120 protein-coding genes, 2 rRNA genes and 25 pseudogenes (2 of these 147 only partly in view) are annotated in these 112,217 nt (G+C 61.6%); 61 read left to right on the top strand and 86 right to left on the bottom strand.

What is annotated here, in order from left to right; genetic code table 11:
* The 5 genes from L0A91_RS14125 to L0A91_RS14105 all read right to left on the bottom strand — a co-directional run.
* Positions 1–559, bottom strand: a 23S ribosomal RNA gene (locus L0A91_RS14125) (it extends 2,564 nt beyond the left edge of the window).
* Positions 560–1,062: 503 nt separating this feature from the next.
* Positions 1,063–2,581: ribosomal RNA gene (locus tag L0A91_RS14120) — 16S ribosomal RNA — on the bottom strand.
* The 16S and 23S rRNA genes sit together here, the layout of an rRNA operon.
* 285 nt (positions 2,582–2,866) lie before the next feature.
* Positions 2,867–3,322, bottom strand: coding sequence for a YciI family protein (locus L0A91_RS14115; RefSeq protein WP_235245008.1), 456 nt, complete (start codon positions 3,320–3,322; stop codon positions 2,867–2,869).
* A gap of 10 nt (positions 3,323–3,332) precedes the next feature.
* The gene (locus L0A91_RS14110; RefSeq protein ID WP_235245007.1) at positions 3,333–4,424 is read right to left on the bottom strand and encodes a PLP-dependent aspartate aminotransferase family protein; all 1,092 of its coding nucleotides are present in this window, start codon (positions 4,422–4,424) and stop codon (positions 3,333–3,335) included.
* The gene (locus L0A91_RS14105) at positions 4,421–4,966 is read right to left on the bottom strand and encodes a CGNR zinc finger domain-containing protein (RefSeq protein WP_235245006.1); all 546 of its coding nucleotides are present in this window, start codon (positions 4,964–4,966) and stop codon (positions 4,421–4,423) included. Before L0A91_RS14105 ends, L0A91_RS14110 begins: the two co-directional genes overlap by 4 nt.
* Before the next feature lie 112 nt (positions 4,967–5,078).
* Between L0A91_RS14105 and L0A91_RS14100 the strand changes: the two genes are divergently transcribed.
* Together L0A91_RS14100 and L0A91_RS14095 are read left to right on the top strand one after the other, a co-directional pair.
* Positions 5,079–6,032 (top strand): DMT family transporter, encoded by a 954-nt coding sequence (locus L0A91_RS14100; RefSeq protein ID WP_235245004.1) that lies wholly within the window; start codon positions 5,079–5,081, stop codon positions 6,030–6,032.
* Between the two features lie 44 nt (positions 6,033–6,076).
* Entirely contained in the window at positions 6,077–7,357 is a 1,281-nt protein-coding gene (locus tag L0A91_RS14095; protein WP_235245002.1) for a multidrug effflux MFS transporter, read from the top strand.
* Positions 7,358–7,392: 35 nt separating this feature from the next.
* On the opposite strand, the gene L0A91_RS14090 is transcribed toward L0A91_RS14095, so the two are convergent.
* Positions 7,393–7,884 (bottom strand): MarR family winged helix-turn-helix transcriptional regulator, encoded by a 492-nt coding sequence (locus tag L0A91_RS14090; protein WP_235245001.1) that lies wholly within the window; start codon positions 7,882–7,884, stop codon positions 7,393–7,395.
* A gap of 118 nt (positions 7,885–8,002) precedes the next feature.
* Here L0A91_RS14090 and L0A91_RS14085 point away from each other — a divergent pair, with 118 nt between their 5' ends.
* The 5 genes from L0A91_RS14085 to L0A91_RS14065 are packed head-to-tail and all read left to right on the top strand — an operon-like array spanning position 8,003 to position 11,523.
* The gene (locus tag L0A91_RS14085; RefSeq protein ID WP_235245000.1) at positions 8,003–9,697 is read left to right on the top strand and encodes an efflux RND transporter permease subunit; all 1,695 of its coding nucleotides are present in this window, start codon (positions 8,003–8,005) and stop codon (positions 9,695–9,697) included.
* Positions 9,610–10,278, top strand: coding sequence for an efflux RND transporter permease subunit (locus L0A91_RS14080; protein ID WP_235244999.1), 669 nt, complete (start codon positions 9,610–9,612; stop codon positions 10,276–10,278). The genes L0A91_RS14085 and L0A91_RS14080 overlap by 88 nt, the downstream gene beginning before the upstream one ends.
* A gap of 24 nt (positions 10,279–10,302) precedes the next feature.
* Complete coding sequence (locus L0A91_RS14075; RefSeq protein WP_235244998.1) at positions 10,303–10,551, top strand: hypothetical protein; 249 nt, start codon at positions 10,303–10,305, stop codon at positions 10,549–10,551.
* Positions 10,548–11,165 (top strand): efflux RND transporter permease subunit, encoded by a 618-nt coding sequence (locus L0A91_RS14070; RefSeq protein ID WP_235244997.1) that lies wholly within the window; start codon positions 10,548–10,550, stop codon positions 11,163–11,165. Before L0A91_RS14075 ends, L0A91_RS14070 begins: the two co-directional genes overlap by 4 nt.
* 19 nt (positions 11,166–11,184) lie before the next feature.
* Complete coding sequence (locus L0A91_RS14065; protein ID WP_235244996.1) at positions 11,185–11,523, top strand: lipocalin family protein; 339 nt, start codon at positions 11,185–11,187, stop codon at positions 11,521–11,523.
* Positions 11,524–11,589: 66 nt separating this feature from the next.
* On the opposite strand, the gene L0A91_RS19245 is transcribed toward L0A91_RS14065, so the two are convergent.
* On the bottom strand, positions 11,590–12,042 hold the full coding sequence (locus tag L0A91_RS19245; protein ID WP_311198168.1) for a hypothetical protein: 453 nt from the start codon (positions 12,040–12,042) through the stop codon (positions 11,590–11,592).
* On the bottom strand, positions 11,928–12,968 hold the full coding sequence (locus L0A91_RS14060) for a hypothetical protein (protein WP_311197850.1): 1,041 nt from the start codon (positions 12,966–12,968) through the stop codon (positions 11,928–11,930). The genes L0A91_RS19245 and L0A91_RS14060 overlap by 115 nt, the downstream gene beginning before the upstream one ends.
* 167 nt (positions 12,969–13,135) lie before the next feature.
* On the opposite strand from L0A91_RS14060, the gene L0A91_RS14055 reads away from it, so the two are divergent.
* Entirely contained in the window at positions 13,136–13,507 is a 372-nt protein-coding gene (locus L0A91_RS14055; RefSeq protein WP_235244995.1) for a hypothetical protein, read from the top strand.
* A 39-nt stretch (positions 13,508–13,546) separates the two neighbouring features.
* On the opposite strand, the gene L0A91_RS14050 is transcribed toward L0A91_RS14055, so the two are convergent.
* The 7 genes from L0A91_RS14050 to L0A91_RS14020 all read right to left on the bottom strand — a co-directional run bounded on the left by L0A91_RS14050 (position 13,547) and on the right by L0A91_RS14020 (position 18,507).
* Positions 13,547–13,789 (bottom strand): hypothetical protein, encoded by a 243-nt coding sequence (locus tag L0A91_RS14050; protein ID WP_235244993.1) that lies wholly within the window; start codon positions 13,787–13,789, stop codon positions 13,547–13,549.
* Complete coding sequence (locus L0A91_RS14045; RefSeq protein ID WP_235244991.1) at positions 13,765–14,373, bottom strand: ABC transporter permease; 609 nt, start codon at positions 14,371–14,373, stop codon at positions 13,765–13,767. The genes L0A91_RS14050 and L0A91_RS14045 overlap by 25 nt, the downstream gene beginning before the upstream one ends.
* A gap of 47 nt (positions 14,374–14,420) precedes the next feature.
* Complete coding sequence (locus tag L0A91_RS14040) at positions 14,421–15,812, bottom strand: ATP-binding cassette domain-containing protein (protein WP_235246639.1); 1,392 nt, start codon at positions 15,810–15,812, stop codon at positions 14,421–14,423.
* Complete coding sequence (locus L0A91_RS14035; protein ID WP_235244990.1) at positions 15,764–16,216, bottom strand: hypothetical protein; 453 nt, start codon at positions 16,214–16,216, stop codon at positions 15,764–15,766. The genes L0A91_RS14040 and L0A91_RS14035 overlap by 49 nt, the downstream gene beginning before the upstream one ends.
* Positions 16,217–16,284: 68 nt before the next feature.
* Positions 16,285–17,040: an alpha/beta fold hydrolase gene (locus L0A91_RS14030; RefSeq protein WP_235246638.1), complete on the bottom strand. Its 756-nt coding sequence runs from the start codon at positions 17,038–17,040 to the stop codon at positions 16,285–16,287.
* A 41-nt stretch (positions 17,041–17,081) separates the two neighbouring features.
* Positions 17,082–17,255 carry a DUF3179 domain-containing (seleno)protein gene (locus tag L0A91_RS14025; protein ID WP_235244988.1) on the bottom strand — a complete coding sequence of 58 codons (174 nt, stop codon included), beginning with the start codon at positions 17,253–17,255 and terminating at the stop codon, positions 17,082–17,084.
* A gap of 46 nt (positions 17,256–17,301) precedes the next feature.
* Positions 17,302–18,507 (bottom strand): MFS transporter, encoded by a 1,206-nt coding sequence (locus tag L0A91_RS14020; protein ID WP_235244986.1) that lies wholly within the window; start codon positions 18,505–18,507, stop codon positions 17,302–17,304.
* Positions 18,508–18,784: 277 nt separating this feature from the next.
* On the opposite strand from L0A91_RS14020, the gene L0A91_RS14015 reads away from it, so the two are divergent.
* Entirely contained in the window at positions 18,785–20,008 is a 1,224-nt protein-coding gene (locus L0A91_RS14015; protein ID WP_235244985.1) for a M20 family metallopeptidase, read from the top strand.
* On the opposite strand, the gene L0A91_RS14010 is transcribed toward L0A91_RS14015, so the two are convergent.
* The 6 genes and pseudogenes from L0A91_RS14010 to L0A91_RS13985 form a co-directional block, all read right to left on the bottom strand.
* Positions 19,977–20,906, bottom strand: coding sequence for a hypothetical protein (locus tag L0A91_RS14010; protein ID WP_235244984.1), 930 nt, complete (start codon positions 20,904–20,906; stop codon positions 19,977–19,979). The genes L0A91_RS14015 and L0A91_RS14010 overlap by 32 nt on opposite strands.
* A pseudogene (locus tag L0A91_RS14005) lies at positions 20,861–21,912 on the bottom strand (cation:proton antiporter). The gene L0A91_RS14010 and the pseudogene L0A91_RS14005 overlap by 46 nt, the downstream one beginning before the upstream one ends.
* Entirely contained in the window at positions 21,872–22,405 is a 534-nt protein-coding gene (locus tag L0A91_RS19240) for an FAD-binding domain-containing protein (protein ID WP_311197849.1), read from the bottom strand. The pseudogene L0A91_RS14005 and the gene L0A91_RS19240 overlap by 41 nt, the downstream one beginning before the upstream one ends.
* A pseudogene (locus L0A91_RS19235) lies at positions 22,360–23,250 on the bottom strand (deoxyribodipyrimidine photo-lyase). Before L0A91_RS19235 ends, L0A91_RS19240 begins: the two are co-directional and overlap by 46 nt.
* A 6-nt stretch (positions 23,251–23,256) precedes the next feature.
* Positions 23,257–23,907, bottom strand: a complete 651-nt coding sequence (locus L0A91_RS13990) for a 4a-hydroxytetrahydrobiopterin dehydratase (RefSeq protein ID WP_235244981.1) — start codon at positions 23,905–23,907, stop codon at positions 23,257–23,259.
* A gap of 32 nt (positions 23,908–23,939) precedes the next feature.
* Positions 23,940–24,317 carry a TfoX/Sxy family protein gene (locus L0A91_RS13985; protein ID WP_235244980.1) on the bottom strand — a complete coding sequence of 126 codons (378 nt, stop codon included), beginning with the start codon at positions 24,315–24,317 and terminating at the stop codon, positions 23,940–23,942.
* A 186-nt stretch (positions 24,318–24,503) separates the two neighbouring features.
* On the opposite strand from L0A91_RS13985, the gene L0A91_RS13980 reads away from it, so the two are divergent.
* The 6 genes from L0A91_RS13980 to L0A91_RS13955 all read left to right on the top strand — a co-directional run bounded on the left by L0A91_RS13980 (position 24,504) and on the right by L0A91_RS13955 (position 28,108).
* The gene (locus L0A91_RS13980; RefSeq protein ID WP_235244978.1) at positions 24,504–24,833 is read left to right on the top strand and encodes a bifunctional 2-polyprenyl-6-hydroxyphenol methylase/3-demethylubiquinol 3-O-methyltransferase UbiG; all 330 of its coding nucleotides are present in this window, start codon (positions 24,504–24,506) and stop codon (positions 24,831–24,833) included.
* Complete coding sequence (locus tag L0A91_RS13975) at positions 24,830–25,042, top strand: hypothetical protein (RefSeq protein WP_235244977.1); 213 nt, start codon at positions 24,830–24,832, stop codon at positions 25,040–25,042. Before L0A91_RS13980 ends, L0A91_RS13975 begins: the two co-directional genes overlap by 4 nt.
* Positions 25,043–25,330: 288 nt before the next feature.
* Positions 25,331–25,873 carry a Dps family protein gene (locus L0A91_RS13970; RefSeq protein ID WP_235244976.1) on the top strand — a complete coding sequence of 181 codons (543 nt, stop codon included), beginning with the start codon at positions 25,331–25,333 and terminating at the stop codon, positions 25,871–25,873.
* Between the two features lie 169 nt (positions 25,874–26,042).
* Positions 26,043–26,579, top strand: coding sequence for a CPBP family intramembrane glutamic endopeptidase (locus tag L0A91_RS13965; RefSeq protein ID WP_311197848.1), 537 nt, complete (start codon positions 26,043–26,045; stop codon positions 26,577–26,579).
* 57 nt (positions 26,580–26,636) lie between these two features.
* Positions 26,637–27,083 (top strand): NAD(P)H-binding protein, encoded by a 447-nt coding sequence (locus tag L0A91_RS13960; RefSeq protein WP_235244975.1) that lies wholly within the window; start codon positions 26,637–26,639, stop codon positions 27,081–27,083.
* Positions 27,008–28,108, top strand: a complete 1,101-nt coding sequence (locus tag L0A91_RS13955) for a DUF2867 domain-containing protein (RefSeq protein WP_235244974.1) — start codon at positions 27,008–27,010, stop codon at positions 28,106–28,108. The genes L0A91_RS13960 and L0A91_RS13955 overlap by 76 nt, the downstream gene beginning before the upstream one ends.
* Before the next feature lie 67 nt (positions 28,109–28,175).
* Here L0A91_RS13955 and L0A91_RS13950 read toward each other — a convergent pair whose 3' ends face one another.
* A complete protein-coding gene (locus L0A91_RS13950; protein ID WP_235244973.1) occupies positions 28,176–29,444 on the bottom strand; it encodes an NAD(P)/FAD-dependent oxidoreductase in 1,269 nt (422 codons plus the stop codon).
* Between the two features lie 12 nt (positions 29,445–29,456).
* Positions 29,457–30,211: pseudogene (locus L0A91_RS13945) on the bottom strand (oxygenase MpaB family protein).
* A gap of 368 nt (positions 30,212–30,579) precedes the next feature.
* Between L0A91_RS13945 and L0A91_RS13940 the strand changes: the two are divergent.
* Complete coding sequence (locus L0A91_RS13940) at positions 30,580–31,317, top strand: tryptophan-rich sensory protein (protein WP_235244972.1); 738 nt, start codon at positions 30,580–30,582, stop codon at positions 31,315–31,317.
* Here L0A91_RS13940 and L0A91_RS13935 read toward each other — a convergent pair.
* Genes L0A91_RS13935 through L0A91_RS13915 form a run of 5 tightly spaced genes read right to left on the bottom strand, consistent with a single transcriptional unit; the run spans position 31,273 to position 34,538 of the window.
* Positions 31,273–33,375 carry an MMPL family transporter gene (locus L0A91_RS13935; protein WP_235244971.1) on the bottom strand — a complete coding sequence of 701 codons (2,103 nt, stop codon included), beginning with the start codon at positions 33,373–33,375 and terminating at the stop codon, positions 31,273–31,275. The genes L0A91_RS13940 and L0A91_RS13935 overlap by 45 nt on opposite strands.
* Positions 33,376–33,398: 23 nt before the next feature.
* Positions 33,399–33,575 carry a hypothetical protein gene (locus L0A91_RS13930; protein ID WP_235244970.1) on the bottom strand — a complete coding sequence of 59 codons (177 nt, stop codon included), beginning with the start codon at positions 33,573–33,575 and terminating at the stop codon, positions 33,399–33,401.
* A complete protein-coding gene (locus L0A91_RS13925; protein WP_235244969.1) occupies positions 33,572–33,712 on the bottom strand; it encodes a hypothetical protein in 141 nt (46 codons plus the stop codon). The genes L0A91_RS13930 and L0A91_RS13925 overlap by 4 nt, the downstream gene beginning before the upstream one ends.
* Positions 33,709–34,281: a hypothetical protein gene (locus L0A91_RS13920; protein ID WP_235244968.1), complete on the bottom strand. Its 573-nt coding sequence runs from the start codon at positions 34,279–34,281 to the stop codon at positions 33,709–33,711. Before L0A91_RS13920 ends, L0A91_RS13925 begins: the two co-directional genes overlap by 4 nt.
* Positions 34,281–34,538: a hypothetical protein gene (locus tag L0A91_RS13915; RefSeq protein WP_235244967.1), complete on the bottom strand. Its 258-nt coding sequence runs from the start codon at positions 34,536–34,538 to the stop codon at positions 34,281–34,283. Before L0A91_RS13915 ends, L0A91_RS13920 begins: the two co-directional genes overlap by 1 nt.
* 33 nt (positions 34,539–34,571) lie before the next feature.
* On the opposite strand from L0A91_RS13915, the gene L0A91_RS13910 reads away from it, so the two are divergent.
* Genes L0A91_RS13910 through L0A91_RS13900 form a run of 3 tightly spaced genes read left to right on the top strand, consistent with a single transcriptional unit; the run spans position 34,572 to position 36,375 of the window.
* Positions 34,572–35,324: a MauE/DoxX family redox-associated membrane protein gene (locus tag L0A91_RS13910; RefSeq protein WP_235244966.1), complete on the top strand. Its 753-nt coding sequence runs from the start codon at positions 34,572–34,574 to the stop codon at positions 35,322–35,324.
* Positions 35,321–35,533, top strand: coding sequence for a hypothetical protein (locus L0A91_RS13905; protein WP_235244965.1), 213 nt, complete (start codon positions 35,321–35,323; stop codon positions 35,531–35,533). Before L0A91_RS13910 ends, L0A91_RS13905 begins: the two co-directional genes overlap by 4 nt.
* 2 nt (positions 35,534–35,535) lie before the next feature.
* Positions 35,536–36,375, top strand: coding sequence for a hypothetical protein (locus tag L0A91_RS13900; protein ID WP_235244964.1), 840 nt, complete (start codon positions 35,536–35,538; stop codon positions 36,373–36,375).
* A gap of 53 nt (positions 36,376–36,428) precedes the next feature.
* On the opposite strand, the gene L0A91_RS13895 is transcribed toward L0A91_RS13900, so the two are convergent.
* Complete coding sequence (locus L0A91_RS13895) at positions 36,429–36,971, bottom strand: biotin transporter BioY (RefSeq protein WP_220123238.1); 543 nt, start codon at positions 36,969–36,971, stop codon at positions 36,429–36,431.
* A gap of 184 nt (positions 36,972–37,155) precedes the next feature.
* Here L0A91_RS13895 and L0A91_RS13890 point away from each other — a divergent pair, with 184 nt between their 5' ends.
* Positions 37,156–37,563 carry a DUF2177 family protein gene (locus L0A91_RS13890; protein WP_235244963.1) on the top strand — a complete coding sequence of 136 codons (408 nt, stop codon included), beginning with the start codon at positions 37,156–37,158 and terminating at the stop codon, positions 37,561–37,563.
* A gap of 54 nt (positions 37,564–37,617) precedes the next feature.
* Positions 37,618–38,627, top strand: a pseudogene (locus L0A91_RS13885) (ATP-dependent 6-phosphofructokinase).
* A 7-nt stretch (positions 38,628–38,634) separates the two neighbouring features.
* Here the strand turns inward: L0A91_RS13885 and L0A91_RS13880 are convergent.
* Both L0A91_RS13880 and L0A91_RS13875 read right to left on the bottom strand, forming a co-directional pair.
* The gene (locus L0A91_RS13880) at positions 38,635–39,210 is read right to left on the bottom strand and encodes a hypothetical protein (RefSeq protein ID WP_235244962.1); all 576 of its coding nucleotides are present in this window, start codon (positions 39,208–39,210) and stop codon (positions 38,635–38,637) included.
* Positions 39,126–39,893: a type I phosphomannose isomerase catalytic subunit gene (locus L0A91_RS13875; protein WP_235244961.1), complete on the bottom strand. Its 768-nt coding sequence runs from the start codon at positions 39,891–39,893 to the stop codon at positions 39,126–39,128. The genes L0A91_RS13880 and L0A91_RS13875 overlap by 85 nt, the downstream gene beginning before the upstream one ends.
* A 322-nt stretch (positions 39,894–40,215) precedes the next feature.
* Here L0A91_RS13875 and L0A91_RS20065 point away from each other — a divergent pair.
* From L0A91_RS20065 to L0A91_RS20055, 3 genes and pseudogenes are all read left to right on the top strand, one after another.
* A pseudogene (locus L0A91_RS20065) lies at positions 40,216–40,829 on the top strand (pyridoxal-phosphate dependent enzyme).
* Complete coding sequence (locus tag L0A91_RS20060) at positions 40,747–41,034, top strand: pyridoxal-phosphate dependent enzyme (protein WP_397333738.1); 288 nt, start codon at positions 40,747–40,749, stop codon at positions 41,032–41,034. Before L0A91_RS20065 ends, L0A91_RS20060 begins: the two are co-directional and overlap by 83 nt.
* Positions 40,950–41,471, top strand: a complete 522-nt coding sequence (locus L0A91_RS20055) for a hypothetical protein (RefSeq protein WP_397333737.1) — start codon at positions 40,950–40,952, stop codon at positions 41,469–41,471. Before L0A91_RS20060 ends, L0A91_RS20055 begins: the two co-directional genes overlap by 85 nt.
* On the opposite strand, the gene L0A91_RS19230 is transcribed toward L0A91_RS20055, so the two are convergent.
* The 3 genes from L0A91_RS19230 to L0A91_RS13860 are packed head-to-tail and all read right to left on the bottom strand — an operon-like array spanning position 41,461 to position 42,738.
* Entirely contained in the window at positions 41,461–41,742 is a 282-nt protein-coding gene (locus L0A91_RS19230) for a hypothetical protein (RefSeq protein ID WP_311197847.1), read from the bottom strand. The two genes, L0A91_RS20055 and L0A91_RS19230, sit on opposite strands and share 11 nt — an antisense overlap.
* Entirely contained in the window at positions 41,709–41,981 is a 273-nt protein-coding gene (locus tag L0A91_RS19225) for a DUF3817 domain-containing protein (RefSeq protein ID WP_311197846.1), read from the bottom strand. Before L0A91_RS19225 ends, L0A91_RS19230 begins: the two co-directional genes overlap by 34 nt.
* Before the next feature lie 43 nt (positions 41,982–42,024).
* Complete coding sequence (locus L0A91_RS13860; protein WP_235244960.1) at positions 42,025–42,738, bottom strand: M50 family metallopeptidase; 714 nt, start codon at positions 42,736–42,738, stop codon at positions 42,025–42,027.
* A gap of 93 nt (positions 42,739–42,831) precedes the next feature.
* Here L0A91_RS13860 and L0A91_RS13855 point away from each other — a divergent pair.
* From L0A91_RS13855 to moaA, 3 genes and pseudogenes are all read left to right on the top strand, one after another.
* A pseudogene (locus tag L0A91_RS13855) lies at positions 42,832–45,107 on the top strand (FdhF/YdeP family oxidoreductase).
* Between the two features lie 29 nt (positions 45,108–45,136).
* Complete coding sequence (gene fdhD / locus L0A91_RS19220; RefSeq protein ID WP_311197845.1) at positions 45,137–46,609, top strand: formate dehydrogenase accessory sulfurtransferase FdhD; 1,473 nt, start codon at positions 45,137–45,139, stop codon at positions 46,607–46,609.
* Between the two features lie 71 nt (positions 46,610–46,680).
* Positions 46,681–47,666, top strand: a pseudogene (gene moaA, locus L0A91_RS13840) (GTP 3',8-cyclase MoaA).
* On the opposite strand, the gene L0A91_RS13835 reads toward moaA, so the two are convergent.
* The 14 genes and pseudogenes from L0A91_RS13835 to L0A91_RS20050 form a co-directional block, all read right to left on the bottom strand.
* The gene (locus L0A91_RS13835) at positions 47,663–48,262 is read right to left on the bottom strand and encodes a molybdenum cofactor guanylyltransferase (RefSeq protein ID WP_235244958.1); all 600 of its coding nucleotides are present in this window, start codon (positions 48,260–48,262) and stop codon (positions 47,663–47,665) included. The pseudogene moaA and the gene L0A91_RS13835 overlap by 4 nt on opposite strands.
* Positions 48,259–48,579: a hypothetical protein gene (locus L0A91_RS13830; protein WP_235244957.1), complete on the bottom strand. Its 321-nt coding sequence runs from the start codon at positions 48,577–48,579 to the stop codon at positions 48,259–48,261. The genes L0A91_RS13835 and L0A91_RS13830 overlap by 4 nt, the downstream gene beginning before the upstream one ends.
* Positions 48,576–49,115 (bottom strand): hypothetical protein, encoded by a 540-nt coding sequence (locus tag L0A91_RS13825; protein ID WP_235244956.1) that lies wholly within the window; start codon positions 49,113–49,115, stop codon positions 48,576–48,578. Before L0A91_RS13825 ends, L0A91_RS13830 begins: the two co-directional genes overlap by 4 nt.
* A pseudogene (locus L0A91_RS13820) lies at positions 49,022–49,503 on the bottom strand (MFS transporter). Before L0A91_RS13820 ends, L0A91_RS13825 begins: the two are co-directional and overlap by 94 nt.
* A complete protein-coding gene (locus L0A91_RS13815) occupies positions 49,410–49,667 on the bottom strand; it encodes a hypothetical protein (protein WP_235244955.1) in 258 nt (85 codons plus the stop codon). The pseudogene L0A91_RS13820 and the gene L0A91_RS13815 overlap by 94 nt, the downstream one beginning before the upstream one ends.
* A gap of 123 nt (positions 49,668–49,790) precedes the next feature.
* On the bottom strand, positions 49,791–50,282 hold the full coding sequence (locus L0A91_RS13810; protein WP_397333878.1) for a CHAT domain-containing protein: 492 nt from the start codon (positions 50,280–50,282) through the stop codon (positions 49,791–49,793).
* Positions 50,283–51,033: 751 nt separating this feature from the next.
* The gene (locus tag L0A91_RS13800) at positions 51,034–51,591 is read right to left on the bottom strand and encodes a hypothetical protein (protein WP_235244953.1); all 558 of its coding nucleotides are present in this window, start codon (positions 51,589–51,591) and stop codon (positions 51,034–51,036) included.
* On the bottom strand, positions 51,549–52,343 hold the full coding sequence (locus L0A91_RS13795; protein ID WP_235244952.1) for a hypothetical protein: 795 nt from the start codon (positions 52,341–52,343) through the stop codon (positions 51,549–51,551). The genes L0A91_RS13800 and L0A91_RS13795 overlap by 43 nt, the downstream gene beginning before the upstream one ends.
* Positions 52,340–52,834: a hypothetical protein gene (locus L0A91_RS13790; RefSeq protein WP_235244950.1), complete on the bottom strand. Its 495-nt coding sequence runs from the start codon at positions 52,832–52,834 to the stop codon at positions 52,340–52,342. The genes L0A91_RS13795 and L0A91_RS13790 overlap by 4 nt, the downstream gene beginning before the upstream one ends.
* Positions 52,827–53,438, bottom strand: coding sequence for an RNA polymerase sigma factor (locus L0A91_RS13785; RefSeq protein ID WP_220123158.1), 612 nt, complete (start codon positions 53,436–53,438; stop codon positions 52,827–52,829). Before L0A91_RS13785 ends, L0A91_RS13790 begins: the two co-directional genes overlap by 8 nt.
* Positions 53,435–54,763, bottom strand: coding sequence for a S8 family serine peptidase (locus L0A91_RS13780; RefSeq protein WP_235244949.1), 1,329 nt, complete (start codon positions 54,761–54,763; stop codon positions 53,435–53,437). The genes L0A91_RS13785 and L0A91_RS13780 overlap by 4 nt, the downstream gene beginning before the upstream one ends.
* A complete protein-coding gene (locus L0A91_RS13775) occupies positions 54,763–54,966 on the bottom strand; it encodes a hypothetical protein (RefSeq protein WP_235244948.1) in 204 nt (67 codons plus the stop codon). The genes L0A91_RS13780 and L0A91_RS13775 overlap by 1 nt, the downstream gene beginning before the upstream one ends.
* A 192-nt stretch (positions 54,967–55,158) precedes the next feature.
* Positions 55,159–55,359: a MoaD/ThiS family protein gene (locus tag L0A91_RS13770; RefSeq protein WP_235244947.1), complete on the bottom strand. Its 201-nt coding sequence runs from the start codon at positions 55,357–55,359 to the stop codon at positions 55,159–55,161.
* A 97-nt stretch (positions 55,360–55,456) separates the two neighbouring features.
* Positions 55,457–56,421, bottom strand: a pseudogene (locus tag L0A91_RS20050) (ThiF family adenylyltransferase).
* Positions 56,422–56,595: 174 nt separating this feature from the next.
* Here L0A91_RS20050 and L0A91_RS13755 point away from each other — a divergent pair.
* Together L0A91_RS13755 and L0A91_RS13750 are read left to right on the top strand one after the other, a co-directional pair.
* Positions 56,596–57,710, top strand: a pseudogene (locus L0A91_RS13755) (glutamate--cysteine ligase).
* 53 nt (positions 57,711–57,763) lie between these two features.
* Positions 57,764–58,773: pseudogene (locus L0A91_RS13750) on the top strand (aldo/keto reductase family protein).
* Positions 58,774–58,845: 72 nt separating this feature from the next.
* Here L0A91_RS13750 and L0A91_RS13745 read toward each other — a convergent pair.
* Positions 58,846–60,292, bottom strand: a pseudogene (locus L0A91_RS13745) (DEAD/DEAH box helicase).
* Between the two features lie 193 nt (positions 60,293–60,485).
* Positions 60,486–61,427, bottom strand: coding sequence for a sugar-binding transcriptional regulator (locus L0A91_RS13740; RefSeq protein ID WP_235244945.1), 942 nt, complete (start codon positions 61,425–61,427; stop codon positions 60,486–60,488).
* A 249-nt stretch (positions 61,428–61,676) separates the two neighbouring features.
* On the opposite strand from L0A91_RS13740, the pseudogene L0A91_RS13735 reads away from it, so the two are divergent.
* The 12 genes and pseudogenes from L0A91_RS13735 (at position 61,677) to L0A91_RS13680 (ending at position 69,148) form a co-directional block, all read left to right on the top strand.
* Positions 61,677–63,146: pseudogene (locus tag L0A91_RS13735) on the top strand (mannitol dehydrogenase family protein).
* Positions 63,147–63,170: 24 nt separating this feature from the next.
* Positions 63,171–64,590, top strand: a pseudogene (locus tag L0A91_RS20045) (xylulokinase).
* Positions 64,591–64,658: 68 nt separating this feature from the next.
* On the top strand, positions 64,659–65,189 hold the full coding sequence (locus tag L0A91_RS13725; RefSeq protein ID WP_235244944.1) for an aromatic acid exporter family protein: 531 nt from the start codon (positions 64,659–64,661) through the stop codon (positions 65,187–65,189).
* Positions 65,155–65,421 carry a hypothetical protein gene (locus L0A91_RS13720; RefSeq protein WP_235244942.1) on the top strand — a complete coding sequence of 89 codons (267 nt, stop codon included), beginning with the start codon at positions 65,155–65,157 and terminating at the stop codon, positions 65,419–65,421. Before L0A91_RS13725 ends, L0A91_RS13720 begins: the two co-directional genes overlap by 35 nt.
* On the top strand, positions 65,394–65,891 hold the full coding sequence (locus L0A91_RS13715; RefSeq protein WP_235244941.1) for a hypothetical protein: 498 nt from the start codon (positions 65,394–65,396) through the stop codon (positions 65,889–65,891). Before L0A91_RS13720 ends, L0A91_RS13715 begins: the two co-directional genes overlap by 28 nt.
* A 141-nt stretch (positions 65,892–66,032) precedes the next feature.
* Positions 66,033–66,410, top strand: coding sequence for a YidH family protein (locus L0A91_RS13710; RefSeq protein WP_235244940.1), 378 nt, complete (start codon positions 66,033–66,035; stop codon positions 66,408–66,410).
* Positions 66,410–66,853 carry a DUF202 domain-containing protein gene (locus tag L0A91_RS13705; protein WP_235244939.1) on the top strand — a complete coding sequence of 148 codons (444 nt, stop codon included), beginning with the start codon at positions 66,410–66,412 and terminating at the stop codon, positions 66,851–66,853. The genes L0A91_RS13710 and L0A91_RS13705 overlap by 1 nt, the downstream gene beginning before the upstream one ends.
* A 285-nt stretch (positions 66,854–67,138) precedes the next feature.
* Positions 67,139–67,447 carry a hypothetical protein gene (locus tag L0A91_RS13700; RefSeq protein WP_235244938.1) on the top strand — a complete coding sequence of 103 codons (309 nt, stop codon included), beginning with the start codon at positions 67,139–67,141 and terminating at the stop codon, positions 67,445–67,447.
* 18 nt (positions 67,448–67,465) lie between these two features.
* Complete coding sequence (locus tag L0A91_RS13695) at positions 67,466–67,615, top strand: helix-turn-helix transcriptional regulator (RefSeq protein ID WP_235244937.1); 150 nt, start codon at positions 67,466–67,468, stop codon at positions 67,613–67,615.
* 16 nt (positions 67,616–67,631) lie between these two features.
* A complete protein-coding gene (locus L0A91_RS13690) occupies positions 67,632–68,030 on the top strand; it encodes a hypothetical protein (RefSeq protein WP_235244936.1) in 399 nt (132 codons plus the stop codon).
* Positions 68,031–68,147: 117 nt separating this feature from the next.
* A complete protein-coding gene (locus L0A91_RS13685) occupies positions 68,148–68,708 on the top strand; it encodes a GNAT family N-acetyltransferase (protein ID WP_235244935.1) in 561 nt (186 codons plus the stop codon).
* A gap of 62 nt (positions 68,709–68,770) precedes the next feature.
* Entirely contained in the window at positions 68,771–69,148 is a 378-nt protein-coding gene (locus tag L0A91_RS13680; RefSeq protein ID WP_235244933.1) for a putative quinol monooxygenase, read from the top strand.
* On the opposite strand, the gene L0A91_RS13675 is transcribed toward L0A91_RS13680, so the two are convergent.
* Positions 69,073–69,861: an aminotransferase class I/II-fold pyridoxal phosphate-dependent enzyme gene (locus L0A91_RS13675; RefSeq protein ID WP_235244932.1), complete on the bottom strand. Its 789-nt coding sequence runs from the start codon at positions 69,859–69,861 to the stop codon at positions 69,073–69,075. The two genes, L0A91_RS13680 and L0A91_RS13675, sit on opposite strands and share 76 nt — an antisense overlap.
* Positions 69,854–70,552: a GntR family transcriptional regulator gene (locus L0A91_RS13670; protein ID WP_235244931.1), complete on the bottom strand. Its 699-nt coding sequence runs from the start codon at positions 70,550–70,552 to the stop codon at positions 69,854–69,856. Before L0A91_RS13670 ends, L0A91_RS13675 begins: the two co-directional genes overlap by 8 nt.
* Positions 70,553–70,654: 102 nt before the next feature.
* Here L0A91_RS13670 and L0A91_RS19195 point away from each other — a divergent pair, with 102 nt between their 5' ends.
* The 3 genes from L0A91_RS19195 (at position 70,655) to L0A91_RS13660 (ending at position 72,246) form a co-directional block, all read left to right on the top strand.
* Complete coding sequence (locus L0A91_RS19195; RefSeq protein WP_311197840.1) at positions 70,655–70,837, top strand: hypothetical protein; 183 nt, start codon at positions 70,655–70,657, stop codon at positions 70,835–70,837.
* Positions 70,834–71,349, top strand: coding sequence for a hypothetical protein (locus L0A91_RS13665; protein WP_311197839.1), 516 nt, complete (start codon positions 70,834–70,836; stop codon positions 71,347–71,349). Before L0A91_RS19195 ends, L0A91_RS13665 begins: the two co-directional genes overlap by 4 nt.
* Positions 71,350–71,562: 213 nt before the next feature.
* Positions 71,563–72,246: an alpha/beta fold hydrolase gene (locus L0A91_RS13660; protein ID WP_235244930.1), complete on the top strand. Its 684-nt coding sequence runs from the start codon at positions 71,563–71,565 to the stop codon at positions 72,244–72,246.
* On the opposite strand, the gene L0A91_RS13655 is transcribed toward L0A91_RS13660, so the two are convergent.
* On the bottom strand, positions 72,240–72,557 hold the full coding sequence (locus tag L0A91_RS13655) for a hypothetical protein (RefSeq protein ID WP_235244929.1): 318 nt from the start codon (positions 72,555–72,557) through the stop codon (positions 72,240–72,242). The genes L0A91_RS13660 and L0A91_RS13655 overlap by 7 nt on opposite strands.
* A gap of 80 nt (positions 72,558–72,637) precedes the next feature.
* Here L0A91_RS13655 and L0A91_RS13650 point away from each other — a divergent pair.
* A pseudogene (locus tag L0A91_RS13650) lies at positions 72,638–73,323 on the top strand (SDR family NAD(P)-dependent oxidoreductase).
* 88 nt (positions 73,324–73,411) lie between these two features.
* On the opposite strand, the gene L0A91_RS13645 reads toward L0A91_RS13650, so the two are convergent.
* A complete protein-coding gene (locus L0A91_RS13645; protein ID WP_235244928.1) occupies positions 73,412–74,593 on the bottom strand; it encodes a zinc-dependent alcohol dehydrogenase in 1,182 nt (393 codons plus the stop codon).
* Between the two features lie 250 nt (positions 74,594–74,843).
* Entirely contained in the window at positions 74,844–76,526 is a 1,683-nt protein-coding gene (locus L0A91_RS13640) for an ABC-F family ATP-binding cassette domain-containing protein (protein ID WP_235244927.1), read from the bottom strand.
* Positions 76,527–76,626: 100 nt separating this feature from the next.
* Between L0A91_RS13640 and L0A91_RS13635 the strand changes: the two genes are divergently transcribed.
* The gene (locus L0A91_RS13635; RefSeq protein ID WP_235244926.1) at positions 76,627–76,890 is read left to right on the top strand and encodes a GlsB/YeaQ/YmgE family stress response membrane protein; all 264 of its coding nucleotides are present in this window, start codon (positions 76,627–76,629) and stop codon (positions 76,888–76,890) included.
* 198 nt (positions 76,891–77,088) lie between these two features.
* Positions 77,089–78,194, top strand: a pseudogene (locus L0A91_RS20040) (class II histone deacetylase).
* A 59-nt stretch (positions 78,195–78,253) separates the two neighbouring features.
* On the opposite strand, the pseudogene L0A91_RS13620 reads toward L0A91_RS20040, so the two are convergent.
* Together L0A91_RS13620 and L0A91_RS20035 are read right to left on the bottom strand one after the other, a co-directional pair.
* Positions 78,254–80,467: pseudogene (locus tag L0A91_RS13620) on the bottom strand (catalase).
* Between the two features lie 50 nt (positions 80,468–80,517).
* Positions 80,518–81,312, bottom strand: a pseudogene (locus L0A91_RS20035) (SDR family oxidoreductase).
* A 319-nt stretch (positions 81,313–81,631) separates the two neighbouring features.
* Between L0A91_RS20035 and L0A91_RS20030 the strand changes: the two are divergent.
* From L0A91_RS20030 to L0A91_RS13595, 5 genes and pseudogenes are all read left to right on the top strand, one after another.
* Positions 81,632–81,709: pseudogene (locus L0A91_RS20030) on the top strand (hypothetical protein); the annotation flags it as partial.
* Positions 81,710–81,828: 119 nt separating this feature from the next.
* On the top strand, positions 81,829–82,050 hold the full coding sequence (locus tag L0A91_RS13610) for a VOC family protein (protein WP_235244922.1): 222 nt from the start codon (positions 81,829–81,831) through the stop codon (positions 82,048–82,050).
* Positions 82,051–82,098: 48 nt separating this feature from the next.
* A complete protein-coding gene (locus tag L0A91_RS13605; protein WP_235244921.1) occupies positions 82,099–82,260 on the top strand; it encodes a hypothetical protein in 162 nt (53 codons plus the stop codon).
* A gap of 8 nt (positions 82,261–82,268) precedes the next feature.
* Positions 82,269–82,787 (top strand): MBL fold metallo-hydrolase, encoded by a 519-nt coding sequence (locus tag L0A91_RS13600; protein ID WP_235244920.1) that lies wholly within the window; start codon positions 82,269–82,271, stop codon positions 82,785–82,787.
* 14 nt (positions 82,788–82,801) lie between these two features.
* A complete protein-coding gene (locus tag L0A91_RS13595) occupies positions 82,802–83,146 on the top strand; it encodes a YnfA family protein (protein ID WP_235244919.1) in 345 nt (114 codons plus the stop codon).
* A gap of 17 nt (positions 83,147–83,163) precedes the next feature.
* Here the strand turns inward: L0A91_RS13595 and L0A91_RS13590 are convergent, their stop codons facing one another.
* Together L0A91_RS13590 and L0A91_RS13580 are read right to left on the bottom strand one after the other, a co-directional pair.
* A complete protein-coding gene (locus L0A91_RS13590) occupies positions 83,164–84,345 on the bottom strand; it encodes a metalloregulator ArsR/SmtB family transcription factor (RefSeq protein WP_311197836.1) in 1,182 nt (393 codons plus the stop codon).
* A 60-nt stretch (positions 84,346–84,405) separates the two neighbouring features.
* Positions 84,406–84,886: pseudogene (locus tag L0A91_RS13580) on the bottom strand (NAD(P)H-hydrate epimerase).
* 311 nt (positions 84,887–85,197) lie between these two features.
* Between L0A91_RS13580 and L0A91_RS13575 the strand changes: the two are divergent.
* Entirely contained in the window at positions 85,198–85,782 is a 585-nt protein-coding gene (locus L0A91_RS13575; RefSeq protein ID WP_311197835.1) for an alpha-ketoglutarate-dependent dioxygenase AlkB, read from the top strand.
* Between the two features lie 12 nt (positions 85,783–85,794).
* On the opposite strand, the gene L0A91_RS13570 is transcribed toward L0A91_RS13575, so the two are convergent.
* On the bottom strand, positions 85,795–86,166 hold the full coding sequence (locus L0A91_RS13570; protein ID WP_235244918.1) for a hypothetical protein: 372 nt from the start codon (positions 86,164–86,166) through the stop codon (positions 85,795–85,797).
* 157 nt (positions 86,167–86,323) lie between these two features.
* Here L0A91_RS13570 and L0A91_RS13565 point away from each other — a divergent pair, with 157 nt between their 5' ends.
* Genes L0A91_RS13565 through glyA form a run of 4 tightly spaced genes read left to right on the top strand, consistent with a single transcriptional unit; the run spans position 86,324 to position 89,311 of the window.
* On the top strand, positions 86,324–86,839 hold the full coding sequence (locus tag L0A91_RS13565) for a methylated-DNA--[protein]-cysteine S-methyltransferase (protein WP_235244917.1): 516 nt from the start codon (positions 86,324–86,326) through the stop codon (positions 86,837–86,839).
* 37 nt (positions 86,840–86,876) lie between these two features.
* A complete protein-coding gene (locus L0A91_RS13560) occupies positions 86,877–87,380 on the top strand; it encodes an RNA polymerase sigma factor (RefSeq protein WP_235244916.1) in 504 nt (167 codons plus the stop codon).
* Complete coding sequence (locus L0A91_RS13555) at positions 87,370–87,981, top strand: methylated-DNA--[protein]-cysteine S-methyltransferase (RefSeq protein ID WP_235244915.1); 612 nt, start codon at positions 87,370–87,372, stop codon at positions 87,979–87,981. The genes L0A91_RS13560 and L0A91_RS13555 overlap by 11 nt, the downstream gene beginning before the upstream one ends.
* Positions 87,982–88,024: 43 nt before the next feature.
* Positions 88,025–89,311 carry a serine hydroxymethyltransferase gene (gene glyA / locus L0A91_RS13550; RefSeq protein WP_235244913.1) on the top strand — a complete coding sequence of 429 codons (1,287 nt, stop codon included), beginning with the start codon at positions 88,025–88,027 and terminating at the stop codon, positions 89,309–89,311.
* A 226-nt stretch (positions 89,312–89,537) separates the two neighbouring features.
* Here the strand turns inward: glyA and L0A91_RS13545 are convergent, their stop codons facing one another.
* The 11 genes and pseudogenes from L0A91_RS13545 to L0A91_RS13495 form a co-directional block, all read right to left on the bottom strand.
* A complete protein-coding gene (locus L0A91_RS13545; protein ID WP_235244911.1) occupies positions 89,538–90,569 on the bottom strand; it encodes an HNH endonuclease family protein in 1,032 nt (343 codons plus the stop codon).
* A gap of 47 nt (positions 90,570–90,616) precedes the next feature.
* Positions 90,617–91,537: a DUF262 domain-containing protein gene (locus tag L0A91_RS13540; RefSeq protein WP_235244909.1), complete on the bottom strand. Its 921-nt coding sequence runs from the start codon at positions 91,535–91,537 to the stop codon at positions 90,617–90,619.
* A 458-nt stretch (positions 91,538–91,995) separates the two neighbouring features.
* Positions 91,996–92,601 carry a recombinase family protein gene (locus L0A91_RS13535; protein ID WP_235244908.1) on the bottom strand — a complete coding sequence of 202 codons (606 nt, stop codon included), beginning with the start codon at positions 92,599–92,601 and terminating at the stop codon, positions 91,996–91,998.
* 346 nt (positions 92,602–92,947) lie between these two features.
* A complete protein-coding gene (locus L0A91_RS13530; RefSeq protein ID WP_235244906.1) occupies positions 92,948–93,175 on the bottom strand; it encodes a DUF3482 domain-containing protein in 228 nt (75 codons plus the stop codon).
* A 229-nt stretch (positions 93,176–93,404) separates the two neighbouring features.
* Entirely contained in the window at positions 93,405–94,241 is an 837-nt protein-coding gene (locus tag L0A91_RS13525; RefSeq protein WP_235244904.1) for an RHS repeat-associated core domain-containing protein, read from the bottom strand.
* Positions 94,242–94,617: 376 nt separating this feature from the next.
* Positions 94,618–95,481 (bottom strand): RHS repeat-associated core domain-containing protein, encoded by an 864-nt coding sequence (locus L0A91_RS13520; protein ID WP_235244903.1) that lies wholly within the window; start codon positions 95,479–95,481, stop codon positions 94,618–94,620.
* Between the two features lie 166 nt (positions 95,482–95,647).
* On the bottom strand, positions 95,648–95,854 hold the full coding sequence (locus L0A91_RS13515) for a hypothetical protein (RefSeq protein ID WP_235244902.1): 207 nt from the start codon (positions 95,852–95,854) through the stop codon (positions 95,648–95,650).
* Between the two features lie 21 nt (positions 95,855–95,875).
* Entirely contained in the window at positions 95,876–96,484 is a 609-nt protein-coding gene (locus L0A91_RS13510; RefSeq protein ID WP_235244901.1) for an RHS repeat-associated core domain-containing protein, read from the bottom strand.
* A gap of 146 nt (positions 96,485–96,630) precedes the next feature.
* A pseudogene (locus L0A91_RS13505) lies at positions 96,631–96,804 on the bottom strand (transposase); the annotation flags it as partial.
* 293 nt (positions 96,805–97,097) lie between these two features.
* Complete coding sequence (locus L0A91_RS13500; RefSeq protein ID WP_235244900.1) at positions 97,098–97,454, bottom strand: hypothetical protein; 357 nt, start codon at positions 97,452–97,454, stop codon at positions 97,098–97,100.
* Between the two features lie 120 nt (positions 97,455–97,574).
* On the bottom strand, positions 97,575–97,988 hold the full coding sequence (locus L0A91_RS13495; RefSeq protein ID WP_260115336.1) for an RHS repeat-associated core domain-containing protein: 414 nt from the start codon (positions 97,986–97,988) through the stop codon (positions 97,575–97,577).
* 683 nt (positions 97,989–98,671) lie between these two features.
* On the opposite strand from L0A91_RS13495, the gene L0A91_RS13490 reads away from it, so the two are divergent.
* Positions 98,672–98,893, top strand: a complete 222-nt coding sequence (locus L0A91_RS13490; protein ID WP_235244899.1) for a hypothetical protein — start codon at positions 98,672–98,674, stop codon at positions 98,891–98,893.
* Positions 98,894–98,977: 84 nt separating this feature from the next.
* Here L0A91_RS13490 and L0A91_RS13485 read toward each other — a convergent pair whose 3' ends face one another.
* The 6 genes and pseudogenes from L0A91_RS13485 to L0A91_RS13460 all read right to left on the bottom strand — a co-directional run bounded on the left by L0A91_RS13485 (position 98,978) and on the right by L0A91_RS13460 (position 104,351).
* Positions 98,978–99,400, bottom strand: coding sequence for a putative immunity protein (locus L0A91_RS13485; RefSeq protein ID WP_235244898.1), 423 nt, complete (start codon positions 99,398–99,400; stop codon positions 98,978–98,980).
* 868 nt (positions 99,401–100,268) lie between these two features.
* On the bottom strand, positions 100,269–100,496 hold the full coding sequence (locus tag L0A91_RS13480; protein ID WP_235246630.1) for a VOC family protein: 228 nt from the start codon (positions 100,494–100,496) through the stop codon (positions 100,269–100,271).
* A gap of 230 nt (positions 100,497–100,726) precedes the next feature.
* Positions 100,727–100,939 (bottom strand): annotated as a pseudogene (locus L0A91_RS13475) (4a-hydroxytetrahydrobiopterin dehydratase); the annotation flags it as partial.
* Between the two features lie 370 nt (positions 100,940–101,309).
* Entirely contained in the window at positions 101,310–101,645 is a 336-nt protein-coding gene (locus tag L0A91_RS13470) for a VOC family protein (protein ID WP_397333736.1), read from the bottom strand.
* Positions 101,646–101,694: 49 nt separating this feature from the next.
* Positions 101,695–102,498, bottom strand: a complete 804-nt coding sequence (locus L0A91_RS13465; RefSeq protein ID WP_235246629.1) for a MerR family transcriptional regulator — start codon at positions 102,496–102,498, stop codon at positions 101,695–101,697.
* A 926-nt stretch (positions 102,499–103,424) separates the two neighbouring features.
* Complete coding sequence (locus tag L0A91_RS13460; RefSeq protein WP_235244895.1) at positions 103,425–104,351, bottom strand: CHAT domain-containing protein; 927 nt, start codon at positions 104,349–104,351, stop codon at positions 103,425–103,427.
* A 54-nt stretch (positions 104,352–104,405) separates the two neighbouring features.
* On the opposite strand from L0A91_RS13460, the gene L0A91_RS13455 reads away from it, so the two are divergent.
* Together L0A91_RS13455 and L0A91_RS13450 are read left to right on the top strand one after the other, a co-directional pair.
* Entirely contained in the window at positions 104,406–104,612 is a 207-nt protein-coding gene (locus L0A91_RS13455) for a hypothetical protein (protein ID WP_235244893.1), read from the top strand.
* Positions 104,613–104,745: 133 nt separating this feature from the next.
* The gene (locus L0A91_RS13450) at positions 104,746–105,135 is read left to right on the top strand and encodes a DUF7010 family protein (protein WP_235244892.1); all 390 of its coding nucleotides are present in this window, start codon (positions 104,746–104,748) and stop codon (positions 105,133–105,135) included.
* Here the strand turns inward: L0A91_RS13450 and L0A91_RS20025 are convergent.
* The 7 genes and pseudogenes from L0A91_RS20025 to L0A91_RS13420 all read right to left on the bottom strand — a co-directional run bounded on the left by L0A91_RS20025 (position 105,026) and on the right by L0A91_RS13420 (position 110,042).
* Positions 105,026–105,316, bottom strand: a complete 291-nt coding sequence (locus L0A91_RS20025) for a hypothetical protein (protein WP_397333735.1) — start codon at positions 105,314–105,316, stop codon at positions 105,026–105,028. The two genes, L0A91_RS13450 and L0A91_RS20025, sit on opposite strands and share 110 nt — an antisense overlap.
* 727 nt (positions 105,317–106,043) lie before the next feature.
* Entirely contained in the window at positions 106,044–106,331 is a 288-nt protein-coding gene (locus tag L0A91_RS13445; protein WP_235244891.1) for a hypothetical protein, read from the bottom strand.
* A gap of 24 nt (positions 106,332–106,355) precedes the next feature.
* Positions 106,356–106,787: a ParA family protein gene (locus L0A91_RS13440; RefSeq protein WP_235244890.1), complete on the bottom strand. Its 432-nt coding sequence runs from the start codon at positions 106,785–106,787 to the stop codon at positions 106,356–106,358.
* A 116-nt stretch (positions 106,788–106,903) separates the two neighbouring features.
* Complete coding sequence (locus tag L0A91_RS13435; RefSeq protein WP_235244889.1) at positions 106,904–107,665, bottom strand: GTP pyrophosphokinase family protein; 762 nt, start codon at positions 107,663–107,665, stop codon at positions 106,904–106,906.
* Positions 107,666–107,725: 60 nt separating this feature from the next.
* Entirely contained in the window at positions 107,726–107,962 is a 237-nt protein-coding gene (locus tag L0A91_RS13430; RefSeq protein ID WP_235244888.1) for a hypothetical protein, read from the bottom strand.
* 82 nt (positions 107,963–108,044) lie between these two features.
* On the bottom strand, positions 108,045–108,341 hold the full coding sequence (locus L0A91_RS13425; protein WP_235244887.1) for a hypothetical protein: 297 nt from the start codon (positions 108,339–108,341) through the stop codon (positions 108,045–108,047).
* A gap of 157 nt (positions 108,342–108,498) precedes the next feature.
* Positions 108,499–110,042 (bottom strand): annotated as a pseudogene (locus L0A91_RS13420) (CoA-acylating methylmalonate-semialdehyde dehydrogenase).
* A gap of 79 nt (positions 110,043–110,121) precedes the next feature.
* On the opposite strand from L0A91_RS13420, the gene L0A91_RS13415 reads away from it, so the two are divergent.
* The gene (locus L0A91_RS13415) at positions 110,122–110,397 is read left to right on the top strand and encodes a hypothetical protein (protein ID WP_235244886.1); all 276 of its coding nucleotides are present in this window, start codon (positions 110,122–110,124) and stop codon (positions 110,395–110,397) included.
* Here the strand turns inward: L0A91_RS13415 and L0A91_RS13410 are convergent.
* Positions 110,362–111,614: pseudogene (locus tag L0A91_RS13410) on the bottom strand (AGE family epimerase/isomerase). The gene L0A91_RS13415 and the pseudogene L0A91_RS13410 sit on opposite strands and share 36 nt — an antisense overlap.
* A gap of 31 nt (positions 111,615–111,645) precedes the next feature.
* Positions 111,646–112,217 (bottom strand): annotated as a pseudogene (locus L0A91_RS13405) (anthranilate synthase component I family protein); it runs 72 nt beyond the window's last position.

Raw genomic sequence — 112,217 nt, 5'->3', positions numbered from 1 at the left:
TTTCCCTCACGGTACTTGTTCGCTATCGGTCACCAGGGAATATTTAGGCTTAGCAGGTGGTCCTGCCAGATTCGCACGGGATTTCTCGAGCCCCGTACTACTTGGGAACAAACCAACGAAGTCACACACATTTCAGCTACGGGGGTCTCACCCTCTATGCCACGTTTTTCCAAACGTCTCGCCTATGCACATGATTTTTTACTCCGCACTGAGTTAGTAGACTCAGAACTGGTATGTCCCACGACCCCGACCATGCAACGCCTACTAGCTATCACACATGACCGGTTTAGCCTGATCCGCTTTCGCTCGCCACTACTCACGGAATCACTATTGTTTTCTCTTCCTGTGGGTACTGAGATGTTTCACTTCCCACGTTCCCTCTACCTGCCCTATATATTCAGGCAGGAGTAACTGGAGATGAATCCAGCCGGGTTTCCCCATTCGGAAATCCTCGGATCAATGTCTGGTTATCGACTCCCCGAGGCTTATCGCAGATTCCTACGTCCTTCTTCGGTTCCTGGTACCAAGGCATCCACCGTGTGCCCTTAAAAACTTAAAGTTCACAAAGATGCTCGCGTCCACTGTGCAGTTCTCAACATACAAACAGAACCTCAACCCAACCCAACACCTACCCACACACGTGAGTGGTTTGTTGAACAGTTAAGGCCCCAACCACCAAACCCTGCTTCCCAACAACCCCAACAACCACACCCTCCCCAAAGGGAAGACCTGACTGCCACAGCTGTGTACTCACAGACTTGTTTAGTGGCCTAAGCAACCAACCACTCATCGTGGCCGATCCCTCAGGACCCAACAACGTGCTACACACCACACCCCATAACCCAGACACGTTCCACACCACACCAACACCCACAGCAAAAACTGTGAACATCTTCAGGGTTGTACTAGCACCAGGCCACACGGCCGGCATGAACTAAATGATGTTCCACCCTTGAGCAGTCACCCCACGAACACTCGCCGTGGAAAGTAACTACCTTCTCACCACAACCACAAGACCCATAACGGGAAGTAGTTGCTTAATTGGTGTGAAGTGCTCCTTAGAAAGGAGGTGATCCAGCCGCACCTTCCGGTACGGCTACCTTGTTACGACTTAGTCCCAGTTACCAGTCCCACCTTCGACGGCTCCTTCCCACAAGGGGTTAGGCCACCGGCTTCGGGTGTTACCGACTTCCGTGACTTGACGGGCGGTGTGTACAAGGCCCGGGAACGTATTCACCGCAGCGTTGCTGATCTGCGATTACTAGCGACTCCAACTTCATGGGGTCGAGTTGCAGACCCCAATCCGAACTGAGACCAGCTTTTGGGATTCGCTCCACCTCGCGGTATCGCAGCCCTTTGTGCTGGCCATTGTAGCATGCGTGAAGCCCAAGACGTAAGGGGCATGATGATTTGACGTCATCCCCACCTTCCTCCGAGTTGACCCCGGCAGTCTCCTATGAGTCCCCACCATCACGTGCTGGCAACATAGAACGAGGGTTGCGCTCGTTGCGGGACTTAACCCAACATCTCACGACACGAGCTGACGACAACCATGCACCACCTGTATACCGACCCAAAGGAACACCCATCTCTGAATGCGTCCGGTATATGTCAAGCCTTGGTAAGGTTCTTCGCGTTGCATCGAATTAATCCGCATGCTCCGCCGCTTGTGCGGGCCCCCGTCAATTCCTTTGAGTTTTAGCCTTGCGGCCGTACTCCCCAGGCGGGGCGCTTAATGCGTTAGCTGCGGCACAGATCACGTGGAATGTGACCCACACCTAGCGCCCAACGTTTACGGCATGGACTACCAGGGTATCTAATCCTGTTCGCTCCCCATGCTTTCGCTTCTCAGCGTCAGTAATGGCCCAGAGACCTGCCTTCGCCATCGGTGTTCCTCCTGATATCTGCGCATTCCACCGCTACACCAGGAATTCCAGTCTCCCCTACCACACTCTAGCCTGCCCGTACCTGCCAGACCCGGGGTTAAGCCCCGGCTTTCACAGCAGACGCGACAAACCGCCTACAAGCTCTTTACGCCCAATAATTCCGGACAACGCTCGCACCCTACGTATTACCGCGGCTGCTGGCACGTAGTTAGCCGGTGCTTCTTCTGCTCCTACCGTCACTTTCGCTTCTTCAGAGCTGAAAGAGGTTTACAACCCGAAGGCCGTCATCCCTCACGCGGCGTCGCTGCATCAGGCTTTCGCCCATTGTGCAATATTCCCCACTGCTGCCTCCCGTAGGAGTCTGGGCCGTGTCTCAGTCCCAGTGTGGCCGGTCACCCTCTCAGGCCGGCTACCCGTCGTCGCCTTGGTGAGCCATTACCTCACCAACAAGCTGATAGGCCGCGAGTCCATCCTTGACCGAAAAACTTTCCACCCCACACCATGCGATGCGGAGTCATATCCAGTATTAGCACCAGTTTCCCAGCGTTATCCCAGAGTCAAGGGCAGGTTACTCACGTGTTACTCACCCGTTCGCCACTAATCACCACCAGCAAGCTGGCAGATCATCGTTCGACTTGCATGTGTTAAGCACGCCGCCAGCGTTCGTCCTGAGCCAGGATCAAACTCTCCGTAAAAAAACAAACTCTTTTAACAAGAGAAGTTCAATACCCAACTATAAAAAACTACAAAATCGCTGACCACAATTTCCCCGGGGGAGGAAAACACGGCCAACTAAACAAACTTGGCATCATTTTTTAGCACGCTGTTGAGTTCTCAAAAATCGGACACACACCAAACACACCACAAACAAACCTGTTTGCAACACCATTTGGGGCAACCCAGCCAACTTTACTACCGCGCACCCTCACAGTCAAAAGCCACGTTCAACCCACCAAAACAGTGAGGAACCACAAACTTCATCAACCCATGCCGCGTATGTAGCGAGACAAGACCAATCTCATCCACCAACCCCGGGACCAGCCAACCAAGCAACTTCTTGCTAATTGTCCGTGCCTCCCTGTCGGGCTGACAAAGAGAACATTACGGTCCGACTGCTTCAGTGTGCAAATCGGCTGGTCAGGAGCTTTCGGACGGCAACCAGGCACCGAGGACGGGCGTCCAGGGGTGGACCTCAACGTGTGTGACGAGACCTTCGCGCTGAAAGGATCACCCTTCAATTGCGCACGAACACCCTCTGCGTGTTCACCGCGAACGATGAGCAGCGCCCCTGGCTCGGAAGCCTTCAATGGGCCGCTCAACAGCAGAGCGCCTTCCGCGGCTAAGCCGGCGAGGAACTGTCGATGAGCCGGCCGATTGGTGTCGAGCGCTGACGCGTCGTCGGCATAGACGTAGTTGACGGCAAAAATATGAGTCATCCGGGTCTCCCTATGGCTGGATTGCGTCGAGTGCTGCGATCAGGTCACGCAGCAAGTCATCCGCGGATTCGATCCCGACGGAAAGTCGGATGAGCTCTTCAGGCACTGTGTGAACTTCCGCTGCGTGCCGACGGCGTCGTTCGATCTGCGATTCAACGCCACCCAGGCTCGTGCTGTGCGTCCAGAGCGAGGTCGCCGCGCATACCGACTCAGCACCTGCCGCACCCCCGATCACTTCAATGCCGACGATGGCGCCAAAGCCGGGATAGCGCACCCGGGTAACAGCTGGGTGGTCGGCAACGCCAGCAGCAATGGCTTGCGCGTTCTCGCCAGCTCGCTCAACCCGCAGACTCAGAGTGCGGATGCCGCGCAGCGCCAACCACGTTTCCATTGGTCCCGGAATCGCACCTCTGCTGCTTCGGTGAGTATGCAGTTGCTCCCCAAAGCGCTCTCCAGACTCAGTCTTGGGGGTGACGGTTGCCCCCATCACCAAGTCCGAGTGGCCAGCCAAGTATTTGGTGACCGAGTGAACGACGACATCTGCCCCCATCGACAGCGGCTGCTGCAGAAGCGGCGTCGCAAAGGTGTTGTCACACATCACCCAGGCGCCACGCTCATGCGCTGCCTCAATGAGCGTCGGCAGATCTGCAACTTCAAGCATCGGGTTGGTTGGCGATTCGGCCACCAACGCATCGGCCCCATCCAGAGCAGCAACAACCTCGCTCGTATCGGAGATATCGACGCGCCGCAGTTGGATCGCCCCGCTATTGGCTAGGTCATCCAACAATCCCGTCGTCCCGCTGTATGCGTGATGCGGCGCAACGACAACGCCACCGTGCGGCACTTGCGCCAGGACTGCAGAAATGGCGGCCATCCCGGACGCGAAGGCCAGAGCCCGACCTCCTTCGAGATCACCCAAAACGGCTTCCAGGCCCGACCACGATGGGTTGTCCACACGCGCATAACTGACGTCGCCATCAGCTAGGTAGGTCGAGGTGAACGTCACTGACGGGTTCACCGCCGCTCCAGGCTGGTGGGCCGGGCGGCCCAGGGAAACCACGCGGGTCGACGGGCTCAAACCAGCAGAATCTTGCACGCTCACACTTCGCTCTCTTCGCTCTGTCGCGCCCGGTACGCCGCAGCGGCGACCCGATTACTACACGTCGTCCCGCAAAATCTTCGCGATCGGTTGCGGGATAGATCCACGTAGACATTGTCACAGTCATCTGCGTCGCACGTCTCGAGCCTGCTGCGCTCACCGGCACGCATCACATCGATCAGAGCCATAGCCGCTTCGACCGACATCCGAATTGCTAGCGGGCTCTCCTGCGTCGTGGCATGCGGATGCCAGTCGAACTCATCGTGGCGCACCAACTGCGGCAGGGCCTTTCCCTCGCGAAGCAGTGCGTTGATGCCCTCTGCTTGCTCCGCCTCGTCGGCTAGCCAAATCGCGCGCAGCCGTGGGCGCAAAGCACGCACTTGCTTTAACTCCGCGGCATCCCCAGCAAAGAAGCCAGTCCATCGGTGTTGCCGCACGAGGTCAGCGAGATCAGCCAACGTCGTCAAGGTGTCGGGCTCGGACGCCGTGTTGATCAGCACTTCTGCGGCGACGAGAGCGTCTTCCGTGTCATGAGCAAACTGCACTTTGACTCCTGATGGGTAGATGGCTTAACGTCAGGAGTGTAAGTGCTGATGACTCATGACGATCAAGTTCTTCTGTCCCCAGCATCCCCCATACCTCGAAGGAGGACCACCCATGGACCGCACGATGCGCACCGGCCTGGCTCTCGCACTCATCTCCGCAGCAACCTTTGGCACCTCAGGAGCTCTCGGCAAACCACCGATGGAGTCGGGCTGGAGCCCAGTTGCTGCCGTCACTGCCCGCGTGTTGATCGGGTCGATCCTCTTGGCGATCCCGGCCGCATTCGCCATGCGTGGTCACTGGTGCAGTTTGCGTCGCGGGTGGAGCTCCATCGTGCTGTTCGGCATGTTTGCCGTGGCGCTGGCTCAGGTCGCCTTCTACCAGGCAGTTCAGTACATCCCGGTTGGCGTTGCGCTTTTGCTGGAGTACCTCGGCATCATCGTTGTTGTCGGCTACCTGTGGTTGCGTCATGGTCAACGGCCCCGCCCGTTGACCATCCTGGGCTCCGGCCTGGCGCTCATGGGCTTGGTGCTCATCCTCGATGTCTTTGGCGCCATGGCTATCGACGTGCGCGGCGTGCTCTGGGGCCTGTTGGCTGCTGTTGGACTGGCGTCATACTTCGTGATCTCCGGCGACGACCGCTCCGGCGTCCCCCCGGTTGCCGTTGCCACCGGCGGCCTGATGGTCGGCGCACTCGGCCTGATCTTGGCCAGCGGGTTGGGCTTGGCGTCGTTTGAGTGGAGCACCAACGACGTCCCGCTGGCTGCCACCGAAGTGCCTGTCTGGGTGCCCTTGGCTGGCATTGGCGTCTTCGCTGCAGCGCTTGCGTATGCGTTTGGCGTGGCTGGTGCTCGGCGACTCGGCTCCAAGTTGGCCTCGTTCGTCGGACTGACTGAAGTGATGTTCTCGGTGCTGTTTGCTTGGGCACTGCTCGGTGAACTCCCAAGCGTGATGCAACTGCTTGGCGGAGCATTCATCGTGGCTGGCGTTGTCGCCGTTAAGGCCGATGAGCGGCCCGAGGTGATGGTCAAACCAACCGCAGAAGCACCTGTCCTCACCGCCGCGTGAGCGAGGTCACGAAATGTCCTAGGGGCGTTGAAGGTTTAGTTACTGTGCCTTTTCAAGAATCTTCAACGCCCCACGTGACTGGCCCGTCGGCCAGTTCGGAATCAATGACCCCCGTGCGTGAGCCGTCCCGCCTGTCTCGTCTGCTGCTCTTTGGCGCCCTCGTCGCCATCGGCCCGCTGACGATCGACATGTACCTCGCGGCTTTTCCCACGATCGTTTCCGACCTCAACACCACCGAGTCCGCAGTTCAGTTGACGCTGACTGCCACCTTGGTCGGCTTGGCCCTAGGGCAGTTGACGATTGGGGCCATCTCCGACGCAGTCGGTCGGCGGATTCCGCTGATCACGGCACTATCGGCCTTCGTGCTGGTCTCGGTTTCGATCACCGCCGCTGACACGATCAACTCCCTGATCATTTTGCGATTCCTGCAGGGTTTCACGGCAGCTGCTGGCATGGTGCTCAGCCAGGCCATGGTGCGTGACCTGTATTCGGGCTCCGTGATGGCGACCTTTATCTCGCGTCTGTTCCTCATCGTGGGCGTCGCCCCGATTTTGGCACCCAGCATTGGCGCACAGTTCTTGCACTTCTTTGAATGGCACTCGATCTTCTGGGGCCTGGCCATCTTTGGCCTCGTGCTTGTTGGCCTGTCTCTCTTTATGGTCAAGGAGACGCTGCCGACCGAGCGTCGCTCAGCCAAGGGCCCCAAGCCCGTGATCGCCTCGTATGGCGTGTTGGCCCGTGACCGCCGCTACGTCGGCCTGGTCTTGACTGCGGCCACCGCGATGGGCGCTTTGTTTGCCTATATCTCCAGCGCACCGTTCATCTTCCAGGACCTCTACGGCATGAGCACCCAGGAGTATGCACTGGTGTTCGCAGCCGGAGCAGGCTCGCTGACCATCACGAGCCAGATCAACGGTTCGCTCGTCAAGCGCCATCACCCGGCCAACATCATGCGCATTGCTTTGCCGGTTGGGGTTGTCGTGGCAGTAGCCCTGCTGATCGCCTCGCTGCTTGACCTTGGCGTTGTCGCCACCGTCGCGGGCGTCATGGCAATCATGGGTGTCGTCGGCTTCATCATGCCGAACTCTCCCGTGATCGCCCTGAACGACCACGCTCGTCGCGCCGGTGCCGCAGCGGCGGTGTTGGGCGCTAGCAACTTTGTCTTCGGCGCCATCATCGCCCCGATCTCCGGAGCCTTTGGTGCTGCAAGCCCGGTCACGATGGCGGGCGTCATGGTTGGCTGCTTGAGCGCTTCCACGTTCTTCTACTGGACGCTGGCCCGACCTAAGGACATCGTTGCCACCATGGAGTGGGAGCGCGCCTAGCCGCTCGGCCCCAAACGGCACCGACAAAGCCCTCATCAGCTTGCTGGCGTGGGGCTTTCGTCGTCTCCAGCCCCGGGAGCCTCTCCCTGAGAAACGATCTCCAAGAGCCGAGAGAAGATCCGGTGCAAGTGCACGACGTCTGCCTCTGGTAACCCGCGCAGGAGCGTGTTTCGCTGGATTCGGCCGACGGCGTCGAGTTGCTCCAACACCGCGACGCCGTCGTCGCTGAGGGTCAACATCACGCGGCGACGATCCCTCTGATCCGGCGTGCGGGCAACCAGGCCTTTGACAACAAGCCGATCAATGAGGCCACTGATGGTTGGTGTCGAAACCTCTAGCAAATCTGCCAAGCCTTGCCCCGTCATACTTGTGGCTCCGTGCAAGAGCCCCAAGATCTGAACTTGTCGCAGGGTCAACTCACTGGGGTAGGCGATCGCCCCGGCCTGGCGCAACATTAAACTACGTAGTTGCTGCTCAACGGATGCCAAGTCGGCTTCGAGTTGGTCACGGCTCGCATTCTCCGACAAGACGACTGCTCCATTTCACCTGGTGGATTCACACTGAGACTTTGATTAGCCGCAGGCTAACTATCAGGTGCATAATAATGCTGAAAATACCGTGTCCGCACCACGCGAGGATCCCTCGATGACAAAACTGACGATGTTTAGCGTGCGCAACCGCGCCCTCATCGCCTTGACCACACTCTTCGCCATTTTTGCTGGCCTCTGGTCGGCTAATGTGCTGCCGCGAGAGCTCTTCCCGTCGCTACAGTTCCCCGTCTTGGTTGTTGCCACGCCAGTCCCGGGAGCCAGCGCCGCAGTTGTTGAGGAGCAAGTAAGCGGACCGATGGAGGACGCCGCGCAAGGCATCCCAGGCCTCGTCGAAGTGCAGTCGACCTCGAGCGATGGCTTCTCCGCGGTGACCCTCGAGTTGGACTACGGCACAGACCTTGGCGCCGCCCAGACCAACCTGCAGCGTCAGATCTTCTCCGTGCAGGGCCTGCCGGATGACGCCAGCCCCTCGGTCTTTGCCGGAAACATCGACGACTTCCCCATCATCCAACTCTCGGCGACCGGCGGCGAGGACCCCACTGACCTGGTGCGCCGGCTCAACGAACTGGTGATTCCAGACATCGAAGAGCTGGATGGCGTGCGCGGAGTCCAGTTGACCGGTGTAGCCACTCAGGTCGTCAGCGTAGATCTCGACGAAGAGGCCGCCACCGCTGCTGGCGTGAACGCCGGAACTGTTGCTTCCGTGCTGCAAGCCAACGGCGTCGTTAGTAACGCTGGCACCGTACTGGATGGCGACACCGAGTTGCCGGTGCAGGTCGGCACCCGGTTGAACTCGGTTGACGACATCGCCAGCCTGCCGGTCGTTGCTCCAGCGGCCGCTACCGCGCCAACCGCCCCCGACGCTGCCGATCCCAATGCCGCCGAGCCTGACATCGCACCAGCAGCAGCGCCGTTGCTGGGCGACATCGCGACGGTGGAACTGCGCGATCAGGAGGCCACGGCATACACCCGCACGAATGGTGAGCCCAGTGTCGGCTTGCAGATCACGAAGACACCAGACGGCAATGCCGTTGACATCTCCAACTCTCTGGATGAGTTGATCCCGGAGCTGGAGACGCTGCTTGACGGTGGCGAGTTAACCATCGTGTTTGACCAGGCCCCGTTCATTGAGCAGTCGATTGAGGACCTCACCACCGAAGGGCTCCTTGGCCTCACCTTCGCCATCCTCGTGGTGCTGGTGTTCCTGCTCTCTGTGCGATTGACCCTCGTCACGGCGCTGTCGATCCCGCTGTCGCTGCTGATTGCCTTGCTTGGTTTGCAGATCGCCGGGTATTCGCTCAACATCCTGACGCTTGGCGCCTTGACCATCGCCATTGGTCGAGTCGTGGACGACTCGATCGTGGTCATCGAGAACATCAAGCGACACATCGCTCGAGGCGGAAACCGGCTCACTGCCATCGTCGACGCCGTGCGCGAAGTGGCCGGTGCTATCACCTCGGCTACCGCCGCAACCGTCGCTGTCTTCCTGCCGCTTGGCTTGGTCAGCGGCCAGGTCGGCGAGCTCTTCCGTCCGTTTGCGTTCACTGTGGCGATTGCCATGATTGCGTCGCTGTTTGTAGCGCTGACCATTGTCCCCGTGCTGGGCTACTGGTTCTTGGGCCGCAGCGGCGGAGCATCGCAAAGGACTTGGACCGGGAAGAAGACGCACCGGACAAGTTGCAGAAGGCCTACTTGCCCGTCTTGGCGCGCTCGCTGGCGCACCCGGTCATCACGCTCGCGGTGGCTGGTCTGGTCTTGGCCGGGACGGTCGGGGCAGGCACCTTGCTGAAGACGGACTTCATCGGCAGCGCCGACGGCGACACCTTGACCGCCACCATCACCCTGCCTACCGGCACTGAGTTGGCCTCGACCGACGAGACTGCTCGCGAGGTCGAGGCATGGTTGGGCGATCAGGATGAAGTTGAGTCCTACCAGTCGACCGTCGGATCCAGCGGTGGCATCGAAGCCGTCTTCCTCGGCGGCGGCAGCAATGCGGCCACCGTGGCCATCACCCTGGTCGAAGACTCCGACGGGGCCGCTTTCGCTCAGGCGTTTGAGGACGAGGCACCCGTTCCCAGCGACGCTAATGTCGCTGTCACCGGTGCACAGCAGCAGCCCGGCTCCTCCAACCTGGAGGTCGTGGTCAGCGCTGCCGACTCAGATGACTTGATGACCACAGCTGCACAGGTCGTCGATGTGGTTGAAGAAGCTGGCGGCACTGATGTCACGAATAACCTCGCTGACACCGTGCCCTCTTTGCGGGTCACTGTTGAACGTGAAGCCGCGGCCGCCGCTGGTTTGACCGAAACCCAGATCGGGCAGATCGTCAGCTCGGCATCGACTGGCAGCACCGTTGGCCAGGTTGAGTAGGGTGCCGACACCTATCTGGTCAACGTGTCTCAAGGCGAAGCCCCGGAGACAGTGACCGACCTGGAGGGACTCGTCATCGGCGCATCACCAGCCGGTGCCTTGACCCTGGATGATGTCGCCGACGTGGAGTCGGTGGATGAACTGGTCCGGATCACCCGGATCGATGGCCAGCGCAGTGCTTCGATCACCGCAGTCCCCACTGGCGACAACTTGGGCGCACTGACGGCCGACCTCACTCAGCGACTTGCTGATTTGGATGGCCCGAGGGCGTGACCGTTGAGCTCGGTGGCGTTAGCTCTGACCAGGAAGACGCCTTCGCCAGCCTGGGTCTAGCACTGCTAGCTGCCATTGCGATCGTTTATCTCGTCATGGTGGCGACCTTCAACAGCCTGCTTCAGCCGATCCTGCTGCTGGTCTCGGTGCCGTTTGCTGCAACGGGCTCGCTGGTCATGCTGCTGATCACCGGCACCCCGCTGGACGTCGCGGCCATGATCGGCATGTTGATGCTGATCGGTGTGGTGGTCACGAATGCGATCGTGTTGATCGACCTGATCAACCAGTACCGCTCTCGCGGGTATGGCATCCATGAGGCTGTCGTTGAAGGTGCCCGTCACCGTTTCCGCCCCATTCTGATGACCGCATTGGCGACGATCTTTGCGTTGACTCCGATGGCGCTCGCGGTCACTGGCGGTGGAGCCTTCATCTCCCAGCCACTCGCGATCGTGGTGATTGGTGGCCTGATTAGCTCAACAGCATTGACCTTGATCTTGGTCCCGGTGCTGTATGAGTTGGTCGAGCGGGCCAAAGAGAGGCTTGCCGAGCGGCGCATCGCTCGTCGAGGCAAGCACGAGGCGAGCGATGACGACAGCGCTCCAGCGCCCGCCTAAACTTCGGCATGAATGACTAGTGGCAGAGCCTCCCTCGCGTGGGGCTCTGGCACGAAATTGCGCGGCTGCCGATGCGTTTCCAGGCGACGTCACCGTCTCAACGGCTGAGTACTGGGTGCAGGACGATGGCGGCAACTACACCATCATCCGCCTTGAGGACGACTACTCGATGGCCCTCGTGGGCACCCCCGACCGCAAGTCGATCTGGCTGTTAGCCCGAGACAAGGACGCCTTCTCCTCGACGCTGGCCGGCGAATACGTCGAGACGGCTAGAGAGCAGGTCTTTGAGGTCGACAAACTGCTCGTCGCTGACTGGGACAACCGCGTGATGTTGGAAGAAGCCCGCGACAACGACTGACCCGCACAGATGAGGCCCGCCCGGACATATCCGGACGGGCCTCATCTCATGTGGTGACTCAAGGTCTCAGTCGGGGATAACGCCCCAGCCCTCAGGTCCGTCCGAGCCTGCTGGGTACTCCTGCAGCGGGACATCGCCTGCCGACCAAGCCTTCAGCACGGGATCCACGATGCGCCAGCACTCTTCGGCAACGTCGCCGCGGATCGACAACAGCGCGTTGCCGTCCATGATGCCGCCCAGCACCTCGCCATACGGGAGCATGCGCGCCTTGCCCAACTCGGCGAAGAGGCTCTTTTGCTCCAACGCGAATGGGTCGCCCTCGGCGTTGATGGCCAATTCCAGCGTCAACGCACCGGGCTTGAGTTGCAGGATGAGGCGGTCGGGCTGGTTGTTGTCCTTCAGACCTAATGGCAGGTGCCGTGGTGACCGGAAGGTGACGATGATTTCCTTGCTGACCTCGCCGAGAGCCTTGCCACTGCGCAACACAAAGGGGACGTTCTTCCAGCGAGCGTTGTCGATCCCGACGACAATTTCCGCAAGCGTCTCGGTCTCACGGCCAGGTCAACACCCTCTTCGCTGGAGTAGTCGGGGATCTCTTTGCCGTCCACGGTGCCGGCGCTGTAGCGGGCGCGTCGGGAGGAGACGGTCGCGTCGTCGTTCCATAAACTGGTAGCCCGCAAGAGCTGTGCCTTGAGCGACTGCACCTCATCGGCCGTCAACCGTGCAGGTGCCTCCATGGCAAAAAACGCCAGGATCTGCAGCAGGTGTGACTGGGTCATGTCCTTGAGGGCACCAGCACTGTCGTAATAGCCAGCGCGGCCCTCCAAGGCCAGCGTTTCGTCATAGTTGATGTCGACTCGCTCGATGTGATCAGAGTTCCAGATCGGCTCCATCAACCGGTTGGCGAAGCGCACGCCCATCAGGTTGAGCACCGTTGCCACACCAATGAAGTGGTCGACGCGGTGAATGCGCGACTCGGGCACGACGCGCAACAGTTGAGCATTGAACTCAGCCGCCGACTCCGGGTCATGGCCAAATGGCTTCTCCAGCGCCAACCGGGTGTCGACCGGTAGATCCATCTTTTCGAGCAGAGCAGAGAGCTTCATCGAGATCTGCGGCGGCAGCGCGAAATACATCACGATGGGGCCCTCGAGGTCAGCCAGCACACCATCAAGTTGCTCTTGCTCCAACACATCGGCCTGGTAGTAGACCGCTGTGGTCAGCAATTGCTCGATGCGCTCTTGTGGCAGCTCGGCCGACTCCATCGCGGTGCGGAACTTGTCATGCCACTCGTCCTCGGAGATGGCCTCACGCGCTGCGCCGACCACGCGGACCTTGCGCCCGGGCTCGACCGCCAGCAAGGTGCCCAAACCAGGCAGCAGCAACCGGCTCGTCAGGTCACCTGAGGCGCCAAAGATCAAGAGTGTGGTGGTCTCATCTGACATCGGTGTTTGTCTCCATTGATAGGTGAGTATGTCTTGCGTTGCCCTAGTCTCTCAGGCTCGGTGAGCACTCGGCTGCTGCTGCGGGTATGAAACACTGACCGGGTGTCAGAATCCTGGGTGGAGAGCAACGTAGCCCTAGCCTTTGGCGTGCTTTTGTGGTGGCCATCTTGCGCGGTCAAGCAACCTATTGGATTGCTCGCAGTATCACCGAGCAGGCGCTTCGACACACAGCGCCGCAAGAAGGGTGGCGTGCCGACGTGCACGCCTGGCTGCAAGGCGAGGGCTTGTCGCGCGGCCGAGCCTTGATTCAGCGCTGGGGCCTCGTGGCCGTGCCGCTCTGCTATCTGACCGTCGGCTTTCAGACGCTGGTTTTGGCTGCGGCCGGTGTGATGCGGTTGCGCTGGGCGTGGTTCACCCTGGTGCAGATCCCCGGCTCGATCGCCTGGGCCACGATTTACACCACGATCGGCTTCGCCGTATGGCGCGCAGGGCTAGCCGCGGCTGCTGGCTCTCCGTGGGGGTCTCGGTTGTGTTGGTGATCATTGTGGTGCTGGTCGCCACTGGGCTGATGCACCGGGTTAAGAAATCACGTCTTTCTTGAGGAAGTGGCGGTAGGCCAATGCGGTCAGCACCACCGCATACAACAGTGCCCACATGACGCCGGGCACCAGTGCGGTGAAGTCAGCGTTGGGGGTGAACAGTGAGACCCATTCGCGGTTGTAGTGCGTGGGCAGTGCATGCCGCCAGTCGCCCAGGGCCGAGAGTTGGTCCAAGATCGCGGAGACAATCACTGCGATCACCGCGATGCCGACAGCGGCCAAGGGGGCATCTGAACGGACACCGGTCCAGAGCGCGAGGGCCGCAAAGGCAACTGCACGATGAAGACATAGAGCGCGCCGAGGCCCAGACGGGTCAGGGTTTGGCCCCAATCCAAGGAGCCAGCATCGCCCAAGGTCAACGGGCCAAAGCCATAGAAGACACCACCGACCAGCAGCACCCAACCCAAGAGGACCGCGGTGGCCAGAGCGGTGAAGAGCAGACCGACAGTGAGCTTTGCAGTCAGCAGTCGGCCGCGCGGCACTGGCGCAATCAACAGATAGCGCAAGGATGACCAGGATGCTTCCGACGGCACCGGGTCACCGACAAAGAGCGCAGCCACGATCAGCAGCAACAACTCCGAACTCACGAGCAGCAAGAACAGCGCGAAGTTGCCAGACCCCGCGGTGGCGAGATCAGCGAAGTTATCGGGCCGCCCGCCGCCATTGTCGCCGCCCACGGCGAAGGCTGTGACGACGATCAACGGCAGCGCCAAGATGATCCCGAAGACCCACTTGGTGCGCAGCCGGGATAGTTGGCGTTGGGCTTCAACTTTGAGGCGGAGGGCGTGCGTCTCTCTCCGGCGCACCGCCTGGCGTGGCCGTTGAGTTCTCGGTTTCTGTGCTCATCGGGCCCTCACCTGGTTGAGACGGGTATCGCCAGCAGCGCCCGCGATGGTCGAGAGGAAGACGTCTTCCAGGAGCGCCCTTCCTCGACGCCAATTTCGGCGACTGACCCGGTCGCCAACACCTTGCCCGCGTGCATCACGACAACGTGCGAACAGGTCATCTCGACTTCAGCCAGCAAGTGACTCGAGACGATGACCGTGCGCCCAGTTGCTGCATAGTCCTGCAGCATTGGGCGCATCGCTGCGATCTGGGGCGGGTCGAGTCCGTTGGTGGGCTCATCGAGGATCAGCACCTCAGGCATACCGAGCATGGCTGCGGCGATGCCCAGGCGCTGACGCATACCTTGGCTGTAGGACTTGACCGGGCGGTGCACCGAGTCGGAGAGCGCCGCCGCATCGAGTGCTTGCTCAAAGTGCGCTTCCTCGACCGGTCGGCCAGTGGCGGCCCAGAGCGCGTGCAGGTTTTGCAGACCAGTGAGGTGTGGCAAGAAGCCGGGTCCCTCGACCAAGGCGCCAACCCGTCCGAGGACGGGTGAGCCAGCGCTGACCTGGTGACCGAGCACGTGCACGGTGCCGTCGTTGGGCGCGATCAGCCCCATCACCATCCGCAGCGTGGTGGTCTTTCCTGCGCCGTTGGGCCCAAGCAGGCCGACGACTTGCCCGCGCTCGGCCCGCCAGGTCACGTCCTGGACGGCCTTGTGCCCGTCCGGGTAGGACTTAGTCAGACCGGAGACCACCAATGGCACATCGGCGATCTCGGCGTCGAAGGCGGCTGGCTGATGCCGCGAGCGCCAGACGAACACGCCAATGACGAGCAGCACGAGGGCCAGGGCAATCGCCACACCCCGGCTTTCGGCGTTGAACCACCCGGGCGCTGCTTCGGCGGGAGCGGGCGCCGTCGGGACGGTTAACCCGGCGTCGGTCACGGCGATCTGGTCAACGCGTGTCTCGTCAGGGCTGGCAAACGCAGAGTCGGTGGCGGAGACGACGACCTGGAGTCGGCTGCCAGCGTCGACCTGCCAGGTGGCCATCGGCAGTGCCACCGTGATTTCGGTGCTTTCACCTGGCGTCACATCAGCCTGGACGGGCGCCACGAGGCGGCGTGGCAGGACTGGTTGGCCGCTGCTGACCTCCCACACCGAGAGGAACAGCGTCGTTTGGTCGGCATTGGAGGTGACGTCCAAAGTCACCTGCGGGGCACCCACGATTGTGAGGTCTTCGGTGAGAGGCTCGGTGGCATAAATCGTTGATTGCCCAGGAATCGCTGAGAGCAATTGGGTGCCAAAGCCGCCGAGCGCACCGAGTCCGGGCAGTGCCGTATTGGCCTGCGGCACACCGCCAGGTGGGTTGATCAGGCCTGGAAGGCTGGTGGCGTCAAGACTGAGTGGCAGATCTGCCATGCCCACATCAGTCGTCGGCGGGTAGGTGTCAGCGGAGGCAATCTCACCGTCGGACTCCTGCGTGGGCGGCATCGCATAGCTAAGGTCGGGACGGGAAGCGAGTCGGTCGTCACACCTTCGTCGCTCAGGGTCGCCTCAAGCCAGGGCAGCCAGTCGGTGTCAGCACCGGCGGTAGTCGACGCCGTCAGGTCAGTGGTCTCGGTTGCGTCGTCTTCGCCCCCGAAGCCAAGCCCTCCGTCGACAGCAGCCGTGGCCCCGTCGTGACCGCCGTTATACCAACTGACCGCGACCGGGATGCCAGCGTCTTGTAGCGCGCGGGCATTTGCATCGGCTTGGTCGAGGCCAAACAGCGAGTCGGACATGCCTTGGATCAGGTATGTCGGGGCCTCGATATCCGCCAACACCGGGGCAGGGCTATGGTCGCTCAGCAGCGTCAGGAGTCCATCGCTCGGCTCGCCAGTCTCGGCTGCGCTCAGGAAGAGGTCGCAGACCTGCGGGTCAAAAGATCCGCATCCACTGGGGTCGCCCGCAACGACGCTGGTGAAGAAGTTGGAGGCCCACCAGGCTTTAAAGGGCCAGGCTGATCGATCGGCTCATTGGCGAAACCAGCCTGGTCGGGGTTTTGGATGGCGGACTGTGGGAAGAACGCGTCGCCTAGGTCGTTCCAGGTGATGGCCGCGACGACGGAATCCACGCGGTCATCAGCGCCAGCACTCATCAGGGCGGCCGCTCCCCCATAGCTGCCACCAGCAACGGCTACCCGAGGGTCGTCATTGCCGTCCTGCACGACTGCGTCATCGCTGGCCAGCACATCGATCAGGGCTGAGACATCAGCGATCTCAAAGTCGGGGTCGTTGAGGTGGACCCGGCCACCGGAGGCACCGAAGCCGCGGGCGGTGTAGGTGAGCACCACATACCCAGCAGACTGCAGGTCAGCGGCTTGCGCGGCGACGGAGTCTTTGCTGCCGCCGAAGCCATGCGCGAGGACGACGGCTGGGGCGGGGGTTTGCGCTGGATAGAAGGTGTCCACATCCAACTCGACGGTTGAGCCGTCCGACTCATCGCCCACCGCAACCGTGGATGTCGTGGGCTCAGCCGCGCTGGAGTCATCGCTTTCAGCGGCCTGCGCCAGTGGTGCGGTCACGCCGACAGCAGCAAACAGCGAAACCCCTGGTGCAGCTCTAGCCCACCGAGTGAGTCGGTGGGCTGGGCGCACCAGGGGTTTCATCACGCAGAGCACTCTACGGAGCGCATCTGAGCGTTATGACATCAGCCTGTCCAGAGGTCCGTGTCGGGGTGGAATTGGCTCCACGCGAACCAGAAGGCCGCGTGGCTGGGGATCATCTCGCCATCGCTATCGAAGACGCTAAAGCCACCAGCGAATGAGCGCACCTGCACGTCGCCAACAGCAACACTCTCTGCCGATTCAAGTTGCTCGCGCAAGACGCTCACCTGCATACCAAGAGGCCCGGCACCCTAGAAGGGCAAATTAGAAGATCAGGTGCCGGTCGCGAACGTGCTTCGTGGTCGAGATCGCCAAAATAACCAAGCCAGCAAACGCGAGCGCCGCACCAACCAACGTGGGGGCCTGATACCCAAACCCGCCTGCGATAACCAGACCACCGAGCCACGCGCCCAACGCGTTGGCCGCATTGAGCGCGGAGTGGTTCAGGGCGGCACCCAAGGTCTTGGCTTCACCAGCCACACTCATCAGTCGCATCTGCAGGCAAATGACCCACGACGCACCAGACGCGGAGATCAAGAACAAGACGATGAGGGCTGGCACCAGGAACTGCGAGGCATACCAAAAGATCAGCAGCAGCGACATCATCAGCACCCCGCTGACAGCCAAGCCCCGCAAAATTGACCAGTCGGCCAATCGCCCACCCAACGAGTTGCCCATAACGGAGCCGATCCCAAAGGAAAACAGGAAGACCGGCACCCAGGCATCACTTTGTCCAGTGACCTCAGTGACCGTGGGCGCGATGTAGGAGTACATCGCGAACATGCCGCCGAAGCCAATGCTGCCAACGCCCAAAGTTAGCCAGACCTGGCTCTTCTTGAAGGCGCCGAGTTCTTTGCGCCAGGACAGTGATGAGTCCGCAGCGGTCCGAGGCACCCAAAGGCGCACCAGCAGCATCGTCAGCAGGCCAACAACCGCGACCGCCCAGTAGGCGCTGCGCCAACCAAAGACCTGCCCCATCCAGGTGGCTACGGGAACGCCAATCAAGTTGGCTAGCGGGATGCCCATCATCACCGTGCCAACAGCCTTGCCGCGCATGGTGGAGGAGACCATAGAAACGGCAGCCAACGAGGCCAGACCGAAGAAGGCACCGTGCGGCAGACCCGCGACAAAGCGCGCAGCCAGAAGGGTCTCGTAGGTCTGGGCCGAAGCCGATAGCACGTTGCCAACAACAAAGGTGGCCATCATGGCCATCAGCATGAAACGACGCGGGAAGCGGGCACCGAAGATAGCCAGGAGCGGCGCACCGACGACCACGCCCACCGCGTACGCAGAAACGACGTGACCTGCCTGCGGGATTGAGACGTTCATGCCCTCGGCGATCTGCGGCAGCAGACCCATGGTGACGAACTCCGTCACGCCAAGGCCGAAACCGCCCACGATTAGCGCGATAAACGCCAACCTGGTGTCGGCCGGGAGTTTGCGCGAGGTGGTGGGGGCTGCAGACGTCACGTGCTCTATTCTCTCATCTGCGCCGCGGGCCAAGGCCCATCAGTTTTGTCGCACAGCCGATGTGGGCGCACACTGAAAATTTATGACTATGCCGCCTATCCCCCACTTGTCCCGCGTACAACCTCGATACCGAGCACGCTGACTTTGACGTCGTCATCTCAGCAACGGGAAGCGTCCTGACGGTGGCGATCCCGGTGGTTACGATCGTCGGATACGAGACAGTCGGCCACAAACACCGCGATGCGATGTTGGCCCGAATGGATGGAGATACTTCGACATGAGCCTTCACCCCACCGTCGCAGCAGCCAACGCCCTGGCGGACGATTTAAGCGCTTTGCGGCGGGATCTGCACGAAGCTCCGGAGATCGGCTTGCACCTGCCGGGGACGCAACAGCGAGTGCTGAATGAGTTGGCAGACATCGACCTCGAGATCACGTTGGGTAAGGGTCTCTCATCGGTCGTTGGCGTGCTGCGCGGTGGGGCGCCGACTCCAGTAGGGCAAGAGCGCCCTGTTGTGTTGCTGCGCGGCGATATGGACGGCTTGCCCGTCGATGAAGAAGTCGACGCCCCCTATGCCTCGACCAACGGCGCCATGCATGCCTGTGGTCATGACCTGCATGTTGCCGCGCTCGTGGGAGCCACACGACTGCTCGATCAGCGCCGCGAGGAGTTGGCCGGCGATGTCGTCTTGATGTTCCAGCCCGCTGAAGAAGGCCCCGGCGGGGCTGAAGTGATGGTGGCCGAGGGGCTCCTGGACGTTGCTGGCCGCCGGGTCGACGCGGCATACGCAATGCACGTTTTCTCCTCCGAAGTTCCACACCGTCACTGGTCTTCGCGTCCCAAGGAACTGATGGCTGGGGCGGACACGGTCAAGATCACGGTGCACGGCGAGGGCGGACACGGATCAACTCCGTTCCGCTGCCTCGACCCTGTCCCGGTGCTGTGCGAAATCGTGCTCGCCCTGCAGACGATGGTGACCCGTCGATTTGATGTGTTCGACCCGGTTCTCTTGACCGTAGGCCTGATCCGCGGCGGCAGCAAAGACAACATCATTAGCGATGAGGCAGATCTGGCCGCGACCTTGCGGACCTTCTCCGCCCACAACCTTGAGGTCGCGATGCGTGAGATCGTTCGTGTCGTTGACGGAGTGAGCGCTGCGCATGGAATGACAGCCACCGTCGGCTTCAGCGAGGGCTATCCCGCAACCATCAACGACCCGGACGAGTATGCGTTGGGCGAGCAGGTTGTGAAAGACCTCTTTGGTCCGGATCGGATGGAAGTGCGCGAGTTCCCTGAGATGGGCTCCGAAGATATGTCATTCGTGATGAACGAAGTGCCCGGTGCCTACTTCTTCTTAGGCGCCTGCCCACCCGAGGCGGACCCCGATACTGCCGCTGACAACCACTCAGCGCGAGCTGTCTTCGATGACATGGTGCTACCGGACGCAGCCGCGTGGCTAGCCGAGATGGCTATTCGGCGGATTCGTCTCGGCGTTTCTTAACCGACCTCGGAGAATCGCGCGGCGTCACCATCGCCACCAGGCTGATGCCTGTTTGCGGGACCTTCGTCTCTTCGGTGATGACTGACGTCACGCCGTCCTGGTGGATGAATAGACCGATCGCGTCTGGTTGCATCTCACGGAAGTCATCCAGGGTGAACTTGTCCGTCAGTTTCGTGCTGCGGATGCGCATGCCAGCGCGAGAGTGCCGGTTCATGTCCTCAAAAGATTGTGGCGGATCAAACGGCACCCGAGCGCTGAACCGCGGGGCCGTGGCCTTGCGGTCGGCTCCCTTTTTGGCCTGTTGGTCGGCATCGCTGCGCCGCAATTGATAGACGTTGCTGCTGCTCAGCGTCGAGGCAAACTCCTTGGCCGCCGTGCCGTTCGCGTCGTCATCCGACGTTGCCGAGATGAAGGACCCGATGCCGGCTAGGTCCATCTCTTCCACGGCGTATTCGGACAACATGTGGGTGCGCTCTACGCGGATGTTTTCCATCCGGGCCTTACGCAAATTACCTGCATCCTGGGTGACGATCAGGGTCGGCACCTTCAGATCACCCAGCACCGCCGCTGATTCACGCACCCATTGCTCCGCCCCTGCGAACATCACGCCATACGGCGTCGTCGTCGCTAAGCCCAGCCGCTCAGCCAATCGACCAATGCCCAAACCGTAGATCGCAACCGTGGCAACAATGGTGACGAAGACCAATGGCACTAGTTCTTCGGCCCCTTGAGCCAAACCTGTCAAGCGCGAGGCTTCAAGCAGCAAGGAATCTTCCGCTGCTCCCGAAGCCTCAAGCGCAGCCTGCGACGCTTCCTGCGCAGCGTGGTCCAGTTCCAGGGCAAAGATGCTGGTCACTGCGGCAGCGACGATCCCTCGTGGTGCCATGCACGCCAGCAAGACTCGCTCTTCACGGGTCGCACCCGTGCCCAAGAGCCCGAGAAAACACTCACCGGTCGGACAATCAGGATCAGCGCCGCAACGAAAATCGCGGCCTGGGGCGCGATCGAAATGAGCGCATCGGGCGTGACGCGTCCGGCCAACATCACGAATAGCGCGCCAACGAAGAGGACCTGGAGGTGCTCCTTAAACTCCTGGACGTGCTCGAGATGCAGACCTGGACGGTTGCCCAGGTAGATGCCCAACACGGTAACCGTCAAAAGGCCACTCTCTGGCTGTAACACGTTGGATATTTCCAAGGCTCCAATGGCTGTTGCCAGGAAGACGACGCCCTCAAGGAAGTCGGGGATCAAGTGGCGACGCATCAGGAACTCAAGGCCAGCGCCCAAGACGAGGGTGAGCACCGCAGCAATCCCGACGGATTTGCCGAGTGCCTCCAATGCGGTAGCGATCGCACCATCCGGCCCTCCGACGAGAACCGCCTGATAAACCAGCACCGCCAAGATGGCACCGATCGGGTCAACGACGATGCCCTCCCAGCGCAACATGTTGCTGACCCGCCGGGTCGGCCGCAGTTGTCGCAAAATCGGGTTGATCACTGTGGGGCCAGTGACAACCAGAATGGCGCCAACTAAGAGAGCTAGGCGCCACTCCACCCGACTGCCCAAGCCGCCAGGGTGATCAGCGGCCAGGCAATGAGCATCGTGACCGAGCACAGCCGTCGTACCGGCTTGCCGACCTCCCGCAGGTCGCGGAACTTCAGCGATAACGAACCCTCAAAAAGGATGATGCCGACGGCCAGGCTGACCAGCGCAAAGAGCAGGTCGCGGCCGAGCACTTCTTCGGGCGCCACACCTTGCCCCAGGCCAAAACCGACGATCAGCAAGATCAAAATCGACGGGACTTTGACCTTCCACGCAAACCACTGCGAGGCAACCGCCACACCGATGACCAACGCGAGATATTCAGCTGGTCCCACCGGACTGTTCCTCTCGTGCCTGCTCATAGCGCGAGAGCGCCTCGGACCGTGCTGCCGAATGCTCAACAATTGGGTCGGGATATCCGTGCGCTTGACCGTCCAGCGCCTTCCAAGGCTCGTGCACAGATTTACCGTCGAGGTGCCTCAACTCGGGCACATAGCGCCGGATGTAGTCACCGTCGGGGTCGAAGCGTTTGCCTTGGGTGATCGGGTTGAAGACACGGAAGTAGGGAGCGGCGTCGGTGCCGGTGCCTGCCACCCATTGCCAGCCGTGGTTGTTGGAGGCGATGTCACCGTCGATGAGGTGCTCCATGAAGTGCCGTGCGCCAACCGGCCACCAAACGTGCAGGTGCTTCACCAGGAAACTTGCCGTCACCATGCGCACACGGTTGTGCATCCATCCGTCGGCGAGCAATTGACGCATGCCCGCATCCACAAACGGGTAGCCGGTCTTGCCCGCACGCCAGGCGTCCACTAAGTCGGCCGTGTCTGGGTCGTCATCGGGATGGTCGTAAGGCATCGAGGCCAAACTCTGCCGGAGGTCTGTCCAGGCCGAAGAGGGTTGTGCCAGAGGACATCGGCATAGAACTCTCGCCAAGCCAACTCGCTCACAAAAGTGAAGATGCCATCGCCTTCGCGGCCCTCGAGGTCGGCGAGAAGCGTGCGGGGATGGATCGTGCCGTACTTCAGCTGAGCAGAAAGTCGGGACGTGCCGTCCGTGCTCGGCCGATCGCGCTGATCCTTGTAGTCAGCGACCGACTCACCAGCGAACTCTTCCCAGCGGGCATGTGCTGCGGCCTCACTGACCTCATCGACAGTCATGCCTTCGGGCAGGTCAGGAGCCGCGGGCAACTGCTCGGAGTCGACACCACCGTGCCAACTGAGGTCAGCCGGAACCTCGGCAGGGCGCGGCCAGCCGTGTGCTCGCCACGCCTTGGAGAACGGCGTGAAGACTTTGTAGGGGTCACCACCGCCGTTAAAAATCGTCCCCGGCCCGATCGCATACGGGCTTCCGGTGGCTATCAGCGGGGTTTCTCCCAGCGCTTCTCGCACCCGCTCGTCTCGGCGGCGACCAAAGGGCGTCGTTTCTAATGTGATGTGCACGCTGTTGGCGCTCACCTCAGCGACCAACTGCGCGATAACCTCCTCGGGCTTACCCGTGCGCAAGACGACGGCTCCGTCATACGACTCGTTTAGTGCTCGCAGGGCACCAAAAGCACGTTGGTACGCACCGAGGAGTCACCTAAGAGCACTGGGTCAAGGACGAAGACCGGCAATGTCGCTGCCCGCTTCGTGGGCAGCCCCGAGCGCAGGCAGGTCGTGAAGTCGCAGGTCACGCCGCAACCACAGAATCGCCGTGGCCATTGGCGACTAGCGCTCCAACATCGTGCAAATGCAGGCGCGGTTGCCCTCGGGGTCAGCCAAAACCACAAAAGCGGGCGCTTGCGACTCGTCGACCATGGTGCCGCCAGCCGCGAGCGCCGCCTTGATGCGGGCATCGCGAGCGTCGTGCGGGACCCAAACATCGAGGTGGAAGCGCTGACGCGGGGTTTCGTGGGTCTCAGTGTCTTGGAACCAGAGCAGCGGCACCTGATCGTTGACATCATTGACGTCGTAGTCGTTGAGCGCTTCTGCAGAGCCCGACAGCAACGCAGCCCAGAACGGCCCGATGGTCGCGCGGTCGGCCGAATCCAACGCCAACTCAACGACCGTGAGCGCCGACGAGTCAGACATGATGCCCATCTCGTGAGCGATCTGACTGATTCGGCGTGCCATGTCGATGTCGTGCTGGGTGATCGAGTTGCCGAGGTCATGCGAGACCAGTTTGAAGTCAACGTGGCCGTAGGTGAGTTTCACATCAGGGTGGTGGAATGCCTCTTCGGCAGCCATCCCCACGGCGTTGACGAACTCCATTCCGGCGATGAAGGTGGCTGTGTTGAAGCGCGCGTGCAGCGCTTCTGGCATTTTGCGCCAGTCTTTGAGGTTGGCGTCCAGGATCTGTTGCGTCGTTAGTGCGTCCACGAGAACACTCTGACATGAACCTCTGACACAGACTAGGTCGGCCGGTCACGCATTCTGCCCGGACGCGTTCCGAGGTCGACGTCGTCAAAGCCCTCAGAGAAGTCCAAGGCCTGCCCCACCCAGAAATCTAGATCGACGTCGCTGCGCACGACGTCCATTTCAACGGCAAGCCAACCTTCGCTCATCGTCCGCTTGCCCATCCGGGCACGGGTAACGCCATCTCGCTCCAGGAACTCTTGGGTTCGTTCTTTGGGGCAGCTAACGAGCAGATTGCCATACGTGCTCGCAGTGATCACGAGATGTCCGCACACGAGGAACGAGATGCCGCCAAACATCGCTTTCTCTGCGGTGCCGGGGATGTCGCCTAGGGCGTGTCTCAAGCGGTTTGCCAGGTCCACGTCGTATGCCATGGTGCGAGCCTAACGAGGGCAGAGGTCCTTTAGTGGGGCCAAGACCGCTGTTCTCAGCGCTGTGAGGCAAGATCGCTAGCATGACTGACCATGCTCACACAGGCCCCCAGCCGTCTGATGCGCAGGCCTTCTGGGACAAAAAGTACGCCCAAGATCGGGTGTGGAGGAAGCCCTAGCCCGCACTTAGTGGCCAGGGCCAAGGACCTTCCGCCAGGCCGGGCGCTTGACCTAGGAGCTGGCGAGGGCGCCAACGCTATTTGGCTCGCTCAGCGTGGCTGGGAGGTGGTCGCCCTAGACATCTCCCCTGTCGCCCTGTCTACCGCCCAGGAGCACGCGCGCCAAATGACCGACCGCGGGGAACACATCACGTGGGAGAGCGGAGACCTGTATGGCGGATGGCAGCCAACGGGTCACTACCAGCTGATATCCGCTCAATACCTGCACGTTCCCCGAGATCAGATGGCTGCGATCTATCCAGTCCTGGAAGCCGCCGTCGCACCAGGGGGTATCTCTTGATCGCCAACCATCACCCCAATGACTTATTGACCGGAGTGCCTCGACCACCGGATCCCAACGTCTACTCCACGCCAGAGGAGGTTGTTGCTGAGCTCGAAGCGAGCAACTGGGCGACGTTGCAAGCGATGACTCTCGTGCGGGACCCGGTCGAGTTTGACGGCCCCATGGTCGACCTATCCGATGCGGTCATCTGGGGGCAAAAAAAGTAACTCACGAGCCTGAGCCAGCGGCGCCTCGCTCGTCCCCCTAAGAGCGCGGGATCTCCGCCCTTCGCTGACACTCGTCCCCGAACATCAGTTGACGCTGGCAAGCCGTGGCCGGCCAGTAAGTTGGGTCTAAGCCGGACCTTGATTCGGACGTAGATAAGGAATATTTACTCGGGGGTGGACGCGTTCAGTTACTAACCCGCCGCGGTCTAAACGGACCCCGCCTGACGTTTGTCAGTGCGGCGCGGTAGCGTCATCACCAGCAAGATTGAGTCAAGAAAGAGGAGAAACATGAGCGTTTCCTACACCGTCCCCGGTCTCTCTGACGAGCAGAGCAAGACCATGGTCACTGCCTTGCAAGACCGGCTGTCTGCCTACAACGACTTGCACCTGACGTTGAAGCACATCCACTGGAACGTGGTTGGCCCCAACTTCATCAGCGTCCACGAGATGATCGACCCCCAGGTTGAGTTGGTTCGTGGGTATGCCGACGAGGTCGCCGAGCGGATCGCCACCATGGGCGGAGCGCCAAACGGCACCCCGGGCGCAATCCTCAAGGACCGCACCTGGGACGACTACTCCTTGGGCCGGGACCTGGTCCCTGCCCACTTGGCTGCCATGAACCTGGTCTATGTCGGTGTCATTGAGTCAAACCGCAAGGCCATCGCCACGGCCGGCGAGATCGACCCGGTGACCGAGGACATGCTGATCGGTCACACCGCCGAGTTGGAAAAGTTCCAGTGGTTCGTGCGTGCACACCTGGAAAACATGACCGGCCAGCTTGCCGCTTCGGAAGCGTCCACGGAGGGAGAGGCTGCTGAGGCCGCCCGCTGAGCTTGCGCGATTTCTGCAGGCAGCCCTGCTAGATCCCGTTCCTCGGGATCACTCGCAGAGCGACGCAGACTTTCGCAAGCGCCGCATCGTCGCGGCCATTACTTTGGTGGTCGGGTCTGTCCTTCTCGCGATTGGACTGACCCGACCCCCAGGTGCGACCAGTTTCTACGTGGTCACCCTGTTGCTGGCCGCCGTATGGACCGGCGGGGCATTCGCGTCGGGGCCATTGCATTTGGGGTGGGCGCATACCAGGACGGGTGAACGACATGCCCGCCCAATCCTGCAGCCATTCCTGCTGGGTGTGCTGATCGTCGCCATCTTCTGCGCTGGCGCCGTGTTGGTGGCCCAAGTCCCGTTCTTGCGGGATCTGGTCAACAACGTCCTCGACTACGCACGATTTGCCTCACTCCCGGTCGTCGCTGTCATCACCTTGGTGAACGGCATCGCCGAGGAGTTGTTTTTCCGAGGTGCCATGTTCGCTGCCATCGGGCGACGCCATGCGGTGATCATCTCCACTGCCCTCTATGGCCTTGCCACCATGGCCACCGGCAACCTCATGCTCGTCTTTGCCGCAATCGTCCTAGGCTTCGTCACTGGCCTTCAGCGCAGGGTGACGGGTGGGATTCTGGCCCCGATCATCACGCACCTGACTTGGTCGATGTCACTACTTTTCGTCCTTCCGCCGCTCCTCACCGCACTGGCTTAGTGACAACCATGCTCAGCCCGCCAGGCTCCACTTACAGCGACAAAATTAGGAGTTCCCATGCCGGCAAAACGTGCCCTCGTGACCGGAGCCACTGGCTATATCGGCTCCCGTCTGGTCCCAGCGCTGCTTCGCGAAGGGTGGACCGTTCGCGTGCTCACCCGCAACGCCGACAAGATCAAGCCACGTGAGTGGGCCGACCAAGTTGAGGTAGCCGAAGGCAGTGCCACCGATGCTCAAGAGTTGGCAGATGCTCTGGCGGGCGTGGACACCGCTTACTACCTAATTCACTCTATGGACGGTGGTGGCGACTTCGTCTCTCGCGACCGCGCCCTGGCCCAAGGGTTCGCCAAAACCGCCGAAAAGCGGGAGTCCAGCGCCTCGTCTACCTCAGTGGCCTCTACCCGGAGGGCGAAGAACTATCCACGCACTTGGGCTCACGCAAGGAAGTCGAAGACATTCTGCTCGGCTCAGGTGTGCCCACAGCTGTGCTACGTGCCGCTGTGATTCTCGGGGCGGGCTCGGCCTCGTTCGAGATGTTGCGCCACCTCACCGAGCGCCTGCCCGTCATGATTGCGCCGCGTTGGCTATCGACCAACATCCAGCCCATCGCGATCGACGACATCATCCGCTATCTGGTGGGTTCCGGCGATCTGCCGCCCGAGGTCAATCGAGGCTTCGACGTCGGCGCTGACGAGGTGCTGACTTACCACCAGATGATCCTTCGGTATGCGTCGCGCTCGAACCTCGTCAAGCGCCGGGTCCGCACGGTGCCAGTGATGACACCTGGCCTGGCGAGTCACTGGGTTGGTCTCGTAACTCCTGTCCCCTCGAGCATCGCTAAGCCGCTCGTCGGATCGCTGATCCACGAGGTGATCTGCAAAGAGCACGACATTGCTGAGTACATTCCCGACCCAGACGGTGGCTTCGTCGGCTTTGACGCGGCCGTTGACGCGGCCCAAGAGGGCCCACAGGCCAAGCCACTGCGCCCCGAAGTTGACCCCGACCACCCCGGTCGAATTAGCGCTGCTGACCCCGACTGGGCGGGAGCAACCGTCTTCACCGACCGGCACAGCGGCACGGTTGATGCCAGCGTCGATCAAATCTGGGCCGAGATCGAAAAGCTGGGCGGCGAAGACGGTTGGCATGTCCCCGACATCTTGTGGGAAGGGCGTGGCCTGCTTGACCGTGCCGTCGGCGGCCGTGGACACACCAAGCAGCGCACTCCCGGTCCGCCAGCCGCTGGCTCCACGATTGACTCATGGGTTGTCGAGTCCGTCACGGCCACCGGCTCTGACCGCGAACTAGTGCTGCGCTCCCGGATGAAACTGCCCGGTCAGGCGCTGATGATCCTCAACGTCAGCGGCAGCGAGAATGGGTCGCCGACCCTGACTCAAACCGCTAGGTTCACTCCATCGGGCCTGGGTGGCTTGGGCTACTGGGGAGCACTGTGGCCAGCGCACACAGCCGTTTTCCTGGCTATGCATCGCGGTCTGGCTAAATCGGCAGCAAAGGCCGCCGCCGTCTCTTAGGCAGACACGACGCAGATCGGCCCAGGGCACACCATGCAGTGCCCTGGGCCGATCTGAGTCGCCGCGCCTAGGTGTGCGAGATGTGCTGCAGATATCCCTGTGCTGCTCGCTCGCCACTGACCATGGCGCCCTGAATGCTCGCGGTGTCCATGTGGTCACCAGCCACAATCACGGATCGGCTGACTCGCATGGCCTGACGCGTCCGCAACGGCGCTGGTTGGCTGGGCAGCGCCTCGGGCACCTCATGCCGATGGATCAATTGCCACCCACGAGTGTCGACCCCAAACAACTCACCCGTGTGATCAAGCACCTGCTCGGTCGCGGCTGAGCGCCCGCCGTGCATCAGCGACGAGGCTTGCACCAAGTGCCGCCCCGGAGGCGCATACGTGGGCGCAGCGGCCGAAATCACGGCGGCATTCTTGACCGGGCCGGCCTTCGGGCCACGACCATCCACCACGAGCATCGGCGGCATATCCGGTGCTTCATCCATCGTGAACCAGTCAGCCACGACGCCCTTCATCTCAGGCGCTTTGACGCCCACCAGGCTCTGAGCCGCAGTTGCCCCAGTAGCCACCACAACGAGGCGCGCCGAAGCAGTGCGGCCATCTGCGGTGTGCACGATGGCGCGACGACGGCCCTGCTCGATTGAGGCCACCTGCACCCCGGTGGTTACTGCGTCGCCCAACTCGTCGGCAATCTGCTGGGGCAGGGCTTGCATACCCAAGCGAGGCAGCCCCGGTGAGCCAAAGACAAACATCCGCAGCAGCAACCGCATGAAGTTCATCGACGTGGTGCCTTCGTCTTCGAGCACGACACCGGCCAAGAAGGCTTCCATCACCTCACGCAGCGGACCGGTCAGGCCGACTGCGTCCATCGACTCGCCTCGCTGCGCGTCGCGAGCGTTCTTGACCCATGAGGGCGGTGCCAACGCCGGTCCGGCCCAGCGAGCCAGCGCGATGACATCGACGGGTGCCAGCAGGCCGCTGCGCAGCAACTCACTCGCCAGCGCAGGCTCACGAATCGGGTCCACGAGCATGGCAAAACGGTCTTCGCTGCGCACGCCCACGCCCGAGCCAAACATCTGCATACCAAGGGCATTAATGTCGATGTGCTCCTTGATGGCTGGGTAGGCCGGGTTCAACACCTGAAAGCCACGATCGAGGCGGAAACCATCAATGAGATCAGTGCGGATGCGACCACCGACCTGATCACCGGCATCCCACACCGCCACGTTGACGCCTTCGCGCTGCAGGGTGCGAGCGCATTGTAGACCGGCAAGACCGGCCCCAACTACCAGCACGTCGTGTTCAGTGGTTGCGGCGCTCACGTTCGTCATCTGGCCATTCTCCTATGTCGCAGCGTCATTAACGGTTTGCGACTCTGCCGGATCGGGATCGGGATCGTGCAATGGTTCGCCAGCCTTGGGCGCCATCGGTGCCGCGCTGCGGTGGCTATCGAGCCCCGCCATCGCCCAGCGCACGGTGTTCGTGCCGAGTTGGCCGACCGGCTGAGCAACCCAACGTGCCACTGGCTCGCTGACCGGCAGATTCAGCATGTCCCGTGCCCACTGCGGCAGCAGCGCCACTCCGCCAGCTGCGAGCGCGCCGTACCCAGGGCGCGCGGGGATCGGCAGCGGTGGGTTGAGCAGCAGGAACCGGGCTGCTTCCCGGGCAGCTGCCGTTGTCTCCATTTCCGGCCGGTATGCAGCCAGCTCGGCCTGCAACTCAGCCACCGTCGTGGGTGGGTCAATCACACCCAACTTGCCTGCTGACAGGCCTGCTTGCTTGACGTAAAGGTCTGCCTCGGCCGGAGTCAGCGGGACCGGTGCATACGTCTGGAAGCCTCGCAGGAACGAATCGATCTCGGCTATGTGCACCCACATGAGCAAGTGCGGGTCGCTGGCCCGATAGGGACGGCCGAAGGCATCCTTGCCGCGGACCCGTTCGTGGATCCCGCGGACCATGGCGATCGTCTCTTCGGCTAGCTCAATCGTGCCAAGGTGGTCGACGCGAGATAGGTGCTGGTGCGCTGCAGCCTGCCCCAAGGGTCGCCTTTGTAGCCACTGTGCCCAGCCACACCGGCCATAGCCATCGGGTGCAGCATTTGCAGCAGGAGGGCCGTCACGCCGGCCGGGAACATGGACGCGTCCGCATGCACCCGCCATACCGGGTCTTCAGGGGTAAACCATCGCTCGCCCTGCGCGCCCCAAATGTGGGCGGCTCGCTCTTGCGCGTCATCTCCTGCGACCTTGGATCGCAGGGCCTCGCCGATCTTCAGCTGGATCGCGCTTGACACGCTCAATCCAGCAGTTTGGGCCATCTTCACGGGACTGGCTGCCACGGACCTTCACCTCATCGCTAACGTTGCACTTCATACACCTACTGAAAGACTGTCACCACGCCATTTGAGACAACACACCGGGAGGGCACAACATGCCATCATCACGGACAAACGACCGCACACGACAGATCGTGGTCACCGCCTCGGAGGTCTTTTGCCTCATTGGCACGCTCGTTGGCGTCGGGGTCTTAGGCACCAGCGTCGAAGACACTGCGGACGGTGCTCTCGCCGCGGATGCGACCCTGCTTGCGCCCGCGGGCACAGCCTTCTCGATCTGGTCCGTGATTTACATCGGCCTGTTTGCCTACACGATCTGGCAGTGGCTCCCCTCACAGACTACGCGCGAAGTGCACCGCCGCATCGGCTACTTGGCGGCAGTTTCGATGATCCTCAACGCTTCCTGGCTGCTGGTGACCCAACAGGGTTGGATCTGGGTCAGCGTGCTCGTCATCCTGGCCCTGGCGGTCAACCTGGGTCTCTTGTTGCGCAAGATGACGGTGCGCCCCAGCCGCGAACTGACCGACAAGATCATCATTGACGGCACCTTCGGCCTGTACTTGGGTTGGGTCGCCGTAGCCAGCGTCGCCAGCATCACGACCGCCCTCATCGTCAGCGGCCTGGACCCCCACCCGTTCCTGGCCAACATCTTCGCGGTTGCTGTGCTGATCGTGGTTGTCGGGCTGGGTGTCCTCTTCAACGAGCGTCTCGGCGGACGTTGGGCTGTCGCCGCGGCCATGGCCTGGGGCCTGGGCTGGATCAGCGTCGGTCGCCTCACCGACGAGCCGCACTCGATCGTGACCGGCTTAGCCGCCGCCCTCGCGGCGTTAGCGATCCTGGGCCTGGCTTGGCGAGCCCGCAGGTCCCGCTAGGCCGCGACTGGCGTCGAAACCCTCGATGGTGGAGTCAATCTTGCGAGGCCACCAGAACTTCTCGCCCAGGGTCAGCGCCAGAGCCGGCACCAACACCGTGCGCACCACGAGAGTGTCGATGAGAACACCCACGAAGATCACGATGCCGAGTTGAGCCAGCAGCACCAGTGGCAGGACACCAAGAGCCGCAAACACGGCGGCCAGCAAGATACCGGCGCTGGTGATCACGCCACCGGTCGCGGCCAGTGCACGCAGCATGCCCTTGCGAGTCCCAAGTGTTTCGGCTTCTTCGAGCGCTCTGGTCACCAGGAAGATGTTGTAGTCGACACCCAGGGCAACCAAGAAGATAAAGGCCAATAGCGGCGTGCCCGAGTCCATGGCGGTGAAACCAAACACCTGAGTGAACAGCACCCAGGACAGGCCCAGCGCCGCGACATACGTGATCACCACGGTGGTCACCAGCAGGACTGGCGCCAAGAACGAGCGCAGCAAGCCAATGAGCGCCAAGAGCACCAAGCCCAAGATCAGCGGGAAGATGAGCGTGCGGTCTGCGGCTGTGGCTTCCTCTTCATCGATCGCCTGAGCCGCCGAACCGCTGACGTAGGTGTCAGCCGTTTGGCTAGTCACGCCCCGCAATTCAAGGATCGTGTCTCGCGCCTCTGGGCTGCTTGGCGCGTCCTCAGTGATGGCATCGAAGGTGGTGACGCCTTCGGCTTGGGCACTCATCCGCACCGAGTCGATGCCATCAACGTCGCCGATCGCCGTCTCAAGGTCAGCCAACTCGGCCTCGTCGGTGGCAGCCGTGACGATCACCGTTGGGTCGGAACTGCCAGCGGGGAATGATTCGGCCAGTCGAGCCGATGCTGAGATCGACTCTGGCTCATCCAGGAACTGCTCCGAGGTCGGCAGGCCCAAGTCGACGCGGAAGACGCCCAGGGACAAGACGAATAGCGCTGCCAGGGTGCCGATGATGAAGGCCGGAGGGCGCTTGTTGACCATGTCACCCACGCGACGCCAGATCGAACGAGTCTCGGTGATGGCCTTGGCCCCAAGCTTGGGCACCAGCGGCCAGAAGATGCCGCGGCCAAAGAGGACCAGCACTGCAGGCAGCACAACGAGGGCAAAAGCTGCGGCGACCAAGATACCGACGGCACAGGCAACCCCGAGGCCACGAGTGGTCGGGAAGGCCGACAAGGCCAGGGTCAACAGGCCAACGAAGACCGTCGAGGCACTGGCAAAAACTGCCTCAGCCGTGCGCCGCAGAGCCAGCAGCATCGCTTCGTTGCGGCTCTCGTGCCGCTTGAGCTCATCTCGATAGCGGGAAATGAGCAAGAGTGCATAGTCGGTGCCCGCACCAAAGACCAACACCGAGAGGATTCCGACGGTGGATTCATCCCACGGGATTGAGGCAACTTCAAGCACGTTGGTCGCGACAATCGAGGCAACTCGGTCGCCAACACCCACCACAATTAGCGGCACCAGCCACAGGAACGGGCTGCGATAAGTGACCAACAGCAACAGCGCGACCACCGAGGCCGTCACGGCGAGGAGTTGGAAGTTGGCGCCTTCAAAGACTGCGGCCAGGTCAGCCTGAATGGCTGCTGGGCCGGTCAAGGCGGACGTGACGCCGTCCGGCACCTCCTCGGCCAAGTCAGCGCGCAGCTGGGTCACCTGCTCGGCAGTCACCGTGGCCGTCTCGGCCGGAACGGTGAGCACCGAGATTGCCGCAGATCCGTCCTCGGAGGGGACGACCTGAGCGGTGACGCCTTCGGGCGCGACTGAGTCCATCACCTCTTGCAAGGCGGGCAGTTGGCTGGTGATGTCATCGCCATCAACCGTGAAGAGCGCGATCGCAGTAGAGGTCTCGTCCTCGGGCAGCCGCTCCTGCAGCGCGACCGCCTCGGTGCTGTCATAGCCGGCCGGTAGCGAATCAGTCGCCGACGGCGAGCGCTCACCATCTGACACGAATCCGGCGACCGCCAGGGCCAGCAAGAAGGTAACGACGGCAACAATCCAGGCGCTCTTGCGCCCAGTGATGATCTCTGCAGGTGACTTCACAGATAGATACTACGACGATCTAACTATTTTGAGGAACCGGAATCTCTCGACTCCAAGAGGTGAGCCGTTACCAACGCGTCAACCATCGTGCCGGTCAGGGTGCCCGCATGACCATCGGGTGGGTCGCCAAACTCCGTAACCAGCGCATCAGCAAGCTCAGGTATGCCGATCCATCCGGCTTCTGCCCGTTGCAGAATCAAGGTAGCAGGGGAGAGAGGCGATGGATCATGCCGTTCGCGAGGACCAGAGCCTCGCCCTCGCGCTCCAGCACATCAACGATGTCACCAACCCTGACCTGCCGAGCCAGCGAGAATCCATCGATTTCGTGAACGCTCACGGCACCTCCTCCATGATTTCGCGCGCCAACGGCAACAGGTCGGACGCCTCTGAATACCTAACGCGCCTGGCTCCGCCCGTCAATTCAAGGATGTGCGCCAACCACTGCAGCGGCTTGTCCGTCACCATAAAAGCTGACGACTCCGGGACAGCGGCCTCAACGGCGCTCAAGGTGTCCAGTTCAGCGATCTGCGCTGGGCCCTCATGCGCCGCGACTCGGTCAAGGAAAACCAGCCCGGCCGGACGGGCAGCAACAGCGGGGAGACTAAGGCCCAAGGGCCCCGGTGCCCGCTCTTCTTTGACGCCGGCTGCCTCCTCCACTCTCGTCGAGACTGGTTTGGCGTACGGAGCGATCGTGCCGTCACGTCGAATGGCGATCGTTTCGTCAGTGAGATAGCTAAAACTCGGCCCAAGGGTTCGCACCAAAGTCGACTTACCCATGTTGCCTGGCGCCACCCAGATCGAGGCCTTGCCTGTCTGCGGGTGAGCTAACCCAGCCGCATGCAGCATCAACAAACGACCTGATTGCTCCTTGATGGCGGCCGAGGTGACGTACTGGGTGAGGAGCATCAGCAAGCGCCCTGGGTCTGGCTCTGCGAAAGCCCACGGTTTGCCCGGCTTGGGCTCCCAACCCACGGTCCGGTGATGGCGCTGTCCCCCTCGGGCAACAACTCGGCGACCACCACGGCATCCACGTCGGTGGTCGGCGCGAGGGCGAGACTCCAGGCCTCTTCAGCGCGGGCAAACAACTCATCGGTGTCTCGGCCATGCAACACGATTTCTATCCGGGTGTCCAAGACGTGCACTGCCAACCGTCGTCCACCCATGGCTTTAGGGTATCCCGGCTTATCCTGAGGGACATGTTCAGCATTTCTCTGCTTGCCGCGACCGTGATCGTGGCAGTCATCTTGCTCATCAGTGGCGTCGCCAAAGCCCGTGACCCGCACCCACTACGCGCCTGGGCCGACATGGGCATCCCCAAGGCAGCGCGCAAAATGTGGCTCGCTCGCACCCATGCCTATGGCGAAATTGCGCTAGCGGTTTTCTTGCTGGCTCTGCCTGGGGCACTCGGCATAGCAGTTGCGGTAGTTGTTCTGCTGCTTTTCGTCGGCTACTTCGTGCTCATCGCCAAGCTGGTCGCTGACGAGGGCGACACCAACTGTAATTGCTTTGGATCGCTGGGGTCTGGTGTCGTCGATCGCTGGACTTTGCTGCGCAATGGGGTCTTGGTCGCACTAGCCGGTCTGAGCATCACTGACCTCGCCCTCAACGGAGTCGCCGCACCTCGCATACTCGATCAGTTTGGGTGGATCCTCGCCCTAGCGGTGACCGCTTTGGTGACGGCCCTAGTGCTCGGCGCCTTCTCAGCAGCTCCGCAAGCTGACCCCGAGGACCTCGAAGACTACATGCGTTCTCCAATCCCTTATGTCGACCTGATCGGCCCATCGCTGGACTCGAAGACGACGTTGCGCGGCCTCGCCCAGCAGCAGGCAGTGTTGCTGCTGATGCTCTCCCCTCATGCTCCCCTTGTGTCCGGGTCACCGATGCCATTCCCGACATCGCGAAGGACCTGCCGATGGTCGCCGTCCGGATCGTCACAGCCGCCGACTTGACCTCCGCGTTTGACCGTCAGCCAACCTGGGAAGGCATCGCCTACACCGAAGTGGGTCATTCGCTCTCGGAGCACTTCACTTCTGCTCGACCAGCCGCGATCCTCTTGGGCGCCGATGGCCTGATGGCTGGTGGCCCAGTCACCGGGCCAACCGCGATCCTTGAACTTGTTGATGAGATCAAGGAACAACTCCTCGAGGCTCAGGGATAGGTATGCCTCGCGCGGCTGAGGATGACCAGTCACCGGATGAGGTAGCGCTGGCGAACGCCGCGGCGGAAATTTATCGTTCTGCACCCCAGGACTTCGTCGCGACGCGAAAGGCAGCGGCCAAGGATGCTCGTGCCGATGGCCACAAGAGTCTGGCGCTAGAGATCACCGCGTTGCGCAAGCCAACGCAAGGCGCAGACGCCCTGAACAGAGTGGTGCACGCACAGCACCCGGTGTTGGCCGACATTGCCGAAGTTGGGGCTCACTTGCGGCACGCACAGTCAGCCATGGACACGGCATCGCTGACCAAACTGCGCCCTCAGCGCGATGCCGTCATTGAGGCAACCCTGCAAGCCATCGGGGCGGTCAGCGACGGGCCATTGTCCGATGCCCTCAAGCAGTCTGTGCGAGACAGCCTGATCGCTGCCTTCGCCGATGCTGCCGCTCAAGAGGTGGTGCTATCGGGCATGTTGACTCGCACTTTGAGCTATTCAGGTTTTGGCGAGGTCGACGTGACTCAAGCCGCGGCGCGCACCAGCACGGGAACCGTATTGACCGCCATCGTGGGTGGTGGACAAAGCGACGCAGACGAGGCTCATGAGCTAGACGAGGGCCCAGACCTAAGACAACGACGGATCCAGGAAGCTAAGGCTCAACGAGATCGCGAGGCCGAACAGGCGAGAACCTCGGCAGCGAAGGCGCTGGCCGAGGCAGAGCGCGAGATGGCCCGTGCAGAGGCCGAGGTGCTCCAATCAAGCCGCCTCCTGCACGCCGCTCAGCAACGTCTGAACGAGGCAAGCAATGCCCGAGATGCTGCGGCAAAGGCCGTCAAAGCGGCCAAATAACGCAAGAGCGGGTAGCGGGCCACCTGGCCTACTACCCGCCCTACAATGCGAAGTCAGTCTTGCTTGCTCGCGTCGACCTTGCGGATCATCTTCCACGCGGCGGGGAAAATCGCTGCAGCAATCAGCCACTTGACGATGCCACCAGCAATGAAGGGGTAGAACCCGAGCGTCAGCACGGTGGTGATGTCGTGCTGGCCGGTGATCATCGCAAGGTAGGGCAGACCAAAGATGAAAGGCACCAGACTTGCGAGGCCGAAGCCGGCCATCGAGAGCATTGGGCGCCGGTCCCACTCACGCTCAGCGAGCCAGCCGATCACGCCAGCAGCAACGATGAAGCCGATGATGTAGCCAAATGAGGGCTTCAGCAGGTAGGCAGCGCCACCACCGAACTCCGCAAACCACGGCACGCCAGCCAGGCCGACGGCCGTGTAGGTGCCGAGTGCGGCCACGCCGCGTCGCATACCCAAGCTTCCACCGACCAAGAGGACAGCCAGGGTCTGGCCGGTGATCGGGACGGGGTACAGCGGGATAGTCACCTGGGCCAAAACGCCGACCGTGATGGCACCAACCATCACCAAGACGATGTCAGTGGCCATACTGCGGCTGATGAGCCGGTCGGCCAGGACAGGCTGACGGGCAATGCGGCGGTGCTCACGAGCAGCCTCCTGCTAGTTGAAGGGAACGTCCCCGCCACAGTAGCGACATCTGGCCCCCAGGCGGTAGCGCCACGACCGGGCTCATAGGATCTAGCCAACGCCCCACCCCACGAAAGGCCTCGTCATGAACGTCATCGCTTCCCTTGTCGTCACCGGCATCATCTTTGGCATCCTCGACTTCTTCTGGCTAGGCCGGGTCGGTCGGCCGTTGTATGACGAGCGCATGGGCTCGATTCTCAAGCCAGAGTTCAACATGGTGGCCGCACTGATTTTTTACGTCATCTACGTGGCGGGCATCACCTACTTTGCGACCCAACCCGCGCTCGCCGAAGGCTCGTTTGGCAAGGCCGTGCTCGCGGGAGCATTCCTCGGCTTCTTTGCCTACGCCACCTACAACCTAACCGCGCTGGCCGTCCTCAAGGGCTACCCCGCTTCGATCGTGGCGATTGACATGGCCTGGGGCACGCTCGCGACCGCCATCTCCAGTGGCGGTACCTACTTGGTGATCCGCGCGCTGCCCTGGTTTAACTAGCGCTGATTAGCGCCCTGGGCACGCTTCCCCTCAAACTAGGAACGTGAAGATTGAATCCTGACCAGTGGCGGAGATTGCCCCGGCCTCAACGCGGTGATTCGCGGTGCGGTGATGAAGGGCGATCGCATCTACGGACACACGTTTGTCGGCATCCGCGACGGCTGGCGCGGCCTCGTGCAAGACGACGTTTTTGACCTGCCGCGTCACGATGTGCGTGGCCTGTCCAAGCAGGGCGGGACGATCCTGGGCACCTCGCGCACCAGCCCCTTTGCGCACGGTGGCACTGAACGGGTCAAGCAGGTGATGGCCAATCACGGCATGGACGCTTTGATCGCCATCGGCGGCGAGGGCACGTTGACCGTGGCTCGTATGCTGCACGACGAGGGCATCAACGTGGTCGGCGTCCCCAAGACGATCGACAATGACTTGTCGGCCACCGACGTCACCTTCGGCTTCGACACAGCCGTCGCCATCGCCACCGAATCCATTGATCGTCTGCGCACCACCGGCGAATCCCATCACCGTTGCATGGTGGTTGAGGTCATGGGCCGACACGTCGGTTGGATTGCGCTGCACGCCGGTCTCGCATCTGGCGCGCACGCCATCTTGGTCCCCGAAGTCCACGTCGGCATGGACCAGATCGCGTCTTGGATGACGAGCACCCACGATCGTGGTCGGGCCCCTGTAGTGGTCGTCTCAGAGGGTTTTGTCCCCGAGGGCGAAGGCGAAGCAGTGTCGCTGCGCGGGTTGGATGCCTTGGCCGCCCACGGCTTGGGGGCATCGGCGATCACCTGGCATTGGAGATCGAATCGCGCACGTCGCTGGAGACCCGATCCACCACTCTGGGTCACCTGCAGCGCGGCGGCGTGCCCACCGCATACGATCGGGTGTTGGCAACCCGCTTTGGCACCGCAGCCATTGACACCGTCAGCCGCGGCGAGTGGGGCGTCATGGTCAACCTCGTCGGCATGGAGATCGGCACCGTGAACCTGCGCGATGCCACCAGCGAGCTCAAACTCGTTCCCCGGCACGCTTGGGACGAAGCCGCGATCCTGTTCGGCTAATCACGCCCTAGGTATGTGGCGCGCCTCGCGCCCAGGCCCGCGCCACGAAGGCGGTGCCGTGACCACGCAGCGTCACTGCATCGCCAGCGCACGCTTCAACCATCGCCGCCCGGCCCCGGTGCAAGTGAACGATGACCCCACGGCTTGAGACGACTTCTGCTGAGCCATCGACGATAAGCACCACCGCAGGTCCATCGCAGGGCAGCGTCAACGTCGTCTCTTCCGGCCCAAGATCCACGGCATCGAGGCGAAACTCCTGCGCCGGACACTCGTAGTGAGTCATCAAGCTAATTCGCTCTGCCCCAACGAACCGGGGTGGGCGAGGCTTGATGTCCGTCAAGCTCAGCAATTCATCGGGGTCGATAAACTTGCTGGTCAACCCCGCGCGCAGGACATTGTCGGATGAGCCCATAATCTCGACGCCAGCACCGCAGAGATAGGCATGCAGGTCACCGGGCCCAACATATATCGCCTCGCCGGGCTTGAGGCTAATGCGATTCAGCAGCATGGCCACCAAGACACCGCTGTCTGCTGGGTAGCGCACCGCCAGGTCGAGAATCGTCTTGGCTTCGGCTGAATCCACCCCTTGCACGCCTGTGCCACGGACTCCACCAGGCCGCCAGCCCATTGCCGTTCCCCCAACACCCTGCGCAGGTACTTCTCCGCGCCGTCGTCGCCAGCGAGTAACTCCCTCAGACCTCGCCAATCGGGGTGATCGACCTTAAGTTGGTCAAAGAATAGTCGTGTTGAAGCGAGCGGCCGGAGCCCACTGAGCGCTTCAAAGTCGGTCAGCGCAACAATCATTTCCGGCTTGCCAAAGGGGTCGTGATAGCGCCGACCTGGATCGCGAATATCCAGGCCAGCAGCTTCTTCAGCGGCAAACCCGGCCGCTGCCTGCTCGTCATCGGGGTGCACCTGCAACGAAAGCGGTTGTGCAGCGGTCAGAATCTTCAGCAAAAACGGAAGTCGGTCGCCAAATTGCGCCCGAACTCTTGACCCGAGCACTGCTTGCGGATCCAGAACAACTCGCTGCGCCAAACTCAGGCCTGAATTCACCCAGGAAGAATCAGCAGGATGGGCCCCGACCCATACTTCTGCGTGTGGTTCGCCGGTGTAGGGCAAGTCCAGCAAACGCGGGATGAACTCGGCGCTGCCCCACGCATAATGGCGAATGGGGTTAGTCAGGGGATAGACCGGAAACCACGTGGGACCCGATTGGTTTACTGCCTGTGGGGTCCCCGAAGTCAGCGAATCAGCGGGGTCCATCAACTCACGTCCTCTGGAATCTGCGAGCACAGGGGATGCTCGTTGAACGACCCTTATTCTAAGCGCGAAAGCGGAATGGGCTCGGACACGTTATCCACACATGGAAGCCCATAAGCCACGCTGCACCACCACGGGCGCATCAGGGGCTTGTGGGCCGTTCAATGCTTCGTCGTCATCGCCCCAGTGAGAGCGCACAAACCAACTAGACGGCAACCGGTTGGCTACCCGACAATTTTCAGGGGGCACCAAGAGATGACGCCAGTGAACCAGGCGGTGCATGGCGGGCAACTTTCCCCCGCGTCAGGTGTGACACGCTGAGCGCATGACCCTTGCGCCACAAACGCCGGTAACCGCTGCCGACATTGACGCCGCTGCCAAGCGCCTCACCGGGCGAATTACGCATACGCCCGTGACCTACAGCCACCGGCTATCGCGCAACACCGGAGCACACGTATGGCTCAAGCGTGAAGACCAACAGGAAGTTCGCTCCTACAAGAGCCGGGGCGCCACCAACCTGATTGACCAGTTGAGTGATGAGCAAAAGGCGGCCGGAGTCGTCTGTGCGAGCGCCGGCAACCACGCCCAAGGGTTGCTTTCGCCTGTGCGCAACTGGGCGTCCAGGCCCGTATCTATTTGCCCCGAACCACGCCACGGCAGAAGCGCAATCGGGTAGCGACCCTGGGCGGCTCCTATGTTGATGTCGTCGTTGGGGGCGATACCTACGACGCCGCCTCGACAGCAGCTAGCGACTACGCCGCAACCACCGGCAGCACTTTGGTGCCAGCTTTGACCACCCGTGGACGATCGCTGGTCAAGGCACCGTTGTGCGTGAAGCCATCGAAGATCTCCCCAGGTGCCAGACGTTGTCGTTGTGCCGGTTGGTGGCGGTGGGCTCCTGGCTGGAGCGGCTACCTACCTCTCGCAGCGACATCCTGAGGTGCGAATCGTTGGAGTCGAGCCAGCCGGTGCGGCCAGCATGCGGGCTGCGTTGGACGCTGGCGGGCCGGTCATGCTGCCTAGGTTGACCCCTTCGTTGATGGCGCCGCCGTGCGCCGAGTGGGCGATCACACCTTCCCGGTCGCTCAAGCTGCCGGTGTTGAAGTGCTCTCGGTCAGCGAGGGCCGGGTTTCAGTCGAGATGATCGCTCTCTACCAAACGGAAGGGATTGTGGCCGAGCCAGCCGGGGCGCTGGCGCCTGCGGCGCTGGAGGCCCTTAATCTGCAGCCTGGCCAGGTCGTCGTGGCGATCCTGTCCGGTGGCAACAATGACGTGCTGCGCTACCCCGAGGTGATGGAGCGCGCACTTGTCCACGAAGGGCGCAAACACTACTTCTTAGTGGACTTCCCGCAGGAGCCTGGCGCTCTGCGAACATTTTTGTCCGAGGTGCTTGGCCCAGACGACGACATCGCGCTCTTTGAATACGTCAAGCGCAGCAACCGAGAGACCGGTCCAGCGCTGGTCGGTATTGAGCTTGGCCGCCGTGAGGACCTCGCTCCGCTGCTGGCGCGGATGGACGCCTCCAGGATGCAGGTCGAACAAATCCCGCCGGACAGCCCGTTGTTCCGGTTCATCCTCTAGCGGGCCTGCACTCCCGGTGACGGGCGGCTACACTCCCCCACTCGGTGGGCGGGCCTAGCGAGACCATCACGGCAAACAGAACCCCCAGGCCGACGATGGCAATGGCCGCAGCGACGAAGGGGCTCTGCAGCACACCGGTCACGAGCTTTTCGGGGCCACCGCGCGGCTTAGCTCCGGACAGACGCCACTTCGACTTGAGCAACCCACGGCGCTGCGCCCACCGTTCAAACGGGATCGTCACATACGGCGGTATGGCGCTGGCCAGGCCCATGAGTGTCTGCTTGCCGGTCCACCGCTGGTCCAGGAGACCATCAACGTGGTCGCAATGTAGGCGAGAAAGACAAAGCCGTGCAGGCCGCCACCGATGGTGACCAACAGATCAGTTGTCTTGGTGACGTACTTCAAAAACATGCCGATCAACAGCAAGGTCCAGGTCACGGCCTCGGCGAGGGCCACGGTGCGAAAAACTGGCGGGGTGTCACGGAACCTCCATTTGCGTGGGGCGGTCATTGCGGCTTGGTGCCCGGCCCCATTGCCGCTTACGAGAACTAGCCTAAGCCGCCGAGATGAGGAGAAAGACCCCCAGGGCGGCACAGCCACAACTGCTCGCCAAGAACAATCCGACCCACAACCCCGGCACGGTATGCGTGAGTCGCGCCAGTTGGCCCGGGTCCGACCCTGCTTGGTGCCCCCGTTTGCCGATCGCCGCCATATCCAGCACGGCCCGTGGGGCTCCCAGCAGCAGCAAGAAGGTCAGAAGGTAGGCGAGCCAACTCAGCGTCGTCGCTGGCAATGACCAACTGGCCCAGGCCAACGGAATCGTGATCGCCAACATGGTGAGGCCGCCATAGACATTGCGGATGGCCAGAGTCATCACGATCGCGGCGAGGACCAAGAACCACAGCAACCCCACGGCATACCCCTGGGAAAGGAGATAAGCGGCGACGAGGCCAAAGACGGCCGGCGCGGGATAGCCCGCGATCAGTGTGGCCACCATGCCGGGCCCGCGCGGTTTGCCAGAAGAGACGGTGAGGCCTGAGGTGTCGGAATGCACTCGGATGCCCGCCAGTTTTCGACCCACCATCAGCGCCACGACGGCGTGACCGGCTTCGTGCACGACGGTGATGCCGTGCCGAGCGATCCGATACGTCGATGGGCTTCCCACGAGGACGAGCGCCACCAGGGCCAGCACCGTCGTAATAGTCAGCGACAGTGGCGCTTGAGTGCCGGTGGAACGCTCCCAGATTTGGCTTAGGACATCGAGCACAGCGGTCCTGAGGGCTGGCTGTTACTCGACATGGGCAAAACACTAGCCCGTTACGCGGTGAATGAGGCATGGTGAGTCTATGAGTTGGCTGACATGAGCGGGGCAAAAGACTGGGCTGCTGGCGTGCCGGGCGTTGCCTATGCGATGAAGAACTCCTTGGTCGAGATGGGTGTGAAGCGCACCGCGTTGACCCTGACCGCGCTCAACCAAAACGGCGGCTTTGACTGCCCAGGGTGTGCTGGCCAGACCCTGAGCACCGCAGCGCTGCCGAGTTTTGTGAAAACGGCGCTAAGGCTGTAGCTGAGGAAGCCACCACTGATCGGGTGACACCGGCGTTTTTTGCGCAGCATTCGGTTGCTGATTTAGCGGGCCGCTCTGACTATTGGCTGGGCCAGCAAGGCCGCTTGGTCGCGCCGATGGTGTTGCGCGAAGGCGGCACGCACTATGAGCCCATCCAGTGGGACGAAGCCTTTGACCTGATCGCCAGCACCTTACGCGGGCTGGACAGCCCCGACGAGGCGATCTTCTACACCTCTGGACGGACCTCGAATGAGGCGGCTTTCGCATACCAACTGATGGTGCGGGCCTTTGGCACCAACAACCTGCCGGACTGCTCCAACATGTGCCATGAGTCCAGTGGTGAGGCGCTGAGCGAAACCATCGGCGTAGGCAAGGGGACCGTCACGCTGACGGACGTTGAGACCAGCGATTTGATCATCGTGGCGGGGCAGAACCCGGGCACGAATCACCCGCGGATGCTGAGTGCGCTGGAGAAGGTGAAGAAGGGCGGCGGCCGGATCATCGCGGTGAATCCGCTGGTGGAGGCCGGCCTGAAGCGGTTTAAGAATCCGCAGAAGCCGTCGGGCGTGATCGGCAGTGGGACTGACCTGGCTGATCAGTATTGCCAGATCCGGGTCAACGGCGACCTGGCCTTTTTTGCTGGGATCGGCAAGCTTTTGGTCGAGGCGGATGACTCGCGCGGTGGCGTTGTGGACCACGAGTTCATCGCCGAACACACCGATGGGTTCGAGGCCTTGCGGGGTCACTATGCGAGCCTGGCTTGGGCTGACCTGGAAGCGGGCAGTGGGCTGAGCCGCGCCGAGATTGAGCAGGTTGCCGAGCAGGTGATCGCGGCCGACTCGATGATCATCTGTTGGGCGATGGGGCTGACTCAACACAAGAACTCGGTGCCCACGCTGCGCGAAGTCATCAACGTCCTGCTGCTGACCGGCAACATTGGCCGGCCAGGTGCAGGTGCCTGCCCAGTGCGTGGGCACTCAAACGTCCAGGGTGATCGGACGATGGGCATTTGGGAGCGCTCGCCAGAGTGGTTCCTGCAGCGACTTGATGACAGGACCGGGATCCAGGCTCCGCGCAAGCATGGCGTCGACGTGGTGGATGCGATTCGGGCCATGCGCGATGGTAAGGGCCGGTTCTTTATGGGAATGGGTGGCAATTTTGTCCGGGCCACCCCTGACTCGGCGGCGACCGAAGCGGCGTTGACGCAGACCGACCTGACGGTTCAGGTGTCCACCAAGCTGAATAGTTCACACGCGATCACCGGCAAACAGGCGTTGATCCTGCCGACGCTCGGGCGCACCGAGAAGGATGAAACTGGTGGTCATGAGCAGTTCGTGAGCGTCGAGGACTCGATGAGCATGGTGCATGCGTCATGGGGCCGGTTGAAGCCAGCCAGTCCGCATCTGCGCAGTGAAGTCGACATCGTGGTCTCGATTGCTGAGCACCTGCTGACGGATTCGCCTGTTGATTGGGCTGCGATGCGGGCTGACTATGGCGTGATCCGGAGCCATATCGAGGCCGTTGTGCCAGGGTTTGCCGACTATGAGCGGCGGGCCCAGGAGCCTGGTGGGTTTGTCCTGCCGAATGGGCCTCGCGACTCCCGGACATTTGCGACCGAGACTGGCAGGGCGCGGCTCACCGTGAATGCGCTGAGCAGGGTTGATGTGCCGCAGGGACGGTTGCTGCTGCAGACGATGCGCAGTCACGATCAGTACAACACCACGATTTATGGCCTGGATGACCGCTACCGCGGGGTGCACGGCGAGCGCCGAGTGCTTTTCATCAACCCAATCGACCGCTTTGAACTGGGGTTTGAGGAGGGCGCACTGATCGACATTATCTCGGAGTGGCCACTGCCCTCCGGCGAAATCGAAGAGCGGCGCGGGATGGCTTTCGCGCTCATCGACTACCCAGAAACGGCACCGGGGTGCGTGGCTGCGTACTTCCCCGAGGCGAATGTGTTGGTGCCGCTGGACTCGACGGCTGAGCGGTCGCAAACTCCGACCAGCAAGTCAGTGGTGGTCCGGCTCGAGGCTTCCGTGCATACCGGAGCATTGCCGCAGCGTTGAGCACGCCGGGCCCCTGAGAGACTGGACCTATGGGACGAGTGACCGCACGCCACCGCACGGTGCGCATTGATGTTGACCGCGGCGTTCGTCGGGCTCGGCCAGAGACGGTCGCCGTCGAGGAGCCGCTGGAGTTGCGGATTGGATCGACGCCGCTAACCGTCACAATGCGCACGCCTGGTGATGACATCGAGTTGTTGCATGGATTTTTGTATGCCGAAGGCATCATCACTGGGCGCACGGACATCGACGGCGCTCGCTATTGCGCAGGCTCTGTGGCTGATGAGGGGCTGGGGGTCGAGGTCAACACCTACAACGTGATCGAGATCGACTTGGCGCAGGGAGTGCCCGACCCGATTGCCGCAGGCAAGCAGCGTTCATTTGGCACGACCAGTTCATGCGGCGTCTGCGGCACGGCCAGCATCGAAGCCCTCGACATCCGGGCGCCGTTTAATCTGTCGGCTAGTCAGATGGAGATGTCGGCGCAGATTCTCCTTTCGCTGCCTGATGAGCTCCGCAAACAGCAGAAGGCCTTCGACCGGACCGGCGGGTTGCATGCGGCTGGGCTGTTCACGGCTGATGGTGAGCCGCTAGTCGTGCGTGAAGATGTCGGGCGGCACAACGCTGTCGACAAGGTGATTGGCTGGGCTATCCAGGCCGAGAGGTTGCCTCTGCGCGAGACAGTTTTGCAGGTCAGCGGCCGAGTCTCGTTTGAGCTCGTGCAAAAGGCTTATCTGGCTGGTATACCCGTGCTGTCGGCCGTCTCGGCACCGAGCTCGCTGGCGGTCGCGACGGCACAACATGCCGGTATGACGCTGGCTGGCTTTGTGCGCGGCTCGACCTGCAATGTCTACACACCCCAGAGCGCATCACCTGACCGAGGCAGCCCCCTCCGGGCGGCGATTCGCACTTTCTCCCGGTGGTCGCGTGTTATTTCGTGCGAACACCGGGACTTTCTGCGATTCGCGCTTGCGGCCGCCAGGACTTGGGCGAGGGCTTGGGTGGGAGGCGTTAGGGACTCGAAAGGTCTTTATCCAGCAGTCGCGCCTACCATGGGGTTAATGTCGACACCCGAAACTCCAACGCTCGTCATCACCGTCTCGGATCGCTCAAGTCGCGGTGAGCGCGAAGACGCCTCCGGCCCTGCCCTGGTCGAACTACTCAGCACTGCGGGGTATGCCGTCAGTGGGCCGATCGTGATTCCCGACGGGGCCGAGTCGGTCGAGTCAGCATTGCGCACCGCTGTGGCCGATGGCGCTCGGCTGATCGTCACCACCGGCGGCACTGGCATCGCGCCACGCGATTTCACCCCGAAGGCACTCGGGCTGTTATCACGCGTGAGATGGAAAGTGTTGCCGAGCACTTGCGCCGGCACGGAGAGCAATACACGCCGCTGGCTGTGCTGTCCCGCGGCGTCGTGGGCGTCGTCGACCCAAGCCCTGATGCACCCGAAGGCAGTGTTGGCACCCTGGTGGTCAACCTGCCTGGAAGCCTCAAAGCCGTAAATCAATCTATGGAAGCACTTGCTCCCCTGCTGCCGCACCTGCTGGCCATGGTTATTGGATGGGATCACTAAATGCAGACTTTGATTGACCGATTCGATCGTGTCCACCGCGATCTGCGGATCTCGCTGACCGACCGCTGCTCATTGCGTTGCACATATTGCATGCCCGAGCAAGGCGTGCCGTGGCTGCAAAAGAACACGATGCTGACCACCGAGGAACTGCTGCGCCTAGCCAGCGTTGCCGTCTCGCTGGGGATTGACGAGGTCCGTCTGACTGGCGGCGAACCGTTGTTGCGTCGTGACCTCGTCGATGTCGTCGCTGGCATGACCGCGCTCGATCCCTCTCCAGAGGTGTCGATGACGACCAACGCGCTGGGTCTGACCAAAAACGCCGAAGCTCTCGTTGCGGCTGGTCTGACTCGGGTCAACGTCAGCCTCGACACCCTCAACGACGACACCTTCAAAAAGATGGCCCGTCGAGACCGCTTCCAGGACACCCTGGATGGCATCAAGGCTGCCGCCGATGCGGGCTTAGCTCCGCTCAAACTCAACACCGTGTTGCTCCGCGGCGTGAATGACCACGAGGCCCCTGACCTGCTGGAGTTCGCGTTGGAGCATGGCTACGAGTTGCGCTTCATTGAGCAGATGCCGCTCGACGCTGGCCACACCTGGCACCGCGAGTCGATGGTCACGGGCCAGGAAATCCGCGACCGCCTGGAGACCCGCTTTGAGTTGACCCCGGTGCCGGTCCGCGGCAATGCGCCCGCTGAGATGTTCTTTGTCGACGGTGGCCCAGCCAAGGTGGGCGTGATCGCTTCGGTGACGTCGCCGTTCTGTGGCACTTGCGACCGCGTGCGCCTGACCGCTGATGGCCAACTTCGCAACTGCCTCTTCGCACAAAATGAGACCGATCTGCGCACTCCCTGCGCGAAGGCGCCAGCGACGAAGAGTTGGCGGACCTGTTCCGCGCCAGCATCGGCGCTAAGTTGCCTGGTCACGGCATTAACGAGCCTGGCTTCTTGCAGCCAGGCCGACCGATGAGCGCAATCGGCGGTTAGCTCAAACGCTCTCGCCAGGCCTGCACGTCGACCCACTCATCGACGTCCCGCAGGTCGGCGGGATCAACCGCGACTTCCTGCATACGCAGTGGTTTGAGCAGTGACCGCAGCGCTTGATTGTGCCCTGTCCCTGCTTGACTGAGCGCTTCACGCAAAACCGCAGTACGGTATGCGGCCAGCAGCCATTGCGTGCGCCCGGACTCATCAATCGGCGCAACTGCCTCGACATCAACCTCAGCCTGCTCGGCTGCTGCGACCAGCGCCGGGAGCACGGCCCTCACCCCAGGCTGATCGACAGCGAGAAGCAAGGTCCAGTCGCGATCGACTTGCACGGCACTCAACCCAGCGATCACGCCTGCGACGGGTCCACCACCAGCGGGCCGCTCCTGAGTCCAGGTCACGGCCTCACGCAGCGAAGCGAGCAGGCTCGAACGCTCAGCCGTCTCCCCCACCACGACAACCGACTCCGTAACGGGCTGGATGGCTCCGAGCGTTCGCCCCAAAAGGCTCACGCCACCCACCTGCAGACCAGCTTTGTCGACGCCGCCCAGCCTGCGCCCGGCACCGCCAACCAGCACGATCGCGTTGACCTTCATGCGCCGACATTCTCTTCGATCTCCTGCATCCCGGCCGGGATGGTGAACCAGGCCATGACACCACCAAGGGCCAGCAGGACAGCACTAATCCACATGGCCAGACCATACTGCGCATCCAGCGCGGCGGGCACGTTGTAGTCATCCCCGGACAGACCCACCACCAGCGGCAAAGCAGAGACCGCCAGCAACGAGCCACTGCGCGCCACGGCGTTGTTGATGCCACTGGCGATCCCGGCTCGACGGTCGGGTGCCGCAGCCAGCACACTCGCGGTCAGCGGAGCGACGGTCAATGCCAGCCCCAGCCCAAAGATCGTCATGCCAGGCAGCACGTCGATGACAAAGTGCTGTCAGCGCCAATCCCGGCCAGCAACCAGATACCACCAGCCATCACCAGGGGGCCAAAGGTCATCGGGATCCGTGGGCCAATCCGGGCGCCTAACTTCCCACCGGGCGCAGCCAGAAGCAGCATGCACACGGTGATCGGCAGCGTCGCGACACCGGCCGCGAGCGCCGAATAGCCGGTCACGGTCTGCAGTTGCAGCACGACGAAGAAGAAGATGGCCCCCATCGCCGCATACACGAGCAGGGTGACGATGTTGGCGGCGCTGAAGGTGCGGTTAGCAAACAACTCCAGCGGCATCATCGGGTTTTTGGCCAGCCGCTCGGTCACGATGAATGCGGCGGCGGCCACCAGCCCGATCAACCCCAAGATCACCGCGGTCGGCGTCCCCCACTCGATCAGCGCATACGTGACACCGGCTAAGGAGGCAGCGGCCAGCAGGGCACCGAGCACGTCAAACGACGGCACTCGCCGCTCGTCGCGGCTTTCGGGGCACAGCGTCGCGTCAGCCAAACGGTCGCCACCGCAATCGGCACGTTGATCAAAAAGATCCAGCGCCACGAGGCGTAGTCGATCAGGAAGCCGCCCAAAAACGGACCGAGTGCATTCGAGATGGCAGCTAGCCCGGTCCAGGCACCAATCGCGGGCCCTCGATCTTTCGGAGCAAAGGCACCCTGAATCATCGCCAGCGACCCTGGAGTCACCATCGCGGCGCCAACCCCTGAAGCAATCGGGCCACGATCAACATTTCAGGATTGACCGCCAGCCCGCAGAGCAGGGATGTCACCGCAAACCAGACGACTCCGATCAAAAAGATGCGACGGCGCCCAAGCGGTCGCCCAACGAGCCGCCCAGCAAGATCAGCGCGGCCAGGGACAACAGGTAGCCATTGCTGATCCACTGCAGGTCAGCCAGATCAGCGCCGAGATCCTCGCCGATAGTGCGCAGTGCGACATTGACGACTGTAGCGTCCAAAAAGGTCATGCCACTGCCCAGCGTCGCAGCGACGATCACCCCGCGGCCAGCGCGAGATCGGTAGGTCACAAAAGACTCGGGTGCACTCACTTCGTCAGTATGTTCCCATCAGGGCACCCCAAAAATTCAGACAGCCGGTGCTGCCCGCAGAAATATCCCGAAAGGCGCTGAGCACCACAGTCACCGACAAAGAAATCTTTTCGTACGGCCAATTCACGGCCGAACCTCCGCCTGCACCTGCCACTGCGAGCCAAAACAACTGAAGAGCCCCGCCAACGGGTCTGCATCGGCGACGGCGTCGGCGAGCGCTTGAGAGGCTTCCACTCCAGCCGCCAAACCTCGGTGATAGTCCACCATCGTTGAGGCCGCAACAGCTTCGGGCACTGCACTCACCGGACCAACGACCGTGGTTGCACCCAGTTCCAACAGACTTGCCGTCATACCGAGTGCTTCTTGGCCACCCCGCGCTCGGGCCACCCCGCCGTGGCAGGACGACAAGACCACATGCCGACTGCGCATCGGCTGCCCTTCGAGGTCGTGAGCAAAGAGTGGGCCATCTGCCATCTGCAGGGTCGAAAACAGCGGGTTCTCTGCGTGATGCTCGCCATGAGCCGCAACATGCACCAGGTCCGACTGGGCAAAACCCAAGAGCGCTTCAGCGATCGAGGCGGAGTCACCACCACTGGTTTTTTGCCCAGTCCAGATCTCCTGACTGAGCGCACTTCTTCTGCGCCCAACGCGAGCTGCGGCCCCGACAGTGCCATGACCTGCGGGTTCGCAACCAATTCAGCTTTTCCTCTAGCCCAAGCTGATGCTGAGCGCGACACCGAGGTGGCCAGGCCAACCCGACTGGGAAACATCGAAAACGGCAGGCCCAACCATTGCGGAGGCGGCACGATCACGAGTGGCGTTCGGTCCTCAGCAACTTGCGGCAGACCACCCAAGAGGGCCCGGTCCAGCACCCCCACCCCATGCTTCAACGAGTTCATCACCGGAGCCCGCAACGGGCTGGCCTGCGGCAGGCTGCCCACCACGCCCAAGTCGCCCCGCACCGTTTGCGCCACAGTGCTCAAGTCAGCAAAGTCCCCCACCTCGACACCCCGAGGCTTCTCACCAGGCAGGACCGCGACTCCGTGAGCAAGGCCGCCCACTACATAGATCATCAGCACCGCGACGCCCTCGGCATCGACGCGCTCTTGCAGCTCGGGATAGCGCCACGTCTGGCTCGTCGCTTGGGCACCTTCCCCGCTGGTGGACCAGTCTGATGACCGAACGGCTAGCTCTGCTTCAACCAGACGTATGCGGGCAGCTTCGGTCTCTTCACCCGGCACCGCAGACCTGAGGTCGGCTTGGGCACGCCGCAGTGCGCTTAGCAATTGTCGGTGCTGGGGATTGTGCGGCGGCCGACTGGGCGCTAGCGAACCCGCCAAGTCTCGCCATACTTCGGCCCGCTCGATCACATCGGCGGGTCCGCGCGCGTGAGCCAACCGACATCCATTGATGCAAGATTGCTACTGTGCACGGCCATAGCGGTGCGAACGTCCAGACCAGCGGCCCGCTTTTGCGTCGCCGCGATATCGCCAGCAGCAACCTCCAGCCATTCGCGCGCCCGCTCAGAATCAGTTTGGGCAGCCACCCAGAGCGCCTGGAGCCGGGTTGATAGCAATGGCGAACCGATCAACGGCTCCGCGTCGTGGAAAGCCGCTTTGGCCGCTTTGGTGTCACCGAGGTCCACGAGGGCTTGCGCCTCGACCAGCAGGCTGCGCCGCAGGAGCGACTGGTCTTCCGTTTGGGTCGCGACCTCTCGCAAGGCACTAGCCAACCTCGCTCGTGCGCGCGGCCGCTGTCCCGCTACCCCCATTGCCTCCAACGTGGCCAGCACGGACCTGCGCCGCCAACCGCCTTCTGCTCGGGCCAGAAATCCGCGGGTTGCCCTGCTTGCGACGTCAATCGCTTCTGCACTATTGCCGCTCAGCAGCGCGGCGCGTACCAACTCAAGGTCGATTTCACCCAATTGACGCTCTGATCCCGCGTCTCTCGCCAGTGAACGCGCTCCTCCAGCGCCCCGTGAGCTTCGCTCACCAGACCAGCTTCGAGCAAAACTCGTCCCCGATCAAGTTGTGACTCGCTTCGGTCCACGTCGACATCGAGCGCGTCTGCTTCCGTCATTAACCGCAGCGCAGTCGGCAAGTCGCCAGCCAGGTATTCGACATAGCCGAGGTTGTGCATCGCCATAAATAAGCCCTTGGGCTGATCAATCTCGATGCTCAACTCGACTGCGTTAGATAGATCCTCGCGAGCATTGGTCAACTCCATAAGTTGACTTGCAAGAGCGCCGCGGCTCAGGAGGAGTCGCATCCGGTTGCCCGGCGGCAGCACTACGCCCTGGCCGTCTGCTCTACGCAATGCGCCTAGGGCCCTAGCCATTTCACCGCTCCTGCCCAAGAGCATCGCGGCTTGAATGTCACAGTTTGCCGAGTCCTCACCGGGCCCTGCCTCAGCTCGGATCGTCTCCAAACCATTCATGGCGCAGAGCAAACCTTCGCGCTCGAAGACGACCCAGGCTCGACTAATGAGGGCTTGCCTCTCGACTGCTAATGCGCGGGCCTGAGTGGACGGGTCTTCCTTGACGCATCCTGCGACAAGATCCAATACCTGCGCGATGGACTTCTCCGCAGAATCCGTGTTGTAGGCGCTGAGCGACTCCCGGGCAGCGTCCAACGTGGCCTCAGCCTCAGCGAGCAGATCTCGCACCTCGTTACTCACCAATCACACTTGGACCGCCGGAGTGATGACGGGCTGCCCCACCGCCGTGTCCAGGTGAATGAAGAACTTCGCCATGCCGGTTGGGATGCCTTCCACACCAATCGCCCGTTCTCGTCGGATTTGGTGACGAAAGTCCGTCCGTCAACCAAGAGGTCGACTTGGACGCCGGACTCCGTGAGCCAGCCATCGACCCTTCGCGTCTCCGCCTGCGCTGACTCTTGGGAAACCCGAATCATCAGGCTCACCGAGCTGCTAGTGAAGGTGATCGTGTCGGTAGACGCATACACCTCCTCAGACCTAACGCCAACTAACTCAGACACCTGCAACTGCGCCACCTCAGCCTCCAACGCCGCCCAAGACAACTCAAACTTCACCCGATCAGCAAGGCCGGACGGTGGCGGGTCGCCAGCTTCAACAATCGCTCGCAACTCCGCCATCAGGTCAAAGTCATAGTCATCGAGCGGTTGCTCTTCATGCAGGTGCTCACTCATCACACACGCTCCAATGTGGGTCTTTGCTCAGTGCTGATCGCAATGTCGTCAGGCAGCGGCCCCTGGTTGGGCCGATGGACCCCATCGGCATCCCCAGATCTTTGGCAACCTGTTCGTAGTGGGGGCGGTCCGCGAAACACACCATCCGTAGCAACTCCTGGCACCGGGGCGTCAGTTGGCTGAAGTGCGACCACAGCACCTGAGCGCGGTCGCCGTTGATGGCAGATTCGAGCGGATCCGGCGGTGGAGCCATACCCAGCGGCTCGTCCTTGCCCAAGTCCATCGTGGTGGTCAGTTCGCTTGGCCTGGTTGTGTCCGCCCGCTTGGCGACTCGCCAGGCTTCTCGCCTCGTAGCCGTCATCACCCAAGCCACGATTGCCTGCGGATCCTTGATCGATTCAGCCTTTTCAACCACTTTGAGCCACACCGTTTGAACGACGTCCTCGCTGGCTGCTGCGTCCAACCTGCAGGCACGGGCCACGTGCCACATCACCGGGGTCAGGATGTCGACAAGCTCATCCATCCGCCAAACCTGGCCAGCGCGATAGTCGGTGAAGGCCGCCGCTGCTCGGTCGGTTAACAGTTGCCCCTGCTCGGCACTCATCTCTTTTCACCTCGCAGCAAGCCCTGAACGACCTTTGCGCCTCGGTCAATCCACGCTTGGCTGTTGCCTGAGGGCGCCTTTGACTGACTAAACAGCGCCGCGATTTCGCCCGCGGCAACCGGCGCGGAAAACGAAGTGCCGCTCCAAATGGCAAACCCGCCAGAGAAGTCATCCAGGTCGATCGTGGCTCGCTCATAGCCTTGGCGAGTGTGGCTCGAAGCCGGTTGGGTAGCCCCGTCCAAAGTGACCGGCATGATGCTCACAAGATTGGCACCGAGTCGATGCAAGCCAATCCACGGCCCAGCGTTGCTGAAGGTTGCGACGGTGCCGCCATTGGGATTTAAGGCGCCCACCGCGACGAGCGGCACCCGACCAGTCGACGAAGCGCTCGGGTTGGCGAAGGCCGCGGGGAAGAACGGTGCGGTCGTTGATTGGTTGCCAGCTGCCGCAACGACGGCGACTCCCCAATCACCAAAGGCCTCAAGCAGGCCCCCAAAAACAGCATCGGTCGCAGCGTCCGCAGGGCTCTCGTGGTAGTAACCCAGGGACAAAGACAGCACGTCGATCACCTCGCTTGCGTTACCGCGCTGCACCGCATCGATGTGTCGCACAACCAGCAAGGCCAGACTCTTCAGCACCAAGGCTTCCTCGGCGATGCCATCGTCTTCCATCAACGGAAGCCCGAGAATCTTGGCCTGCGGGCAGGCCTGGCGCACGAGGCCGGCGATGAATGTGCCGTGCCCGGCATATTGCGGAAGTGACCCTGAGATCGTCGCACTGGGTGGACCCGGTGGCACCGCGAGTGGGCCGTCAATCCCGAGTCTTACCCCGCTGGCAACGATTTGATCTTCCACATTGGCGTTGAACCACGGATGTGTGCCCAGCCTGGTGTCCGGAACCACGACCACGGGCGCCGACGCCGCTGGCCTGGCGTTGAGGGCGGGGTCCGCAGCAACCACTGCTACCGGCGTTCTGCCCCCTGTCCCTGGCTGCGCGTAAGACATGGTGGCCCCTTCGCTGCCCATCGACATCCAATACGGCATGGACATCCAGTAGGGCATCGACATCCAATAAGGCTCAGGAGTCAGCAGGTGATTCAACGCAACATCGGACTCCCCAAAGCCCTTCTGCCGCAGACGCTGCAGCACCGGCCACGCATCGATCGGCGGCGTCGCCGAATCGTTTAACACCAGGATGACCCGAGTCGGCCAAAACCGCTCGAGAATCTGCCCCGCGTCCCCGCTTGATGGAGGCTCGCCCTTGCCGCCCTGCTCGATCTGCGGCGTGAAGCCAAACTCCTGGCCGATCTGAGCCAACTCAGCCATCACTTTTGGCCGGTTCCCCCGTTAACCCCAAACACCAACAGCACACTGCCGATGTATGCCGTGGGCTGCAGTGGCCCTGATTTGGTGCGCGCAGCGGTGGTGGGCTCCAACACCCTGGCGCCGTATCGGGCAAGGATTGCTGGCGGGATCACCGGGCGGGGGCCACTGCCGGTCGAGCCTGGCTCATTCACAGGAGTAGTCATGTCCGTGCCTTCCTGACCGGACTCGAGGCTGAATTTGCCGGTCAGTGAGAGGAATCAGATGTGCGCGCCCCGATACATCACAGGAGAGTGATTGAGATCACAATCCTGCAATCGTTTCGGACTTGGCCGCCACCGTCAAGGTTTCACGGCCCTTTTTACCCGCCAGCAAAGGGCGGCAGCACGTCCAACACATCATCCGCGGCCAGTCCCATTGACCGATCCCCCATATTGGCCCTTGAGCAGCAACGAACTGTGCGCGATCACGTGGGCCAACTTGGGTCCGTGGGCTTCAATTGCGGCTTCCAGCGCGGCGCTCACGGAGTCGGCCGAGATCTCTTCTCTTTCGGTCCCGGCGGCCTCAGCGGCGGCGGCAAAATAGCGCAGTGTTGGCATGAGCGCTCCTAATAACGGATCAGGCTGGGGTCGATCTCTTCAGTCCACGCAACCATGCCGCCCGAAAGTAGCGAGAGGTCGGCGTGCCCCAATGATCTCAAGTGCGTGGCTGCTCGCCGCGCACGCGGGCCAACTTGCAGGTGACCACGAGTGGCCCATCGGGCAGAGCACCCAGGTCTTCCCAGGTCAACACCTCATCCAGGGGTATGGCGTGGGCTCCGTCGATCAGGCCCAGCGCGTGTTCTCCCGGCTCGCGGACGTCCAGCACGGTGACGGCATCGCGCTGGGCAGCGAGCTCAGCGGGCGTGATCGCGTCGAATCGTTCGGGCGCCGATGTCGCCTTCGGAGCCGAGGCCACCGCACCCACAGGCCGAGGCCGCAACGGCACCTCGCGCATCCGCATACTGGCCGAGTCCAGCAACAACACGCGACCTACCAATGGCTCCCCTGCTCCGGTGATCAACTTGATCGCCTCTCCAGCCATGATCGAGCCCACTTGGCCGGTGAGCATGCCCAACACTCCAGCGTCTGAGCACGATGGTGTCGCCTCCGGGGTGGCAACATGGGGAACAGATCGCGCAGACTCGTGGCGTCCTCGGCGGCTACCAGCGGCTCCGGCATAAAGGTCGCGATCTGCGCATCGAAGCGCAAAACGGCTGCCCACACCACAGGCATGCCCAGGTCAGCGCAGGTGTCACCAACCAGATAGCGAGTTGCGAAATTATCCGTCCCGTCAATCACTAGGTCGTGCCCACTAAGCACGTCGACCACATTGTCATCGTTCAGTTCGCTGATCAGCGGCGTGATCTTGATGAGTGGGTTGAGATCGACTACTGCCCGGGCGGCACTGAGCGCCTTGGGCTCACCAAGATCTTGGGTGCGATGCAGCACTTGTCGTTGCAGATTGCTGAGATCAACCACGTCGTGGTCAATGACCGTGAGCGAGCCAACCCCCGCGGCGGCCAGATAGAGCAAGACCGGGCTGCCCAGACCGCCTGCCCCGACGACGCATACCGATGCATTAGCCAGTCGGCGTTGCCCTTCGATGCCAATGCCTGGCACCAACAGGTGCCGGGAGTATCGAGCCAGCGCCTCAGCATCTAACTCGGGGCCAATCTCGACAAGGGCTTCACTCGATCAGCCTAACTGCGCTCGAACAAGACACGGTGACCAATACCGTTGGTTATGCCGCACAATAGATTTTGAAATGTTGCTCCAACGGAGAGTGCTCAACGCATGCAAATCTCTTTTGCACAATCGCCGCGGTCAACACTGGGGGTGGAGTGGGAAGTCGCACTCGTTGATTCAGTGACTGGCGAGCTGGTGCCACTTGGACCGCAGGTGGTCGAGGAACTCGACTCGCCCTTGGTAACCGGCGAATTCATGACCAACACCGTCGAGATGGTGACGGGCGTCTGCCACTCCGTCGCCGACGCCGAGCGCGACCTGCGGACGGCGATGTCGTCGATCCAGAAGGTTGCCGCGTCGCATGGCCTCGGCGTTTTAGCCGCTGGCACCCACCTGTTCAGCAGTTGGCGAGCGCAGCGCGTCTCCGAGGGCTCAAAATACCAAAAGATGCTTGACCGCACCCAACACTGGGGCCGCCAGATGGTCATCTATGGCGTGCACGTACATGTCGGCATCGAGAGTCGCGATAAGGCCCTGCCGCTCATGTCATCGCTGCTCCACGCATACCCCCATATGTTGGCGCTTTCGGCGAACTCACCGTTTTGGGAGGGCGAAGACACGGGCTTTGCCTCCCATCGTTCGCAACTTTTCCAGCAGTTGCCGACCGCAGGTTTGCCCTTCAATTCACTCAGTGGTCCGAGTACGAGTCGTTCGTCGAAGACATGATGACCACCGGCGTGATCGATGCCCTGGGCGAGAACCGGTGGGATGTCCGACCGGCTGCTCACCTGGGCACTCTTGAATATCGCAACTGCGATTCGGTCAGCACGATTCACGAGATCGGCGCGATCACCGCCTTGATCCAGTGCTTGGTGGAGGAGGCTTCCCGCAAGCTAGACGACGGTCAAGAGTTGCCAGCGCTGCAGCCTTGGCATGTCCAGGAGAACAAGTGGCGGGCAGCCCGCTATGGCTTGGATGCCATCGTCATCACGGGGTCGGACAACTCTGAGCGACTGGTCACTGATGATCTCATCGACATGACGAAGCGGCTTGCCCCGATTGCTGCCGATTTGGACTGCTCGGAGGAGTTGGCTCGGATCCCCGGGATGATCAAGCGCGGAGCGGGCTACCAGCGACAACACGCGCTGGCGGCTGAGTCCGGTGGCGACCTGCGCAAGGTTGTATTGGCCATGGTCGAAGAGACTGCGGCCGAGCTCCGATAGTCGTTGATAGGGGTCGCCGCGCGACTGTCAGCGGTCAGGCATACGGTGAGGGTATGGAATTTAGATACCTCGGCAACAGCGGTTTGAAGATCTCAGAAATCACCTATGGCAACTGGTTGACGCACGGTTCGCAGGTCGAAAACGACGTCGCGACTCAGTGCGTCCACGCGGCTCTGGACGAAGGCATTTCTACCTTCGACACCGCAGATGTTTACGCCAACACGGTCGCCGAGTCGGTGCTCGGTGAGGCACTTAGGGTCAGCGTCGCGCCGACCTTGAGATCTTCACCAAGGTCTATTGGCCTACCGGTCCCGGTGGCAAGAACGACACCGGCCTGTCGCGCAAGCACATTATGGAGTCGATCGATGGGTCGCTGCAGCGCCTGCAGACCGACTATGTCGACCTCTACCAGGCTCACCGGTTCGACACCGAGACCCCACTCGAAGAGACGATGCAGGCCTTCGCCGACATCGTCCGTCAGGGCAAGGCTCACTACATCGGCGTCAGCGAGTGGACTGCTGAGCAGATCCGCGCCGGTGTTGCACTGTCCAAGGAGATGGGCTTCCAGCTGATCTCTAGCCAACCTCAGTATTCAATGCTGTGGCGCGTCATTGAGGACGAGGTTGTCCCGACGTCTGCCGAGCTTGGCGTAAGCCAGATTGTCTGGAGCCCAATGGCCCAGGGCGTCTTGTCCGGCAAGTATCAGCCCGGCCAGGCACCGCCTGAGGGCTCGCGTGCCGCGGACGAAAAGGGCGGCGCCAACATGATCAAGCGCTTCATGAACGATGATGTGCTCACCCGCGTCCAGGACTTGAAGCCCATCGCCGAAGAAACGGGCCTGTCGATGGCTCAGTTGGGTGTCGCTTGGGTGCTGCAAAACGACAACGTGGCTGCTGCGTTGGTCGGTGCATCTCGCCCCGAGCAGGTCCGCGAAAACGTCAAGGCTGCTGGGGTAAAGCTAGATGTCTCGGTGATGTCCAAGATCGATGACGTCTTGGGCGACGTCGTTGAGAAGGACCCCGCCAAGACGGCCGAGACAGCTCCTCAGGGCCGCGTCGCCTGATCAAGCAGCACTCGCAGAATGCAAACTGCCCGCTCACCTTCATGGGTGAGCGGGCAGACTTGTTTAAAACTGTTAGCCAGCGGAGCGCGTGGCGCGACGCTGACCTTGGCCACCACCAGAGCGCGAGCCGTGGCCTTGCGGGCGGCCGGAGCCGGAGCGTCCAGCACCGGGGCGACCGCCTTCGTTGCGGTTGCCGCCCTGTCCCGAACGTCCGCTGCCATTGCGGTTGCCACCCTGGGGGCGGGAGCCGTTGCGGCCACCGCCACCACTACGGGGCTTGCCACCACCACGGCCCCCTGCTGACCAGCAGGCTGTTCAGACTTCAAGACCAACGGCTCACGGGCTGGGACGCCGCCTTCTGGGCGGGGAGCCAACTCGGCCAACAGTGGGTGACCAACCTTGACCCTGGTGGTCGTCGGCTTCACGCCAGCAGCCTTGGTGAGCGCGCGCACATCGCGCACCTGCTCATCGGTCATCAGCGTGATGACGCTGCCTTCAGCGCCGGCACGGGCGGTGCGACCAGAGCGGTGCACGTATGCCTTGTGTTCAACGGGCGGGTCCGAGTGGATCACGAGTGCGACGTCATCCACGTGAATGCCACGGGCCGCGATGTCGGTAGCGACCAGGGTCACTGCACGGCCATCGTGGAAAGCGTCCATGTTGCGGGTGCGGGCGTTCTGCGCCAGGTTGCCATGCAACTCGGCAGCGGGGACGCCGCGACCGTTGAGTTGCTTAGCCAACTTCTTGGCGCCGTGCTTGGTGCGCGTGAAGATCACCGAGCGGCTAGCTGATCCGGCCAAGTCCACCAGCACATCGAGGCGGTCGTTGCGGTCGATGTGCAGCACGTGGTGGTTCATCTTGCTCACCGGGGACTGTTCAGAGTCCGCGCTGTGCCGCACTGGCTGGCTGAGGTACTTCTTGACGATGACATCAACGCCGTTGTCCAAGGTTGCGGAGAACAGCATGCGCTGCCCATCACGCGGGGTCTTGTCCAGGATCCGCTTGACGCCGGGCAGGAAGCCCAGGTCAGCCATGTGGTCAGCCTCGTCCAGGATGCTGATTTCGATGGCGTCCAGCATGACGTCGCCGGTGCTCATCAAGTCTTCAAGGCGTCCGGGGCAGGCCACCAAGACGTCAACGCCTTCGCGCAGGCCCTTCAGTTGAGGGCCCTTGCCAACGCCACCAAAGACGGTGATGGCCTTGAGGCCCGAGGCAGCAGCCAAGGGCTTGAGCGACTCGGCAATCTGGCCGGCCAACTCGCGCGTCGGCGCCAAGATCAGCGCACGGGGGCGCTTGGGCGCACGGCGCCGCGGGTTTTCCAACAGTCGGGCCACCATGGGGAGCAAGAACGCATAGGTTTTGCCCGAGCCGGTGCGGCCACGGCCGAGGACGTCACGACCAGCCAAGGAGTCAGGCAGCGTGGCGGCCTGAATAGGGTGGGGCTGACAATGCCGCGCGGCTCAAGCACACGGGTCAGCGAAGTGGGCACGCCGAGATCGGCGAAGGTGTTGCTAGGCACAGGAAAGTTCTCAAAAAGTGCATCTGTCTCGCCCGGCACGCTAGGGAGTGACGGTCATCGTCACGAACGCGGCCTCTGCGGATTTCCAAACGCGATGAGGAGCAAGCCCGCGGCAAGACTGGGCGGACTGCTGCTGCCAACCCTACGGCATACAAGTTGAAGCGTGAACCACACCGGTCACGCGGCTGATCGCCTAGTCGACGAGAGCGTTAGCTAAGCCTTCGTCAATCACGAGCGAGTTGACGAACTGCCCCTGGATAGCCGCGGCCATGGCTTGCGCCTTGGTCGCACCAGCGGCGAGCGCCCAGACGTTGGGTATGGCTCGGAGTTGGTCTGCGGTGATGCTGATCATCCGCGTGGTGATCTCGAGCTCAACTGGCGCTCCGGCCGAGTCGTAGAAGACTCCAGCAGACTCACCGACGACGCCAGACTCTGCAGCCTCGGCCAGCGAACTGTCGCCAGCAATCTCATAGATCGTCGAGAACCCAGACGCCCACTGGCCTACGCCAACGACAGCGTGCGTCACCTCACCCACCGCTTCCAAGGCCGAGCCAACGGAAGACTGGCGGCGCATAGCCTCGGCTCCTTCGGCGTCGTCCAGCAAGAACGGCGCATGGAAGATCACCGACTCGCCGTTGCACGATCGAGCAACGCTGCGGATGAGCTCAACGGCACTGGCGTCGTAACCCGCGACTTCCATGCCACCACTCAATTGAACGATCTTGACCGCGGGCCAGCCTGAAACATGTTCAGACATTGCCAAAACGGACCGAGACCATGGCAAACCTACGACATCTTTGTCCGTCAACGTCTCGGCCAACAGACCAGCCGCCACCCGCCCCAGTGCTTGATTGATCTCATCCGGCGTGGTGGCGCCGGGAGCCAGGACAGCGCAGTCGCTCAGGCCAAACTCTTCCTTCACGCGTGCGGATAGATCGAGGTTGAGGCCTTCTGCAGGTGCAATCTCGATCCGGACCAGGCCACTGTCATGAGCAGCATCAAGAAGGCGCGCTACTTTAAACCGACTCAATCCGAAGTGCTCGCCGATCTCGATCTTTGACTCGCCACGCAAATAGTGGCGGCGCGCAATGGATGCCATGAGCAGCAATTCGGCTTGGCTCGTGGCTGTCGACACTGCTTCCTTCTTCCTGAGATTTGCCGCTCCGCGATCTTCATTCCTACGCCCATCTGGACATACGGTGGATCCCGTCAGACTTCTTGACAAGCACTGAGGGTACGCCCAATACTCAACAGTGCATAGGGGTGCTCATTTGAGCGTCCGCGGCGAGGTTGTGGGGGTCAGCCCTCGAGCGGAGCACTAGTAGCGGCTCGCCGTGCAGGACACAGAGGTCTAAGGTCTATCCACGGGAGCCGTGAAGCGAATATGAAACTGTCAAACAACACTCTCAGCGAGTTGGGTTCGGCAGTCGCTGTGCCCTCCTACGACCGCAGCAAGGTCACCCGCGGCATCGTTCACTTCGGGGTTGGCGGCTTCCACCGGGCTCACCAGGCGATGTACGTCGATGCGTTGATGAACACCGGGGAGGGCCTCGACTGGGGTATCTGTGGGGTTGAGTCTTGCCGCACGACACCAAGATCGTCGACACGCTCAACGAGCAAGATGGCCTCTACACGATGACCATCAAGCACCCAGACGCACGCCTCGAGTCGCGAGTGCTTGGGTCAATTATTGAGATGCTGCACGCACCTTCAAACCCGCAGGCAGTGTTGGACGCGATGACCGATCCCGCCACCCGCGTGGTCTCCTTGACCATCACCGAGGGTGGCCTACCTGATTAACCAGGCCACCGGGCAGTTTGATCCTTCCGACGCCTCGATCCAGGCCGACCTTAAAGACGGCGCCACCCCCAGCACCGCGTTTGGTTACATCATCGCGGCGCTAGCTGCTCGTCGCGCCGCGGGCACTCCACCCTTCACCGTGATGTCATGCGACAACTTGCCGGGCAACGGCGAGGTCGCCCACCACGCCGTCAGCGCTTTGCGCGGCTCAAAGACCCCGAACTGGCCGACTACATCGAGGCCGAGGTCCCCTTCCCCAACAGCATGGTCGACCGCATCACTCCGGTCACCACGCCCGAAGACATTGCCTCACTCAAAGAAGAAACCGGCGTCGAAGACGGCTGGCCAGTCGTGTGAGCCGTTCACTCAATGGGTGTTGGAAGACAAATTCGCTAGTGGGCGGCCACAACTCGAAAACGTCGGCGTCCAGGTCGTCGAAGACGTCGTTCCGTTTGAGTTGATGAAACTTCGCTTGCTCAATGTCAGCCACCAAGCGATGAGTTATGTCGGTTTCTTGAGCGGCTATACCTACGCCCACGAGGTATGTGAGGACCCGGTATTCGTGAATTTCCTGTCGGGCTACATGGCTGACGAGGGCATCCCGACCCTGCCGGTTGTCCCGGACACCGACCTGAGCGCATACCGCAAGAAGTTGATTGAGCGTTTCGCCAACCCGAACGTTCGCGACACACTCAAGCGTTTGTGCGCCGAGAGCTCGGACCGCATCCCCAAGTGGCTCGTGCCGGTCATCAACGAAAACCTGGCCAGCGGTGGACAGATCACCCACTCCGCCATGATCGTGGCCTCCTGGGCTCGCTACGCCGAGGGCGTGGATGAAAACGGTGAGCCCATCGAGGTAGTGGACCGCATCAGGGACCGCGTCATGGCGGCAGCTGCCAAGCAGAAGGAAGACCCGCTCGCCTTCTTGCGAGCGCCCGACTTGTTCGGCAACCTAGTGGAGAACGAGCGGTTTACGACCGAATACACCGCCGCTCTAGCTTCCCTGCACGAGCATGGCGCACGCACTAGCGTGGAGAATCTCACTAACCAGTGATGGTCCACCTTTGAAAGGCACCGCATGAGCGAGCCAGTCCTGGTCGCAGGCGTCGATAGTTCGACTCAGTCCTGCAAAGTCGTGGTCTGTAACGCCGAAACTGGCGAGGTGGTGCGACAAGGTCGGGCCAGTCACCCAGACGGCACGAGCGTTAACCCGTCGGCTTGGTGGACAGCCTTTGAGGAGGCGAGCGCTAACGGCTTACTTGATGGCGTCAGTGCCATCTCGATTGGCGGGCAGCAACACGGCCTGGTCGCGCTCGATGCCAGTCACGCCGTCGTGCGCGATGCCCTTTGTGGAACGACACCCGCTCGGCTCCCGACGCAGCAAACTTGGTAGCGGAGTTAGGCGGGCCAGGAGTATGGGCAGAGCGAGTTGGCACCGTGCCGCTGGCCGCGATCACGGTCGCAAAGGTCCGCTGGCTTGCGGCAAATGAACCGGGTGCAGCTGAGGCCACCAAGACAGTGGTCCTCCCCACGACTGGTTGACCGGCCAGATCCTGAAAGACCGGGGCGGGTTCACCGGTTGGACCACCGACCGCGGCGACGCCTCGGGCACAGGCTATTGGTCTGCGCGCACTGGCGAATACGACCTGGGCTTGATGCATCAGGCGATGGGGCGAGCGTTTGAGGCTCCACGGGTGCTCGCTGCCAACGAAGCCGCTGGCACCACTGACGATGGCATGGTCGTTGGCGCGGGCACCGGCGACAACATGGGTGCGGCTTTGGGGCTTGGCCTCCAGCCCGGTGATGTTGTCGTTTCGCTGGGCACTTCGGGCACTGCCTTCACCGTGTCAGAACTCCTGCCCCCTCGACGCCAGCGGCGCTGTTGCCGGATTTGCCGATGCGACCGGGCGCTATCTGCCGTTGGTCTGCACTCCTAATGCCGCCCGAGTGCTGAGCGCCGCCGCGGACATGCTTGGTGTTTCGCTGGATGAATTGGACGAGTTAGCCCGCAGCGCCCAGCCAGGGGCTGGCGGATTGACGCTGCTGCCCTATCTTGACGGCGAGCGCACACCCGATCTGCCGTTTGCGACCGGCACGATGGCCGGAATGACCGGGACAACATGACCCCGGCCAACTTCGCCCGGGCAGCCGTCGAGGGGATGCTGCTCAACCTGCTTAGCGGCATCGAGGCCCTGCGAGCCCAAGGCGCGTCAGCCAATCGGGTGTTCTTAATCGGTGGCGCTTCGGCCTCGCAAGCCGTGCAACAGGTCGCCGCCCAGCTCTTCGGCTTGCCCGTTGTGGTGCCCGAGCCGGGCGAATATGTCGCCCTGGGGGCAGCCCGCCAAGCCGCTTGGGCACTCAGCCGCAGTGACGCTCCACCGGAGTGGCCCATCAGCCTGGTTGCCGAGTTGCCTCCAGAGCCCGGAGTCGCCGCCGAGAACGCTGAGATCATCCACCGGTATGCCGAAGTGCTCAGGCTGATGCACAACACCTTCTAGCGAGACCTACTGACAGCTAGATTTGAGATTTCCTTAAACCCAAGGTTGGAGTTGTCCTGACCAGTCGCGTGAATGCCTTGATCGGGTCAGCCCAAGACGCTATAGCCACGCGCTGGCGGACTCGCGAACCAGTGATTCCTGCGCTGCTGACCATCGCACGCCTCACGACCGCGGCGGTCTTGTCGTACCTCATGACGCTGTTCCTTGTCGACGGCCCCATCGACTTGACCTGTGCTTTGACAGCGATCTTGGTCGTCCAGACCTCGCCACAGGCCACAATAAAAATGGGCATGGTGAGAGTTGGCGCCGTGTTGACGGGCGTCTTCATTGCAGTGGGAGTCTCAACCTGGGTCGGCCTGACGTGGTGGAGTCTGGCGCTGGTGATCGCCATGGCACTACTCGCCGCCAATATTTTGCGCCTGGGGGACCAAAAGCTGGAGACAGCAATCAGCGCCATGCTGATTTTGGCTGTAGGCGGCCAGGAGATCGCCGTCGAGACTCGGATCTTCACGACCCTGATTGGCGCCGGTGTCGGAGTGGCCTTCAACTTGTTGCTGCCGCTGCGTGCCGACCGAAGCCGCTGTGCTGAATGTGCGTGAAGTGGCTCGCCGGCAGGCCGAGGTGTTGCGGGGTGCCAGTTGGTCGCTCAGTGAAGGCCCGGTGACGAAGGCGCAGTTGATGGCGCTGCTCTCGCACTCGCGTGATGCTGGCTCGACGACCGAAAAGCCGAACAGGCAGTCTTTGCTGTCGAAGAAAGCCTGCGACTTAACACGCGGGCGATCGGCTCGGCCAACACCGCAACTGTGCTTCGCTCACGTCTTGACTCCCTAGATGCCTCTTCGTTCGCCGTTCGTGCGCTCTTTGTCGCCATGCGCAAGGAGGCCCCAGAGCACGAGTCCACCGACGACGGATTCGGGGAAGAAGCGCGAATCGCTTTGTCGATCGTGCTGGACAATGTCGCCACCTGCGTGGATGGCTTCGGTGAGTTGTTGGAGGCTGAGTCGGCAGGCCGTCAGGACGAAGTCGAGAGAGCCCTGACCGAGAGCCTTGAAGTAGCCCGTGAGGCGCGCGCCATACTCACCGAGTTGTTGATGGTTGATGCCAACTCGCAGACATCGTTGTGGTTGCTGCGCGGCTCGATCTTGGTGGCTGTTGAGCAGATTATCGAGCCGCTAGGGCTTGAAGATCGGGCCAGGCTGGCCAAGCAGATGAGTGGTGCCCAGCGCGTTGTTGCTGGCACCTCGGAGTTGTTGCGACGGGACATGCTGCCCGCGGCTGAGGCGCTTTCCCCAGCAACCTGATCGCTCGCGGACTCCCACCGACGGGACTGCGCCGCGGGTTTAAGTACACGCGCGATCAGGCGTCAAAACTCACGGGCGGGCGCAAGAGCAAGGGGCCGCAAACCAGCAGCGATGAGGATAAGTCGGAGTAACCTGCTTGGCATGAGCAATGAGACTCTCGACGAGCGCGGCAAACTGGCGAAGCGCCTCATGCCTGGCGGCGAGACCCCTGACCCTCGCTTTAGTCTGGCCAATGAGCGCACTTTTTTGTCGTGGATCCGCACCGGCCTCGCTCTGCAAGCCGGCGGTGTGGCCGTTGAAGCGTTTGGAGCTTTCGATACGCCCTATCGCCAAGCCGTCTCGATCTTGCTCTTGGTGTTTGGCATGTTGGTGAGCGGTGGTGCCTTCGTGCGATGGATCGGCGTCGAGCGGGCAATTCGGGCCAAGCGGCCGCTGCCGGTGCCACTCATTGCGCCCCTCCTTGGCCTGACAGGCGCTATGGGCTCCGTCGTGATCATCGTGCTCGTCTTGGTGACTTGATGCCATTGGCCAAGAACGTGACGGCTGCGGGGGTTGACCCTGGGCTGCAGCCGGAGCGGACCACGATGGCATGGTCGCGGACGGCAATGGCACTGGTCATTGTCAGCGTCCTCCTTGTGCGCTGGTGGCCCATCTTTGGTGCCAACGTGCTGCTGTTGCCGGCTATCGCGTTGCTCGGGGCCAGCATCATCATGCTGACTCAAAGCGGCCGCATGCATGTGGGAGTGAAGGCCATTGAGGCTGAGCACTTGGTCGTGAGCCCGTGGCCCAAGATCACGCTGCTGGCGTTGACGTTCTTCCTGGGGCTTGCGGGTGTTGTCTTGGTCTTGCTCGGGCCTAAGCCTCCTCGATGCCTGGCCCGTGCCCGGCTCCGACAGCCTGCCCGCCTGCGTGGTGGCCCGCCTGCCCGCCTGCCCGCCTGCGATGAGGCGAATTGGGCTTGATGTGCTGTTTTGCAGGCCACATCCCGCCCATTTCACCTCATCGCACACCGTGGCTAGCCGACGGCCATGGCTATGTAAGAGTTATTTGACACATTGGCACCACAGGGCTACCTTGGATGTAGGGAAGTCTTACATGGGAGGCATCATGCAACTCGCGATTCAGGACAAGAGGACACGCTGGGCGACGGCGGCAGCGGCTGGCCTTGGTATAGCTGCTGCACTTGGGGCAGTTGCAGGGTTGACCCGCGATAGCTTTGGCTCAGCTTTGCCGTTTTCACGGTGGTCATGGCTCCAACTTTGGTCGCGCTGAGCGCGATCGTGCTGGGCGAAGGTCAAGGCACCCAACCCGCATACGCTGACGACACCATCGAGACCCACTGGATCCGCGTGGCTGCAACCGGTGCCTTCCTCGACTTGGTGATCGCCATGGGCTTGGGTCTAGCCATCACCTCCATCCTTGATCTCGCCGATATCCCGCTCATCGTCTTTTGGTGCTGGCCATGGTCGACGCAGGCTTTCGCTACTGGCGACTGTTACGCCAAGGCGGTGAGTGATGCCGCTGCGCAATCGACTCAAAGTGCTGCGCGAGGCTGAGGGCTGTCGCAGCAGCAGATGGCCAAGATCCTTGGCATCACCCGGCAGACCGTGATCTCGATCGAGAACAACCACTTTGATCCTCGGCTATCCCTGGCCTTTCGCGTTGCCGAGCACTTTGATGTCCCCGTCGACGAAGTCTTCTACTCCGCCGATGACGGCGAATAAGATCTAAGATCACGAAATGACGTATCAGGTGGGGATCGTGGCAGTGCCGGAGTCAGACGCTGGGCCGAGCGAGGACATGCAGGCGGTCGCTGAACTGCAGCATCGCGTGCATATGCAGGAATCCGGCCACGACGACTGGGGCTCCAGTGCTGAATCCATCTCAAAGGACTACGCGAGTCAGCAATACACCGGCAAGATCTATGCGCTAGCCCGGATAGCGAGCAGGCGGTGGGCACCGTGGTGGCCTGGTGGGATAAGGCTGCCGATCGACCCATCGGATACTTCAACATGGCTGTTCCCAACGAGCACTTCACGTCTATCCTCGCCGATGAATTATGGCGGGTCACTCGCGAGGCGCTGCTGGCCAGCGGTGCCAGCAGCGTGCAGTGCTGGATCCCCGACCATGGCCAAATGACCCTCAAGAGGCTGCTTGGCTCACCCCGTCAGTCGGCACTGGCGCTGTGCCGCGCGATGACTGGTCTGACTGGCTATTGGGGAAGGGTTCACCCTCGAGCAGGCTTCAGCCGCTCAATTGCTGCAGGTCGAGGAGGGGCTGCAGCGCTGCCACCAACTCAGCTATTCAAAAACTCGGGGGTATGCGACCAAGACTTGGCGCGGCCCGACGCCGGAAGATCTCGTGGACGCGATGGTGGCAATCCGCAACCGGATGCCGCACGAAGCGCCTAATGCTGGTTTCGATGATCGAGATTTCCAGGAGACCGCCGAGCGCCTCCGCTCTCGGGAGTCGCGGGCTGCCGAGCGAGGCGAAGTAGCCGTCACCACCGTTGTGCTTCACGAGGCCTCGGGAGAGATCGTTGGATACACCGTTTTGCAGGTCATGCCTACGGGCGTGGCCGCTGTCCAAGGCGACACTCTGGTCTTACGCGAGCACAGGGGCCATCGGCTTGGTCGAGCACTCAAAGTCACCAACCTGCGCGAAATGGCCGAGCACCACCCTGACGTTGAGCGGGTGCACACATGGAGCGCAGCCGAGAACACCCACATGATCGCTATTAATGCGGCTATTGGGTTTCGCGAAAACGGCGTTGAAGCCGGGTGGCAGTGGAGGCCACCTCAACCACTAAGCCGATGAGCCTCAGGCAAAGAGCCGCACATCCGCCGGGCGGATCAGCCAGGTCAGGGCTACGGTGAGGCATGACTGATTCCCTGCATGTTGTCGCCCAGATCCCGACGAACCCCGAGATGGGTGACGCCGTCCGTGCCGGCCTCGCCGAACTCGCCAGCGCCACCCAGAGCGAAGATGGTTGCCTCGCCTACACCGCCTATGAGTCGGCCGTCGCACCAGGCGTTTTCATCACCGTCGAAGAGTGGCGCAGTCAGGCCGATCTCGATGCGCACATGACGACGCCACACATCGCCAAGGCTTTGAGGTGCTCGGCAGCGCGCTCGTTGGCGAGGTCGCGATCCACCCGCTCAATCCCATCTGAGCAAAACTCTCAAGCAATAATCGGCGCCGCGGTCTGGCCCCAGCCCACTCGGGGCTGGCCAGCCGTGGTGTCTGCCCACGCCTGAGCCAAACGCGCTGGCACACCTGCCAGCACTTCCTCGGACAGCACGAAGGGCAGACGGAGCCAATCGTCAAGGCCACCGCCGGGAGCAAACGTCGGCCCCGAAGCCAGCACTACTCCATATTTGCGGGCTGCTGACACCAGCGCGGTGGAGCGCGCATCCGACAACTCGCACCACAGCGAGCCACCGCCAGCTGGTCGCGCTACCTTCCAGTCGGGCAACTCGCGATGGATCCCGGCGAGCAGCGCTTCCATCGAGGTGTTCTCTCGCAAGCGCCGATACTCCCGCGACTCTTTGTGCCTGGCCATCAGTTCCACCGCAGCCAACTGCTCCAACACTGGGGCCCCGAGGTCGAGACGCAAACGCACCTGAGCCATGCTGGCTATCCGCGATTTAGGCAGGCGCATCCAGCCGATCCGCAGCCCACACCAATAGACCTTGCTCACGCTGCCAACCGTGATCGAGTCGGGCACATAGGCGGCCAGCGGCAACGGCATCGCACGTTCTTGCAGCGACAACTCCACGGGCGACTCATCGATGATTGGCACCACCCGCGCCCGGCGCAGCGCTGCCCCAACCCGCTCACGCTGGGCATCATCCATCAGGATGCCGGTGGGATTTTGAAAGTCAGGCACGAGGTAGGCCGACCGAGCACCCGTGAGCCGCAGCAGTGCGGCCATGCCTTCGGCATCCCACTCCTGCCCTGAGTCATTCATATCGATTGCGTGCGGCACGATCCTCGCTCGCAGCCCTTAAGCGTCTCGATGATGTTGGGGTAGCACGGCTTCTCCACCAACACTCGATCCCCGGCGCCAGGAGCGCTTGCGCCGCGATAGCCGCTCCACCCAGAGCGCCCGAAGTGATGAGGATCTGGTCTGGATCAGTTGGCAGCCCTCGCTGGGTAAACCTCGCCGCGACCATTTCGCGCAAGACCGGCAGCCCGCTGGGGTAGTAACCCGTGCCTGGCAGATAATCCACCACCTTTTCGGCGGCAATCTGGAAGGCCTCGGGCACCAGTGGTGCAGCAGAAGGAGCCGTTGTCGTCAGGTCGATCTCATCCTCGATCGTGCCCGAAGGGGACAGCAAATGATCGACGCGGCCGCCTGGCACGTCGGGGACAAAGATGCGACTCCCCGAGCCCTGCGTCGTCCGCAGGTGACCCGAGTCCCGCAACTCTTGGTATGCCCTGGTCACCGTCGTGCGGCTGACCTCCAGAGCCGTCATCAACTCTCGCTCGCTCGGCATCCGTGCCCCCGCGGGGAGGCGACCCTCGATGAAGGCGCGACGCAATCGGCCCGCGAGCGCCGCATACATCGGCGGCTCGAGTGGCGTGCCCGTCAACACCTTGGCAACCGCGCTCGCCGAGAGCGTGCGCGCACTATGCGTCAAGGAGGCAGGGCCGGTCATGGGGCAAGGTTAGACCCGGCGCCCAAGCGATTCACCCCCAACCAGACCACCTTTTCAAATTGGCTATTTAGGACAAGGCCAATCGTGCGTCATGATGGCTGTATGAGCACGAAGACCACTCCAAAGCAGCGCCGTCAGTTAGCCAATCTTGGCCCCATCGAGCAGATCCGCGCTGGCCAGATGCCCCGCCGACTGGTCCAACTCCTCGCCGGGCTCGCCCTGTATGGCTTTTCCTGGCATTGGTCCTACGTGGCACGCTGGGCGCAACCCCCTGGGACGTGTTGAGCACCGGCTTGATCCGCTTTATCCCGGTCAGCTTCGGCACGATGACCATCATTTCGTCTGCCTTTGTGCTCCTGTTGTGGATCCCGCTGAAGCAAAAGCCGGGCCTCGGGACCATCGCCAACGCGTTCTTGGTCGGCATTGCAGCAGATGCAACGCTGGCCACGATTGGCGAAGCCGAATCGCTCTGGGCGCGCATCGCGCTCATGCTGGGCGGCATCTTCTTGAACGGCGTCGCCACCGCGATGTACATCGGCTCACAACTTGGCCCCGGCCCCCGCGACGGGCTGATGACTGGGCTCTCTCGAGTCAGCGGCAAGTCAATCCGTTTGGTCCGCACTGGCATCGAGGTGACGGTCGTTGCGCTGGGTTTCGCGCTCGGCGGAGCACTCGGTGTGGCCACCGTGATCTATGCCCTCGCCATTGGGCCGCTGGCCCAATGGATGCTGCCCTGGTTCACCATCGATCTGAAGATGCCTCATCCCACAGCGCAAGACATACCCTCTGGTTTATGAAGATGTAGGACACAGATTGGCCCGCGCCGCCCAACGCTCGGCGTGACCAACCGTGGCGAATTAGGCAGGCGAGGGGCAGACTAAGGGTGTGGACGCTTTCGGAGGGGCACGTTCCAGTTTCCGGTCGCTGATGGCGGACCAGGCGGCGGCGAGACCGCTGTCCTGCTGCACGGCTTCCCGCAAGACAATTCAGCATGGGACACGATTTCGCCGTTGCTGCACGAGGCCGGTTTGCGGACCTTGGCGCCGGACCAGCGGGGGTATGCGCACACCGCTACTCCCAAACGTCGCCGCGACTATGGGCTAGATGAGTTAGCCCTGGACGTCATCGCCCTGCTCGATGAGGCCGGACTGACGAAAGTGCACATCGTCGGCCATGACTGGGGTGGCGCGGTTGCTTGGCATTTGGCCTCTCGGCATGCCGACCGGGTTTCGACTGTCACGGTGATCTCGACGCCGCATCCGGCGGCTCTGAGTTGGTCGATGCTGCGCAGCAATCAGGCGTTGATGAGTTACTACATAGGCCTATTTCAACTGCCAGCGCTGCCCGAACGCGTCCTTGCACCGCGGCTCTACCGCTTCTACCGGGGCTCTGGCCTGCCCAAAGAACACGCAAAGCGCTATGCCAAGCGATTTTCCGCGCCCGGAAGTCTGACTGGCCCAATGCAGTGGTACCGAGCGATCCCGCTCTCCCGAGTTAGGACCGGTCGCTCCTGGTGCCCACAACACGTGTGGGGCCGCGACGACGCTGCCTTAGGCCGTGTTGGTGCGCAGCGAACCTCGCACTATGTGAATGCGACCTATCGCTACCTCGAGGTCGAAGGTGGCCATTGGCTGCCTGAAACACATCCGCGGTTGGTGGCGGATGAGGTCATCCGGCGAGCTAAAGGCTACTGAGCAGAGTCAGAAACCGCGTAGGCCGCACCGGCAACTGCCGCGGTCACGCTCAGCACCGCTGGCCAAGCCCCCATCTTCTTGGCAAGCGGGTGGGAGGCACCGAAGCCGACGACATACAGACCGAGCAAGCCGGCTGCGGTGCCCACGCCATCGCGAGCGGCCCAGGTGCGCGCCGCATACCCACCAGCAGCGGCCAAAACCACACCGCCCAGGGGACGAATGCCGGTCTCGCGCGCGGATAAAAAGCCACCCACCAGCCCCAGCGCAACGATCGGGGCGGTGCTGACGTCGGCTGCGTCTTTGATCTCCATGCCTTCACTCTAGAGCGCGGGGCGAAGCGAAAACAGGGGGTCCCGCACAGCGTGAAAACGGGGTCCTCTACTCTGAAGAAATGCCAGGTCACCAGATTGATGAAGCCGTCATTGCCGTCGTTGGAGCCAGTGGTGCACTCGGCTCGCGGATCGCGAGCAAACTAGCCGAACAAGGAGCGAGGGTCATCGCCGTTGGCCGTGATCGCGACAAGCTCGACGCCGCGCAAATCCCCGGCGCGGTGCTCGTCGAAGGCGACTTAAGCGATGCCACACTCGGCGATCGAGTGGTTGAGGCAGCCGTCGAGTTAGGGCGCTCGACGGCGTTATCAACGCTGCGGGCGTCGTCGCGTTTGGTCCGTTAGCCGATACCGACGATGCCGTCATCGAAGACCTGTTTATGACCAACGTGATTGGGCCGCTCTGGCTCACTCGCCGCATCACGCCGATGCTGAGCGAAGCCAACGGGTTCTTGGTCAACATCTCGGCCGTGGTCGCCGAAAAGCCGCTACCGGGTATGGTCGCCTATGCCGCGAGCAAAGCGGCCCTAACCGCCGCAGATCAGGCGTTGGTGCGTGAGTTGCGCCGCGCAAAAATCACCGTGATCGATGTGCGACCTCTGCATACCGAAACTGGTCTGGCAACGCGCCCCCTAGCCGGGGAAGCTCCGAAACTGCCCGAGGGGCTAGAGCCTGAGGTTGTTGTTGACGCCGTTATTGCGGCCATCGAGTCGGGCCAGAATGAAGTTGAGGCTTCTTCGTTCGCTTAGAACGCAGCGTCGACTTCCACATCATCGAGTTGGTCGGATGGCTCAATCGTCGACATCTTGAGCCATCCGACCAACACTCTTGGGGCTGCTAGGGCTTGAGAATCACCTTGATGCACCCATCTTCTTTCTTTTGGAACATGTCGTAAGCCGCGGGCGCCTCGGTCAGCGGGACGCGGTGGGTTGCGAGGTCTTCGACACCAAGCACATCGCCATCTTCCTCAAGGACACCGATGATGTCGTCGGTCCATCGACGGACGTGGCACTGACCAAAGCGCATCGTGAGACCGCGGTCAAATATTTCCATCATCGGCATGGGGTCCTTTTCCCCGCCATACACGCCAGAGACGGAGACCGTCCCGCCACGCCGGGTCGATTTGATCGCAGTAACCAGAGCTTCAAGTCGGTCGACGCCCATGTTGTCGGTGACTGGCTTAGCGATAGCGTCGGGCAAGTGCCCGGCAGCACTAAGCACCGCACCAGCCACCGGCGAGCCGTGCGCCTCCATACCAACTTCGTCGATCGTGCCATCAGCCCCTCGTCCGTTGGTGAGGTCTAATATCGCCCCGGGGACATCGTCAACGGCCGACAGGTCTACTACCTCAACACCTCGACTGCGCGCGAGCGCGAGGCGCTCGGGGACCAGGTCCACCCCGATCACCCTGCGCCCGAAATACTGCGCGATCCTGGTGGCGAGTTGACCGACCGGGCCGAGTCCGAACACGGCAACGGTCCCGCCCTCCGGGACATCGGCGAACTTAAACGCCTGCCACGCGGTCGGCAAAATGTCCGAGAGGTAGAGGAAGCGTTCGTCGGCGACCCCTTCAGGGACCTTGACCGGACCGAACTGCGCCTGCGGGACTCGCAGGTACTCGGCCTGACCTCCGGGGACAGACCCATACAGTTCGCTGAACCCGAACAACGCGGCACCCTTGCCCTGAGAGCGGACCTGGGTGGTCTCACACGCGGCGTACAAGCCTCGCGAGCACATCCAGCACGAGCCACACGAGATGTTGAACGGAACGACCACCCGGTCACCGACTTTGAGATTGCCCGCTTCCGGGCCGACCTCTTCGACCACTCCCATTGTCTCGTGACCGAGCACGTCGCCCGGCTTGAGGAACGCGCCCAAGACTTCATAGAGGTGCAGATCGGAACCGCAGATAGCCGTCGAGGTGACCTTAATGATCGCGTCGTTGGGTTGCTCGATCTGGGGGTCGGGGACCTCCTCAACCGAAACCTTGCTCTTCGCCTGCCAGGTCAGTGCCTTCATGATGTGCTCCTCAAACTCTTAAAGGATGGTCGGTGCGAGCCGTTTGCCGCTCATTGGTGCACCAGCGTGTCGTGAGTGCAGCGAACTCGGCCGCGTTCTGTTCCCGCCGGTTGGGCATTGTCAGACCTCAACAAACTGCTCTCCCGCGCTAGATTAATCACTTTAACGCTCAACGAACCCACCGTTAGAGGGGGTTAAACAGCGATTTGTATCTAACCAAGTGGACGCTGGTCTTGAGTTCGCAACGGCATCACCTCTTGCGCTGCACCCGAGTCTCAGCCCAAATCGGTTCATCCGAGGCGAAGACCAAGCCATCAGAGCCGAACACCAAGAATCGATCGAAGTCGCGGGCAAACCAGCGGTCGTGGGTGACTGCGACGACTGTGCCCTCAAAGGTGTCGAGGGCATCTTCGAGCGCTTCGGCGGAGTGCAGATCAAGGTTGTCCGTGGGCTCATCCAGCAGCAACAACGTCGCACCGGATAACTCAAGCAGCAAGATTTGGAAACGTGCTTGTTGGCCGCCAGAGAGTTGCTCAAACTTTTGCTCACTCGCCCGCGCCAAGCCATACCGATCGAGAGCGCGGGCAGCCATCTCGCGGCCTCGCCCGTCGCGGTGTTCATCGCCGCGGTGCAGGATCTCGAGCAACGTGCGGCCCTGCAATGACGGCTGATCATGTGTTTGGGCGAACCAGCCAGGCCTGACTCGCGACCCCAACCGCACCACTCCGGTATGCGCGACAGGCTCGGGCTGCACGTCGCTGACCGGTTGGTGCTCGATATCCGGGTCCGACCCACCAGCGGCCAACAGCCGCAAGAAGTGCGACTTACCGGACCCATTCGACCCCAACACCGCGACCCGCTCGCCAAACCACAACTCAGCATTAAACGGCTTCATCAGCCCGGTGAGTTCCAGTTTTTCCGCCATGACGGCGCGCTTGGCGGTCCGGCCACCCTTCAGCCTCATCCGCACGCTTTGCCGCACCGGCACAGCCTCGGGTGGACCAACCTCTTCAAACCGGGCAAAACGAGTGCGAGCTGCCTGCAGCCGGGAAGCCATGTCGGAGTTATACGCAGCCTTCTCGCGATACATCAGAACCAACGTTTTGAGTTTGGCGCGCTCTTCTTCCCAGCGACGCAACAACTCATCCAGGTGATCATTTCGATCTTCGCGAGCCTGCTGATAGGTCGAGAATCGGCCGGGGTGGATCCATACGGAGTTACCGCCCGCGCTGGGCTCAACCGTGGCGATCTTGGTGGCTACCCGGTCTAATAGTTCGCGGTCGTGGCTAATGAAGAGCACCGTCTTGGGCGACGCGATGAGTTCGCTTTCGAGCCAGCGCTTAGCCGGGACATCGAGGTAGTTGTCTGGCTCGTCGAGCAGCAAGACCTCTTCGTTGCCGCGCAGCAGGGCTTCAAGCACGAGGCGCTTCTGCTCACCACCGGACAGCGTCGTGACTTTGCGCCATTGAGCCTTATCAAAGGGCACGCCCAGTGCCGCGGTGGTGACGACATCCCAAAACGTCTCGTGCTCATACCCGCCGACGTCTGCCCAGTCCGAGAGAGCTTGGGCATACGCCATCTGGTCCTTTTCGGAGTCACGCTCCATCATCAGCATCTCAGTGCGATCAATCTCAAGTGCTGCATCGGCAATGGCTTTAGGTGCCACCGACACCAGCAAGTCGCGAACCGTCGAGTCGTCGCGCACCGACCCGATGAACTGAGACATCACCGCCAGCCCGCCGGAGCGAACGACTCGACCGCTGTCGGCCGCCAACTCCCCCGAGATGATCTTCGTCAGCGTTGTCTTGCCAGCACCGTTAGGCCCAATTAGCGCAACCTTGGCCCCTTCACCCACGCGGAACGACACATCGTTCAGCAACACCCGCCCATCGGGCAGGGCAAACCCCACTTCCTGCACTTCTAGATGGCCCATACGCGCATTATGCAGGGGAAGGGTCAACAGTGAGTTATGATCAGAGACGGTCTAGTTCGAGACATACCTTTTCGAAGTCCCCAATTCTTTAGGAGTACCCATGTTCTTTGACATCCTCGGCTTCCTGGTTGCCGGCCTCATCATCGGTGCCCTCGCGCGCCTCATCAAGCCCGGCAAGCAGGGCCTCAGCCTGGTCATGACCCTCGTGCTCGGTATCGTCGGCACCATCCTTGGCGGACTGGTCGCTAGCTTCTTGGGCACCGGCGACATCATGGAGCTGAACATCCTCGGCTTCATCCTGGCGGTTGTCTTCGCTGTGCTGTTGATCGGCGTTGCCGAAGGCGCTGTCGCCAAGAAGAAGTAACTCATTTCGTAAAGCAAGAAGGGGCGTATGTCGGATATCACCGACATACGCCCCTTCTTGTCTCGGCCAAAATCTACGAAACCCGTGCGATCGTTCGGGTACGTACGTTACGTTTTTCACACGCGCTGCACCGTGAGGGGGCAGGCGCCTTCAGGCTGGCTTCACCGCCGACTCCAGCCATGACTCCAGGAGAGTGTGATGACGACCGGTTACCTTTGGGACGAAATTTTTGGTTGGCACGACACCGGCAGCGGTTCGATGTTTCCTGCCGATCCGCTGGCAGGGCTGCAGCCCATCGCGCATCACGTCGCGCACCCGGACACCAAACGACGCATGCACGAGTTGGTTTGCGTTTCCGGTCTTATCGACCACCTCACCCGGGTGAGCCCACGCAACGCCACGGACGAAGAGATCCTGCGTGTTCACACCGTTGACTACGTGGAACGCATCAAGCGCGAAAGCGAATTGCCCAAAGGCGGCGACGCCGGAGATGGGATCTCACCATTCGGCAAAGGTGCATTCGAGATCGCTGCTCGCGGCGCCGGGTCAGCTATCGCGATGACTGAGGCCGTCGTGAACGGCGACGTCGACAATGGGTATGCGCTGGTCAACCCCGCTGGACACCACGCTATCGCCGAAACCGGCATGGGCTTTGCATCTTCAACAATGTGGCAATCGCGGCCAAGCACGCCCGCGAAGTCCTCGGCATGGAGAAGGTCGCGATCGTCGACTGGGACGTCCACCATGGCAACGGCGCTCAGGCCATCTTTGCCGAGGACCCCAGTGTGTTGACGATTTCGCTGCACCAAGACCGCTGCTTCCCGCCTAACTCTGGCTTGTTGGAAGACCGCGGCGTCGGAGCAGGCATCAACTACAACATCAACATCCCGATGCCGACCGGCACTGGCGACGAGGGCTACGCGTATGCCGCCAAGCAGGTGATTGGCCCCGCCCTGGAGGCGTTTGCTCCAGACCTCATCTTGGTGGCCAGCGGGTTTGATGCCAACGCGATGGACCCGCTGTCGCGGCAATTGATCACCTCACGAGGCTTTATCGACCTTACGGAGACAGTGAAAAACGCGTCGACCTCGACGGTCCAGGGCCGGATCGTGATGATCCAAGAGGGTGGCTACAGCCCGGTTTATGTCCCGTTCTGTGGCGTCGCCACCATCGAGACGCTTGCTGGAGTACACGTCCTCGAAGATGCGATCTTGCCGGTCGTGGGCGGCATGGGTGGACACCAACTGGAGGATCATCAGAAAGCCCTAGTCGACCAAGTCGCGACCTACATCAAGGACATCTGAAAGTTCGACTTCGCGCCACGTCGAAACCACCCTCAGGAGTTAGCAGTCCTATAGCCGCCCTAGGTGGTTTCGGCGCGACGGGGGCTAGGGGTGAAGCGATCCCACACGCGATGGCCCTCGAGCAGTTTGATGATGTCCGATGCTACAGAGTTCGGTGCCTGGTCGGTCACAACCCCGGCCCCGTCTGTGGGCACACCTGCGGCGCTCAAAGATGCTGCGCCATGGTCAAGGGCACCGATCGCTTTCGCGTGACGCCACACCTCCCCGACCAATTTGACCACCCGGGGTCAAGGGTCGATTCGCTGGCTCCAGCTTTGGCATCCAAAGACGGCACTGCATCTTGGCCCGGACGCGCCTCGCCAGCCAGGATCAAGGCGTCAAACTCGGCGGAGTGTGCCGTTGCATAAGTGCGTTGAACGACCACACCGTTGTTCAGGGTGCCCCCACCGGTGCGATTACCAAGGGGACTACTGCGCGCTTCATTAACTCCCCACGCAACGTCTCAATATCCTTACTGCTACTCGTCGCGTCTGCCACAATGCCAACCTGGCGACCTTCGACGGGCCACGAGCCACCGACCTGAGACAGAGCGGGGCTGGGCGTCTCGTCACCAGTGGAAGCGAGGGCTCGGGCGCTGTCAGCCCTAACCCACTGGCGACAGCCCCAGATAGCCCTTGGTCGATGTTGGCTAGCGCTTGTAACTGGCGCTCCTTGATGCTTTGCTCGTAGCACTTGCCCAATTCGAAGGTGTAGGCGCCAATCACGTGATCCTGCTCTACCGCTGTGAGCGAACGGAAGAACAGGCGAGCTTGGCTGAAGTGATCATCGAAATCGGCCGGAACCTCTCGGACCTTGCGCCCACCCGAGACCTCCACCGGCACGTCAACAAAGGCACCCTGGTCAGATCCTGCTGTGAACGGGCATCCCCCATCGAGGGAGTTCGGCCGATAGGGGCGACACCCTGATGCACTGCGCTTGGTGCATTCCATCGCGCAGCATGTCGTTGACCGGAGCGTGCGGACGGTTGATCGGCAATTGGTTAAAGTTGGGCCCGCCGAGACGGGTGATCTGGGTATCAATGTAGGAAAAGAGCCTTACCTGCAACAGCGGGTCGTTGGTGACATCGATGCCCGGAACCAAATGGCCCACGTGGAAAGCCACCTGCTCGGTCTCGGCGAAGTAGTTCGTCGGGTTGGCATTAAGGGTCATTGTGCCGAGCAGCTGCACCGGGGCAAGTTCCTCGGGCACGATCTTGGTCGGATCGAGGAGGTCGATGCCCTCGAACATCTCATCCTCGCTGTCGGGAAACACCTGCACCCCCAGGTCCCACTCGGGGAAGGCACCAGCCTCAATGGCGTCGGCTAGGTCTCGGCGATGAAGGTCGGGATCCATCCCCATAGCCAGTTGCGACTCTTCCCACAACAGCGAGTGCACGCCTTGGCGCGGTTTCCAATGAAACTTCACCAACGTCGTCTGGTCTGCGTCATTGATAAGCCTAAACGTGTGCACACCGAAGCCCTCCATGGTCCGGTACGACCGTGGGATGCCTCGATCCGACATGTTCCAGATCGTGTGGTGTTGGGCCTCGGTATGGAGTGAAACAAAATCCCAAAACGAGTCGTGCGCGCTCTGAGCTTGGGGTATTTCCCGATCCGGATGTGGCTTCGCGGCGTGAACTACGTCTGGAAACTTAATTCCGTCTTGAATGAAGAACACCGGGATGTTGTTGCCTACTAAGTCGAAGGTGCCCTCACCGGTGTAAAATTTCACCGCGAACCCACGCGTGTCTCGCGCAGTGTCGGCCGACCCCCGAGAGCCCAGCACTGTGGAGAACCGGGTAAACACCGGCGTTTGTGCTCCCTGGCGCAGGAACTGTGCCCGGCATATGCCTTCTCCGTTTCCATTGGCCACGAAAACTCCGTGCGCTGCGGCTCCCCGAGCGTGCACCACTCGCTCTGGGATTCGCTCGTGATCAAAGTGAGTGATCTTCTCTCGTAGGTGGTGATCCTGCAGCAAAGTTGGTCCGCGGCGCCCTGCCTTCAGTGAGTGATCGGTGTCGCGCAATCGGGTGCCAGTGGCGGTGGTGAGCCATTGACCCTGTTGCGCCAAAACGTCAGCGCTCAGCTCGGTCTCCCTACCTGTTGGGCCAACACGAGCCGGACCAGCCTGGTCTGACTTAGGTGGTGGCATGCTACCGGGAGAAGTGGGTTCGGCCATGGCCGGTGCCTGCGACGAGGAGCACCGGGCAATGGACGTTCTGTTTGCTTCGACATGGGACTGCCTTCGCTGGATTGGGTTGATGTCAGAAGAAATAGAGAGTCTGTTAAAACACGGCTTTGCCACCGGTGACCCCAAGGACCGTGCCGCTGATGTAGCTGGCGTCGGGGCTGGCAAGGAAGACGTAAGCAGTTGCTACCTCGGTGGGTTGTCCGGGCCTGCCAAGCGGGGTGTCTTGACCGAAGTTTTGGACCATTTCGGCATCGAAAGTGCTGGGGATCAAGGGGGTCCAGATGGGTCCGGGTGCGACCGCGTTAACGCGGATACCTCGCGGGCCCAGTTGTGCAGCGAGGTTGACGGTGAAGTTGTTCAATGCGGATTTTGTCGCTGCGTAGTCCAATAGAGGTTCGGAGGGTCAAATGCCTGAATCGAGGTGGTGTTGATGATGCAACCCCTGCGCTCATGCTGGCGACCACGGCTTTGGTTAGCCAGAATGCGGCGAACAGGTTGGTGGTGAACACCTGCTCAAATTGTCCTTCGGGGAAGGAAGTAATGTCGCCGGACTGGGCCATTTGATAGCCAGCGTTGTTGATGAGGACATCGATGCCGCCGAGTTGTTCCACGGCCTGTTCGGCCAACTGCACGTTCGCTGCTTCGGTGCGTTGGTCGGTAGGCAACATCACACACGTGCCGCCGAGGTCTTCGATCGCTTGTCTGGTGAGATCAGCGTCGTCGCCTTCTTGTGGCAGGAATGAGATCGCCACGGACGCGCCCTCTTTGACAAAGGCAATCGCGATGGCGCGCCCGATTCCCGAATCACCCCGGTAATCAACGCTCGGAGCCCGGTCAGCCGCTCCCGACCGACATAACTGGCTTCCCCATGATCGGCGGGTGGGTCCATCTTGGTGGTTGACCCGGGCCATTGCTGTTCTTGGGGTGGTAGTTGCTGGGGATAGTCCACGGTGTCCTCCGGATGATGTGAGTGGGTTGGATTCGCTGGCGCAAGTAGTCCTGGTCAGTAGAGATCAGGAACCATGTCGAGTAGGAGTTTTTGACAAAGCCGTGGCAGGCGGGCGGACGCCGTCCTGGCCGCGGCTTCATGCTAAGCACTAGACATCAAAGGGGGCACACCCGCATGGGTGGGGGCCCGTAGGTGGGGTTTGATACACCCGGTATGTCGTGGGTGGCCCCTAGGATGAGGGGAACTTCAACGAGGATGGATGACAGTTATGCACCAGACGATGTTCGTGAACCTGCCGATTGCAAATGTCGATGTCAGCCGTGAGTTTTTCACCTCATTGGGCTACACCTTCGACGAAGACTTCTGCGACGAAAATGCGCTATGCCTTGAGCTCAACGACTCGACCTTCGCCATGCTGCTGCAGCGCGACTTTTTGCTTCGTTCGCTGACCGGCCGGTGGGGGACGCCAAGGCGGACACTCAGCACCTCTTGGCTCTCCGGGTCTCCACCCGCGAAGGCGTCGACGACTTGGTCGACAAGGCCGTGGCCGCTGGCGGCAAGGACGTGCGCACCGACGACAACGACTTCATGTACTCACGCTCCTACGCCGACCTCGACGGCCACGTCTGGGAGTTGATGTGGATGAACACCGACAATATGGGTGACAAAGAGGCCTGACCACAGGCACTTGGCCTACCCGCAAACCACGCACAGCAAGGACTCTGTATGCGGTACGTAGCCCGCGGCATTATTCAGTTGCCGATTGGCGCCAGCGCCTACCTAATTGATGGCGACGAAGGAGTAACGCTGGTCGACACCGGCGTGCCCGGCAAGGTCGGTGTCATTGAGTCTGGCCTCAAAAGATGGGCCGGACCTGGTCTGACCTGAAGGCCGTCTTGATCACTCACGCACACCCGGATCACACTGGCAGCGCACGAGCGGTCAAAGACCATAGCCAAGCTCCGGTCACGATGTCGGCACGCGATGCACGAGTGCCACACGGACTGGAGCCCGTCACCCCGCCACCGTTGAAGGATGCGCTCGGCCCGCTAGGTGGAGCATTTAGATTCTTGCCAAAAGCCGAGGGGTTTTCGGTCGCGACCGAGTTGGTGGCCGACGGCACAGCAGGTCTGCCCGAAGATTGGGCTGTTATCAGCACCCCTGGGCACACGCCTGGGCACGTCAGTTATTTGCTGGATCGCGCCGGTGGGCTGCTCTTCGCCGGTGATGCGGCGATGGTCAACCGCTCTGGCGAGGTCTATCCCGGGCTAATGAACCCAAAGTCTGAGCAGGTCAAGCAGTCGATCGTGCAGTTGGCCAAGCGCGATTTCCGGGCGGCCTACTTCGGCCACGGCGGTCACCTCACCAATGATGCCGCCAGCGCTTTCCGCCGTTTTGCCTATCAGCAACAGTGAACTGAGAGCTTGAGATGCCTGAGCTAGGCGCCATTGTTCGCTCATTGGTGCTCTTTGGCTTTGCCGCGCTGGCTGAAATCGGCGGAGCATGGCTGGTCTGGCAGGGGATTCGTGAGCACCGAGGGTTGCTCTGGGTCGGTGGCGGCATTGTGGCGCTCGGGCTCTATGGCTTGCTGGTGACCCTGCAGGCTGAAGCGTCCTTTGGGCGCTTGCTTGCCGCATACGGTGGCATTTTTATTGTTGGCTCGCTCGCCTGGGGGATGGCCCTGGACGGCTTTCGCCCCGACCGCTTTGATGTGATCGGAGCGATGATTTGCCTGGTCGGCGTCGCGGTCATCATGTACTCACCGCGCGGCTAATCAGCACTCAGACACATCTAGGGGTGCGCGCCCGTCTCATGCTCAGCATGCTGGTAGCACTCGAATTGAATCGTGGAGTGCTCAACATCAAACTCTGACTCCATCGCGTTTTGCAGTTCATCGAGCATGCTCTTGAGGTGCCCGTCATGGAAGCATTCTTCGCCAACGACTACGTGAGCAGTCAAAACTGGCAGGCCAGTCGCGACCTGCGTGGCGTGCAAGTCGTGGACGGCGTGGACGTGGTCGACGTCCATCATCCGAGCGCGCACATCGCCGAGATCCAACCCGCGGGGCGTCGACTCCAACAGGACGTCAATGCTGTCGCGCAGCAGTCGCAGGGTGCGCGGGATGATCAACACGCCGATCAAGATTGAGGCAATCGCGTCCGCCCGCAAGAAGTCGGACCAATAGATAAACCCGGCTGCGACCAGCACGGCCACCGACCCTAGAGCGTCATTGATGACCTCAAGGAACGCCGCTCGAGTGTTGAGATTGTCTCCGCGCGAGCCAGTCAAAATCGCGATACCAATGGCATTGCCGAGCAGGCCAATGACACCGAAGATGACCATGGCTCCCGAAGCGACCGGCTCCGGGTTGAAGAGTCGGCTGATGCCCTCGTAGAGCACATAGGTGCCGACCGCGAGCAAGACTGCCGCCTGGGCCGCAGCAGCGACGACTTCTGCTCGGCGGAACCCCCAAGTGCGCTGATCGCTGACCGGTCGGCGAGACAGCAAGGCAGCCACCAGCGCTAATGACAGCCCAGCGACATCGGTCAACATGTGGGCGGCATCGGCCAGCAGCGCGACACTGCCAGAGATGATGGCGCCGATGACCTCCACCACCATGACCGTGGCAGTGATGGCCAGGACGACCGCTAGCTTGCGCCAGTGCTTGCCTGCGTCGGCAACACTCGGGGGTGGTCGTGATCGTGGCTCATGCCCGGCCTCGATCCACGCGCTGGCAGCATCCAACACTCGGGCCGTCGCGTCGGGGTCAGGAAGGCAATACATCGACGAGCGGCCCTCGGTGCGGACATCGACTATGCCGCACTCACGCAGCACCACCAGGTGTTTTGAGACCGTGGACTGCGCCAACCCTAAGTGATCGGTCAGCTCCGTGACCCGGTGCTCACCGGTGAAAAGGTGTCGCACAATCTCGAGCCGTGAGGGCTCCCCGAGTGCCGCAAACACCTGCGCCATCTGCTCAGTACCTATCGCCATATAACGATGATAACGCCATATAGCGATACCGGGCAAGCGTCAGGCGAGTTTAAGGACTCGTCCGAGGCCGAACGGTGGTGCGGTGACGCCGCTGATCTCTTCGGTGACCGAGGCTGGCACGGAGATATCGGCCAGATACAGGTCCCCAATGTGCGGCGACCCGCGCAGGCCAACCTTCGGCAAGCACAGGGTCATCGTTGCGTCGGCGTTGACGACCGGGCCATCAGCCCTGCCTGTTGTGGTGTTCAAGCCAGTCGGTGCGTCCAGGCTGACAATCGAGCCAGTCGAATACCGGGATGCCCATGGGGCGAACAATGTCGAGCTGCTGAGCCGGGACCTCCGTCATCGTCTGCGGGTCGACACTCAAGACAACCTCAACCGCGACACCGGCATTGTGCAGGTGACGAGCACAGACCAGGCCGCCACCACCATTGCCGCAACTGCCCGCGTACACGACAGCAGTTGCTGGGGATGCGGTCTGAATGGCCACCCGGGCCAGGTTGCTACCGGCATTTTCCATCATCTGGATCAGCAGAATATGTAGATCCTCGATCATGATGCGGTCGATCTCGAGCATTTGCTCGGCGTTAATCCAGCCAACGCTGCCGGACGGGATGCTGGGGATCACTGATGGAGGCGCTGCTGCAGGCATGTAGTGATTGTGTCACTAGGGCGGACCGTGGAACCCGTCTCAAGCACATGCCCCGGGTATGTCGGTGGCGCAGGTCATGATGGGCAAGTGAGCACATTGTTTGGGGCGCAACCGCGCGAAGTAGCACCGGGGCAGTACACATCCCCGGGTGGCTGACTCTGTCTCAGCAAATCGAGTTGGTGCAACGATGCCGCGGTTGGGCGCGCGGACCAGTGCCGATGCGACCCGGGCAGACCCCCGGCGGTCGACCGATGTCGGTGCAGACAGTGTGGCTGGGTATCCGGTGGACATCCGAGGGTTATCGGCGCGAGAGCAGTGCTGGCGTCGTCGTGCCCCAGATGCCCGAGGCGCTCACTTCGTTGGCCGCAACTGCGATTCACGACGTCAGTGCGATGACTGAGCACCTGCGTTTTGACGAGCACGGGAACCCCATGACCGAGTCTTTTAGCCCAGACATGGCGCTGGTTAACTTCTATGACCACGCCGCCAAAATGGGCCTTCACCAAGATAAAGACGAGACCTGCCAAGCGCCGATCGTGTCCCTCAGCCTCGGCGACACCGCCGTTTTCCGGCTTGGCAACATCGAGACGAAAAACAAACCCTGGCAGGACATCGAGTTAGCTTCGGGTGACCTGCTGGTCTTTGGCGGTCCGTCGCGCATGGCTTTTCACGGCGTCCCGATGACACGGCCTGGCACCGCCGACCCTGCTTTAGGACTTAGCGGCCGGCTCAACATCACCATTCGCCAAACAGGTCTTCCGTGAGCGGCCCTTGGACTACTTCTTCAGCGAGCGACGGTCGATCAACAGCGCGGCGGTGTTAAGGACACCCCAGCCTGTCGTGATCATCAATGCGTTCTTGCGGGCCTCGGGGTCTTTCGTGTTACTACCCAAAACGGTCGCGTCGGCGAAGTCAGTAAAAATACGCATGACCATCGACGCCGTCACCAAAGTCGGCGAGCTAGCAAACATGCCAACTGCTGACACCGGGATGTCGCGGGCTGCGTAGGTGTAAGCGACAAGGTCGACCGCGGGCTTCTGCCCCTCCGGCGCCTTCAGCGCATCGCCGAGGTGGCGTGGCTTTACCAGGGCAAAGACTGCGTAGGCGGCAGTGGCGGCGGACAGGGCACGGCTCAATGGAAAAGTCATAATCAAAATCTAGCCGGGTCCGTTAGTGGCGTTTTCGCCGGGGTCGGCTCCTCGGCCAGAGTGCTGTCGAGGAGCGCTCACGGCAGCATCCCCGCACCGAGGTGAAAAAGTTGGCAGACTAACCTCACGTCGGCGTCCTCCGGCGCGTCTACTAGATATGGACACACTCGCGATGACCCAGGTGCACAGTGTGATGCCCTCCCCCGTGGGCGATCTGACGCTGGTTGGCGACGAGGCTGGGCTAAACGGCGTGTACTTCCCAAGGCATCTGCGTGAGCCCGAAATGGACGTCCTGGGGCCACGTGATGACGAACACCTCGCCGATGCCCGCACTCAACTGTCCGAGTATTTTGCTGGTGAGCGCACCGAGTTTGATCTGACTCTCGCGCCTAAGGGCCAAGAGTTTCAGCAGCGGGTGTGGGCCGAGTTGGTCAAAATCCCGTTTGGCCAGACCACCACGTATGGCGCGATCGCCAACGCACTCGGCGACCCCAGGGCGGCCCAAGCGGTCGGCTCAGCTAATGGCCGCAATCCGATCAGCATCATCGTGCCGTGCCACCGGGTCATCGGCGCTAGCGGGGCACTCACCGGGTATGCGGGCGGCCTCGATCGCAAACGCTTCTTGTTGGAGTTGGAAACGCCCGTCGCAGACAAAGCCATGCGCCTATGGTGACGCCCCGTTTCGATGAGCTGTTGCGGGCTGGCCCCGCGTGAAGCCATTCGAGGTGCTCGTGCAAGATCACGGCGCCAAAGTGCTGCGAGTATGCCGTTCCGTCGCGGGCTTCGACGACGCCGAAGATGCTTGGTCAGAGACGTTCATCTCGGCGCTCCGCGCCTATCCGCAGTTGCCTGCAGATGCCAACGCTGAAGCCTGGTTGGTCACCATCGCTCATCGACGATCCATCGACCTCGTGCGCCGGCGCAACCGTCAACCACTACCGGTTGACGACCCTGGCGAAACGGCTGATCGGAATGGTGCCGGGGCACCCGCCGATGCGGACGTCGCCCACGGACACGATGACCTCTACGCAGCGATGCGCGATCTGCCCAACAAGCAACGGCTCGCGGTGGCTTATCACCACCTTGGCGGCTTGGCTCATCGCGAAGTCGCCGAGTTGCTGGGCGGCTCCGAGGCAGCAGCGCGCCGAGCCTCCGCCGATGGCGTCGCTGCCCTGCGCAAAACACACCTTGGGAGGACTTGTCATGAGCGATAAAGCGACCCTGGCCGCACTCAACAACCAACTTCGGGCGACCGCGGAGCAACAACATCTGCTCGACGTGGCCTACCGAAGCATCGACACCCCAATCGGCCAGGTGCTCCTAGCGGCCACTGATGCTGGGCTGGTCCGAGTGGCTTTCGCGATCGAGGGCCTCGAAGGCGTCCTGCAGCAACTGGCCGACCAGGTCAGCCCGCGAGTGCTGATGGCTCCGCGCCGGTTGGACACAGCCGCCAGCCAGATGGATCGCTACTTCGCTGGCGATGGCGCGACTTTCGACATACCTCTGGATTGGCAGTTGTCTGCAGGCTATCGACGCGAGGCTCTGCATCAACTGCAGCAGATCGGCTATGGCACTACTCAGTCGTATGCGCAGGTCGCGGCCGCCACCAGTAGCCCGCGGGCGGTGCGCGCCGTCGGGACAGCCTGTGCGACCAACCCATTGCCGATCGTGGTGCCCTGTCACCGAGTGACTAGGGCCGATGGCACCCGGGGCAACTACCGGGGCGGGATTGCCGCTAAGAACTTTTTGCTCGACCTGGAGTCCTCCGCGGCGCTCTGGCGCTCGCCAACCCAACAAGACAGACTGATCCGGTGACCACCACCCTGCTCTGAGCTCCCGTCCCTGGCTGCCACCGATCGTGCAAACGCGGATCGATGAGATCTCAGCCCGCGTAGCCACCGCTGAGGCTTCAACCGTTAACGCCACTATCGATGCGCTAATCGCGGAAAACCACAACATTCACGATCGCGACTGCATCAATCTCAACCCGGCCACCAATGTGATGAACCCACGCGCCGAAGCCATGCTGAGCGCCGGCCTCGGCTCCAGACCATCCCTGGGCTATCCCGGCGATAAGTACGAGATGGGCTTGGAGGCGATCGAAGAGATCGAGGTCATCGCTGCTGAGAGGGCCGCCCGGGTCTTCAACGCCAGATACGCCGAGATCAGAGTGCCTTCCGGTGCCATAGCCAATCTGTATGCGTTCATGGCTAATGCTGAGCCCGGCGACACGATTATCGCGCCCCCGGCCAGCATCGGTGGCCATGTCACCCACCACGCAGGCGGCTCAGCAGGGATGTTCCGCCTCAATACCATCGACGCTCCTGTCAATGCCGATGGCTACACGGTCGGCATCGACGCGCTGCGCACCCTGGCCCACGAGGCCAAGCCAGCGATGATCACCATCGGCTCCAGTCTTAACCTGCAGCATCATCCGGTTGCCGCTGTGCGCGAGATCGCTGACGAGGTCGGGGCCACAGTGCTGTTTGATGCCGCTCATCTCTGCGGGATGATCGCCGGCGGCGCTTGGCCAAACCCGCTGGATCAGGGCGCGCACTTGATGACGATGAGCACCTACAAGAGCCTCGGCGGGCCGGCCGGTGGATTGATCGTCACCAACGATGCCGACATCGCTCAACGCCTCGAAGCCATCGCCTTCCCTGGCCTGACCGCCAACTTCGACGCAGCCAAATCGGCCGCGTTGGCGGTCACCATGCTCGATTGGCAAACCCACGGCGCGGCGTATGCGGACATGATGGTCAGCACCGCCGCAGCCCTGGCTCATGAGTTGCAGGAGCGTGGCTTACCGGCCTATACGGCCAACGGCGTGCCGACAATCTCCCACCAGTTTGCTCTCGAGGCGGCCCGCTGGGGTGGTGGTCAAGCCGCCGCGAAGCAATTGCGCCTCGCTGGCATCTTGACCTGCGGTATTGGATTGCCGATCGATCCCGTTAACGGCGACATGAACGGGCTACGGTTTGGCACCTCGGAGATCGTCCGCCTCGGCATGAAGACCGAGCACATGGCTGAATTAGCGGATTTGATCGCAGACGGCCTCGCTGACGACACCAACCCCAGTGAGACAGCCGCCCGAGTCACCGCCTGGCGGCAACAGTTCTCGGGCATTCATTACGTCAGCGCTTGAGCAGGTGCCCAAACATCTGGCCAGTGGCTAGACAGTCCGGCCTGTTCTCCTGACCGTGGCCAGGTTGAGATCCTTATCTTATTTACCTACACATTGGTAAGAAAGTTAGACCTCTGCGAGTCGGTCTGTGTGTAGCGCCCGGATCAACCCGTCAGATTGTCTCGACTACGTGTCTTACAGAAGATCGTCTTAGAACCCCAGCCTGGTCAACGAGTGAGGATCGGCGTCACGGGTCTCCCAGGTCGTTCTGGTCAAGGTCCACCGCACTGTCGTCCTCGGCCTCTATTTCCACGTCCTCGGTAAGCTCAGCTACAGACGGAGATTCGATAGACCACCGTTCCAGTGCCCAAGACGCGAAGACAAGCTGGCGTTTGTTGATCACTTCAGGCGTCCACTGGTCGTGGTGGGCGAGTCTTTGCTCTTGCCTCAGCTCGGCCTGGGCATAGCACTTCTTGACGTCGACGCCAGGACCGGCGGCCTGGCCACGCTTATCAGTAAAGCACTTTCGGCCGTATGCGGAGTTGTCATAGGTAAGGACTAGGTTGCCCAGTGAGTTCACCAGGGCAGCGTGCTGCTCCTCCGTGAAATGGTCCCACCAGCACTTATCCTCGGGTGCTGGGTGCCGCGGCAGAATGTGCTCCGTTGTCCGCTGCTCACCTGCGCCAGTAGTGAAGCGCGACAGCGGGGGTAATTCCTGATCATGCTGACGAATGCTGAGTTCGTATTCGTACAAGAAGTACTTGTGACCCCTTCGCGCGTACCAGTTCTCATCCATTGACTCAAGGGTTGCTGTGACCTCATTGTCTGATGCGTAGCGCCAAATAACCGCGGCGACCTCACGTAGGATACACTCTCGTTTATCTTCGCCTTCAGGAGTGGAGTAAAGGTCGTGCGCAAGTCGCAGCAATCGAGCCTCCCCCGCGTTCAGGCGGCGCTGTCGGATGACAAAGACGCGAGCCGAGTATTTCTCGCACAGGGCGACGAGTTGGGCGTAGAACTCACCGTCATTCGGGTGCCTCAGTCTGGCGGCAAACAACAGTGGTCGATATGGCGCTACGACACCTGATCGTTGGAGTGCTGCACTAGCATGCCGTGCTTCGTCTTGGTGGGAAGTGAAGTTGTCGAGGTTAGCCGTTCCATCGAACATCTCCTTGAGAAAGAAAGAGCACTTGCGTAGGCCAGTGACGTAAGACTTGAGGTCGGCCGAGAGCCGGTTCCATGCCTCGTCCTGATCCTGGGCTGCCTTCTCACGGGGCACAAGCCGGGTCGCTCCGGAAATGTAGTTACTGCGGTCGAATGCTACCTTTACCGAGGCGATCTGCTTCCACCCCGTCGGTCCGGGTTCTGGGTCGCCAACCAGTGCGCACGCAGCAGTTGATCGTCAGCGTCACGTGCTTGCCCCGCGATGTTGGTGAATATCTCGGCCCAAGCATCGTTAATGAGTTCGGCAAGCTGTTCGGCTCTGCCATCGCTCATGGTGCGGGCCAGATAAAGCAGATAATTCTTAGTCTTCTCCAGATCACTAAGGCCGCGGCCACGTTCGTTCAACGTCTCAAAGATGACGCCAACCTCGGCTAGGGACTGCACCTCATAGACCAGAAACCCCAGACCCGCGGTCACCCGACTCTGCAAGTCTTTGAGGCGGAGGAACTCGTCGTTCGGTTCCGATGTCACCAGGGTGGCGAGACGAGCGTCAAAGAAGGCCGCGGCGTCACGCAGCCGCTCCTCACCGGAAATGAGCGCTGGTCCCACGTGGTGGCCCGTGCCGAGCGAGGTGTTGACCCAGTAGTTATTCAGACCAGCCCCCAACCGCAGACGAGGGCGCATGGCGTTGTCAATACTGACCATGCCGTACTTGCCGTGGAGCATCGTGGACATGGCTGCAGCGTGCTCGACGCCAGCCTTAGCCAGGATGTCCAGTCGGCGTCGGATGCGGTCGAGTAGCAGGAGGCATGTGGTGAGGCGCTGCTGCCCGTCGACGACCTCACAGTGTCTCCAGTTGGTTCCGTCGTCGGCCATAGACGTCCTCGGCGCATTGTTGACCGAGATGTCGCGCAGCACCAACGTCCCCGCATAGTGACTCTTATGCGGGCCGAGGAGGTCGAGGTCTTCCCAAAGGTCGGAGAGCTGTTTTTCCCGCCAAGCGTAGGGACGTTGGTAGTCCGGGATCTCGAGGAGCCGCTCGGTGATCACGGCAGGCAGGCGGACCTCCTGTGAATTGGCCACAACTAACTCCTTCAGCGAGGGTGACGTTTGCGAAACTACAGGCACAACGGCATAAGAGGACCTGCCCCATCCGCTGCTAGAACCCGCTGGGATCAAGCGCATGTCGGAATGGAAGATTCGGTGGCAGTTGTCGCTAAAACGTTGGCGTTTGGACGAAGACGATCGTGCGATCTGTGTCCAAAAGAATTCTTACGTGCACCCATGTAGACCTGTGCTTCTGGGGTACACCCGCCCCCCGGATCTGTTACGAAATGCCCGACCACCCTGGGTAACGTGCATCTGGGGCCTAGACCCTGTTCTGGAGGACGTCGGCTGAGAAGACGATCTGATTGCTGACCGAGCATGAGCAGTGTGCGTTTAGGAAGGTCCCTAGATGCACACATCTGGATTGTGTTGTTCTGGGGTAGACCCCAGAAACCCGTACACGGGTCTAGACCCTAAAGGAACACCGGGGATCGCTAGTGCGCTGACCGCTCGTGCGGCGTCGCGGCGGCTTGGGTTTCGGTGTTGTGTTGGTGACGGTAGAACGTGGCCCGAGACCAGCCCACGAGTTTCGCGGCGTCTTCAGCGGAGCGACCTTTAGCGCGAGCATCGTTAACGATGTCGAGTTTCTGGGCGATCATGCCTGGATCAACAGGGGGCCGGCCGAAGACAGTCCCCGTGGCTCGGGCAGCGGCAATGCCCGCGTTGACCCGTTCAGTGATCAACTCTCGCTCGTACTCGGCCAACGTCGCCAGCATGTTTAACATCAGCCGACCACTCGTCGTGGCGGGGTCGATGCCGTCCTGCACGGAACGAAGCTCGATGCCGGACTCACGGAGGAGGTTCACGGTGTTCAACACATCGATCAAAGACCTGCCGAGCCGGTCGACTCGCCAAACGACGACTGTGTCGCCCTCAGTGGCGTAATCCAGGAGGCGGCGCATTCCGGGGCGTTGCGCCGCGCTTTTGCTGCCCGACGTCACATCGCAGAACACGTCACGGGGTTCCACTCCTACGCCAGCTAGAGCATCGAGTTGCAGTTGCGCGTCCTGGGCGGCGGTGCTGACTCGCGTGTACCCCAAAGCCTCATCGGCCTATAGTGCCTCATAAAACCCTAGAAGGGGAAGAACCGAGTCACTTCGTGTTGAGGCAACTTCATGAGACACCGGAGCGAGTCATCACGAGCACGTCAACTCACGTCCGGCCGGAGGCGGCCGACTGTCTCATCAACCTTTAGTTAAACGACACAGGCTTTTTAGTCTCTCTGGCGCGCAACCATCATCGCCGCCGCCAGACAACCCCCGATGGCTACTATCATCCACACTAGATACTCAGTCCGCCTTTCTTGCCAGAAGAAGATGGCCGCGAAAACTATCTGCATTAAGAAAAGGGCTACAAGGAGCAGGGCTGTCCTACGCGGAAGCACCGTTAGCAGGCCTCCACGGCACTTGCGCCCGAGATCACAAATCCCACATAACTGGCTCCGATCACGGCGGCTGCTCCGAGTGCCAACGTACCACCGGAAGCAATGGTCGCACCTGCCCCAAGAATGGCAACTTCGAGCGTGAAACCGCTCACCCCCGCGCCCAACAGGCTCACTCCACAACTAAGCGCTCCGGTGGACTCGTCGGCCAAGACCAAGCAGTTCCCAGTCACCAATGCACGGACAATTGCTATTCTATTCGGAAGACTTTAAATTCCTAACGGCCAAGAATAAGAACCCTAGACACGTTATTCCCAAAAGGGCAGCCCCTACTCTGCCAGCATTGTTTTTGCCGTTAAAAGCAAAGTAGAAAAAGACTATTGCTGGTAAGGCAAGCGAGACTACTGTAGCGCCTTTTGACAAACTTTCTCTGGACATATTTGAAGCACCTCTCTCTCCGTTTCAGCAACTTTCCGAAATTCCATTAGCTGAGTATGCGATTGCTCCTAAGGCGGCGTAGTGACCCGCCACTCCTACAGCCAGGCCAACTCCCGTCCAAGCGGTAGTGGCTGCACCGAACCACGAAACTCCCAAACCTACTACCGATAGACCCATTGACCCCCATGCCCCGACACACGACATGGCGCCGGTGGGGTCGGTTTGGTTGGTGGGGTTGCAGCCGGAGTAGTTATACGGTTGGGCTTCGGCGGGTTGGGTGGGGTTGATGACGCGCTCGAGCGGGTCGGTTTGGCCCCACCGCCCGGTTTGATCGTCGTAGTAGCGCAGACCGATTTTGTAGAACCCGTTACCGGTGACGGAGTTACCGTCGAGCCAGGCGCCGGTGTAGCGCCAGTGGATGAGGTCGGTGCCACCACCAGTGCCGTATTGGTACTCGCCGTAGGCGCCGTACCCGTAGGACTCGGTGCGCTGCCCGGTTTGGTCGGTGCCACCGATGACGGATCCGGGGTGGTCGGTGAGGTAGTACCGCCAGTCCCCGTTAGCTCGTTCCTCACCTAAAACACGCCCATCAGGGGCGCGGACATAGTTGCGGGTGCCCGTGGCGTCAGTGGACGACATGACACCCAGGACCGAGTTAGTGGTCGTGGTGCCACCGATTTGGGTGCGTTCAAACTGGCTGCTGCAGTCATAGGTAGCCGTTTGTGCGCTTTGGCCGTAGCGGTGTTCCAGGCTCGTGGCCTGGTTACGGTCGTTGTAACTGATCACCGACCCAGCAGTGTCACCGGTCATGTTGCCCACCTCGTCATAAGTGAAGTCTGTTGTGCCTTGCGGGCCGGTCATTGACGTCACCTAACGATCGAACTAGTCAGAAGGACTGATGTGTTTCACCGTAACCGAACAAATTTTAGACGCCGAGCGCTCGTACTAACATCATGTGTCTCGGAATCTGACTTCTTACGGGAGTTGTGTTGGGCCCCGCGCTAGGTCGTGGGGTGCGATACATAGACACTCAAGTCCCCGTACTCCGTCGCCGGACGCGAGACTGAATCGCCAAGGGCACGAACATACCTACGCCCAAGGGCACAAGGAACCACGGACTGCCATTCATTATCGCTCCGAGGAGCCCTCCCACGCCGAGTAGTAGGAACAGCAGACTGGCTAGAGTCTCTTTTCTAGTAGCCAGTGGCAAGGCAATACCCTGTGATCGCGAGTCCGGCTACGGCGAAACCTGCGGCGGCTGCTGCCCATCCGACAGGGTTGTCAGGCCCAAGCTCAATAGTGCACCGGTAGAGGTGCCCAGAAAAGCGGAGATGCCTGTCATACCAAGCGCGAGTGCGTCGAGAGCAAACCCTGCCGATGCGACCTCGGCGCTACAGGCTCCGGTGGGGTCGGTTTGGTTGGTGGGGTTGCAGCCGGAGTAGTTATACGGTTGGGCTTCGGCGGGTTGGGTGGGGTTGCTGACGCGCTCGAGGGGGTCGGTTTGGCCCCACCGCCCGGTTTGATCGTCGTAGTAGCGCAGACCGATTTTGTAGAACCCGTTGCCGGTGACGGAGTCACCGTCGAGCCAGGCGCCGGTGTAGCGCCAGTGGATGAGGTCGGTGCCACCACCAGTGCCGTATTGGTATTCGCCGTAGGCGCCGTACCCGTAGGACTCGGTGCGCTGCCCGGTTTGGTCGGTGCCACCGATGACGGATCCGAGGTGGTCGGTGAGGTAGTACCGCCAGTCCCCGTTAGCTCGTTCCTCACCTAAGACGCGCCCATCGGGGGCGCGGACATAGTTGCGGGTGCCCGTGGCGTCAGTGGACGACATGACACCCAGGACCGAGTTAGTGGTCGTGGTGCCACCGATTTGGGTGCGTTCAAACTGGCTGCTGCAGTCATAGGTAGCCGTTTGTGCGCTTTGGCCGTAGCGGTGTTCCAGGCTGGTGGCCTGGTTACGGTCGTTGTAACTGATCACCGACCCAGCAGTGTCACCGGTCATGTTGCCCACCTCGTCATAAGTGAAGTCTGTTGTGCCTTGCGGGCCAGTCATTGACGTCATTTGATCGGCAGTGTTGTATTCCGCGGTGTACTGGTTCACGGTGTCTCGTGTCCCGTACTCCCACGCGCTCCTGTTGGGTTAGCGTCGTAGGTGTAGGAGTTATTCTCAAAAATATCACCGTTAGAGACAACGCAGGAAATTGTGCCGAACCCAGTCGCTGCCAAACCAACTGACCTAGCGTCAACAAGTCCGAATGTCTGTCGCACTATCCGACACGACCCGTTTTCCAAAGAACCCAGTGAATAGTCACCGATACATAGCCGACCCCCAGGACTATTGCTACAATCACTCCTACCGCTTTTGGTCCGGATTGCAAGAAATAGAGCATCGGAATGGCCCCGATCGCCATGCGCAATAACAAGAGACCATGGTTCACGGGCTCTTTCGCCGGCTCCGCATCAAATTCGTCCACGTTTCCTACTTCCTGAACAGGTCAGCATTCGCTTTTCAATTTGTCGACTGCGCCTGGTACTGAAGCCACGTCCATGCCTAGCCATAAAAGGGCTCCAGATAACGTCGGCGCTGCTATCAGAGCCGCTAACCCTAAACCAAAACCAAATGCCACGAGACCAGCGCCAGCAATAGCGAGTCCACAACCCTGCGATATTGCTCCGGTGGGGTCTGTTTGGTTGGTGGGGTTGCAGCCGGAGTAGTTATACGGTTGGGCTTCGGCGGGTTGGGTGGGGTTGATGACGCGCTCGAGCGGGTCGGTTTGGCCCCACCGCCCGGTTTGATCGTCGTAGTAGCGCAGACCCATTTTGTAGAACCCGTTACCGGTGACGGAGTTACCGTCGAGCCAGGCGCCGGTGTAGCGCCAGTGGATGAGGTCGGTGCCACCACCAGTGCCGTATTGGTACTCGCCGTAGGCGCCGTACCCGTAGGACTCGGTGCGTGACCCATTCTGGTCGGTGCCACCGATGACGGATCCGAGGTGGTCGGTGAGGTAGTACCGCCAGTCCCCGTTAGCTCGTTCCTCACCTAAGACGCGCCCATCGGGGGCGCGGACGTAGTTGCGGGTGCCCGTGGTGTCGGTGGACGACATGACACCCAGGACTGAGTTAGTGGTCGTGGTGCCACCGATTTGGGTGCGTTCAAACTGGGAGGTGCCGTCATAGGTAGCCGTTTGTGCGTTCTGGCCGTACCGGTGTTCCAGGCTGGTGGCCTGGTTACGGTCGTTGTAACCAGTACGTCGGCTTTCAAGCCGCCGTACTGGTTACGCCACCGGTAATACGTTTGCTCCGCCACCCCCAACTCACGGCACACCGCTGCGACGTCTGAGCCGTCGCCCAGCATCCGATCAGCCAGCCCCAGCTTGCGCACGACCTGCTCCGGAGTGTGTCTTTTGATGTTCTTCTTCGTCATGATGAGACCAGTCTTCCTGCCCGAGAACCGGGCGACAAGACAACTCACACAACAACTGGCCCTAAATTATGGGGGCAGCCCACCGCCTCTGGGCCCAAACAGACAACTAACCCCCAACAGCAGTAATGTACGAAGTCAGACTATTCAGCATGCTCACCCGGCTGGAGTATTGCGCGACGCGGTGAAGGACTCGCCAGTGCCGTCAACACAGGCTTGGGGACCGTTACATGAAGAAGGCCCCTCTCCGTGCGGGCGCTTGTGGTGCAAAGCAAATCCTTCTCCGTCATTACCGCCTATTCGCCAGAGGAGAACTCTGGAGTTGGCGCACCGTACACTGCGTAGGCAAGTGCTAAAACGATCAAGGCCGAACCAATAGCACCAGCATAATTATCGCGGCCATCATTGAGTGTCAGCACACCTAAGGTAATAGAAACTATACCGAGAGAAAAAACGATACAGGCCGGAATGAAGAATACAGTCAACGTCCTGTTTTTTTCGCGAGCTATCTTTTCACTCGACACACCTCTATGTCCAATCAGTAACCATACGCCGCCGGCAAGCATAAATAATGTCGACAGTGCTTTTAGTGCTGCTCCGAGGAAATCCCATTCTGCCAGCAGAATCGGCGCCAAACCGCCGACGAGAAACAAAAGTATGCCCCATTTCGGATGCTCCCGTATCATTACCGTTCTCCTCGTCAAATTGTTAAGGAAAAGAGTAGCCAGTCGATCCTTGCAGGATCAGATTGGCACCACAGCCGTACAGGCCGGCTACCGCCGCTGTCGCTGCACCGGCAAAAGGACCAAAACCAATCCGACAGCAATCCCGGCCGTCAACCCGCCGCTTATTCCTTGTCCACAACCCTGCGATATTGCTCCGGTGGGGTCTGTTTGGTTGGTGGGGTTGCAGCCGGAGTAGTTATACGGTTGGGCTTCGGCGGGTTGGGTGGGGTTGATGACGCGCTCGAGCGGGTCGGTTTGGCCCCACCGCCCGGTTTGATCGTCGTAGTAGCGCAGACCCATTTTGTAGAACCCGTTACCGGTGACGGAGTTACCGTCGAGCCAGGCGCCGGTGTAGCGCCAGTGGATGAGGTCGGTGCCACCACCAGTGCCGTATTGGTACTCGCCGTAGGCGCCGTACCCGTAGGACTCGGTGCGTGACCCATTCTGGTCGGTGCCACCGATGACGGATCCGAGGTAGTCGGTGAGGTAGTACCGCCAGTCCCCGTTAGCTCGTTCCTCACCTAAAACACGCCCATCAGGAGCGCGGACACATAGTTGCGGGTACCCGTGGCGTCAGTGGACGACATGACACCCAGGACCGAGTTAGTGGTCGTGGTGCCACCGATTTGGGTGCGTTCAAACGACCGACGGATCCGCCGTGGACACTCTGGCGTATCCGTATTCAACCATCCCACTCCCCTATTGACCATGCCTATCGACCATGCTGTGACCCGAAAATACTCTTCCCGCGAGTATCGGACCGATTTAGTTAGGAGTCAATATTTCGGACCAACAGGCGAGCACAAACCCCCACTCCCCTACCCCAGACGACCAGTCTGCTCCGTAAACGGCCGTCACCGAGCAACGGGCTAGACGTCCTGCTCATCGTCGAACACAGAGTTATGGATCAACGCGGTCTCTTGCTCGTGGTGCGCTGCTCCGATTGAGGCACCTCTGCGGGAATCTTCACCGGACAGGTGCTACGGGACGACGAGCTCCGCATCGAAGCAGAACGAGCCCCTGACGTCCGCGTTCGTCGTTTGGGGTTCCCCTTGCGGTGAGTCGCTCCACCTTCCGGTCTCGTCCTCCTGACGCCGGCTCTGGAATCCGCGCATTAGGGCGGCTGGGGTGCCAGACTGCTGACCATGGTCACACCTCACGGCTTCACCTACCGGGTCGTGGGAGACGACGTCCTCATCAGTCACCACGGACGGCTCGCGACGACACTGCGGGGCACCGCCGCGAAGCGATTCCTCACCGATGTTGAAGGCGTAGACCCGCAAGAGCTGATGGCCAGACAGACCGGCAACTACAAGCGGGGGAACGAACGCGCTGCCAAGAACCATCCGCGCAACAAAAGTAACTGAAGCCCGCCCTGGTTCTTCAGTTACGGCCTCCCGGTCGGCGATCCCTCTGCGGACGCTTCTGGCCTAGGTGTACTGACCATGGACCTAGGCGTCGCTATAGACGTACGTTGTGAAACGCGCAGGCACATTGGCGCGCTGCCAATCAAGCTCAGATCTCGCGTCGGCCCCCAGCGCCTTGCGCGTATACCGTGCGACTTCTCGGCTGTGCCCAGCCATGTGAGCGACCGCGACCGCTTGACCGCATGCTCTAGCCACGGCTTCGGCGGCCGAGTCATCGACCTCGCGGGCGGCGGCGTGGCAACCGAACGCGAACTTCCGCATGGGCCCGACGCTCAACTCTTGTCGGGCAAACGCACCGGCACCTTCAAGTGCTTCCAGCAAGCGCGTGTCACTTGGTGCCGCGCTTTTAAAGATCGGCAAGAGGCGCCTCACGCAATCGGTCGTCCAACCAATGAGTTCACGGCGGTCTGCTTCTGGCAACGTGAGATCGGAACGGTCGACGGTCATGACCCAACTCTCGGTTCAGCCGATGGACGAGTCAAGGCCTCGATCTTCGAGGCCTGAACCCGTCGTCATGGGGTATCCCGCACCGGGGCTGGCAGCTCTGCGCCGTCGAACTGGGTGCCCTAGACCGGTAGTGTCCTCAGCCATGATTCGTGACCGCAGGAATCAAGACCTAGTGCGCCTTTGCGAAATCATCAGCGAACTCGACGATACAGTCGAGAGTTTAGAGCCGCTGCACTGGCTGCAGGAGACGGACGCCGAGGTCTCGTGGGTGTTCGACCAAGCGCCGGTGAGCGCTGCACCCACAAGGAACGTCGTTGGTCACGTGCAGATTTATGAGCCACCGGACGTCGCTTAGGTGCGTGACCTCGCCGCGCAGCTGGGCGGACAGGCGCAACCTTTGTTGGTGATCGGGAGGTTGTTCGTCAAACCGAGCAAGCACGACGACAACATCGCGCGGTTTCTTTTGCGAGAGTCAGTCAGGTACGTAGATCAACAGGGGGCTGTGGCTGTGCTCGATCCGGGAAGCCGCGCTCTGGTTCCATCTTCACTTCCAGCCAAGCTCGGCTTCACCGAGGTGCCTACCTGCAAAGGCGGCCAACTCGTACGCACATCGAACGAGTGAGGGCACTCGCCAAATCGGTTGCCTCCCGCATGCCGTCCTCGCCGATGAGGGATCGCCATACGACGACCAACCCGGTCGGTCTGCCAAGGCGCCGCGACCGGTACGGCGACGCCGGACTCGATACCAACAAGCGGTCAGGCCGCCCCGAATCATGACCGCGTCAGCATCCTGCACCGGTCAAGCGTGACGATCCCGTCGTGGCGATGGCGTGCTCAAGGGTTTCGGGTCGGCGCGTGAGCAATGGCGTCAGCGTCCAGAGGACGTACAGATGCAGGAGCGATTGCCGTCGGCGTCTTCGACCACCCAGTAGCCAGGTGCCCCTGCATCGCTGACCAGGCGTCCACCGGCGTCCAGGACAGCGCGAAGGCGAGACTCGCCCTCGTCGTGGCTGACCCAGACATCGAAGTGCCAGCGCTGCTCGAAGGACTGCTCGGGCAGCGCCAAGCCTCGTCGACCCCCTGGGTGTCCTGCCACCACACCGTGGGAACCTGTCCGCTGGGGTCGACCGGTTCGCCACGCTGGATCTCTGCGCCGAGAAGAGCCGCATAGAACGGAGCGAGATGCTCTCCCCTAGCGGTGTCGAGGCCAACCTCGAGCTGGGTCAAACCCGGCACGTCAGCCAAAACCCCCAGCTCGGCGGCGTAGCTGCTGATCCGTCGAGCCAGATCGACGTCGCGAGCAGTAATACCTCCCACGTCGCGCGAGAAGAGCGACACGATCACGTCGGTGTAGGTGAGGGTGATGTCCGGGTGGTGATCGGCAGACGCTGCGGCATCACCGATCTTGTTCACCAGCGCCAGTCCGGTGGCGAAATCGCCTGTACAGAACCGAGCCTTGATACGGCCCAGGATCTGTCGCCAGTCATCGATACCCGCGCCGCGCACCTGCACCCCGCTCAACGTCGACTGATCACTCATGACACATCCCTCCATCCAGAAACCGACCGCTGCGAAGACCACCCTCAAAGCGCTTCTGCACCGAACTCTCGCAGATCCACTCGTGCGCACTCCACACACAGTCCCAGGCGGGAACGCCCACCGGAGCTAACTCAGGGTCGCTGACCGCAGGGATCCGAAGCCCAGCGAATCGTCCCGCAGGGGATCGGTCACGGGACGGCACGGAGCTGCGCACGGCCGCGGTTGGCGGCGGAGCCAGCGCAGGAGGACGATGTCTCGTTGCTGACTCGCGACCCGTCGGCCTAAACGTCCTTGCTCGTGGTCTCTGGGAGACGGGTGTGTCTCGACGCACTGGACCGGGGACTGACTCGCCTGGCTGCGCGGCTCTGAATCAGTTCTCGGCTGGCTGGTTCAGGAACCAGCGGTGACCGAACGGGTCGACGAAGACAGCCACCCGCCCGGCGGGCGGACTGTCCTCGGGGCCGCGCGCCATCGATGTCCCGGTCGCGACAACGCGCGCGGCGGTCGCGTCGACGTCGGTGACCGTGAGGTGCAGCGACACCGCCGACCCGCGCGCCGGGTCGGGGCGGCTACCCCAGCCGAGTCGAACTCGTCGGACATCATCCAGTGCGCCTCGCCGATCGCCAGCTCGCAGTGGCCGACCCGACCGTCGTCCATGACGATCGGCTCGTAGGTGACCTCGGCGCCCAGCGCGGCGATGTACCACTCGATGGCGGCTCGGGCGTCGGCGACGCAGATGTAGGGAGTCAGATGGGTCATGGGGTCTCCTGTTCGTCGAGCTCGGTGAGCGGTGTCTGGAACGACCAGAGGTGGCCCTCGGTGTCGCGCACGCTGTACTCGCGGACGCCGTAGGGCATGTCGGTCGGCTCGTAGTCGATCGCGGCGCCGGTCGCGGCCACGCGGGCGTGGTGGGCGTCGACGTCGTCGACGAGGACGGCGAGCGAGGCGGTGACCGTGCCGGTGGTCAGCGGCGAGACCATCCGGTGCTCGGGAGCCTCCCGGTGCAGCCATACGACGCCGTCGCCGGCGTGGACCTCGCCGTGTACCGCCCGGTCGCCGTCGTAGCCGATCGGCCCGGGGGCCAGACCCAGGACGTCGACGAGGTAGGCGTGCCCCGCCGCGATGTCGCGGTACACGAGCAGCGTGATCCGCCGGGTCAGCGCGGGCTCATCGGCCGTCAGGCCCGAGAGCAGGTCGAGCAGGGCCTCGTCGCCGGGGCGGTCACCGTCCAGGAGTCGGTCTTCGACGGCCCGGACCCGTTCTCGCACCCTGGCGAGGTCGGCCAGCCGGGCGTCGAGATCGGCCAGGTACCGGCGGGTCAGCGCCAGCAGGTCGTCTGCATCGGGGTCGAGGTCGGCCACAGGCGTGCCCAGCTCGCGGAGCAGCCGGACCCGGTAGAGCCGGTCGAGGGCATCGCCGTCGTATCGGCGGCGGCCGCCGGCGTCGCGGTCCGGAGCCAGGAGGCCGAGCTCCTCGTAGTAGCGCAGGGTGCGCTCGGTGACGCCGGTACGTCGGGCGACGTCGCCGATGCCCCACTGTCGGCGTTCGGTGCTGGTCATGCTCTTCACGCTATAACCTCACGTCACGTCAGGAGCAAGATCTCCCACCGGCCACCGACGAGGGTCACCTGAGCGTGCAGCGCTCGTCGGCCCGTCGCGGTGGGACCGCGATCACCTGCCCCGCCGGAGCCAGCACCACACCCGCGACGCCACCCGCAACTGACCAGTGCTCGACAAGAAGGAGGCCGGACGGACCGCTTGAACCTCGTCCCGCAAACCAGCCTGTTCCGGTCATCGATCGGCTTGTGGGACGCGACCCCTGGCGCTGAGACACTCGATCCCCCTAGCCCTCAGACTGTCAGCTAAGGGTGCCATTTGAGGATCTGCTGGTACTGAGCGTCGGTGCAATCGATGTCGATGCGCGGTGGTGATGCCTTGGGTATCAGGGTACTCAGTTCGAACCGCAAGCGACTCTTTCTCTGGTCAGTAGAGTCGCGTCTGATCCGATCTATCTTCGCCCATGTGATCGGGTCGGTTTTGCTCGGCGCTCCGCGCCGGTGGACACCAACCTCGTCAACGACGAATCGTTCGCGGGCTGAGAAGAGCAGGGCGACGGCACCAAGCAGAGCTAGGCCGGCCCACCCATATCCCAGCAGTGAGAGGTCATCGTCACTCTGGGTGGCCCAGCCCCACGCGAGAGCAATACTCGATACAACCCAAAGTCCCCACATCAGGAGCAGCAGATTCCGGTTGTATCGGCGAGTGACTACCTGGCACTCACCGGTGTTTCCCCGCTTACTAGACGGTCCCTCATTCAATTCCGAACCCATGGTCCCTATCGTGCCAGCGACGGATCATCATATGGGCATCCTCATACGGGAACGGTTCAACAGAACTCGCAGATGGCCCACATGCGGATGTGGGGAATGGTCAGTGCGTCGCATCCCCGTAACGGCGGCTGAGCACCTTCATCCGATCGGCGAGCCCTAGTCAGCGGCGGATACCTGGACGAGGACGCGCTGGGCGGTGTCAACGTCGGTGCGGGCCAGAACGTCAAGTTTCCAGCCCTCATCGAGCCCGGCCAAGTCGACAGAGACGCTTCCCTGGTCCACTGCGGCACCGATGGTCTGGGCCGCGGCGATGGCTGCGTAAAACTTCGCCGCGAAAACGGAGGCTGCTAAATCGCTGATCGAGGAGGCCGTTGCCACGATCACTGCGGTCGACTCAAGAAGCACATCTGCACCAGCAAGCGTGTCGCAACCGTTGAGCACGACCAGCACCGGAGGGACGTCGGTAGCGCCCAAAGCACGGGCAAGAAGATCGTATGGCACGTCCCGGCCCTCTGGGGCTTCCACGCTGCCGTTGTCGAACAGTAGAGCAGCGTCACCGGCGTGGCCAGAGAAGTGCACGACGTGGGGCCGCAGGTCGTTAAGTCCGGCGATCAAGTCATCTGCGGTGGCTGCTGGGCGGTAGTCAATCGTGATCAGATCCCGATGCAGGGCGCGGCGGACCTGGTCCTGGACACCACGGACCTCGGCGTCGGTGCGCAAGTTCTGCTCGGGATTGGCGGTGAGGTAGAGCACCCGCAACTGCTCAGCCTTGGGTGCCGGCACCGTCCGCAACTCGTGCACGTAGCGCACGGTGGGGCTCGACAGGCGCGCCACCTCGCGGGCATGGGTTTTCTCAGACTGGCGCCGCCGGGCGTCTGCCTGGTCAGCAGCCCTGCTGGCGGCTTTGCGCTTGGTCTCGTCGCGTCGGATAGCCGCCTGCATCTCCCGGTCGAGGTTGGTTTGAGCGGTCGCCAAGTCCCTCGCGAGATTCCCTAGCTTGGTGGAAGCCTTGGCGACCTTGGTGTCCTCCCCGATGGCTTTACGCTCGGCACTGTCAGAGTTGCGTCGATACGTGCGGGCCATCGACTCACTCGTCCGAGGGGTGATCCTGGCGAGCTCCTTGGACGCGTCGGCACGATGCTTGGCGGCCGCGGAGCGCGCTTGGCCATCGCCTTCTCCTCCGTACCCTGCTGCTTCTTGATGGTCGCGATCTTGTCGCGGTACTGTTTCTCGGACATAGGCCCTCCTCAGGACACCTACAGCATGCATGGAGGGTCTGACATTGAGCGGCTGATGAGCAATGTGTCCGCGGCGGTCGCCGACTACGGCTACCTCAGCGATTAAATGATTCGCCGCAAGCGGATCCCCAATCGGTGACGATTCGCGGTGTGAGGCGTGGAGTGCCGAATCTTGCGGTCGAGGCGCAAAGTGATAGCTACCATCAGATCTCATCGGCGAGACGGGTGGAGGCGCTCAAGTGGGGATAGAGGAGTACCAGCATGTGCTGGGTGAGGCGACCGGTCACGGGTGGGGATTTCTCGCGGCCTGCGGCGCGACATGGTTTGCATGCTCAGCGGCTTGGAGGCACTGGGGACCGAAGGTTGGTGCCTACTGCACTTTGTTTCAGGGGATGGTGGCGCTGCCCCTAGCCTTGCTGCTGACGGCGTCAACGCCGGGTCCAGATCGTCCGGTCATGGCCGGGATGGAGGGCGTATCGGTGCTTCTGGCGTCAGGCCAGTTGCTGGGCTTGCCCATCGTCATCTACTTAACCATTCGCACCTTTGGTTGTTATGTTGTCGGCTCGCTACCTTGCGCTGGCCAAAGGTCCAAAAGCCAGCAGGACAAGATTTTCGAACAACACCACTAGTAAGTAGAGCTTCGGAGGTTATTACTACCAGAAGTGGGCAGCATCGGGCGCCTATTGGGTATCCCCACCACCTTCGCCCCGAGCCCACCCTCAACTCAGCGATGCTAGCGACGATACTGAAAAACAGTTGGCCACTAGCAGTGTTCGTGTCTAACACCTCTTTGAGCGACCGCAACTCCACCCCTCTCGAGGCCACCTTGGAACTGGTTGCGAGGAGTGATGAGTGGGACTCAATTGCGACTAAAAGCAGCCCCCATCTTAGAATGAGAGTCGGGCATTTCCCAACATGTAGGCAATTGCCGAGGCCCCAGCCTCTACATGTAGTAGTTACACGGATGTAACTCGCCGTACTTGTGTGCGATCATGCGATAAGGAACACACGAATAGCCCGAAATCGGGCTATTGCCGATTCGGCTTTCGTATTTACTTTCACTGTGGCAGGTGAAATTCGAGAGTACATCTATGTTGCGCCCCGTCAGAACAGGGCTCACCGACGAGGCTTCGTTCAGTTCCGTAACAGGGTCATCAAAGACTCATTGGAGGAACACGACATGAAGCGCAGACTAGGCGGCTACACCGTCACCTGCCCCAACTGCCGTAGCAAGTTTGCTATCGGCGGGTACAGCCCGGGTCTGATCCGCTGCGGTAAATGCCAGAGAGCATTCAACCTGCGGTAGGCAATAGCCTCGGGGGCCGTTCCCAAACGCTTGGCCCCCGAGGCCAACCCACTTTGCCCACGAACCAATTCCAATTATCACCGTGGCAGTGAAGAAGTGCTGGTTAGCCTTCAGGGCATATCTGGGCTGTGCCGTCGTTGTATCCCGCAGCACTTTTGGGCTGGGAGGGCTCTGACTGGGGATCGGTCATACCCTGCGCGCTTCGGTCACAGTCAGTAGCCTCCCCCATTGTTAGTCTCCGGATCCGATCCTTGCTTCCTGTGCCATCGCGGCTAGTCCGCGTTGGAGTGCCTGCTGGGCGATGTATTGCTTGGAGCGGTCGTGGTGAATCGCGAGGTCCGCGATTTGCTGTGCTTCAACTTTCTCCCCTTTGAAGCGCAGCAACATCGAGTTCGGCAGAGCCTCGGTCGACACAGGATCCGTGGCAACGGTCGACCTAGCCGGCTGGGGTATTTGTTGCGGTTGGGGGTCGGCACCGGCCGCGAATGCGTCTGCTGCAGCGCGATCAACATTGGGCACTGGTGGGGTGCGTCTTTTGACCATTTACTTCTCCACTTCCGCTACAAGAGTTTCGATTTCGGCTTTGGCTTTGGGGTTGGACCATTCCACGACGCCGAGCCCTTCGCAGATGACGTCTCGGTAGGCCTTTCGCTCAAAGATCACGCTGCTCAACGGTTTCAGCGTGGGAAAGTCTGCTAGGTAGGCTCCCCCATCGACTCGTTCGGTCACGCTCGGGTTAGTAGGCACCTGAGTCAGAAGTCCTAGTGCTTCAAGGTCGGGGTTGAGATCCCGTGCTTGGTCGACGACTTCGCTCATGTGCTCCAGGGTGTCCAGGTCGAGCTGGCTGGGGCGTGAGACGACAATGATTTGGTGCGCGGCCAGCATCGTGGTCCGCAGTTCGCGGGAGTCATGCCCTGCAACATCGACAATGACCTCGTCATACCGACCGTTCCGGTCTGTCAGCGTCTCGCGCACGTTCTCTCGCTTTTCTACACACGCCATCGTGGGTGTATGCCCGTTCTCTACCCGTTCTGCGTGCCACCGCTCAGCCGATAAAGCCAAGCGGTCAGGGCTCTAACTGTGCCGGAAACTCAGGACTTTGCGGCGCCAGAGCGAAAGAGTTGGGCGATATAGGCCACCTCTTCGTCGCGTTGCTCTTGGGCGCTTTCGGGCCCCGCACTAGCCTCAAGGGCCAACACTTCGTCGTGCATTGCCTCCATCGACAAGTCGAGTCGGTGTGCAGTGTCAGCTGCTTCCTTGAGCTCATCCAATAGGCGCAACGGCACGTCGTGTTGGAACTTGTAGTAGATCTTGTGCTCAAGGCTGGCCCAAAAATCCATCGCCACCGTTCGGATTTGAACCTCGACATACACATACTCCACGCGGTCCGACATGAAAACCGGAACGCGGCATATGAGGTGCAGACTGCGGTACCCATTGCTCTTAGGGTTGGCAATGTAGTCCTTCTCGACCACCACCTCAACATCGGGTTGCGCAATCAGCATGTCTCGCATGGAGTAGGTGTCAGATACAAAACTGCAGGTAATCCTTATGCCCGCGATATCGAAGATGTTCGCCCGGATGCCAGCAATAGTAATCGGCGCCCCGATGTTGCGGGCTTTTTTAACAATCGCACTAGGCGACTTTAGCCGGGAGCTGACATGCTCGATCGGGCTGTAGTCGTGCGCATACTGAAACTCCTCCTTCAGCACATTGACCTTGGTCATAATCTCGTCAATGCCAAATTTGTACGACATCAAGAAGCGCGTCAGATCAAGGCGTGTCGGAGGGTGTTCTTCGAGGTTCTGATGCTCGCGAGCGGTGAGGTGATCTTCGCTGATCGGTTCGTTCACCCTGCCAATGTATGCCGACGCACGGACACGCGCACGCCTACTGAGGAGCGAGCGATCCAATCACTGCGGCGGAGCCGACACCAGGGCCGCGGCATAAGCATCAACGACATGAGTCTCAGTAAAGCCGATGCCCACGAGTAGCGATGGCGCCGGATGCCCTTCGCCAGTAAGCGCGGCAAATCGGTTTTGCCACTGGTCGCCAGCACTCACCTTGGCGGTCCCCCATTCGCCACCCCGCGCCAGATCGCGGTCGGCGATTGCACGTGATGGCTCAGGGCGGGTTGTGTCTCCACCCATAGATCAACTTCTGGGCTCGGCTCCGTGCCGATACTCACTACGTCGAGCCGCAAGGACTCTCGGGCTGACTCAATCAGTTCACCTAAGTGCTCGCCAGCAACAACTCGGGGCGCGGCACGTCTGGGTCACGGATCACCCCCACCCAGCCAATGGGCGCAGGAGAAATGCCCAGCACCGTTTGATTAATCGCGACGGCGTCAGGCTTCTTAAGCCCATCACCAGGAACATCCAACAAAATCTGAGCTTGGGCGACGGCCTCCGCGACCTCGGCCAGTGCTTTGCTGGCCGCCGATGTCGACACCGCAAGTGCGATATCAACGTCAGCCAGTCGGCGGCGGGCCAGACGCACCAGGCGCTGAATATCATCAAACTGGGTCACCAGACTAGGTTATCGATCGGTAACAGCCCACGCTTCTTACAGCCAGCCACGATGGCCGCCATTTCCGAGCTCGATCTGCCGCTGCGCTGACCACAAGTAAAATACGTGCTCGCGGTCCAAGGAGCGGACCAGCTCCTGGCTCATCTGAGTGATAGTTTCAAGTATTTCGCGGGAATCCCAACTCCAGGCCGCCGGTCGGGCGGGCTGCCGGATTGATCCAACGAGACGTCACTACCTTGCCACGGGTGAAAAAATGCACCCTTCGGCACCGTGCGCATGAGTGTCGCCAAACAACGAACGCTTCCAACCACCGAAGGAGTAGTAAGCCACCGGCACTGGGACTGGAACGTTGATACCGATCATGCCGACCTGTACGTCGCTTTCGAAACGTCGGGCAGCACCACCATCGTTGGTAAAGATGGCAGTGCCGTTGCCGTATTGATTGGCATTGATCAGTGCAACAGCCTCGTCATAGGACTTCACTCGCACCACAGCAAGCACCGGGCCGAAGATCTCCTCGGTATAGATCTCCATGTCGGTGGCGACGTGGTCAAACAAAGTGGGGCCCAACCAATAGCCATTCGTTGCGCCTCGTGGCTTCACCTCGCGACCATCGATCACGACACTCGCTCCAGCGGCTTCGCCTGAAGCAATCAGGTTTGCCACCCGATCGCGGTGGGCTCGGGTGACCAATGGCCCCATGTCGGCCTCTCGGGAGCCATCGTCGTTGGCTGTTGCTTCTTCGCTGCCATCACCAATCAACAGGGTTTGGGTCCGTTCCTTGATTTTCTCGACCAGTTCGTCGGCAATCGGTTCAACTGCGACGAGGACACTGATGGCCATGCAGCGTTCTCCGGCGCTGCCATAGCCAGCATTGACTGCGGAGTCCGCGGCAAGATCGAGGTCTGCGTCGGGCAGCACAATCATGTGGTTCTTCGCGCCACCGAGCGACTGAACCCGCTTGCCGTGCATGCTTGCTTGTTCATAGACATACTGAGCAATGGGCGTCGAGCCAACGAAACTAATGGAGGCGACATCAGAGGAAGTAAGGAGAGCATCGACTGCCTCCTTGTCACCGTTGAGCACGTTGAATACACCGTCCGGCAACCCGGCCTCGCGCCACAACTCAGCGAGCCACAGGGCAGCAGATGGGTCTTTTTCGCTGGGTTTCAGAACAACGGTGTTGCCTGCGGCGATAGCCACCGGAAAGAACCACATAGGCACCATCGCCGGGAAGTTAAAGGGACTGATGACCCCACGACCCCAATGGGTCGCGCCTTGAGTGCACGTCAACTCCGGTGGAAACTTCGGAACTGTGACCGCCCTTCAGCAAGTGGCCCATGCCGCACGCGAACTCAACGACCTCTTGTCCGCGCGCGATCTCTCCCATCGCGTCCGAAAAGACCTTGCCGTGCTCAGCAGTAATTAACTCGGCCAATTCAGCCTTGCGGCTGTTCAAGAGTTCGCGAAAGGCAAAAATCACTGGGTGCGCCGCGCCAGCGAAGTTGCGGCCCAGGCAGGAGCAGCCCTCTTCGCCGCCGCGATGACCTGAGCAGAATCGGCCGCGGTGGCCAAGGCGACGTGGCCGCGCACCTGACCCGTGGCCGGATTAGTGACCTCGGCCCAGCGTTCACTCGTGCCCGCGAACCTCTTTCCGTCGGACCAATGGGAGATGGCGAGCGCGTCAGAGGGAGAAGTCATCCCTCATTGTGCAACGCGCTCGGAGACATGCGCCAGGCGTCCTCGGCATCCAGTTAGCGTCACCAGTTAGCGTTGCCTGATGACTTGGGAAACAGACTTGCAGGCAGTCTGGGAGCAGCACCACGAGTTAGACCCCCGGGAGTTCATCGAGCAAGTAATCGCCGTCATCAATCAGCCTGGCATCCCCCAAGCCCTGCGCGAATATGAGGTAGCGCGCGGGCATGAGGGCATCAACCGGCCCGATTTTGCCGTTGACGGCTATCAGCGGGCTCTTGATGAGGGCCTTGACCCTGACGTTGCTAAGCAGGCCAGCGCCGGGCTACTCCGCTGCCAGACCATCCTCGGCCGCGGCTAACAGGCCAGCCTTCACACCCATCGATAGCGCCGGGGCGAGCGGCAAAGCAGGGATCAAGGCGGCCTGGTAGGCGTGATAAAGATCCGGTTTGCCTGGCCACACGGTGTTGGTGACGACGTTGTTGCGGTCCAACTGGTGATGCCACGAGCCGTTCTCGCGATCCATCAGGTGGGTGATGACATACCCCCACCACTGCTCATACCAATCGACGTATGCCTCGCGCCCGGTCCGCTTGTAGAGCGCAGCCGCAGCCGCGATCGCCTCGGCAGCCACCCAGTGCATCCGGTCATGCACGACCGGGGCACCTCCCAGTCGGTGGTGTAGACGAAGCCGTCGGCGCCATCGACCGCCCAGCCATCGATCATCGCGCGGGCAAACAGCCCGGTGGCTGACTCAAAGGCTCTCGATCAGGTCGTCCGTCAACGCGGCTTCGAGGTGCAGGATCAGCCGAGCCCACTCAAACCCGTGACCGACGGTCGCGCCGAACGGCTTGAACGGGTCGTCGGGGTGATCCCGGTTGAGCTCAAGGTCAGGCTCCCAATCGGCAGTGAAATGCTCGGGGATGCGCCACTCGTTGGTGGCGCTAAAGGAGATGACATTGCGGGTGATCATGTGTGCCCGCTCGCGAATCTCGTGCGAGTCGAGCACGTCAGCGGCTGCGAGAAGTGCTTCAACGGCGTGCATGTTGCCGTTCACGCCACGATAGGAGTCCAGCGTGCTCCAGGTGCGGTCCCATTGGTCGACGCACATGGCGTCTTCTTCGTCCCAAAACTTGTCGGTGAGCACACCGATAGCCCGGTCCAACAACTCGCGAGCTCCCGGCAACCCGGCCGCGGTCGCGCTGGAAGCCGCCAACACGACAAACGCGTGCTGGTAGCACTGCTTGGCTGCGTCCTCGAGTGGTCGACCATCCAGGTCGACACCAGGGAACCAACCCCGTGCTCATCGTCATGCAGTTGTCCGGTCAGACCTGCCATCGCACCCTCGGCGATTTCGCGTGCACCTTGAGTGCCCAACATCGAGCCGAGCGAATAGACGTGCACCGCGCGACAGGTCAGATAGGTCTGGATGCCTTTGCTTGGGTCAGGCTGACCGGCCTCGTCCAGGTAGTAAGCCCCACCGCCGGGGGCAACAATGTTCTGGCCAAAATCGAGCAGTCGGTCGCGCTCGGCGCTGAGCCAGTCCCAGTGGTCGGCTCGGTCGATCAAGGGCTGCATTGATCCTGCTTTCGTGAAGGGTGCGACCAGATTATGCGCTGCACCCCCGTGAGTCACGCCATGTCCCTTGAACAGGTTTTGGCAAGACCCACGCCGCCAGGCTGGCCTTGATTAAGGTCTCATCGAACTCATCAGCGGTGTCGGACAGTGCGGTGATGGCGCCGCCGATACCCCAGGTGGCCACTCCATCGACCAGCACAATCGTGCGGATCACCACGCTGAGGTCAAGCGTTGCGTTAAAACCAATCCACCCCAAAGCTCCGCTGTAAATGCCGCGGGAGAGCCCTCTAACTCATCAAGAATCTGCATCGTTCGCACCTTTGGCGCCCCGGTCATCGAGCCTGGCGGGAAGCATCGCCGAACAGCGCTCAACGGGCTAGCAGCGAGTTGGCCCTGCACGGTCGAGACCATTTGATGCACCGCGCGATAACTCTCGATCGCAAACATGCTCGGCACTGTCACCGAGCCCGGCGCACAAACACCATTGAGGTCATGCCGCACCAGGTCGGTGATCATCAGGTTTTCGGCACGGTCTTTGATCGAGATGGCGAGGTCATCACGCTGCTGGGCGTCCTGTGCTGGCGTGGTCCCGCGTTTGCGAGT

It is taken from the genome of Ornithinimicrobium sp. INDO-MA30-4 (assembly GCF_021535045.1).
Taxonomy (GTDB): Bacteria; Actinomycetota; Actinomycetes; order Actinomycetales; family Dermatophilaceae; genus Ornithinicoccus.
This window is presented reverse-complemented; position numbering and strand designations above follow the sequence as displayed.

Bases quoted from the DNA above. Each gene is read 5' to 3' on its own strand.
- L0A91_RS13985 (WP_235244980.1), bottom strand. From the start codon at position 24,317: ATGGCATACGACGTGGACCTGGCAAACCGCTTGAGACACGCCCTAGGC.
- L0A91_RS13415 (WP_235244886.1), top strand. From the start codon at position 110,122: ATGACTTGGGAAACAGACTTGCAGGCAGTCTGGGAGCAGCACCACGAG.
- L0A91_RS13670 (WP_235244931.1), bottom strand. From the start codon at position 70,552: ATGACCGGCCCTGCCTCCTTGACGCATAGTGCGCGCACGCTCTCGGCG.
- L0A91_RS14040 (WP_235246639.1), bottom strand. From the start codon at position 15,812: ATGGCAGATCTGCCACTCAGTCTTGACGCCACCAGCCTTCCAGGCCTG.
- L0A91_RS13465 (WP_235246629.1), bottom strand. From the start codon at position 102,498: ATGACCAGCACCGAACGCCGACAGTGGGGCATCGGCGACGTCGCCCGA.
- L0A91_RS13770 (WP_235244947.1), bottom strand. From the start codon at position 55,359: ATGCCAACACTGCGCTATTTTGCCGCCGCCGCTGAGGCCGCCGGGACC.
- L0A91_RS14085 (WP_235245000.1), top strand. From the start codon at position 8,003: ATGACAAAACTGACGATGTTTAGCGTGCGCAACCGCGCCCTCATCGCC.
- L0A91_RS13595 (WP_235244919.1), top strand. From the start codon at position 82,802: ATGCCTGAGCTAGGCGCCATTGTTCGCTCATTGGTGCTCTTTGGCTTT.
- L0A91_RS13900 (WP_235244964.1), top strand. From the start codon at position 35,536: ATGCCTCGCGCGGCTGAGGATGACCAGTCACCGGATGAGGTAGCGCTG.
- L0A91_RS13705 (WP_235244939.1), top strand. From the start codon at position 66,410: ATGCCATTGGCCAAGAACGTGACGGCTGCGGGGGTTGACCCTGGGCTG.
- L0A91_RS19230 (WP_311197847.1), bottom strand. From the start codon at position 41,742: ATGGGCCTGGCCAGCGCCATACCGCCGTATGTGACGATCCCGTTTGAA.
- L0A91_RS13785 (WP_220123158.1), bottom strand. From the start codon at position 53,438: ATGAGTGCCGAGCAGGGGCAACTGTTAACCGACCGAGCAGCGGCGGCC.
- L0A91_RS13645 (WP_235244928.1), bottom strand. From the start codon at position 74,593: ATGAAGGCACTGACCTGGCAGGCGAAGAGCAAGGTTTCGGTTGAGGAG.
- L0A91_RS13700 (WP_235244938.1), top strand. From the start codon at position 67,139: ATGGCTCCAACTTTGGTCGCGCTGAGCGCGATCGTGCTGGGCGAAGGT.
- L0A91_RS13920 (WP_235244968.1), bottom strand. From the start codon at position 34,281: ATGCTCCTCACCCAGTACGTCACCTCGGCCGCCATCAAGGAGCAATCA.
- L0A91_RS13490 (WP_235244899.1), top strand. From the start codon at position 98,672: ATGGTCACACCTCACGGCTTCACCTACCGGGTCGTGGGAGACGACGTC.
- L0A91_RS19195 (WP_311197840.1), top strand. From the start codon at position 70,655: ATGAGCACGAAGACCACTCCAAAGCAGCGCCGTCAGTTAGCCAATCTT.
- L0A91_RS13875 (WP_235244961.1), bottom strand. From the start codon at position 39,893: ATGGACCCCGCTGATTCGCTGACTTCGGGGACCCCACAGGCAGTAAAC.
- L0A91_RS13780 (WP_235244949.1), bottom strand. From the start codon at position 54,763: ATGGCTGAGTTGGCTCAGATCGGCCAGGAGTTTGGCTTCACGCCGCAG.
- L0A91_RS13570 (WP_235244918.1), bottom strand. From the start codon at position 86,166: ATGACTTTTCCATTGAGCCGTGCCCTGTCCGCCGCCACTGCCGCCTAC.
- L0A91_RS13695 (WP_235244937.1), top strand. From the start codon at position 67,466: ATGGCCAAGATCCTTGGCATCACCCGGCAGACCGTGATCTCGATCGAG.
- L0A91_RS13690 (WP_235244936.1), top strand. From the start codon at position 67,632: ATGACGTATCAGGTGGGGATCGTGGCAGTGCCGGAGTCAGACGCTGGG.
- L0A91_RS14030 (WP_235246638.1), bottom strand. From the start codon at position 17,040: ATGAAACCCCTGGTGCGCCCAGCCCACCGACTCACTCGGTGGGCTAGA.
- L0A91_RS13775 (WP_235244948.1), bottom strand. From the start codon at position 54,966: ATGACTACTCCTGTGAATGAGCCAGGCTCGACCGGCAGTGGCCCCCGC.
- L0A91_RS13970 (WP_235244976.1), top strand. From the start codon at position 25,331: ATGAGCGTTTCCTACACCGTCCCCGGTCTCTCTGACGAGCAGAGCAAG.
- L0A91_RS13960 (WP_235244975.1), top strand. From the start codon at position 26,637: ATGCCGGCAAAACGTGCCCTCGTGACCGGAGCCACTGGCTATATCGGC.
- L0A91_RS13485 (WP_235244898.1), bottom strand. From the start codon at position 99,400: ATGACCGTCGACCGTTCCGATCTCACGTTGCCAGAAGCAGACCGCCGT.
- L0A91_RS13605 (WP_235244921.1), top strand. From the start codon at position 82,099: ATGCGGTACGTAGCCCGCGGCATTATTCAGTTGCCGATTGGCGCCAGC.
- L0A91_RS13950 (WP_235244973.1), bottom strand. From the start codon at position 29,444: ATGACGAACGTGAGCGCCGCAACCACTGAACACGACGTGCTGGTAGTT.
- L0A91_RS14060 (WP_311197850.1), bottom strand. From the start codon at position 12,968: ATGTCAGATGAGACCACCACACTCTTGATCTTTGGCGCCTCAGGTGAC.
- L0A91_RS13710 (WP_235244940.1), top strand. From the start codon at position 66,033: ATGAGCAATGAGACTCTCGACGAGCGCGGCAAACTGGCGAAGCGCCTC.
- L0A91_RS13460 (WP_235244895.1), bottom strand. From the start codon at position 104,351: ATGGCCCGCACGTATCGACGCAACTCTGACAGTGCCGAGCGTAAAGCC.
- L0A91_RS13640 (WP_235244927.1), bottom strand. From the start codon at position 76,526: ATGGGCCATCTAGAAGTGCAGGAAGTGGGGTTTGCCCTGCCCGATGGG.
- L0A91_RS13915 (WP_235244967.1), bottom strand. From the start codon at position 34,538: ATGGGTGGACGACGGTTGGCAGTGCACGTCTTGGACACCCGGATAGAA.
- fdhD (WP_311197845.1), top strand. From the start codon at position 45,137: ATGGGACGAGTGACCGCACGCCACCGCACGGTGCGCATTGATGTTGAC.
- L0A91_RS13655 (WP_235244929.1), bottom strand. From the start codon at position 72,557: ATGGAGATCAAAGACGCAGCCGACGTCAGCACCGCCCCGATCGTTGCG.
- L0A91_RS13790 (WP_235244950.1), bottom strand. From the start codon at position 52,834: ATGAGTGAGCACCTGCATGAAGAGCAACCGCTCGATGACTATGACTTT.
- L0A91_RS13635 (WP_235244926.1), top strand. From the start codon at position 76,627: ATGTTCTTTGACATCCTCGGCTTCCTGGTTGCCGGCCTCATCATCGGT.
- L0A91_RS13590 (WP_311197836.1), bottom strand. From the start codon at position 84,345: ATGGCGCAGGTGTTTGCGGCACTCGGGGAGCCCTCACGGCTCGAGATT.
- L0A91_RS13895 (WP_220123238.1), bottom strand. From the start codon at position 36,971: ATGGCCACTGACATCGTCTTGGTGATGGTTGGTGCCATCACGGTCGGC.
- L0A91_RS14015 (WP_235244985.1), top strand. From the start codon at position 18,785: ATGAGCCTTCACCCCACCGTCGCAGCAGCCAACGCCCTGGCGGACGAT.
- L0A91_RS13510 (WP_235244901.1), bottom strand. From the start codon at position 96,484: ATGTCGTCCACCGACACCACGGGCACCCGCAACTACGTCCGCGCCCCC.
- L0A91_RS13675 (WP_235244932.1), bottom strand. From the start codon at position 69,861: ATGAATGACTCAGGGCAGGAGTGGGATGCCGAAGGCATGGCCGCACTG.
- L0A91_RS19240 (WP_311197849.1), bottom strand. From the start codon at position 22,405: ATGCCTTACGACCATCCCGATGACGACCCAGACACGGCCGACTTAGTG.
- L0A91_RS19225 (WP_311197846.1), bottom strand. From the start codon at position 41,981: ATGACCGCCCCACGCAAATGGAGGTTCCGTGACACCCCGCCAGTTTTT.
- L0A91_RS13525 (WP_235244904.1), bottom strand. From the start codon at position 94,241: ATGACCGGCCCGCAAGGCACAACAGACTTCACTTATGACGAGGTGGGC.
- L0A91_RS13680 (WP_235244933.1), top strand. From the start codon at position 68,771: ATGACTGATTCCCTGCATGTTGTCGCCCAGATCCCGACGAACCCCGAG.
- L0A91_RS13565 (WP_235244917.1), top strand. From the start codon at position 86,324: ATGGACACACTCGCGATGACCCAGGTGCACAGTGTGATGCCCTCCCCC.
- L0A91_RS14115 (WP_235245008.1), bottom strand. From the start codon at position 3,322: ATGACTCATATTTTTGCCGTCAACTACGTCTATGCCGACGACGCGTCA.
- L0A91_RS13910 (WP_235244966.1), top strand. From the start codon at position 34,572: ATGTTCAGCATTTCTCTGCTTGCCGCGACCGTGATCGTGGCAGTCATC.
- L0A91_RS13835 (WP_235244958.1), bottom strand. From the start codon at position 48,262: ATGAAGGTCAACGCGATCGTGCTGGTTGGCGGTGCCGGGCGCAGGCTG.
- L0A91_RS13555 (WP_235244915.1), top strand. From the start codon at position 87,370: ATGAGCGATAAAGCGACCCTGGCCGCACTCAACAACCAACTTCGGGCG.
- L0A91_RS13430 (WP_235244888.1), bottom strand. From the start codon at position 107,962: ATGGGTGGAGACACAACCCGCCCTGAGCCATCACGTGCAATCGCCGAC.
- L0A91_RS13890 (WP_235244963.1), top strand. From the start codon at position 37,156: ATGAACGTCATCGCTTCCCTTGTCGTCACCGGCATCATCTTTGGCATC.
- L0A91_RS13830 (WP_235244957.1), bottom strand. From the start codon at position 48,579: ATGACGATCTTTGGGCTGGGGCTGGCATTGACCGTCGCTCCGCTGACC.
- L0A91_RS14100 (WP_235245004.1), top strand. From the start codon at position 5,079: ATGGACCGCACGATGCGCACCGGCCTGGCTCTCGCACTCATCTCCGCA.
- L0A91_RS13455 (WP_235244893.1), top strand. From the start codon at position 104,406: ATGCTTGGCGGCCGCGGAGCGCGCTTGGCCATCGCCTTCTCCTCCGTA.